We start from the raw sequence: 115,343 nt of genomic DNA on the forward strand, positions 1-115,343 counted from the left end.
TGGAAAATTATACCCTCTACCTAAATAAAGACAATTTGGTGCATCTTTAAAAACAGCAGCAATTTCTTTAGCTCTTTCATTTGTTTCCAAAGCTTCTTTCACTTTCTCAGGAATAATCTCTAATTCTTGTAGATAAGAATGAAATACAGAATTTGACAACGTCCCTTTGGCTTTAGCCAAACGTAAAGCAATCATAGTCAAAACTGTAATTTGAGTTGTAAATGCTTTTGTCGAAGCAACACCAATTTCTGGTCCTGCATGAGTATAAGCTCCTGCATGTGTTTCTCTTGAAATAGAAGAACCTACTACATTACAAACTCCAAAAACGAAAGCTCCGTTTTCTTTTGCTAATTTTATTGCAGCCATCGTATCAGCTGTTTCCCCTGATTGAGAAATAGCGATAACAACGTCTTTTCTATTTATAATTGGATTTCTATATCTAAATTCAGAAGCGTATTCAACTTCAACAGGAATTCTTGCAAATTCTTCAAATATATATTCAGCTACTAATCCAGCATGCCATGAAGTTCCACACGCAACAATAATAATACGTTCCGCATTTAAAAACTTTTCTAAGTTATCTTCAATTCCTGCCATTTGGATTAGACCTTCATTAGCATGAAGTCTTCCACGGTACGTATCTTTTATAACGCTAGGTTGCTCATAAATCTCTTTCAACATAAAGTGATCGTATCCTCCTTTTTCAATTTGCTCCAAATTCATTTGAAGTTCTTGAATTGTAGGGTTAACCAAAGTATCGTCTTGAATTTTACGAACTTTCATTTCTTTATGCAATCTAATATTTGCCATTTCACCGTCTTCTAAATATACAGCATTAGATGTATATTCTATAAATGGTGATGCATCAGAAGCAATAAAAAACTCTCCTTCACCAATACCAATTGCAAGCGGACTACCTAAACGTGCTGCTACAATTTCGTTTGGATTTTTTTTATCAAAAACTGCAATTGCATAAGCGCCTACAACTTGGTTTAAAGCTACTTGAACTGCTTTACCTAACTTTAGGTTATCTTTCTTTTGAACTTCTTCAATAAGATTTACTAAAACTTCAGTATCAGTATCTGAATGAAAAACATAACCTCTACTTTTCAATTCTGCTTTTAAAGGAGCATAATTTTCAATAATTCCATTATGGATAATTGCTAAATCACCTGAATTTGAAATATGTGGATGCGAATTCACATCGTTTGGAACACCATGTGTTGCCCAACGAGTATGTCCAATTCCTATAGTCCCATTAAGCGTAATTTCTTTTTCAGCTCTTTCTTCAAGATCTGTAACTTTACCTTTAGCTTTAGCAACTTTCATATTTTGGCCATCGTACAGCATTACTCCCGCACTATCGTAACCTCTATATTCTAGTCTTTTTAATCCTTTTATTACTATAGGATATGCTTCCCTATATCCAATGTATCCAACGATTCCGCACATAAATTTGGTTTAATTTGGTTTTGTAAAATAAATCTCTAGTTTTAATCTCTTATCCGCTGGTACGGTAGATTTTCCGCTGTATAAAATAGTTCCTAAAGGATTCATAACTGAAGCTTTTGGTGCTTGAGTTATAAAAGCATTTGGAGTTTTAACTTTGTATGAATTGATTTTCTCAATATCTTCAGTAACTACCAGACCTAATTTTACATTAGTAGAATCTTTATTATTGATAAGATTTCTAATTTGGTTTGTTATTCTAATTTTATAAGTAGCTCCTCTTTTTGTGGTAGCATCTTTCTTGATAATACCATCAAACAAAGCTTTTGAATTCTTTGGACTAGTACTGCTTGAAGTAGGATCTAATGTGTAATCCACAACTAAACGACTATTTGTATAGTCATAAAGATAAATTCTTTGCGGCTCATAACTGCTAGACATTGCAGCAGCATCAATATGGAAAACTAAATTAGCTTCGTTAACTAATAATTTTTTACCACCGGCAGGGTTTCTCAAATCATCTAGTTCATCTGAAACACCATTTGGACCTGCAGTTACAACACCATTAGCATCGTATCCTTTTACATCTGTTTTATCAAATAATTGTAAAATTGCTACAGAACCCTGACCACCTTTTAAGAATAATTTATCATCTCCATCTACACTATTTCCAGTGCTAGGCAAAGCGTTATATGTCATACCGGTAGCGCTGTAATCATTTTTCAATAAGCTTACAGAATTTCCAGCCATGTCTAATACTAATGTTTTCTTCTCTCTTGTAGTAGCACTTCCAGTTGCAGACGCAACATCCTCTTTATATATAATCGTTATTTTACCAGCTTTAAAATTAAGCATTGCTAAATTTCCTGCAGCACCAGCTGACTTTTCCATTTTGAAATAAAGTCCTCTAAAATAATTTTTGAAAACATCGTTAGACGCTAGTTTACCAGAATTTGCTGCATCAAGAATTCTAGTTTTAAAATAACCTTTATTCAAATTCAACTGCATTCCTGGCGGAGTATATTTTGTGCTTTTTACAGATGTTATCGAATCAGTTGTTACCACAACATGCTCTGATGGGCTAAAGAAAAACTCATCATTTTGTGACTTATCCGGACTATCGTTTAAAGGCGAACCAACTTTTAGACTATTAAACTCTGTATCTTGATCTGTAAAATATTTCTGTTGTTGTTTGAATGATTCAAGAGGATCAGCATCTCTCATGAAATAACCAGATTCATATACACTTAGTTTCATTTTTGCCATCTCTGGACCATAAATTGAATCTAAAACGTAAGTGTGACTGCCATCTGCATTTGTCTTAGTTTTTGTGTCATCCGTAAAATAAGGGATTGTCAAAGTAACACTTTCAACAAAAGTTCTAGCACCTACAGCGCTAACAAACGTTGGTAAACTTAACTGCGTATTAAAATTTGCAGTGGTTTCACCAAAATTAGTACTACTATAAATACCTAGCGCATTAACTTCAAGATTGTTGGACTGAATAGGTCCTGTTTTTTGGTTGTAACCAAGAACGCTATAAGATGCTTTATTGAGATCAAAGTTATTTACTCCAATTAAATTTCCACCGATCTCATTGTAATCTTTATCACAAGAAGTAAAAATTACAACAGTAGCAACTAGAAGAATTTTCTTAAAAAAAGAATTATTGTACATATTTATTAAAAAAGTTTAATTTAAAGAACTTCGTTTCTGTAGAAATTGGTATACGCTTCCGCGAATGCATCTTTCGGGGCGAAAGGTAAAAAAGGTTTTCCTGAAGATTCTATAAATTTTGTTAAACTTGAAGGGAGGTTTTCTGACGCAATAATCACAGCATCAGAATGATTGATGGTTGCTTTTATGATATTTTCATAGTTAGGCGTTTCTAAATCTGCGATAGCATCTACAGGAACTCCATCAAACTTCACTTTATTAATCATTCCCTTATTCAAAGTCCCTTCAAATGAAGGAGCATAAACAGATGTAACGATTTTTGTTTCAGAGAATAAAGCTTCATTTTTATAAAAATGCTTCATGTATATAGGTAACATAGCAGCCATCCATCCGTGAACATGAATAATATCTGGAACCCAGTTCAGTTTTTTAACGGTTTCAACGACACCTTTTGCAAAGAATATAGCGCGCTCATCGTTATCAGGAAACATCACACCTTCTTCATCAGTGAATGTAGCTTTCCTTTTAAAATATTCATCATTGTCAATGAAATAAACTTGAATTCTCTCTTTTGGGATAGAAGCAACTTTGATAATCAATGGCATATCAAGGTCATTTACAACCAAATTCATACCTGAAAGTCTAATTACTTCATGTAATTGATGTCTTCTCTCGTTAATATTTCCATACCTAGGCATAAAAATTCGAATCTGTCCGCCTTGGTCATTGATCATTTTAGGAACGTCGTAAGACATTAAAGAAACCTCGTTTTCAGCGAGATAAGGCACCACTTCAGATGATACGTATAATATCCTCTTATCTTTCATATTGTAATTTACTTAATTTATTGGCAATAAAAACCATGCAAAATTACAAAAATTTATGCAGTTATTAACAAAAATAGTAAGTTTGCAGTTAATTTTAATAATACTGCCATGCCTATTTTCTACGGAAAAGCATCTTTAATGGAACATCTTAAATCCATAAAAACAGCCCAATCAACAATTGGATTTGTTCCCACTATGGGTGCTTTGCATCAAGGTCATCTGGCTTTAATGCAAAAATCCTTGTCAGAAAATAACACTACTGTGGTAAGTATATTTGTAAATCCTACGCAATTTAATAATGCTGAAGATTTAGCTAAATATCCAAGAACGCTAGAAGCAGATGTTAAAAAACTGGACAATTTAGACCCGAAAATTGTTTTATACGCGCCTTCTGTAGATGATATTTATGAAGGAAACGTAGAATCACAAAGCTTTAACTTTGATGGCTTAGAAAACCAAATGGAAGGCAAGTTTAGACCTGGGCATTTTGATGGTGTTGGTACGATTGTTAAGCGACTTTTTGAAATTGTAGAGCCAACAAATGCTTATTTTGGAGAAAAAGATTTCCAACAATTGCAAATTGTAAAGAAAATGGTTTCTAAAAATGGATTGAAAGTAAACATCATTGGATGTCCTATTCATAGAGAATCCAATCATCTTGCTATGAGTTCGAGAAACGAAAGATTATCAGCAAATGAAAGAGATGAAGCAGCAATTATATTCCAAATATTAAGCACTGTAAAAGAGAAATTCCCAAAAGAGAGCACAGCGAAGATTTCAGAATGGGTTCAGAAAAATTTAGAAAAAAATCCTAATTTTGCTTTAGAATATTTCACTATAGCTGATGAAGCAACTTTACTGTCCTGTTCTAGAAAAGACAAGAATAAAAAATATCGTGCTTTTATTGCGGTATTAATTAACAATATTCGTCTGATTGATACTATTTCATTAAATTAATTTACTTTTGTGCCATGCAAATTCAAGTTTTAAAATCAAAAATACACCGCGTTAAAGTAACTGGAGCCGATTTAAATTATATCGGAAGTATTACTATTGACGAGTCATTATTAGACGCTTCAAACATTATTGAAGGCGAGAAAGTTTCTATCGTAAACATCAATAATGGAGAACGTTTTGAAACGTATGCTATTAAAGGCGCGAAAAATTCAGGAACAATCACGTTAAATGGTCCTGCAGCACGAAAAGTTCAAAAAGATGACATTATTATAATCATCTCCTATGCAACACTAGAATTTGAAGAAGCAAAATCTTTTAAACCATGGATTATTTTTCCAAATGAAAATGACAATTCACTAACATAAAATAAAATTTTCAATCATTGAAAGCCACTCCTCAACAGAGTGGCTTTCACTTTTTAAGAAGTTTTTACTGTTTTTAAGAAGCTGTAGAATTTAAGAAACAATGTTTTTTTACAAGCGTACTTTACTGTAAATTTGAATTCAATATTATTCCAACATCAATGTCAAAAGTAAAAACAACTTTTTTTTGCCAAAATTGTGGCGCACAATATGCCAAATGGCAAGGACAATGTAACTCTTGCAAGGAATGGAATACCATCGCCGAAGAGATTATTCAGAAGCAAGAAAAAGCAGCTTGGAAAAGTGAACCGAGTTCAAGCAGCAAAGCTCCAAAGCCTTTACGAATTGACGAAATAGATTCTGCTCAAGAAATACGAATGGACACTACTGATGCCGAATTAAATCGAGTTTTAGGTGGCGGAATTGTTCCTGGATCGTTAATACTTTTAGGTGGAGAACCTGGAATTGGAAAAAGCACATTATTACTCCAAGTTTCATTAAAGCTTCCGTACAAAACTTTATATGTTTCAGGCGAAGAAAGCCAAAAGCAAATAAAAATGCGTGCAGAACGAATTACTCCTAGCAGTGAGAACTGTTATATTCTAACGGAAACAAAAACGCAGAATATTTTTAAACAAATAGAAGCAATTCAACCTGAAATTGTAATCATCGATTCGATACAAACTTTACATACGGATTACATCGAATCTACTGCAGGAAGTATTTCACAAATTAGAGAAACTACTGCAGAACTTATAAAATTTGCGAAGGAAACTAATATTCCAGTTATTCTTATTGGACATATCACAAAAGATGGGAATATTGCCGGTCCAAAGATACTAGAACACATGGTAGATACTGTTCTTCAGTTTGAAGGCGATAGAAATCATGTTTATAGAATATTGCGTTCTTTAAAAAACCGCTTTGGTTCTACTGCCGAAATCGGAATTTACGAAATGCTCGGAAGTGGATTACGCGAGGTTTCTAATCCTTCAGAAATATTAATTTCGCACAAAGACGAAGAATTATCAGGAACTGCAATCGCATCAACTCTAGAAGGAATGAGACCGTTAATGATCGAAATCCAAGCCTTAGTGAGCACGGCAGTTTACGGAACACCGCAACGAAGTACTACAGGTTACAATGCAAAAAGATTAAACATGATATTAGCCGTTCTTGAAAAAAGGGCTGGTTTTAGGCTTGGCGCCAAAGATGTATTCCTGAACGTAACAGGAGGAATTTCAGTCGATGATCCTGCTATAGACTTAGCTGTTGTTGCGGCCATATTATCCTCAAATGAAGATATAGCAGTGAACAAAGATTTCTGTTTTGCAGGTGAAGTGGGACTTTCGGGCGAGATACGACCTGTAAACCGCGTAGACCAACGTATTCAGGAAGCAGAAAAACTAGGATTTTCTACCATTTATGTTTCTAAATACAATAAGATTGCAACAAAGAGTACCGGGATAACGGTTCGTTTAGTTGCGAAAATTGAAGATGTAGCCGCTGAATTATTTGGATAAAAAAATTGTTTATTTATCATTTATGTAAAGTCTAGCATTAGATATTGTTGCACGTTACATTTACCTTTTCACTAAACTGACCTCACTTAAATTAGATGATCTTTTATCTAACTTTTAAAGAATAAACCCGTTACAAAAACGTTTCATAATTAATGAAATCTACAAAAAATAAAATATTTTTAATCCTAAAGATACTTTTGATATTAGTAGCTGTGATTGCAGTAGCTTTTTATTTTTTTAGAGATGCACTTTTAAAACAAGCAATTGCAAAAGCAACAGTAAAAATAGAGTTAGAATACGATAGTGATTTAACGATTAAGGAAGCTGTTTTTGAAGGTTTTTCAGGTATAAGTCTAAACGAGATAACACTTACTCCGCGAAATTTAGACACTTTAATAACTATCCAGAAAATGAGAACGAGCGTTAATATTTGGCAATTAGCGCTTGGTGAAGTTCAATTAGGCACATTAGAAATTAAAAATGGAAAAGTACAACTAACACAAAAAGGTAAAATAAAAAACTTTGCAGCTTTTCTAAAAAAGGATAAAAACGAATCAAAAAGCACTGATAAAAAAGACTACGCTGCTTTTGCCTATCGAATTATTACAAAGGTGCTAAATCTGGTCCCTACAGATATGGACGTTGAAAATCTGAGTTTTAAATTAGATGATAATGGCAAAAAAGCAACTATAGACATTAAAAAATTAGTACTATTAAACAAAGTGCTCGAAACTTCAATAGATGTACAGACCAATACTTTTGCGCAGCGCTGGAAAATAAAAGGCTTTGCTGATCCAAGAAATAAGAAAGCAGATGTTCGTTTTTTTAATCTTGATACTGGCGCGATTAAAGTTCCCTATTTTGATGAGCGTTATAATCTTATCTCGAGCTTTGACTCCATCCGTCTGAACATTGATAATATTGATAAAAGTGGTGGAGAACTGCATCTTGATGGCTTTGCTTCAATTGCCAACTTAAAAATAAATCATCCTAAAATTGCAAGAAAAGATGTGGTTATAAAAAACGCGCGTTTTGATTATCGCTTCTTGTTAGGATCAAACTTTATTTCTATTGATAGTAGCTCCACGATCCAGCTCAATAAAATTAAACTCTATCCTTATTTGTCCTATGACAATGAAAAAGATACTGTTTACAGACTCAAAGTAGCGTTACCGAAAATGGCAGCACAAGATTTTATTTCTTCTTTACCAGACGGTCTTTTCACAAATTTCCAAGGAATGGAAGCGGCAGGAATTTTCGATTATAAATTAGATTTCAAATACAATGTTAATAAACCTAATGACTTAGTTTTTGATAGTAATCTCAAGAAAGAAAACTTAAAAATCACAAAATATGGAAAAGCGAATCTAAACAAACTAAATGGTGAATTTATATATCGTGCCATTATAAAAGATGTTCTACAACGTCCAGTATTAGTTGGAAATGCCAATCCAAATTTTACACCGCTCGAGCAGATTTCACCCTATTTGAGAAAGAGCGTCTTAACCACCGAAGATCCATCCTTCTTTTCTCATCGTGGTTTTATAAACGAGGCATTCAAACAATCAATTGTAAAGAATATAAAAACGAAAAAGTTTTCGCGCGGTGCCAGTACCATAAGTATGCAATTAGTAAAAAACGTATTTCTAACTAGAGAAAAAACATTGTCTCGAAAACTTGAGGAAATTCTATTAGTTTACATTCTAGAAAACAATCGAATAGCCAGCAAAGAGAGAATGTTAGAAGTATATTTTAATATTATCGAATGGGGACCTAATATTTATGGAATAGGTGAAGCGAGCCAGTTTTACTTCCAAAAAAGACCTTCAGAATTAGACCTAAAAGAATGTCTTTATCTTGCTAGAATTATACCAAGTCCAAAAAAGTTTATGTATCAATTTAATGATCAAGGGAACTTGAGAGATTTTGCATTGCAACAAGAAAATTTTCTAACTAATATTATGACTAAAAGAGGATTGTTGACTGTTGACGATACTATTTACAAGCAACATACATTACATATTTCTGGTCCAGCAAAATCGTATCTTAGATTAAAAGTCAAAGATTCAACAGAAATTGATTCCATACCTTCAATAAGTGAGTTTGAATTGTAAAAATAAAGCCTGATAAAATAAAATTTCTATCAGGCTTTTGTATAATTATAGAATAAAATTACGGAGCAGGATCTGGAATAATAGCTTGAACTTTATTTATTTCTGCTAGAATATCTTCAGAAAGTGACACTTTGATAGTATCAATATTTTCCTTTAATTGTTTCAATGTTGTGGCACCAATGATTGTACTACTCACAAAAGGTTGCTGTTCAACGAATGCCAGAGACAATTCTGTTAAGGTTAATCCGTTTTTCTTTGCAATTTCATTATACAACATTGTCGCTTGGGTACACTGCTCGCTATTATATCTTGTATACTGAGGGAAAAGTTTAATTCTAGCGTTGGGATGACTTTCTCCTGTCAAGAATTTTCCAGATAAAACACCAAAAGCTAATGGAGAATACGCTAGCAAACCTACATTTTCTCTCATGCAAATTTCTGAAGTTCCTACTTCAAACAACCTATTCAATAACGAATAGGGATTTTGAACCGTTTTAATTCTGGCAAGATTTTTATATTTACTTTCTTCTAGAAAACGCATAATTCCCCATGGATTTTCATTTGAAAGACCAATATGTTTAATTTTACCTTCTTTAACAAAACCATCTAAAGTCTCTAAAACTTGGTGAATATTGTCTTCCCATGAATCATCTTGTACTTTAAAACCACGCTGACCAAAGCAATTATTTTTACGTTCCGGCCAATGCAATTGATAAACATCTAAATAATCTGTTTGCAGTCTCTTTAGGCTATTATCCAGTGCATAATTTAAACTTTCAGCAGAGAAGTCTATAGTATCACGCATATAAGTAAAATTAGGATTTGGCCCCGCAATTTTAGACGCTAGTACTATTTCCTCTCTCTTCCCTGATTTTTTTAACCAAGTACCAATGATTTTTTCAGTATTACCGTAAGTTTCTTTACTCGCAGGAACGGAATACATCTCAGCAGTATCAAAAAAATTAACACCATTTTCAAATGCATAATCCATTTGCGAATGACCTTCTGCTTCTGAATTTTGTTGTCCAAAAGTCATTGTGCCTAAGCATATTTTACTCACTTTTATATCGGTATTCGGTAAAGTAGTGTATTTCATTTTTGAAGATTCTTAATTAAGTTACAAAAGTATATTTATTAAAACTTTTCGGTTTGCAATTAAACTATTTTTATGAAACGTTTATGTTTATAACCATAAAAAAAGGCTCAAACAAAATGCTTTGAGCCTTAAAAATAATAGTTTGAAAACTAAATTTTAGTTTAAATCATTCAGCATATCTGCAATTTCATCTAATCTAGGCGTTAGAATAATTTCGATTCTACGATTTTTTGCTTTTCCCTCAGCAGTTGCATTACTCACTAGAGGTGAATATTCACTTCTACCTGCAGCAGTTAGATTTTGTTTATTTATTTTCTTGTTTTCAGTTAAAATCGAAACAATTGCAGTGGCTCTTTTAGTTGATAAATCCCAGTTATCGGCGATTGGACCAGCAGCAGAGAAAGCATCATTGTCCGTATGTCCTTCAATAAGAACTGAAATTTCAGGGTTGTCACCCAAAACTTTACCAACTTCCGTAACCGCTTTCTTCCCTTCAGAACCTACAGCATAACTTCCAGAATTAAATAGTAATTTGTTTTCCATTGAAACATATACTTTTCCATTCTTTTGTTCTACAGTTAAGCCTTTACCTTCAAAACTATTTAAAGCTTTAGAAAGCGTTTCTTTTAATTTTTTCATGCTCGCTTCCTTCGCAGCAATTAAATTCTCGAGTTCTTGTAAACGCTGTGCATTTTTATTTAATCGCTCTTGTTCCTGAGCTAAAGCTTTTGCTTTTTCGTCAAGTTGTCCCAGCAAATCACGATTTTTCTTCATGTTACTTTGCAAAGCATCACTGCTATTTTTTTCTAAAGCATCGTATGAATCTTGTAAAACCTTAAATTTATCTTGTGCTGCAGCATAGTCTACTTTCAACTTATTCAGCTCCGCTTTTGACTTACTTAAATCAGAAGTCAATCCATCACGATATAATTCTAGTTGGTTTTTAGCCTTTAGTAAATCGGCATTTTCATCAGATATACTTCTATTTTCTTTTTTCAGATCGGCAAATTTAGTTTCGAGATCATTGTATATTTTTTTTGATACACATGAGGTCGAAAGTGCCACTGCTAGTAATCCTATCGAAAGTTTTTTTATCATTTTGTTTATATTTTTATGCGTTGTCTTTTACCAAATGTAATCATTATACCCATAAATCCTAGCCTTGATGGCATTGAAAATCCTTCCTACTCTTTTGAAAAAGCAGTAAGATTGAACCATCCCGAGGCATTAAAAGTAGGATAAAGTACCTAAAAAATTTATTCAATTTCTACTAAAATGGGGCAATGATCAGAATGTACTGCGTCAGATAAAATAACGGCTCTTTTCAATTTATGTTTTAACGAATCACTTACTAAGTTGTAATCGATGCGCCAACCCTTATTATTCCCTCTGGCTCCAGCGCGGTAACTCCACCAAGAATATTGATGTGGCTCACTGTTGAAATGACGAAAACTATCTACAAATCCAGACTTCATAAATCCGTCAAGCCACGCTCGTTCTTGAGGTAAAAATCCAGAAACATTTTTATTTCTTACAGGATCATGAATATCGATAGCTTCGTGACAAATATTATAATCACCGCAAATAACAAGATTTGGAATTTCTTGCTTAAGGTCATTGATATAATTTTGAAAGTCATCCATAAACATAAATTTGTGGTCGAGTCTATCAATATTTGTTCCTGATGGTAAGTACAAACTCATGACAGAAACATCATCGAAGTCGGCACGAAGATTCCTACCTTCAAAATCCATATGCTGAATTCCAGTTCCATGAACTACCTTGTTAGGCTTAGTCTTCGAAAGAATTGCCACGCCACTATATCCTTTTTTAGTTGCTGAGTAATAGTATTGATAAGGATAACCCGCTTCTGTGATTGCATCTACAGGAATTTGATCTTCCATAGCTTTAATTTCTTGAAGACAAATTACATCTGGGTTTGCTTGCTTCAACCAATCTATAAATCCTTTAGAAATCGCTGCTCTGATTCCGTTGACGTTGTATGAAATAATTTTCATTGAAGTTTTTTTTGAGTTTCAAAAGTAATAAAAAAGAAGAAGTTTGACTTAGAAAAATAGAGAAAATGGAGTTTTTTGCTATCTTTGTTTCTTGCTCTAAAAACAAAAAATAAATGGGTTTAGTAACCGCCAAAGAAGTTGCAAAAGCAATTAATGTAGATAAGTATGGAGTTCTTGGCACTTTTTCCGGTTGGATGCTAATGAAGTTGCTTAAAATTTCTACATTAAATAAAGTTTACGATAGAAATAGACATCTACAAGATGTAGATTTTTTGAATGGAATATTAGATGATTTACAAATAAAATTTGAAATACCAGAAGAAGACTTAAAACGTTTACCAAAAGATGGCGCTTACATAACAATATCAAATCATCCTCTAGGTGGTATTGACGGAGTTTTATTACTGAAATTGATGCTTGAAAGAGAACCAAATTTCAAAATTATTGCTAACTTTTTATTACACCGAATTGAACCTCTCAAAAAATACATAATGCCCGTAAATCCTTTTGAAAATCATAAGGATGCGAAATCTAGCGTTGTAGGAATTAAAGAAACTTTACGCCATTTAAGCGATGGAAAACCATTAGGAATGTTTCCTGCCGGTGAAGTTTCAACGTATAAAGATGGAAAATTAATGGTTGATAAACCTTGGGAAGAAGGAGCAATAAAAGTTATTAGAAAAGCACAAGTACCTGTTGTTCCTATTTATTTTCATGCAAAAAACAGTCGCTTGTTTTATCTGCTTTCAAAAATTAGCAGCACGTTTAGAACTGCAAAACTACCTTCTGAAGTTTTTAGTCAAAAGAATAGAGTAATAAAAGTACGCGTTGGGAAACCAATTTCAGTTAACGAACAAAATGAGTACAAAACGATAGAGGAATACTCTGAATTTTTAAGAAAGAAAACCTACATGTTGGCTAATCCTTTCGAAAAGGAGACTCACTTTTTACCAACACCAACTTTAAAAATTCCTAAAAGCCCAAAGAAAATTGTGGGTGGTGCCAATAGAGAAAAAATGATTGCCGAAGTTGATGCCGCCAGAAATACTGATTGTCGTCTTTTACAAAGTAAAAACTATGAGGTGTTTTTCACTGAAGCTGAAAAAATTCCTAACATTCTACATGAGATAGGCCGCTTACGAGAAATCACTTTTCGTGAAGTAGGTGAAGGGACTAACGAGTCTATAGATTTAGATAAGCATGATCAATATTATCACCACTTATTTTTATGGGATAATGAAACCAATAAAATTGCAGGCGCCTACCGAATGGGCTTAGGTTCCAAAATTTATCCAAAATACGGAATAAATGGTTTTTACCTCAACGATCTATTTCGTTTTGAGCCAGAATTATATGATATGATGCACAAATCCATTGAAATGGGTCGTGCATTTATCATCAAAGAATACCAGCAAAAACCAATGCCTCTTTTCTTACTTTGGAAAGGGATTATGCACACCACGCTTCGTTATCCTGAACATAAATTCTTGTTAGGAGGAGTTAGTATTAGCAATCAGTTTTCTGATTTCTCAAAATCATTGATGATTGAATTTATGAAGTCCAATTATTACGATCCCTATATCGCTCAATATATTCATCCAAAGAAAGAATATAAAGTAAAATTAAAGGACGCAGATAAAGATTTCATTTTTGATGAAGCTGAATCTGATTTAAATAAATTTGATAAGATTATTGATGAATTAGAACCGGGAAGTTTGCGTTTGCCTGTGCTTATTAAAAAATACATCAAGCAAAATGCAAAAGTGGTTGCTTTTAATGTTGATCCCTTATTCAACAATGCTGTCGATGGATTAATGTATATTAGAATTGCAGATATTCCAGAAAGTACAATGAAACCAGTAATGGAAGAGTTCCAAAAAGAGCTTGAAAGAAAACTACATGAAAAAGAAGATTAATCTTCGAATTATATAGAAAAGAAAATCCCGTTAATTTAAGAAGTTAACGGGATTTTTTATTTCTTAGAACCATGCTTTTTTCTCTACCTGATAGGTTTGATAAAACTCTTCATCAGATTTTGTTAGATATATAATTCCTTCAATAAGCCCGAGTAAACTGGTCACTGTTCCACAAGTACAAATACTTATTACCAGCCATATTATTCCTTCTTTGGTGTAGCCTAAAAGAAATTTATGAATACCAAATACTCCTAGAAGTATTGCTAAAATTCCAGCTGGCAACTTTTTGTTGTCTTGTTTAATTGGCTTAGGATTGTTCCATTGCTCGTGTCTTGAATTTTCCATTTTTTAAAATTATATTTTAGTTTAGTTAATAGTTATTCTTTTCTAATATTACTCTTTTGGTTCCCAGAGTTCGATTTTATTTCCTTCTAAATCAAGGATCCATCCAAATTTACCGTACTCATAAGTCTGCACATCACCTACAATTGTTACCCCTTCTTCAGACAATTTGTTTAATAAATCATCCAAATTTACTACTCTGAAGTTTTGCATGAATTGCTTCTCACTTGGTGCAAAATAATTGGTTTCCTCTACAAAAGGGGACCATTGCGTTGAACATTGATTGTCATTTTTATCTTTCCAAAGAAAAGTGGATCCAAAATCATCTGTTTTTAAACCTAAATGGGTTGCGTACCATGAAAGTAGTTCTTTTGGATTTTTAGATTTAAAAAAGAAACCTCCAATTCCAGTTACTCTTTCTTCGGTTGCTGTTGGATTAGAATTACCAAAATATTTTGCTTTGATTTTATCAACGATTACTTGCGCTAATCGCTCATGGCTTTCAAAGGTCCAACCAGCAATATGGGGACTTAATATAACATTTTTAGCTTTCAATAAATATTTAAATGCTTCAGGCGTGTATTTGTCTTTGAAGAGTGTTTCAAAAGACAATTTTTCATATTCTAAAACATCTAATCCAGCACCAAGTACCTTTCCAGATTGCATCGCAGTGACTAAATCAGCAGTTACAACATTATTCCCTCTAGAAGTATTTATAATCCAAAACGGTTTTTCAAATCCCTCGATAAATGCAGTATTAACCATTTTGTCTGTTTCTGGAGTCCATGGTAAATGTAAACTCAGCACATCAGTTTTTTGCTTTAGTTCTTCTAATGAAACTTGCTTAGCATTGGCATCAGCCACATTTTCTTTGATATCATAACACAGCACCTCAACATCAAAACCGCGAAGTTTTTTAGCAAATGCTTTTCCCATATTACCATAACCAATTATACCTACCGTTTTACCATCTAACTCATGCCCTCTATTACTTTCTCTGTTCCAATGACCAGATTGGATTTCAGTATGCGCTTGATTTAATTTATTAAAAAGAGATAAAATCATCCCGAGAGAGTGTTCTGCGACTGCGTTTCTATTTCCTTCAGGCGCAGCTATAAGTGTAATGTTTTTAGAACTAGCATATTCACAATCAATGCTTTCTAATCCTGCTCCTACTCTGGCGATGAACTGTAAATTAGTGGCTTTTTCTAAAAACGTCTTATCAATTTTGAACCTACTTCTAATTACAATCCCTTGATAATCTTGAATCTTAGCTTCAATTTCTTCTTTTGACGATGTGAAATCACTGTGGTTTATAAACCCAGCATTTTGCAATTGATCCCAAAGTATTGGGTTATTACTATCGATGTGAAGGATTTTGATGTCCATAATTTAATTTTTTTTGATCCTCCAAATAAACAAAAAAATTACGGTTTATTATTTTTACCAAGGAAATTTGACCTTAAATTCATAAATTAGCGCTCTAAATTTTTATTACAAATAGGAAAAACGTAATAAATGAAAAATGAAAAATGAAATTAAGTAAAACATTCAAGGCTTTTTTTGAAAGTGAAAAATCTGGTGGACTCTTATTGCTTTCTGTAACTATAATATCTCTCTTCTTAGCTAATTCAATCATTCAAACTGAATATATTGCATTTTGGGAAACTAATATTGGAAGTCATTCCATAACCCATTGGATTAATGATGGTTTAATGGCTATTTTCTTTCTATTAATTGGATTAGAATTAGAACGTGAAATATATCAAGGAGAATTATCGAATATAAAAAATGCTTCTCTACCTCTTTTTGGAGCGCTTGGAGGGATGGTAGTTCCAGCGGGAATCTTTTTACTATTGAATTTCGGAACAATAACGCAAAATGGCGCTGGAATCCCTATGGCGACAGATATTGCCTTTGCTATTGGTATATTATCACTTTTAGGAAGTCGCGTGCCCACGTCGCTTAAAGTGTTCCTGACGGCACTTGCAGTTATAGATGACATTGGAGCGATTTTGGTAATTGCTATTTTTTACACCGATAATATTGCCTTTATAAATTTACTTATTGCTTTTGGAATTATGGGCTTCTTGTTCATATTGAATAGAAGAAAGGTTCATAACATTATCCCATACTTAATTGGTGGTGCAGGAATGTGGTATTTTATGCTGAATTCTGGAGTACACGCAACAATTACTGGAGTGCTACTAGCTTTTGTAATACCATTTGGAGATGGTAGTAGAAAAACTTCTTCTTATAAATTACAACACTTTTTACATAAACCTGTAGCTTTCTTTATACTTCCTTTGTTTGCCATGGCAAATACTGGAATAGCGATTGGTTCAGATTGGAGTTCAGAACTAAATCACCCGAACACAATTGGAATTATATTAGGGCTTGTAGTAGGTAAACCTTTAGGAATTTGGTTGTTTTCATTTGCAGCAGTAAGCTTTGGAATATGCTCATTACCCCGCGATTTAAAGTGGAGCAATATTGTAGGCGCTGGAATGCTAGGAGGAATAGGATTTACAATGTCGATATTTATCACATTACTCGCTTTTAAAAATGATGGAGAAGAAGTGATAACCTATTCTAAGATAGCAATTCTTATCGCATCGTTCATCGCTGGTACAGTTGGTTTCTTATTCTTAAATTTCAATTTAAAAGCTGATCGGAAAAAATAAATCAATCTTATAATTCTATACAAAAATGCCTCGCTTGAATAGTATTTAAGCGAGGCGTTTTCTATTGTAGAAACAATTTAATTAGAATTTTATACTGAAAAAATTTTTTTGAAATTTAATTTTTAAATACATAAAATAATAATTTCATGATCAAACAGGCGAAAACTATATCCGCTTATAGATAACAAAAAAATTAGAAAACTGATAAATTAGAAATTTTATTAGCCTTTTATTTGTTTCAAAGAAGTTTTAATTCCTCTAATTAACGAAGAGCTAAATCCATGCATTTCCATTTCATTCAGTCCAGCAATTGTACAACCTTGAGGAGTTGTAACACGATCTATAAGTTGTTCAGGGTGAACTTTTTCTTCTAACAACATTTCAGCAGCGCCTTTAACAGTTTGTGCAGAAATAGCTAATGCCGTTTGCCAGTCGAATCCTATTTCGATACCAGCTTGCATAGAAGCTCTTATGTATCGCAATGCAAACGCAGTTCCGCTCGCCGCAAGAACCGTAGCCGCATCCATTAATTTTTCATCAATTATAGGAGCAGTTCCTAATGTTTGAAAAAGAGCAATTACGCCAGTTGCTTTATCTTTATTTTTTTCCTGAAACGCAATACAAGTCGCCGAAGCTCCAAACTGCGCGGCAATATTTGGCATAATTCTAATAGCGGTATTAGACTCACCTATTTTGTTTTGTAAGCTTTCAATAGATAATCCGCTAACTGCTGAAGCAATTATTTTATTCGAAATAAAAGGAAGAATTTCATTTAGAACAACATCAATTTGGTATGGCTTTATCGTTAGAATGATGACATCTGCCTCTTCAATTAGGTGTGTGTTGTTAGTGGAAACTGTAGCTCCAAGTTTTTCCAGATATTGAATGCTAGAAATATTCCTTCTGGTTATTGTTACTTGGTTTTCTGAGGAAAATTTAGATAATCCCAAGGCAATGGAAACTCCTAAATTCCCACCGCCAATAATATGTACTTTCATTATAGTTTTGGTTAATTTTTCTTTACAACTCGATTCTAAGATAATGTGGTTACTTCATTATTCGTTTCTAAAAATCATTAATAAGTCATAAAGTATTCGTTTTTTGGTTAATGCTTATTGCTACTTATCTATTAAATTTGAATATCTTTTTTAAAACTTAAAACCCTAAAATCATTTTTGCAATAGAGAAATAAATTAAAATTCCACATATATCATTACTCGTTGTGATAAATGGCCCAGTCGCTAATGCAGGATCAATACCAAATTTCTCTAAAAGTAACGGGATAAAAGTACCAATTAATGACGCAATAATAATCACAGAAACTAACGCAATTGTCACAATAAATCCAATAATAAACTCTACATCTAATAAAAAGTGACTTCCTAAAAACAAGATAATCGCTAAAATTAATCCGTTAAGTAAACTAAGCATAACTTCCTTTACTAATCTACTAAAGAGTGAACCGCTCAAGGAATTATTTGCTAAACCTTGCACAATAATCGCTGACGATTGTACACCCACATTACCAGCCATTGCGGCAATCAAAGGAGTAAAAAAGAATAACTTCCCGTGCTCTTCCATTGCTGGTTCAAATAAGCCCAAAACTTTAACAGTTACAAATCCTCCAAGAAGTGCTAGAACCAACCACGGCAAACGCGCCTTAGTATGTTCTAAGATACTATCATCCGCTTCAATATCCTGGGAAATACCCGCTGCCAACTGGTAATCCTTATCTGCTTCTTCTTTTATTACATCTAATATATCATCAATGGTAATTCGGCCAACTAATCGACCTAATTCATCAACCACAGGAATAGCCTCTAAATCGTATTTTTGCATTATTCGAGCCACTTCAACGTCTTCTGTATTTACTTTTACAGAATTCAGTTTCCGAATGTAGACGTCGCTTATCGCCGTTCTAGAAGAGGTCGTTAATAAATCCTTTAAAGACAAACGACCTTTTAATCGATCTTCATCATCAACAACATAAATAGAATGCACTCTAGATATATTTTCAGCTTGCATTCTCATTTCCTTCACACAAGTCAGTACATTCCAATTTTCATTTACTTTAACTAACTCTTTATGCATGATTCCACCGGCAGTGTCTTCATCGTAACGCAGTAAGTCAACAATATCCTTTGCATGCTCAACATCTAAAAGCTCTGATATAACTTCCGCTTTCAAATCTTGTGAAAGTTCCCCAATAATATCAGCCGCATCATTAGTTTCTAGCTCATCTAACTCCTCAGCAATCTCTTTTGCAGAAAGTCGGCCTAATATATTCTCCCTTAAATCATCTTCTAATTCAAGAAGTATCTCAGCTGTTTTTTCACTATCTAATACTTTAAAGACATAAGTAGCCTCGTTAAAATCAAGCTTATCAAGAATTTCAGCAATATCAGCGTGGTGCATATCATTAAGTAAAACTTCCAGTTGCCTGTCGTTTCTGCTTTTAATAAGATCCTCTAACTCATGAATTAATTCTCTACTTATTTTAAACTCCATCTGCTTCAATTTTTTGGGTAAGTTCAATGAACTGTTCTACATTAAGTTGCTCTGGTCTAAGGTCAAACACAATATCTTCTCTTAACTTATCAGATAAGTTCATTGTTTTTAAACTATTTCGCAACGTTTTTCTACGTTGTTGAAAAGCTGTTTTGACAACTGTAAAAAATAATTTTTCACCACAAGGCAAACTGTAATCTTCTTTTCTACGCAGTCGCAAAACACCTGATTTAACTTTTGGTGGTGGAATAAAAACATTCTCGTCTACTGTAAACAAATATTCAGCATCGTAGAATGCCTGCACTAAAACCGACAAAATGCCATATGCTTTAGTTCCCTTTTTTTCACAAATACGTTGCGCTACTTCTTTTTGAAACATTCCTGCAAATTCAGGAATCTGACTGCGATATTCTAATGCTCTAAAAACAATTTGAGTCGAAATATTATAAGGGAAATTACCAATTATAGCGAATTGCTTCCCTTCAAAAATTTCGTTTATATTATATTTTAAAAAATCTTTAGAAATAATTTTATCCTTTAATTTAGGATAATTTTCGTCAAGATATGTTACTGACTCTGGATCAATTTCGATCACATAGGTAGTAACTGGTTTATCTAACAAATATTTTGTCAAAACACCCATTCCAGGCCCAATCTCTAATACATCATCGTATCCTACTAAATTTAACGTATCGGCAATATCTTTAGCAATACTTTCATCTTTCAAGAAATGCTGACCGAGGTGTTTTTTGGCTTTTACTTTTTCCATTTTGTCATTGCGAGGCACGAAGCAAGCTCACTTAATTTTATTATTTTCTATTCTCAAAGGTTTTAAAAATCAACCTTGCGATTCACGTAGCATCAAAGCGCTAAACACATTTATTTCTTGGCACAAAAAAAGAAAGTTTTTTTGTTTACGAATTAAGACTGACAACTAATAATTAAAATTAGCATCTAAGTCTAAAAACTATTTAATGATCGCTTATCAATTCTAACTCCGTTCGAAAAGCTAGCATTTTATCACCAAATAATTTCAGTCCTTCTTCACGGAAAGCTGCTGCATCTTCTTGGTAATATTTCTCTAGTGTTTCCTTACTATCTGTTGTGTATTGAACTGAGTAAGTTGTTCCACCCATTTCCTCTTCAATTAAAACACGGACCATTCGAGCAGAAGAGAATTTCCCTGTAGCTAGAAGTTCCGGAATATGTTTATGTCTCATCCAAAGCATCCATTGATCATGAACGCTCTCGTGTATGTTTGTTGTAACGTTGTATATTATCATTTTTTATTTTGTGTTTTAATTTTGAGTTTAGATGCTATTTCAAACCTAAAATCATTTTAAAGATTTGTATCTCCTCGCAACTGTCGGAATTTTTTTCTTGCCTCTACAAAATGAATACTATCCTGATGATTGAAAATTATCTTTTCATACAACGGCTTTGCTTTTTCAGGTTGTTGCAATTGCTTATTATATATTTCAGCTAAAAAAAACAGCGCTTCATCACTGTAAATTCCATCGCTGTAATTATCGATAATTATTTGGTATTGGCTTAAAGCCAAATTATAATCACCTAATTTTTCATAAATTTCGCCTAATCTCAATAATGTAACTGCTTCAATTTCGTCGCCTTTAAAACTTTTCAATATGGATTGAAATTGCGTTACCGCTTCCTCATTTCTGTTTTGATATAAAAGATAATCACCTTTTGCAAATTGCTTTAAAGCAGTTTGTGTCGAATCGGCAACAGTGTTATCATTTATTAAAAGAAAATATTCTAATGCATCATTAGCAATCAATTGTGTATTAGCTGATTTTAATTCTTTAAACTGCTTCAAAGCCCAAGCAAAATCTGCCTTAAAATAACTCGTTTTTGCAGCTTTTAATGTAGCTTCATGCGCCATTACGTCATTTTTTAAATCTAATTCAATTTGAGAATAATAGATTAAAGCTTGATTGAATTTTTCTTCATAAAGCAAAATATCTGCTAATTCCATTTTGGCTCGAGCCACATCGTACTCATTCAATCGCAATTCTAGAGCTTTTTTTATAATAGCTTTACCTTCTTCAGGTTTTTTAAAATTAAAAGCCGCAAAATGCGCTTGAGTCAGTTGCAAAGATAAGGTAAAAGGCGTAATCTCAAATTCGCTGAGCAAATTCGCTAGTTCCGTACTAATTCCAGCATAGTCTTTTTCAGTTGACTTCTCGATTTTCATATTCATCAAATAAGAATTTGCTTGGATCAATAATTCTAAGTCTTTAGTATTTTCAAGAACAAAACTTAAAATTTCCTTCGCAGCATCCTGATTATCTTCATCTATGGCTAATTGAGCTAAATTAATTATTGCACTTAGCGATTCTGGGTTCCTTTTATAAATTGCTTTTTGTTGGATAAAGGCCTTTTCGAACTCTTTTTGCTGAACATAAAACCAACTCAAATAATGATTCCAAAAAAGATCTTGATTTTTTTGAGTTCGCAAAATCAATGCTTTTCTTAATTTGTCATTAAAATTGGCATCACCATCGTCAACCATAAAACGTACAAGTTGATTTTGAATCCTAACAGAATTTTGAGGGTTTACAAATGCTTCATCCAGGAAAGTAGATATCATCATATCTATATTCCCTAACTGACCATAAATCAATCCTATTTGGTAATTAAAATTATTATTAGCATCTACAGCGATAGCGCTTTGATACGATTTTAAGGCATATTCTAATAAAACCTTTCGCTCAAAAGAGCTTGAAATGCTATAAACCTCAGTTGGAGTTTTTTTAATACGTTCTAAGGCTTGATCGTAAAAGTTATTAGCCTTGGTCTGGTTTTTTTGTAGTTGGAAATTATAGCCTAACTCAACAAGTAGATAGCTTTGTTTGTACTTATCTAATCTTTGCTGAATTGCTTTTTCGGCAATATCGAATTGTTGCAGTTGCTGATAGCAGTCAATAGTGCGGAGAAAATATTGAGTGTTTTGTGGTACATTTAATAGTAATTCCTCAAAACCTATTCGTGCTTTTTCAAAATCTCCTTTTTCATAATAATACTGCGCTAATTGTTCGTTTTGCGCGAATCCAACTAGTGAGAAAAAGAAAGTGAGAAAAAGAAAAAAGTATTTCATATTAAATGTGTTCAGTATTCAATGTTCAGTTTGCGAACCAATGTACTGTCCAAAAAACAAACTGAACACTGATCACTGAGGACTGAACACTAAATTAATCTATAATATCAAATCCACAATACGGACGCAATACTTCAGGAATAACAATTCCTTCCGGAGTTTGATAATTCTCTAAAATTCCAGCTAAAACTCTTGGCAAAGCCAATGAACTTCCGTTAAGCGTGTGTGCCAATTGATTTTTTCCATCTTTATCTTTGAAACGCAATTTCAAACGGTTTGCTTGAAAAGTCTCAAAATTAGATACAGAAGAAATTTCTAACCAACGGTCTTGAGCAGTTGAAAACACTTCAAAATCATATGTCAATGAAGCAGTAAAACCCATGTCGCCGCCACAAAGACGCAAAATTCTATATGGTAATTTCAATTCTTGAAGAATAGATTTTACATGCTCTACCATTCCGTCTAATGCTTCATACGATTTCTCAGGATGTTCTACTCTTACAATTTCAACTTTATCAAATTGGTGCAAGCGGTTTAATCCTCGTACGTGCGCACCATATGAACCCGCTTCACGACGGAAACATGGCGTATATGCTGTGGTAAGAATAGGTAATTCACTTTCATTTAGAATCACATCACGAAATAAATTCGTAACAGGAACCTCAGCTGTTGGAATTAAGTATAAATCGTCGGTTTTATCATGGTACATTTGGCCTTCTTTGTCTGGCAATTGTCCTGTTCCGTAAGCCGAAGCTTCATTTACCATATGTGGCACCTGAACTTCATTATAACCTGCAGCAGTATTTTTATCTAAAAAATAATTGATTAAAGCGCGTTGTAATTTGGCGCCTTTTCCTTTATAAACTGGAAATCCTGCTCCTGTAATTTTTACACCTAGCTCAAAATCAATGATGTCATATTTTTTCACTAATTCCCAATGTGGCTGCGCACCTTCATGTAGAACTGGAATATCACCTTCGTGAAAAACATTCAAATTTTCTTCAGGAGTTTTTCCTTCTGGAACAATATCCGCAGGAAGATTAGGCAACGTATATAATTTTTCTAAAAGTTCAGCAGCAAGTGCATCAGCAGTTTCTGCTAGTTTCTTACTTTTCTCTTTATTTAAAACTGTTTTTTCTTTTAGAATCGCGGCTTTTGATTTCTCGCCGTTTTTCATCAATTCGCCTATGTCTTTGGATAATTTATTAGATTCAGATAAAATTCCGTCTAACTCTACTTGCGTAGCGCGACGTTTTTCATCTAGTTGTACCACTTCTTCAACAATACTTTTGGCATCCATATTTCTTTTTGCCAAAGCATTGATTACTTTCTCTTGATTCTCTCTAATAAATGCAATTTGTAACATAATTTATTTTTTATACCTATTATATTTCTAATAATGGAAGCAAATTTAAGGAAATGTTTGATAGAAACGAGCTAAAAATTCAGGCATTTGTGATTGGCAGCTTAAGACACGAATTTCACGAATTAGCACAAATTTATTAGACTATTAATCTCACTAATGATAAATAAAATCTCTAATCTTATACAAACAAATTATGTGTGTTATTTTTAAAATTAGTGAATTTAAATTAATATTTTATTCGTGACCATTAGTGAAATTCGTGTCTGAATTTTTAATCTCTTTTAATTTCGTGACCTACAAATTCCTCTAATGCAGCAAACATATCATCGACAGAGAGCACTTCTAAGTCAGGATGAGTTCTTAAGAAATCAGCGTTAAGTTGTACTAAATTTTCCTCAATTTCAAAAAAAGTATCGCTGTTCATTAAATCACGAACTGGATTTATTCCTTCCAGTTTTCCTTTAAAGAATTTATCTCTTTTTACACTGCTCATCAATTTCACTTTCTTACATTGTTGTTGGAATAATTCCAAATGCTTTTCGGCGCCAAGTAGCTGTAGACCTTCTTCTATTAGTTCGTTAAGCTCCGTATTCCATTTCGAATTATATACAAATTGTGCGAAATTGCCTTCTGTACATTGCGAGGTGTAATAATCTAAATAGTAACTCATCAATGCATCTTCGTGAATCAAATCATCATCAATTTTTTCTTCCCGCATTAAATTGATAACCGAAATATTCGAATTGATTACATCTTGAGCATTTTCGCTATTTGACGCTGTTTCTGAAATTATAATTCTGCCGAATTCCATTGGAGTTTAATTTAAGGAGTTTGTGCAAATTTCGAAAAAATTACTGAATGATAATTATTTTTAAACACAGATTTCGAGTAGTAGCAACGATGATAGAAATATCAAGTCATTGCGAGGAACGACGCAATCCCACTACGAAAGAAACAAATGAGCCATTTTTCAATTCGAAAAATAAAAAAAATAGCAGATTTATTTGCCTTCAGCTTCATTGCTATTCTTTTGCTGATTCACTTTAGTGACCAAGGTTTTTAATCGCAAAGCCTTTTCCTTCTTTTCTTCTTGAAGTTTTGACTTTTTACGATTCAGCAATTTAGTATGCAAAGCTTTATTTTTAGTATTCTTTTCAGGACCTTTCGCCATTTTAAAAATCTTAATTAATTAGTAATTACTAAAATGAATATTATAACGATTCGATTTTTTTATCAGCTTTTTTAAAAACCTTTCTTTTTTTATTTCCAATAGAGAAAAATGCTAATCCACCCACAAAATAGAGCATCACATCAATCCAATCACTTGTGTATCTACTATTGATTTTGGGAAGATAATATTCGAAGTAAAAAGAATAAGAACACGATAGAAAAATAATGAAACCTAACGGCAATTTGAAATAATCATCTTTTTTTAATCTTCGAATTATATATTCAATCGCTCCAAGAACTAGCGGGACATATAGCAAATCATTTGCATAATTGTTAACCACAGCAGGCAATGGAATTTTCAAACGCTGCATTACATATATTGTTAGCGCCACAATTAACACTGTAAAATACAGCACTTTTCTAAACATAGAAAACTTAGTTGGAGAAGTTAGGATCACAAGATTTAAATTTTTAACCAGCAGCTGCAGCCGTAACTGCAGCAATAATTCCTCCAATAACCACTGCAAAGAAAAGCCAAATAGAATAAATAGCCTGAAAAAAATATCTTATTAAAAGGTTTGAATGCTCTAATCCTTTATTGAAAAAAATTTCGAATTTATTGGGTGGTTTTTTTGTCTTCTCTTGCTCGTCAATTTTAAATTGAATATTTTTTTCTGTTTCCAGTCGGCGCTTGAGAACTAAATCTAATAATTCGCCACAGTTACTACAATACTCATTATTTAAATTGACGGTATAACATTTAGGGCACTTTATATACGATTTACTCATTATACTATTGCTTATTCTGTATTAATTTTAGCAAAGCTATGAAAAATGCCTGACATGCAGAATGAGATTCCTTCGTTCCTCGGAATGACAAATGTTGTTGAAATCTGAAAACCCTAGCCCCGATAGTAGTGAAAATCCTTCTTGTTTTTTCTTTAAAAACAAGAAGATTGCAACGTATAGCGGGAAATAGCTCCAAATAAAAATTCTATTGCTTATTTTTGCACGAAATTAAACTGAATTATGTTACAGAATCCAAAAAGATATACGATTACAGCGGCATTACCTTATACTAACGGACCAATTCACATTGGCCATTTAGCGGGTGTTTACGTGCCTTCAGATATTTACTCACGTTACCTACGTTTACAAGGTAGAGACGTTTTCTTTGTATGCGGAAGCGACGAACACGGCGTTGCCATTTCGATGAAAGCAAAGAAAGAAGGGATTACTCCGCAAGAAGTAATTGATAAATATGATGGAATTATACGTAAGTCGTTTTCTGATTTTGGAATTTCATTTGATAATTATTCTAGAACTTCAGCTAAGATTCACCATGATACGGCTTCGGAGTTTTTTACAACCTTATATGAAAAAGGTGATTTTATAGAACAAGTTACCGAACAATTGTATGACGCCAAAGCGGATCAGTTTTTAGCAGACCGTTTTGTTATGGGTACTTGTCCAAAATGTGGTAATGAAGAAGCGTACGGTGATCAATGCGAAAAATGTGGTTCGACATTGAATGCAACAGATTTAATAAACCCAAAATCGACCATAACTGGAGAAACGCCTATTATGAAATCGACAAAACACTGGTTTTTACCTTTGGATCGTTATGAAGATTTCTTGAGAGAGTGGATTCTTGTTGGACATAAAAATGACTGGAAACCGAATGTTTACGGCCAAGTAAAATCGTGGATTGATGGTGGATTAGAACCTCGTGCTGTTACTCGTGACCTTGATTGGGGAATTGACGTTCCAGTTCCTGGTGCCGAAGGAAAAAAATTATATGTGTGGTTTGATGCGCCTATTGGCTATATCTCCTCTACTAAAGAATGGGCAGAACGTGAAGGAAAAGATTGGGAACCATATTGGAAGGATCAAGACACAAAACTGGTTCACTTTATAGGGAAAGACAATATTGTTTTTCACTGTATCATTTTTCCTGCGATGTTAAAAGCGGAAGGAAGTTATATTTTACCAGATAATGTTCCTGCGAATGAGTTCTTGAATTTAGAAGGAAATAAATTATCGACTTCTAAAAATTGGGCTGTTTGGTTACACGAATATTTAGAAGAATTTCCAAATCAGCAAGATGTATTGCGTTATGCTTTAACATCAAATGCACCGGAAACAAAAGATAATGACTTTACTTGGAAAGATTTCCAGGCGAGAAATAACAATGAATTAGTTGCGATTTACGGAAATTTTATAAACCGTGTTGTCGTTTTAACGAATAAATATTACAACGGAATTGTACCTCAACCGAATGATTTATCGGAAGTTGACGAGGCTACTTTAACCGAATTGAAAGCGTATCCAGCTGTGATTTCGAGTTCTATAGAAAGATATAGATTTAGAGAAGCATTAGGCGAATTAATGAATGTAGCTCGACTTGGAAACAAATATTTGGCTGATGAAGAACCATGGAAAGTAATAAAAGACAATCCAGAACGCGTACAAACACAAATGTATGTTGCCTTGCAAATCGCAGCCGCTTTGAGTTCGCTATGTGAACCGTTCCTACCTTTTACAGCAACTAAACTATCTAGAATCTTAAAAATAGAATCAGCGTTGTCTTGGAATACGATTTCAGAAAATTCAGATTTAATTGTTGCAGGACACCAAATAGGTGAGGCAGAATTATTATTTTCGAAAATTGAAGATGAAGAAATTCAAAAGCAAATAGACAAATTAGAAGCGACAAAAACAGCTAACAAAGCTGAAAACAAAGTAGTAGAACCACAAAAAGAAGCGATTCAATTTGATGATTTTGCTAAAATGGATTTGCGTGTAGGAACCATTCTAGAAGCTACAAAAATGCCAAAAGCTAATAAACTTTTGATTTTAAAAGTAGATACAGGAATTGATATCCGCACCATTGTTTCAGGAATTGCTGAGAGTTTTAAACCTGAGGATATTATTGGTAAGAAAGTGACTGTTTTAGTAAACTTGGCGCCAAGAAATCTTCGCGGAGTAGAAAGTCAAGGAATGATATTAATGACTACAAATGCAGAGGAGAAATTAGTTTTTGTAAATCCAGATGCTGATGCTTCTAATGGCGAGACAATAAATTAATTGCCGTTGCAAATGTCCAAAGTTATAATGCAGGTTTCAATTTTATATTTTAATTGATTCTTGCATTTTCTTATTACTGTAATATGTTATTTACTTTTTTTAGGCAAATTAAATAACACAATAGCCTGAAATCAAACAACTTAAAAAAAATGATAAAACAAATATTTATTGGATTTTGGTTTCTAATTGGATTGACTGCTTTTTCACAGGAAATTGTGTCAACATTACCATTAAATTTAAAGAAGAATCGGGACGTTTTTCAGACCGTAAATAGCGATAAGAAAGAAGTTACTTTATTTATAAGCGATAAGACAAATGTAAAGGCGATTCAATTTGATGAAAAAACACAAGTAATAGATAGCATGTCTGCTGAAAGACCAAATACGAAAACATACACCAATATGATTGGCTATAATTTAAGTGATAAAAACACTAGGTTGTTTTGGTCATCAAATGATTATAAAAATATTCTTTCACAGTTGTATGATTTCAAAAGTCGGAAGACAGAAACAAAGGAGTTTTCTCTTAATTTAAAAGATGAAAAAGTATTGCAAAAATTCAGTGAAAATGATTTTTTTTATGTTCTTACGGTTATAAAAAACAGCAATAATTTCAAATTATATGTTTTTGATAATGACGGTAATTACATAGAAAAAGTAATTAATTTAAGATTGTTTACCTTTTATGAATCAAATAATTATATTTCAGACTTATACGGTGTTTTTCGCGAAAATTTACTTCCTTTTGAAGCACCCTTTTCTTTAGAGCTAATAAACTCTGAAAATCCTTCATCATTAACAGCTGCTGCAAAAAAAAGAAAATGTTACCAAGAAGATAAAAAAATTATAATAACATTAGATACTAATAGTGAGTTTACGCAGATAATTACTATTGACTTAAAGGATTTTACAACTACTGAAAAAAGAATAAAAACCAGCAATATTGAAGAAGAAAGAATATTCGTAAATTCTAATTCTTTTTATAGTAAAAGTAGATTATATCAGATAAAAAGTTCGCCAAAATTATTCTATTTTACCATCAAGGATTTAGAAGGTAATCTTGTAAAGGAATACGTAGCTACATCAACCCAACCCATTGACTTTAAAAACTCGGAAGTTTCTCAGCAAGGAGGAGAGTTTGGAGGAAAAAGGGTTTTAGAAAATTCATCGCAGTTTATTCGTAAATTAAATAATCTTAAAGCAGGCATCACTAGTTATACTACTGCTACTAATAATGTAGTAACCTTTGGAGGAGTTTCAGCAGCGCAGCAAACTGGCTTGCAAGCAGGTTTAGGGCAATTTGGACTCATTGGTGCTCTAGTTTCAATTGCAGTTTACAACCCAACATTAGACAGTTTTAATTCCTACGCGAATAGGAAAGTGGTAAAAACAGAAGGTTTATTTGATGCTAACGGCAATCATATAAAAGGTGATTTAGAGCCTTTGGCTTTCGATAAGATTCGGGATTTTTTAGAGAAGAATAAAGATTTCTCCTCTCAAACATTATTTAAAACAGATGCTTATTATTTAGGATATTATGATAATAAAGCTAAAGAATATATAGTTAGAAAGTTTATTGATTAAGACGTAATTCAGTTTTGAAAAATAGCTGAGTTTTTGTCCAACAATAAGTAGCTTTTAAATTTAAAAATTGGCAGCAGCTTAATTAATCATAATATGAAAGTCAATAAACCACGATTAGCTCTAGCTATTGGAATTTTATGCATCTCAGTTTTTCCAATATTGGTTAAGCTTAACCTCACTGGTGGATTAATTTCAGCTTTTTATAGAATGGCAATTGCAGGAGCACTACTCTTGCCGTATGTTCTAATTACAGGAAAGTTTAAATTACCTCGAACAAGTATTTTGATTCTCGCTATTGTTTGTGGTCTATTATTCGCTTCAGATGTGGCGGTCTGGAATATTTCTATACAGCAATCGAGTGCGACTCAAGCCACGTTATTAACTAATTTATCGCCTGTATGGGTTGGTGTAGGTTCGTTCTTATTTTTAAAAAATAAACCTGCAACTAATTTTTGGATTGGAACATTAATAGCAATATTTGGAATGATAACTCTGGTTGGATTCCAATTTTTTATAAATTTAGATTTCAACATGGCTTTTCTGCTAGCTATTTTATCTGGAGTTCTATACGCTGTATACATGCTAGTGAGTAAAGATGTGTTATCAGAAATGGACGTGCTTTCCTTTATGTTAGTAACACTGATCACTTCTACTCTATTTCTAGGAATTGTATGTTTCGTTACTGATGAACCTTTTAGCGGTTTTTCTAATGCAGGGTGGACTGTATTGTTTATTCAGGGAATAGTATGTCAATTGATTGCTTGGTTACTAATTAGTTACGCTACTCAAAATATGCGTGCTACTCGAGTATCATTATCTTTATTAGGTCAAGCCGTTTTAGCGACTATATTAGCATGGTTGTTTCTAGACGAGAAAATAACACTGCAAATGATTATTGGCGGATTAATTTTGCTACTTGGAATCCGGGTAACATTTTATGGAAAAACTCTTTCTATCAAAAATATATGTAGTAAAAGCTAAAGAAACGTCTTCTTAACAAATAATATCATAACATGAAAAACATAAAAGTAATTGCATTTGATGCAGATGACACCTTATTTATAAACGAAACTTATTTTGCTGAAACCGAAGAGAAATTCTGCAGCTTGATGAGTGATTATCTTTCAAACCAAGGAATTGCGAAAGAACTTTTTAAAATTGAAATAGACAATCTTAAAATATATGGCTACGGAATCAAAGGATACATACTCTCTATGATTGAAGCAGCAATGAAAATTTCTAATAATACAATTTCAGTAAAAGCCATTGAACGTATTATTCAATATGGAAAAGAATTAACAGAGAAACCTATTGTTTTACTTGATGGTGTGGAAGAAACTTTACAAGCACTTCATGGAAAGTACAAATTAGTTGTTGCAACTAAAGGTGATTTATTAGACCAACGCCGAAAATTACACAATTCTGGATTAGGAAAATATTTTCATCATATTGAAGTAATGTCTGATAAACAAGAAATTGATTATACTGATTTGATAAAACGATTAGAAATAGAACCCTCGGAGTTTTTTATGATTGGTAATTCTTTAAAGTCAGATGTTTTACCTGTTCTAGCCATTGGTGGACATGCGGTACATATTCCTTTTCACACTACTTGGGAACATGAGCGAATTGACCATAAAGTGGAACATGAAAATTTCAGCTCTTTCGAAAAAATTACAGAAGTTTTAGGCCACTTCGATCATTAAAAAGATGGGCTGTTTGTAACGTTTTTTATGGCCTTTAAAAGTGAACGATATAGTTTTTAAGTACTAAAATTCAGTTTAGGCTCTTTTTTCTTAAAATTAAATTCACAATTTAGTTATGATTTGGAAATTAATCTTATAAATAATAGCTAAATGTGTAATAAACACTGCATTATAATCATTTATTTATAAAATTTCCAATTTATTTTATATAATTTACTGATTGAAATTTCTTATTAGTTTTTATGTTGTATTTTTGCATCAAATATAAAAATCTACTATAATGAAAAAATTAATGTTTGCCTTAGCTTTTGTAGCAGCAGCGACGACTGTAACTGCACAAACTGAAACTGTAAAAAACACCGAGAACGATTATAACAAATGGTCTGTTGAATTAGCTGGTGGTTTAAACAAACCAATGAGGCCTATGACTGCTGGTTACAGAACTGCAGTACTAAGCTCTTACGTAGCTGACCTAGGAGTTAGATACATGTTCAACAACAAATTTGGTTTAAAAGCTGATTTCGGATACAACAGCTTTAAAGAAGGAGAAAGTTCAATAGGATTTGACACTAAATATTATAGAGCAGACTTACAAGGTGTAGCTAACCTTGGAAGAATCATGAACTTTGAAACTTGGACTAACACGCTTGGATTATTAGGTCATGCAGGTTTCGGTTTAGCTCAATTAGAAGATCAAAATTCTGCAGTTAAAGACAGAATGGGTAACTTTATTGCTGGTGTAACTGGTCAAATTAAATTATCTGATAGAATTTCATTAACTGGAGATTTTACAACAATCCTTAATGCTAAACAAAACAGTGCTTTTGATGCTGCGTCTTCAGTAAGTTCTCCTGGATTTGGTGGAGTTTTATTCAACGGAACTGTTGGTCTTACTGTATACTTAGGTAAAAATGCTAAACATGCTGACTGGGTTACTCTTACTGATAAAGAAGTAGTTGCTTTGAAAGATAGAGTTGCTGCAATCGAAGATAAAATGGTTGATGCTGACAATGATGGTGTAGCTGATTATTTAGATGTTGAAAAAGACACTGCTGCTGGAGCTTTAGTTAACACTAAAGGACAGTCTATTGACAAAAACAATAATGGAGTTGATGATGTTACTGAAGATTTCATCATGAAAAATTATGCTGCTAATGGTGGAAATGGTTCTACTGTATATAACAATGACCTAATCAAAAGTTTGATCAATGGTGGTTATGTTGCTACGTATTTTGACTTTAATAAATCTACTCCAACAAATGTTTCTACAGAAGGAACTGATTTTATCTTAACTTACTTAAGAAACAATCCATCTGCTTCAGTAGACATTATTGGTCATGCTGACGAATTAGGAAGATCTGCTTACAATGATAAATTATCTAATGCAAGAGCTACTACTATCAAAAACACTTTAGTAAAAGCTAACATTGAAGCTTCAAGATTGAACGTTGTTGCTGCTGGTGAAGATACTTCAGTAAACAAAGATTCAGATGCTGCAAGAAAATTAGTTAGAAGAGTTACTTTCATGGTAAAGTAATTATCTACTGATAATATCTAAAGCCCTAAAGGAAATTTCCTTTAGGGCTTTTTTCATTTAGATTATTTACTAAATGTTCTATTTGATATTAATCTTAGTAAAATTAGATTCATCCTAGAGCTAGAATACACTACTATTAGTCTACAATTATTTTATTGTAAATAATTTTTAGTAATTAATAATTTCTCTTTTTCGAATGTAATTTCATTTTCAAAATCTAAGAATACAATCTCAAGAATTGAGTTTTTATCACGTTTTCAATTAATTTGAAAAACGAAATTTTTAATCTAATTCTGTAAATATAATAATTGCTCACTTAGGTGGTGATTGATATGATCTAAGCTGTTTTAAGATCTTTTTAGACTCCGTTCATGGTACTATAGTGGTTTAATTTTCTAACTTTACTAAAAACCCATTATTATGTTATCAAAAAATATTGAAGCAGCTTTAAACAAGCAAATACGTATTGAAGCAGAATCGTCGCAGACTTATCTTTCTATGGCTTGCTGGGCTGAAATTAGCGGACTTGAAGGAATAGCTCAGTTTATGTTTGCACAATCTGATGAAGAGCGCCAACACATGCTTAAATTGATCAAATATGTGAACGAACGTGGTGGCCATGCGCAAATCACCGATTTAAAAGCACCAAAAACAACCTACGAAACCTTTAAAGGAATGTTTGAAGAGCTCTACAAGCACGAAATATTCGTTTCTGATTCTATAAATGAATTAGTTCATATTACGTTCTCAGAAAAAGATTATGCTACGCACAACTTCTTGCAGTGGTACGTTGCTGAGCAAATTGAAGAAGAAGCAACTGCAAAAACCATATTAGACAAAATTAATTTAATCGGCGACGATAGAGCTGGATTATATTTATTTGATAGAGACTTGCAACAGATTGCAATCACAAAACCTGTAGTTTAGAATGTTAAAGTTTATTTAGAATAGATAAAAATAATTTATATTTGCCTTAGTTTTTAATTCTCTACACATTGGAAAAGAAAAAAAAGGATAAGAAAAAGGACAAGACATTACTTATAGAAAATATTAAGATAACAGAAAACTGTAAATCTAAATGCTGCAAGAAATTTAAAAAGGGAGAAGAGAAACGATGTAGGCGTTGCCCAATGCTCGACTTGTTGAAAAATATTTCTTAATAAAACACAAATCCCCTCTAATTTAATTAAAGGGGATTCTTTATTTATTAATGTTCCTTGATGGATTATTTTCCTAAAAGCAATACTTCATTAGCGATAACTTCGGTAACGTATCTTTTTTCTCCATTCTTGTCGTCATAACTTCTATGGGTTAATTTTCCTTCGATACCTATTTCTTTTCCTTTAGTAACATACTTTTCAATAATCTCTGCAGTTTTTCCCCATGCAGTAATTCTATGCCATTCCGTTTGCTCGACTTTATCACCGTTTTCTTTGTAATAAACATCATTTGTAGCGATTGTAATGTTAGCTAATTTTTTTCCTCCTTCTAAAGTTTTTACTTCAGGATCTTGACCAACTCTTCCGATTAATTGTACTCTGTTTTTCATGGCGTGTAAATTTAAATGTTAGTGCTTATAGTTTGTTTTGTTAAATCGTTCTTTCGAATCAACACTGCAAAGATGTGATAGGAAGTGAAAAACATTCGGTTACTAACTATTTACTTTCGGTTGTAACTACTTGTAAGCGTTTGTAAATGGAAATAATTCGTTATATTTGGTAAAAACAAAGCAATATGCAAGCCCACATAAATAAAGTAGAATTAAGAAATTTAAAATACGACGATTATAAAGAATTAAAAAAATCAATGGTTGAATCCTATCCAGAAATGGTAGGTTCCTACTGGAGAGAACATCAAATTGAAAAATTACTGAGCATTTTCCCAGAAGGACAATTGGTTATTTTAGTAGATGATAAAGTAGTTGGTTCCGCATTATCACTTATTGTCGACGAAAGTGTAGTTGATAAAAACCACAATTATTCAGACATTACAGGAAACTACTCGTTTTCGACTCATAACCAAAACGGAGATGTTCTATACGGAATAGATGTTTTCATCCACCCAAACTATAGAGGACTGCGTTTAGGAAGACGTTTATATGACGCTCGAAAAGAATTATGCGAGCAACTAAATTTGAAAGCAATTGTTTTTGCTGGTCGAATTCCTAATTATGGGCAACATGCGCAAGAGTTGACTCCTAAAGATTATATCGAAAAAGTAAAAAGAAAAGAATTGCATGATCCTGTTCTTTCATTCCAATTAAGTAATGATTTTCACGTGATTCGTGTTATGAAAAATTACCTAGAAGGCGATGCCGATTCTAAGGAATTTGCTGTTTTACTAGAATGGAACAATATCTATTTTGACGAAAGTCCGAGGTTAATTAACCTAGAAAAAAGTGTAATCCGACTTGGATTAGTTCAATGGCAAATGCGTCAGCTTAATAATCTTGAAGCATTGTTCGAACAATGTGAATTTTTTGTCGACGTAGTATCTGGATACGGTAGTGATTTTGCATTATTTCCAGAACTTTTTGCGGCTCCGTTAATGGCTGATTATAATCATCTATCAGAAGCAGAAGCAATTCGCGAACTTGCTAAACATTCTGATCCCATCAGGAAAAGATTCCAGGAGTTAGCAATTTCATATAATATCAATATCATTACAGGTAGTATGCCTTATCTAGAAGATGGCACGCTTTACAATGTTGGTTTCCTTTGTAAAAGAGATGGAACCTCAGAAATGTATTCTAAAATCCACGTAACTCCAAATGAAGTGCAGCACTGGGGTATGACGGGTGGTTCAACAATTAAAACGTTTGACACAGATTGTGGGAAAATAGGAATTATGATTTGTTATGACGTTGAATTTCCAGAATTATCCAGATTAATGGCCGATGAAGGAATGAATATTTTATTTGTTCCATTCTTAACTGATACTCAAAATGCATATACGAGAGTAAAACATTGTGCACAAGCCCGCGCGATTGAAAACGAATGTTATGTTGCAATAGCAGGTTGTGTAGGTAATCTACCGAAGGTCAACAACATGGATATACAATACGCTCAATCTGCTGTGTTTACCCCTTCTGATTTTGCTTTTCCAAGTAATGGAATTAAAGCAGAAGCAACTCCAAATACAGAAATGACGCTTATTGTAGACGTAGATTTAAACTTACTTAAAGAATTGCATGAGCATGGAAGTGTTCGTATTCTTAAAGATCGTAGAACCGACTTATACGATATCAAAAAAATAAAGCCATGAACAAAGCTTGCTTAGAATGTGGAGAAAAAATTGTAGGTCGGGAAGACAAAAAGTTTTGCAGCGACGGTTGTCGCAACGCCTACAATAATAAAATAAATAAAGACAGTACTAATTTTATGCGCAACATCAACAACAAGTTGCGCAAAAATTACCGCATTCTAGGTGAACTTAATCCTGAAGGAAAATCTAAAGCAACTCGGGCAAAATTACTAAGTAAAGGATTTGACTTTGAATTCTTCACTAACGTTTTACAAACAAAAACAGGAAATACATATTATTTCCTCTACGACCAAGGATATATGGTTCTAGATAATGATTATTATATGTTAGTCAAAAAAGATATTTAGAACCTTAAATCTGCTGAAATGAAAAAAGATTATTTCTCCATTCTTGCCATTTTATTCATCTCGATAATTCTAGGGACTACTTTCTTCACAATGATGCCACAATTCACATCAGATGATGAAGGAATGCTAACTGACTTTTCAACTAAACGGGCACTGAATATAGTAGCGGAGATTTCAAAGCAACCTCATTACGTAGGTTCTGAAAATCATGAAGTAGTGGCTAACTATCTCCAAAAAGAACTGAGTTCTTTAGGGCTTGAAACTTCTTTACAAGAAGGATATACGTTAAGCGATTGGGGAAACCTGGTAAAATCAAAAAATATTTTAGCTCGTATAAAAGGTTCCAATAGTTCAAAGGCACTTGTATTACTGACACATTATGATAGCGCACCACATTCCTACTCTAAAGGCGCCAGCGATGCTGGCTCCGGTGTTGCCACAATATTAGAGAGTGTTCGCGCTTTTATTCACAATAAAACACCTCACAAAAACGATATAATTATTCTTTTTACAGATGCTGAGGAACTAGGACTTAACGGAGCCTCACTCTTCGTAACGCAGCATTCATGGGCAAAAGAAGTTGGTCTTGTACTAAACTTTGAAGCGCGTGGTTCATCTGGACCAAGTTATATGTTGATGGAAACTAATAAAGGAAATGGAGGTTTAGTAAAAGAATTTGCTGCTGCAAAAGCTACTTTTCCTGTTTCAAATTCCTTGATGTATAGCATTTATAAAATGCTGCCTAACGACACTGATTTAACAGTTTTTAGAGAACAAGGAAATATTCAAGGATATAATTTTGCTTTTATTGATGATCATTATAATTATCACACTGCCCAGGATGATATTGATCATTTAAACACAAATACATTAGCGCATCAAGCATCGTACCTGATGCCGTTATTAAAGTACTTTTCAAATGCTGATTTAAATGCCACTCAATCTACAGCCGATTATGTTTATTTTACCATTCCCTACACCTTTGTTAACTATCCATTTAGTTGGGTTTTACCAATGGCGATTATCGCATTACTATTTTTTGCAGGGCTAATTTTCGTGGGAATAGCAAAACGTCTTTTATCATTTTCCGAGATTATAAAAGGCTTTATACCACTATTAATTTCCTTAGTTGCTTCAGGATGCGTAACGTTTTTTGGATGGAAACTTCTACTTATCGCTTATCCACAATACAACGATTTACTTAACGGTTTTACCTATAATGGTCACTCCTATATTGCCGCTTTTGTTCTCTTAACTATTGCTATTTGCTTTGCGGTTTATAATCGGTTTTCAATTAAAAAACTGACCTTAAATCATTATGTAGCTCCATTATTCTTTTGGATTTTACTGAACATAGCTCTTGCTGTTAGTTTAAAAGGTGCTGGGTTTTTAATTATTCCTGTATATTTTGGATTATTGATTTTGGCTGTTTTCGTAATCACTCAAAGATCTAATAAAGTTTTAAATTTAATTTTAAGTATTCCTGCGCTACTTTTAATTGCTCCCTTTATTCAGATGTTTCCAATTGGTTTAGGCTTGAAAGTACTTTTTGGAAGCGCATTGCTTACTGTTTTAACCTTCGTTTTATTACTTCCAACTTTTGGGGCTTTCGCCAAAAAAGGAATATGGGCTTTATTGTTTTTACTACTTTCTATTGGATTTTTTGCTAAAGCGCATGTTGACTCCGGTTACGAATTAGGAAAAGCAAAATCAAACAGTTTATTATACATTTATAATGCAGATTCGAATAAAACCAACTGGGCGACATATGATACTAACTTAGATTCTTGGACGAAAAGCTATCTAGGTGAAAACCCAAATTCAGCAACAGATTTGAACACTATTCCATTATTTAGTAAATATAATTCTGGCTTTACTTACAGTGTTAACGCCACGAAAGTAGAAATTGCTAAACCAACCATTGAATTTCTAGAAGATCAAATTATAGGAAATCAAAGAAATCTAAAAATTAGAATTACACCAAATAGAAAAGTAAATCGCTACGATATTTTTGCTAACGAAAAAATGCTTATTTATAATTTTAAAGCAAATGGAGTTACATCATTAGGACAAGAATCGGCTTTATACAAGCGAAGAGGAAAGAAACTCTTGAGTTACTATGTTGTAGAAAATGCGCCATTAGAAATGGAGTTTTCAATTGATAGTAAAACAATCTTAGATATGGAAATGTTAGAAAGTTCTTTTGACTTAATTACCAATCCATTATTTAAAATAAAAAAGAGAGAAAACTGCATGATGCCAACACCGTTTGTGCTGACAGATGCAGTTGTGATAAGAGAGAAAATAAAAGTAAGCCCAGTTATTATTCTTCCAAGTGTCGAAGCAACAGTTAACAAAATACCAGTTTTAAAACGCAAAACACCAATAGCCATTGATAATCTAAAAGTAGATTAAAGTAATTTTTAAAATGATTGTGTAAATACAGATTAACACAAGCATAGAAACAGCTTAATTATTCCAAGATTGAATTAGTTTGAAATTATTATAAAAACGCACATTAGTACAATAAATAAAATGACAAAAATTAGCATTCTTGGTTGCGGTTGGTTAGGTATGCCTTTGGCGGAAGCCTTACTAGATAAAGGACTTCAAATAAATGGTTCGACGACAACCGTGGAAAAACTATCCTTGTTGCAAAGTGAAAATATTAATCCTTTTTTAATAGATATTCCTTCTATTATTGATGAAGGTAGCCTTGAAATGATAAATTTTTCATCATCCATGAATTCATTTTTACACGGAAGTGAAACTTTAATAATTGATATTCCACCAAAATTAAGAAGTGCATCAGTGCCAGCAGATGAAAAAACATTTGTAAAAAAAATAGCTGCTTTAATTCCCTTTATAATAAAGTCAACTGTTCAAAACGTACTTTTTGTAAGCTCTACGTCTGTGTATGGAGAAAATCAAGGAACAGTGGATGAATCAACAATACCAGAACCTGAAACCGAAAGTGGAAAACAATTACTAGAATGTGAGTCGCTTTTAAAAAGTAATAGCAATTTTAAAACTACAATTTTACGATTTGGTGGTTTAATTGGTTTTGACAGACAACCTGGGAAATATTTAGCAGGAAGAGAAAACCTTGAAAATCCAGAGTCTCCCGTGAATTTAATTCATCAAAAAGATTGTATTGGTATCATTTTAAAAATAATAGAAAGTGACTACTGGAACGAAACATTTAACGCCGTATCTCCTTTTCACCCATCTCGAGAAAGCTATTACAGTCAAAAAGCAGCCGACTTAAATTTACCGTTGCCAAAATTTGATCATAGTAAGCCATCAGTTGGAAAATTAATTGAAAACAACAAAATTATAAATCTTTTAAAATATACTTTTACGGAACCAAATTTGTAAAGTGAAAGCTAAAATTAAGAATGCCATTTCGACAAAAATAAATATAGTTGGACTACCCATCTTAGCTTTATGTTTTGTTAGTTTTTTTTGGGGAACTACTTGGATTGCCTCAAAGGAAGGCGTAAAACACATGCCCGCTTTACAGCTAGTTGCAATCCGACAATTTTTAGGAGGATTTCTTTATATTTCCTATTTTTTATTCAAAAAGGCACCTTGGCCGAAAGGCAAACAATGGAAAACCATCATCATATTAAGCATTCTTAATTTTGTTTTAAGCAATGGATTAAGCACTTGGGGCGTCAAATATATCAGTAGCGGACTTGGAGCCATTATTGGAGCTATTGTTCCTTTATGGATCGTTATTATCACTTTTTTTAGAGGAGAACGATTATCTCGATTATCGGTTGTAGGCTTAGTGATTAGTTTTAGTGGCGTTTGTGTTATTTTCTTCGATCATTTAAGCGATTTTTTAATTCCAAGTTTTAGATTTGGAATAATAGTTTCGATAATTTCTACTTTGACTTGGGCTTTTGGAACTTTATATACAAAGAAAAAGGCAGCAACATTTAACCCTTATTTTAGTTTAGGAATACAAATGTTTTTGTCTAGCATCATCGTTTTTGCTTATACGGGTGCTACTGGAATATCAGTACCTTTAAGTGAAATCCCAGCAATATCATGGTGGTCTATAGCTTATTTAGTGATTTTTGGATCGATACTTACTTTTATTGCTTTTATTTATGCGTTACAAAATCTACCTGCAGAAATTAGCACCATCTATTCCTACATCAATCCAATCGTTGCAGTTCTTCTAGGAGCAGTAATTTTTGGTGAAACACTTAATGCAGCGATTGCTATCGGAGGAAGTGTTACCTTGTTCGGTCTTTACATGGTCAACTATTCCCTGCGGAAGTCTCGAAAGAAAATGCTATTAACCAAATAAATATATTATTATGAATTTTAAAAGTCTTTTAGTAGTCACTGCTACTTTTTCTACACTGTTTGTAATGAATGGTCAAACGAAATCTAGCTTTGTAGTTCCAAATGAAAATTTAATCACAGAAAATATTGCTCCTATTCCTAAAGATCTTTCTAACGATGTAAAGAAATATTCAGAATTTAGGAGCGCAACTTTGGCGGATATCAATCCGGTAACAAACGAGATTATTATCAATACAAGATTTGGTTCGACCTCTCAATTGCATCGTGTTTTAAATGGTATGGGAGCTAGAACCCAAATCACTTTTTTTGATGAACCAATAAGTGCTACTTCTTACGAACCGACAAAAGGCGAGTATTTAGTTTATGCTAAAGATATTGGCGGAAATGAATTTAGCCAACTTTTCAAGTTAGATCTTAAAACGCAACAATCAACTCTCTTAACTGATGGCGGAAGATCTCAAAATGGCGGTATTAATTGGCGCAAAGATGGCAAAGGATTTTATTATTCTTCAACGAAGAGAAACGGTGGTGATCGCGACGTTTATTTTATGGATCCAAACAATCCTAAAGCAGAGAAATTAATTTTGCAAGTAAAAGGTGGAGGTTGGGGAATTCAAGATATATCTGCAGACAATAAACAGTTGGTTTTAGGAGAATATGTTTCCATAAATGAATCGTATTTATGGTTGTTAGATATTGCTACAGGAAAGTTGACTGAAATTACAGATAGAAAAGTTAAAGGAGTTTCACAATCTGATGCTACTTTCTCAAATGTTCCAAATGAAATATGGTTTGTAACGGATAAGGATAACGAATTTGAGCGATTAGCAACTATGAACTTAAAGAAAAAGAAAACAACGTACCACACCACTGCTATTCCATGGAATGTTGAAAACTACGATTTATCTGAAGATCAAAAATCAATTGTATTTACCAGTAATGAAGCGGGATTAAATAAGATGTATCTAATGAACACGGCAACTAAATCTTATACTGATGTAAAAGGACTTCCAGTAGGCCTAGTTAGTAATCCTCGTTTTACAAAGGATAATAAAAGTATCTTTTTTAATCAATCTACTGCGCAAACTGCATCAGATATCTATCAACTAGAAATTAGTTCTGGAATGGTAGCACGCTGGACTGAAAGTGAATTGGGCGAAATGCAACCTTCAGAAATGTCTGTTCCTAAATTTATCGAATGGAAAAGTTTTGATGACTTAGCCGTTTCTGGTTTTTACTATCCAGCTTCGCCAAAATTTAAGGGAAAAAGACCTGTTATCATATTGATTCACGGTGGACCGGAAGGACAATCTATGGCTTCCTTTTTAGGAGGAAATAATTTCTACACTAGCGAAATGGGAGTTTCTTTGATTTATCCTAACGTTAGAGGATCTTCTGGTTTTGGAAAAACATACTTAGCTAAAGATAATGGTTTTCTAAGAGAGGATTCTGTTAAAGATATAGGAGCTTTACTAGAATGGATTGCAAAACAACCTGAACTAGATAAAGACAAAATAATGATTATGGGCGGGAGCTATGGTGGTTATATGACATTGGCAACAGCCTTTCACTATGCTGATAAAATAAAATGTTCTGTTGATATTGTAGGTATTTCCAACTTCAATACATTCTTAAAAAACACAGAAGAATACAGACGTGATTTACGTAGAGCGGAATATGGTGATGAAAGAGATCCTAAAATGGCTGCTTTTTTTGACAAAATGGCTCCTTTGAATAACACCGATAAAATAAAGAAACCAATGTTTATCATTCAAGGTACAAATGATCCAAGAGTGCCAGTAACTGAAGCGATGCAAATGCGTGACAAACTAAAAGCCCAAGGAAATACAGTGTGGTATCTTGAAGCTAAAGATGAAGGACACGGATTTAAAAAGAAAGCTAACATCGATTATCAACGTTTAGCAGTGATTCGATTTATGCAGGAATACTTAGTAAAATAATTCTTGAAATAAAAACCTTTAGTTTTAAAAAATAGAAAACCCATTCACCTAGGCGAATGGGTTTTGTGTTATTATAGAAACTCTGAAATATTATAGTATTACCAGATTCTAACTCTTTTTTCTGGAGCAATGTACATTCCGTCATTTGCTTTAATATCAAATGCTTTATAGAACGTATCAATATTTTGCAAAGGCACGTAAGCACGGTACATTCCTGGAGAGTGCGGATCAGTTTTTACTTGGTTTTTCAAGGCTTCATCACGCATTTTTGAACGCCAAATTGTTGACCAAGAAATAAAGAAACGTTGTTCTGGTGTATATCCATCAATTAATCCTGGATTTCCGTTTTCTTTTAAATACAATTGTAAACCGTCATAAGCAGCATTAACACCACCTAAATCACCTATATTTTCACCAAGAGTAAATTTACCATCAACAAAAGTTCCAGGTAAAGGCTCTAATGCGCTGTATTGAGCTGCAAGTGCGCCAGTCAATGCTGAGAATTGTTTTAAATCTTCGGCTGTCCACCAGTCTACAAGATTTCCATCAGCGTTGTATCTTGATCCTGAATCGTCAAATCCATGAGAGATTTCGTGACCAATAACACCACCTATTCCACCATAGTTTACTGCTTCATCCGCTTGGTAATTGTAAAATGGCGGTTGCAAGATAGCTGCTGGAAATACAATTTCGTTATTTGAAGGATTGTAATATGCATTCACTGTTTGCGGAGACATTCCCCACTTGTCTTTATCAACAGGTTTCTTTAAATCAGCAATGTTTTCATTAAAACGCCATTGCGCCATGTTTTTCACATTGTCAAAATAAGTTCCACCTTCTTGTGGACTTTTAATTGTTAAAGCAGAATAGTCTTTCCACTTATCAGGATAACCAATTTTAATTCTAGATTTATGCAATTTAGCAACAGCACTTACCTTAGTTTCAGCAGACATCCACGCTAAATTATTAATTCTATTTTCGAAAGCTAAGAATATGTTTTTAATCATTTTCTCTGCTTTAGCTTTAGCTTCAGCAGGAAACTTTTTCTCGACATATAATTTTCCTAAAGCTTCACCCATAGTTCCATTAATAGTTTGAAGTGCATTTTCATCACGCGGTCTTTGTTTAACAGCTCCTGTTAAAGTTTTACCGTAAAACTCAAAATTTGCATTTTCAATATCAGTAGACAATTGACTTGAAGATCTATTTAATAAACTCCAACGCATGTAAGCTTTCCAATCTTCTACTTTATTTTCTTTAAAAATAGCTTCAAGAGCCGTCATGTATTTCGGTTGAGAAACAATAACAGTATCAACTTTAGCTAATCCAATTTTTGTAAAATAAGTATCCCAATTGATAGAAGGCGTTAATTTAGTTAATTCCGCAAGTGTCATTGGATTATAAGACTTTCGACGGTCTCTGCGCTCTACTCTATCTAATCGTGGCTTAGACATTTCAGTTTCAAGAGAAAGAATTTTTTCTGCATTCATTTTAGCAACAGCTGGTTTATCACCAAGATATTGCAGCATTTTAGCAACGTGCAAAACATACTTTTCACGTTTTTCTTTTGAATCTGCATCGTCAGATACATAATAATCTCTGTCTGGTAAACCAACTCCTCCAGGACCTAAATTAATCACGTTTCTACTACTGTTTTTAGCATCTGTTCCAACTCCAGCACCAAAGAAACCTATACCTCCAAAAGGCTCCATCTCAATAAGCAATGCTTGTAAATCTTTGCTGCTTTTAACTGCATTAATTTTAGCTAAATAAGGTTTTAGTGGAGCAATTCCTGCTTTATTTCTGCCTACAGTATCTAAAATTGTTTTGTATAAATTGACTGCTTTACCTTGATCCGTGTTTGATTTATAACTAGGATTTTTAGTAGCATCTTTTAAAATCTCTAATGCATCCGCATCTGTTCTTTGACGCAATTCATCAAAACTTCCCCAACGCGTTCTGTCATTTGGAATCTCAGTATTATCAAGCCAAGTTCCATTCACGTAGCGAAAGAAATCATTGCTTGGTTTTACATTTTTGTCCATGTAATTCACATTAATTCCTGGTTCCTTATTTGCAGGAGCATTTTGAGCTTGGCTTACAGCAAAACCCATAATTGCAGGAATGACAAAAAGCAGTTGCTTATTTTTCATTGTTTTCATTTTTTGTTAGTTATTCAGTTATTCTCACAAAGCTATTAATAAATTTTTTAATTATTTGTTAAAATTTTTTCAGCAAAAATTGGTGCTAAAAAAAATCCCAATTGCATCTTTAACGATACAATTGGGATTGAAATAAGACTTATTAAACTGATTTACCAAATTTTTACGCGTTTCTCTGGCGTGATATACATTCCATCACCGGATTTAATTGTAAATGCATCATAGAACGCATCTATATTTTGCACAGGCACATAAGCTCTATACATTCCCGGTGAGTGCGGATCCGTTTTTACTTGGTTTTTAATAGCTTCGTCCCGCATTTTAGTACGCCAAACGGTAGCCCAAGAAATGAAGAAACGTTGTTCTGGTGTATAACCATCAATCAATGCTGGAGTTCCATTAGCTTTTAAATGTATTTTTAAGCCATCGTAAGCTGCATTAACTCCACCTAAATCACCAATATTTTCTCCTAATGTAAACTTTCCATCGACATGAATTCCTGGTAAAGGCTCCAAAGCGCTATATTGATCAGCTAAAGCCGTTCCTAAGGTTGAAAATTGTTTTAAATCCTCAGCCGTCCACCAGTCTACTAAATTTCCATCAGCATTGTATCGGGCACCTGAATCATCAAATCCATGAGAGATTTCGTGTCCTATCACAGCTCCTATTCCGCCATAATTAACAGCATCGTCAGCTTGATAGTTGTAGAACGGAGGTTGTAATATTGCTGCAGGGAAAACAATTTCGTTATACGATGGATTGTAATATGCATTTACGGTTTGTGGTGACATTCCCCATTCCGTTTTATCAACAGGTTTATCTAATTTTTCTATAGATTCATTAAAAGCCCAACGAGAAAGATTTTGAGAATTTTCAAAATAACTTCCACCCTCTTCTAAGCTACTAATTTTTAAAGCGGAATAATCTTTCCATTTGTCAGGATAACCAATTTTGATTGTAATTTTATTCAATTTTTCAATAGCCTTTACTTTGGTAGCAGCTGACATCCATGTTAAATTATCAATTCTATTTTGGTAAGCTAGAACTACATTTTTAATCATGTTCTCTGCTTTAGCTTTGGCTGCAGCCGGAAACATTTTCTCTACATATAATTTGCCTAGAGCTTCACCAATTCCACCGTTTATTGTTTGTAATGCACGATCTTCTCTTGGTCTTTGCATTATAGCTCCAGTAAGTGTTTTGCCGTAAAAATCAAAATTAGCTGATTCAATATCAGTAGTTAATTCTCTTGAAGCACCTTGCAAAAGAGTCCATTTCAAATATTCCTTCCAGTCTTCAACTTTATTTTCAGCTAAAATTGTTTGCAAAGCCTTCATGTACTTAGGCTCCGATACAATTACAGTATCTAACTTAGTAAAACCCAGTATTGTGAAGTAATTTTTCCAATCAATTGCAGGAGTGATTTTTTGCAATGCTGCGATTGTCATTGGATTGTATTGGAGCCTACCATCTCTTTGTTCTACACGATCTAAACGAGGTTTAGACATTGCCGATTCTAGTAGTACAATTTTACGCGCGCTTGCTTTAGCTTTAGTTGGGTTTTCACCAATAAATTGCAGCATTTTAGCGACGTGTAATTCATATTTTTGGCGTTTCTCTTTAGAATCTTTATCATTTGCTGAATAATAATCCTTGTCTGGCAAACCTAATTCTCCTGTTCCTAAAAACACAGAATTCTTGTTGCTGTCTTTATCATCTGCACCAACATAAATTCCGAAGAAACCAATACCTCCAATTGGCTCCATTTCGATCAATAATTTTTGTAAATCTTTAGCATTTTTAATCGCATCGATTTTAGCTAAATACGGTTTTAATGGAGTAATACCATTTTTATTTCTACCGACAGTATCTAAGATAGTTTTGAAAAGATTGATTGCTTTTCCCTGATCAGTGTTAGATTTATACATAGGATTATTAGAAGCTTCCTTCAAAATATCCATAGCATCTTTATCCGTTTTCTTTAGCAATTCATTAAAACTTCCCCATGAGGTTCTGTCACTTGGAATCTCAGTTTTGTCAAGCCAAATCCCATTTACATATCTAAAGAAATCATCATTAGGTCTGACTTTTTTATCAATATTTGAGACATCAATTCCTGGTACAGTCGTTACGGGAATAGACTGTGCCTGCACTCCAGCGAAACCTATAATTGCAGGAATAGCAAATAGTAGCTGCTTATTAAGCTTTATTTTCATTGTTTTTGATGTTTTAATTACAATTACAAATCTATCAATAAAAAAATTAATATAAATAAATTGAATTATTTGTTATGACAGTATTGCTTTAATTTTAATTACTAAATGCAGGATTTACATTTAATTATCATGGAAAACACATTGAGATTAATGGATAAATAGATAATTATTTAAAACTGACTCTAGCTCTCATTCAACTTTTTACCTTATTATATAATCTCTATGTAACATTAGTTACATACTTATTAAAAAAGCGTCGCTATTTTTGATCTAAATATAAATAGACCATGAAGTATCTAATCTTGATTATAGCAACTGTAGCGCTTTTCAGTTTTCAGAAAAAAAATTCGGAATACATTGAAATTCCACAAAAAACAGCATTCGAACAAATGCAGCATGAGGAAGGTAAAATGCTGATGGAAAAACATTGTTATTTATGTCATAGTCCGAACGCAGCTGAAAACGAAGGTCGGATTGCTCCACCGATGGTAGCCATTAAAGCAAGATACATTGACAAAGGAGGATTGAATAAAGAGGGATTTATAAAACAACTAACTGAATTTGTAAAACAGCCAACTGAGGAAAAAGCATTAATGCGTGGTGCTGTAAAAAAACATGGCTTAATGCCAAAGCAAGATTTTCCAAAAGGAAGTTTAGAAAAAATAGCCGGATTTATGTTTGATTATCAAATTGAAGAACCAAAGTGGTTTAAAGCGCACTGGGAATCCCACAGAAATAAAACTTGGATACAATCAGGACAGAAATATAGTGAAGTGGCGTCTCAAAAAACATACTCTGATATAGGTTTAGAATATGCATTAGAAACTAAAAAAGTGTTGGGCAAAACATTGATGGGAACGATACAGAAAAAAGGCACGATTGCAGCACTAGATTTTTGTAATGTTCAAGCAATGCCTTTGACAGATAGCATGGCGGTAAAGTACAACGCAACTATAAAAAGAGTTTCTGATAAAAATAGAAATCCAAAAAACACAGCAAACTTAGAAGAATTGAAATACATAAGTCAATTCAAAAAGCAAATGGCTAAAAATGGCGATATAAAGCCTATTGTTTTAGAGAAAGGTAAAAAGGTTCATTTTTATTATCCTATTGAAACGAATACTATGTGTTTACAATGTCACGGAAAAGAGATAAAACCAGAAGTGAAAACACAAATTTTAAAATTATATCCCAAAGATTTAGCTATTGATTATAATGAAAGTGAAGTACGAGGAATGTGGAGCATAACTTTTAACAAGAAATAAAATGACAAAAAAAGCATACATCATCACGGGAATTGGAATCATTGTTGGATTTCTTGCAGGATATTTATATTACCTGCAAACAGGTTGTGCGAGCGGAACTTGTGCTATCACTTCAAAACCATTAAATAGCACTTTATATGGTGGTTTAATGGGCGGATTATTATTCAATTTATTTGTGACAGCGCCTAAAAATAAAGAGAATAGCAAAGCCGATAAGATTAGTAATTTTATAAATTCAATTATCGAATAGTACTTATCACCTTGCCCTATCAACACAGAATAAGATTATGTTAATTGCGCTATGAAACATAGCTCGATTTTGTATTTTTGCATCAAAATAGCATCATGTTAGAATTTATCAAAAAATACCGAATTTTTTTAGGAGTCTTTATCGTGTTTTCAGCAATTGTTTTATCATTATTTTATTCGGCGTTAAAGCCAAAAAAAATGCTTCCTATTTTCAATCCATCTGATGTAAATCCTGAATTAGTGGATACCACCGTGCAGTATAAGAGCAAATATCATACTATAGCAGATTTTTCATTTGTCAATCAAAACGGCAAAACGATTACTCAAAAAGATTATGAAGGCAAAATTTACGTTGCAGATTTTTTCTTCACAACATGTCCAACAATCTGCCCGAAGATGACGGCTAATCTTTCTGAAATTCAAACTGCTTTTGCTAATAATCCAAAAGTAAAATTACTATCCCATACCGTTTTTCCAGAAACTGATAGTGTTCCCGTTTTAAAAGCGTACGCTATCGAGCATAAAGTTGACGATTCTAAATGGAATTTAGTTACCGGTGATAAAAAAGAAATTTACACCGTGGCTAGAAAATCTTATTTAGCTGTAAAACTGGGAAAACCAAGTGAATTATATGATATGGTTCACACTGAAAACTTTGTATTAGTCGATACTAAAAAGCGAGTTCGTGGCTTTTATGATGGAACTAATAAAGAAGATATGAAACGATTAATTGAGGACATCACTTTCTTAGCTTCAGAATAAAAGAAATATCATTGCTGCTCTAAAGCAATTCTCCTACATAAACACAAGACCATTTATTGATTTATCTAGAATTGGCATTTAAATGTGATATTTATCATTTGCCTTTATATTAAAATGTGTATTTTTGCAATATTAATTCAATCTAAATAAGCTTTGCATACCACGATACATTCTCTCAAAAAAGGCGAACAAGCCATCATAAAAGACTTTGACATCGATGTCGTTCCTTTAAAATTATTGGAGATGGGATGTTTGCCTGGCAATACAGTTGAATTACTTCAGATTGCTCCTTTTGGTGATCCTTTATTTTTAAATATCAATGGTTCACATGTGGCCATCAGAATTGAAACCGCTAAAGAAATTGAAGTTGATATCATAAAACTCAACTTATGGTAAGCAAGCAAAACATCAATATTGCCCTCATTGGTAATCCAAATGTGGGTAAAACATCCGTTTTCAATCAATTAACAGGTTTAAATCAGCAGGTAGGGAATTATCCTGGAATTACTGTTGAAAAAAAGATTGGTTTTTGTAAACTGCCTACAAATATAAAAGCAAATATTCTTGATTTACCAGGAACGTACAGCTTAAATGCAAGTTCAATTGACGAGAATGTTGTTATTGAATTGTTGCTTAATAAAAATGATAAATTATATCCTGACGTAGCATTAGTGGTTACCGATGTTGAAAATTTAAAACGAAATCTGCTTCTTTTTACACAAATTAAAGATTTAGAGATTCCGACGATTTTAGTCATCAATATGGCTGATCGAATGAAATTTAAAGGAATCTCTTTAGACATTCCCTATCTTGAAGAACATCTAAAAACTAAGATTGCACTAATCAGTTCTAGAAAAGGTTTTGGTATTCAAGAGTTGAAAGAAATGATTATTACTTACAGAACGATTTCTACAGAACCTTGTTTAAATTCTTCAGTAATAGATCAAGATTATTTTGATAGTTTGCGCAAAGCATTTCCAAATCAGTTATTATATAAATTGTGGTTAGTTATTACGCAAGACGTAAATTTCCTAAATTTAGATCGAAATGAAATACGCAGTTCTTTCACTAAATCACATTCTGATTTAAAACGTTTACAGCAAAAAGAAACCATCAAACGCTACCAATTCATTAATGATGTTTTGAAAGAAGGTTTGAAAATTGACACGTCAATTGCAAAAGATTACAGAAGTAAATTAGATCGTGTATTAACGCACAAAGTTTGGGGATATGTAATCTTCTTTTTGATTTTGTTTGTTATTTTCCAATCTATTTTCGAATGGTCAACAATACCAATGGATTATATTGACGCTAGTTTTGCCTCCTTAAGTGCATACACGGCCGCTGAATTACCTGCAGGAGTTTTGACTAATTTAATTTCGCAAGGAATCATTCCGGGAATTGGAGGGATTTTAATATTCATACCGCAAATTGCGTTCTTATTTATGTTCATATCCATTCTAGAAGAAAGTGGTTATATGAGCCGAGTAGTTTTCTTGATGGACAAAATCATGAGAAAATTTGGTTTGTCAGGGAAAAGTGTTGTTCCACTTATTTCAGGAACGGCTTGTGCCATTCCCGCTATTATGGCTACTCGAAATATTGAAAACTGGAAAGAAAGATTGATTACTATTTTAGTAACTCCGTTCACAACCTGTTCAGCTAGGCTTCCTGTTTATGCGATTATCATTGGGTTGGTTATTCCAGATACACATCTTTTTGGTTTCTTGAATATGCAGGGAATCACTTTAATGCTTTTGTATCTTCTAGGTTTCGGAACTGCTATTTTCTCGGCTTACATTTTGAACAAGATTCTTAAAATAAAAGGAAAAACTTATTTTGTGGTTGAAATGCCAAATTACAAATTACCATTATTCAAGAACGTAGGAATTAATGTAATTGAGAAAACAAAGGCATTCGTTTTTGGAGCAGGTAAAATCATTCTTGCAATATCAATTGTGTTGTGGTTTTTAGCTTCTTATGGTCCAGGAAAAAGTTTCAATAACGCGGAACAAATTATAACTGAAAGCCATATTAATGATCCTTTAAATGATCAAGATTTTGAAAATGCAGTAGCTTCTCAAAAATTAGAGAACTCTTATATAGGAATTATGGGTAAAACCATCGAACCTGCTATTTCTCCTCTTGGTTACGACTGGAAAATAGGAATTGCAATTATAAGTTCATTTGCCGCAAGAGAAGTGTTTGTGGGAACATTAGCCACAATTTATAGTGTAGGCGGAAGTGATAATGAAGTGACAATAAAAAACAGAATGGCTGCCGAAGTCAATCCAGCCACGGGAGAGAAAATCTTTAATTTTGCTTCTGGAATATCTTTACTATTGTTTTATGCTTTTGCAATGCAATGTGCTGGAACGTTAGCGATCACTAAAAAAGAAACCAACTCTTGGAAATGGCCTTTAGGCCAATTGGTATTGATGTCTGGCTTTGCTTATATAGTGGCATTGATAGCCTACCAAATCTTAAAATAATATATTATGTATCAAGAAATAATAGCCTTCGTCGTACTTGGAATAGCTATTGCTTTTCTAATTAAGAAATTCTTTTTTAAAGGTAAAAAATCGGATAAAGACTGCGGAAGCGGTTGCGGAAGTTGCGGTTAATTGTATTGTGTATACCCTATTTTCAAATAATAATCCTCTGGCTTTATAACCTTTCTTACATTTGGATACGGACTAATTGTTAAACTATTAATTACTCTGTCACTTTCATTTAAATACGTAGCAATCCACTTCAAGTTTCCTTCATAAGTATTCGTAGTAAAAACTAGCTTTTTATCTTCAATAAATTCTGAATTTTTATAAACGGATATTATAATAGTAACTTCACCTGCCCAAACACAAGTTACACTTTCGGGACAACGGGAATCTGTCAGTACTTCTTTCAATAGTAACTTATAGCCGTCTCCTTTTATACAACTGTTTTGTTTTACCTTACTGAATTTTTGCTTTCCTGCCGGATTATTTTGCGAAATAGCGATGGAGCTAAATACTATAAACAGAAATGTCACTACTTTTTTCATTGTCAGCTTTTTGATTTTGAGATAAATGTACGATTTTCTTACTTTCAAAAGTAATTAAAAAAATCACCCTAAAGCGACATCTAAAACCATCATAATAATAAAACCACCAATGAAACCCATTGTAGCAATATCAGTATTTTTATCTTGTTGTGTTTCTGGAATAACTTCTTCAACTACTACAAAAATCATTGCACCTGCCGCAAAAGCTAAAGCATAAGGTAAAATAGGTGTGAAAAAAGTAACGGCAAAAGCTCCTAAAACGGCTGCGATAGGTTCAACAATTGCTGAAGATTGACCGTACATAAAACTTTTCCATCTGCTCATTCCCATTCTTCTTAAAGGCATCGCAACAGCAATTCCTTCTGGAAAATTCTGGATTCCAATTCCAATCGCTAATGTTACTGCACCAGCAATAGAAGCTTCTGGAATTCCAGCAGCTACACCACCAAATAAAACACCTACCGCTAAACCTTCGGGAATATTATGCAATGTAATTGCAGAGACTAACAATGTGGTTCGTTGCCAAGGAGACTTAATTCCTTCACTAACTTTAAAATTAATATGAAGATGCGGCAATACTTTATCGATTCCAAAAATGAACAAAGCACCTAGGAAAAACCCAATAGCAGCGGGCATCACTTTCGAGAAACCTTCGCCTCCTGTCATTTCTATGGCTGGAGCCAATAAACTCCAAAAACTGGCAGCGACCATTACTCCACCCGTAAAACCAAGCATTCCGTCAAGAACTGTTCGGTTCATAGTTTTAAACATAAACACGAAAGAAGCACCAAGCGCTGTTAAAAACCAAGTAAATAAACTCGCGTACAAAGCTGCTAAAATCGGGTCAATACTGGTAAAATAATCGATAATGGATTGAAACATATTTATTGAATGTAAATGTTACTAGCTATTTTATTTGAAATCATAATTTCTTTCGTTCCAACTTTTATTCTGTAAGAGGAATCAAAACTTTCCTTCTCTATAATTTGAACATGTGAACCCAAAGCAATTTCTTGCTTGTCCAAATATTTCAAAAATTCAGAAGAAGTGTCTTTTACTCCCACGCAAATTCCTGATTCATTTTTTTCTAATTCAGAAAGAAGTCTTTTTTCCACTTTTACAATTCTTCCATTTGCATCGGGAATAGGATCTCCGTGTGGATCTTCAGTAGGATTTCCAAGAAAATCATCTAACTTATTAATCAATTTCTCCGATTTTATATGTTCTAATTGCTCGGCGACATCATGAACCTCATCCCAAGAAAAATCTAGTTTTTCAACTAAAAAGCATTCCCAGAGACGGTGTTTTCTAACAATCATCTTTGCTGCTAACAGTCCTTGTTCAGTTAAGGAAACGCCTTGATATTTTATATAATTGATTAAATCTTTCTCTGCTAATTTTTTTAGCATATCAGTAACTGATGACGCTTTAGTTTCCATTTTTTCAGCAATTGCATTTGTACTAACTGCACCATCTGAAACTGCGTTTAAGTGATATATAGTTTTAAGATAATTCTCTTCTGAATAAGTCATGTAATTTCTGATTTTTGATTAACGATTTCTGATTTTTATATTTTTTTAGCCCAGATAGCAGTGGAAATCCTGTCATTGCGAGGAACGAAGCAATCACAGATTGTAACGGATAGCTGGAAATAGCTCCAAGAAAATATTAATTTTTGACGATTAGTAACGGAATAGAAATTTTATGTCTCAGTTTATCAACTGTAGTTCCGAAGATTAAATCTTTAAATCCTGTGTGGCCGTGTGTTCCCATAACTAAAATATCAAAATTTTCTTTGTTAATGATTGTTGGAATTGTTTTGGCTGGATCTCCAAAACCTAGTTTTGTACTAACCGTAAATCCTCTTGCTGTCAACATTTCTTTATATTCATTTAATAATTTTTCGTCAATTAATGTTTCATGATCATCTACTTTTTCACCGTACACCATTGCTCCTACCGTTTCTACGATATGTATTAAAGTATATTCTGCCGACTTTCCTCCTAATTCAAAAGCACTATTTAAAGCCACTTCGTCTGAATCAGAAAAATCTACTGTTACTGCAATATTTTTATGCGTCAATGTGCTCGATTCCTCAAATTTTAATTTTAGATTATGAGGTGAATGATTTTGGATATCAATTTTTGATTTAGAAACAAAAGGTTTGAAAATGATATACAAAAGCAATACTAAAAATGCCAAGGCCAAAGGAACAACTGTCAACCAAAGAATAATTGGACTCTCCGAATTTTCTAACCATCCATTTATTTCGTCATAAACCAATTTTATATTTAGTGAAACGATTATTAACGCAACAGACCAGCCCGCAATTTGAGTGATTTTACTAATGTGAAATCCCTTCATTTTTGTTTTATCGCTGACAAAATGAATTAGCGGAATAATTGCAAAACCCAACTGTAAGCTTAAAATCACTTGACTAAAAATCAGTAATTTTCCAGTCACTCCATCACCAAAAATACTAATCACGATAACAGCAGGAACAATCGCAATTAATCGCGTAATTATTCTACGAACCCAAGGCTGAATCCTTAAATTCAGATAGCCTTCCATTATAATTTGGCCCGCTAATGTTCCTGTAACTGTTGAACTTTGTCCTGCAGCAATCAATGCAACCGCAAATAATATAGGTGCCCATTTAGTTCCTAACAGCGGTGCTAAAAACTTATGCGCATCTTGAATTTCAGCCACTTCGTGCATTCCGCTTTTATAAAATGTGGCTGCTGCCAAAATTAAAATAGCGGCATTTACAAAAAACGCCAAATTCAAAGCAATTGTTGAATCAATAAAATTGTATTTAATAGCTTGCTTAATTCCTTTTGGAGTTCGGTCAAATTTTCTGGTTTGCACCAATGAGGAATGTAAGTATAAATTGTGCGGCATTACGGTTGCACCAATAATTCCAATAGCAATATACAACGCAGCTTCATTTGGCATCGAAGGAATTAATCCATACAAAACTTTATCTAATTCTGGCTGTGCAAAGAACATTTCAAATACAAATGAAACTCCAATAATTAATACCAAAACAATGATAAAGGCTTCCATCTTCCGGATTCCTTTATTGATTAGAAACAGTAATAAAAACGTATCCAAAACCGTAATAATAACACCTTCCATTAAAGGAATATCAAATAATAAATTGATACCAATAGCCATTCCTAAAACCTCAGCAAGATCACATGCAGCGATAGCGATTTCGGCAAGAAAGTATAAAATGTAATTTACAAATTTAGAATAAGTCGCTCTACTAGCTTGCGCTAAATCGAGTTGGGTTACAATTCCTAAACGAGCACTAAAACTTTGCAACAGCAACGCCATTATATTACTCATCAGTAAAACCCATAGTAAAGCATAACCAAACTGGCTTCCTCCGGCAATATCAGTTGCCCAATTTCCAGGATCCATATAGCCAACGCTAATCAGGTATGCAGGACCAAAAAAAGCAAGAATTTTTCTAAAAACTGATTTTTTATTTTGCGTCGAAACTGATCCGTGAACTTCCTCTAATGATTTACCCATTCATAACTATTTACTGCAAATATAAATATGTTTTTTTGTTTTATACAATATTATTTTTAGATTTGCCTAAATTATAAATATATCCATAACTAAAAATCAAACATTGAAAAATCTATTACTGCTTTTTTGCATACTATTCACCATCATGATGACTAGTCAAACTACACTAAAAGGAAGCGTTTCTGCTGACGGAATGCCATTGCCATTAGCAAATGTTATCATTAAAACCTTGAAAAAATCAACTGTCAGCGACTCCGAAGGGAAATTTAACATTAAAAACATTTCAAAAGGAACCTATGAAATCCAAGTTTCCTATACTGGTTTTAGACCAAAGTCACGTAATTTCACGGTTAGCGATAGTACTGATGTCTACTTGAATTTTGAACTTCAGGAAAATAATACTTTAGATGAAGTGGTAATCACTGGAACTTTAAAAGCTGTATCGCGTTTAGAAAGCCCTGTTCCTGTTGAAGTTTACAAACCTATTTTCTTTAAGAAAAATCCAACTGCAAACATTTTTGAAGCCTTGCAAAACGTGAATGGTGTCCGTCCGCAACTGAACTGTAATGTTTGTAACACTGGAGACATTCACATCAATGGTCTTGAAGGCCCTTATACTTTGGTTTTGATTGATGGAATGCCTATCGTGAGCGGACTTTCAACGGTGTACGGACTTTCTGGAATTCCTAATTCTTTATTAGAACGCATCGAAATTGTGAAAGGTCCCGCTTCTTCTTTGTATGGAAGTGAAGCGGTGGGCGGTTTAATAAATATCATCACTAAGAATCCTAAAAACGCTCCCGTTTTTTCAGCTGATTCATTTTTAACGGATTGGGGCGAACTCAACGTTGACTTAGGATTTAAAGCAAATGTGACTGAAGACATCTCGATGTTAACTGGAATTAATTACTTTAACTACAGTAATCCAATAGACAACAACAACGATAATTTTACTGACTTAACCCTACAAGATCGAATCTCTGTTTTCCAGAAATGGAATTTTAATCGAAAAAATAACAAGCAATTCTCATTAGCAGGTCGTTATTTTTACGAAGATCGCTGGGGTGGCGAAATGCAGTGGGAGAAAAAATACCGTGGTGGAAACGAAGTCTATGGCGAGAGCATTTATACAAAGCGTTGGGAGTTGTTAGGCGCTTATGAATTGCCTATCGCTGAAAAAATGTTATTCTCTTTTTCCTATACGGATCACGATCAAAATTCGGTTTATGGAGATATTCCGTATTTAGCGAAACAGCGCATTGGTTTTGGGCAACTGACTTGGGACAAAAAATTAAACAATCACGATTTACTTTTTGGAACAGCTTTGCGCTATCAATATTACGATGATAATACGACTGCAACCGTGAAGGAAGACATCAACTGGATTCCAAGTTTATTTGTTCAAGACGAAGTTGCTTTTAATGAAAATCATAAAGTACTTCTAGGCGCTCGTTACGATTACAACCGCAACCACGGCTCTATTTTTACTCCCAGATTAGCTTATAAATGGAAGCTGAACGACAATAATATTCTACGTTTCAATACGGGAACTGGTTTTAGAATTGTAAATCTATTTACTGAAGAACATGCTGCTTTAACCGGTTCTCGTGATGTAATTGTTCTTGAAGAATTAAAGCCAGAACGCTCGTTTAATGTTAACTTGAACTATTTGAAAAAACTATACGCTCAAAATGGAACTTTCATAGGAATCGAAACAACCGCTTGGTACACTCGATTCAGTAATTCTATTATTCCTGATTATGACACAAATCCTAACCAAATTATTTATAAAAATCTAGATGGTCACGCAGTTACTAAAGGAATAAGCTCTAATGTTGACTTCGTTTTCACAAATGGTTTGAAAATGATTTTGGGAGCTACTTTTATGGATGTTTCCAAGACAGAAAACAACATTATTACTAAGCAAATCTTAACAGAACAGTTCTCAGGAACTTGGGCGATTTCCTATCGAATCAATAAACTATTTTTAGATTTAGATTATACTGGAAATATTTATGGGCCAATGCGTTTACCAACTTTAGGTCCTTTAGATCCGAGAAAAGATTACTCACCAACTTGGAGCATCCAAAATATTCAGTTTACTTTTAATAAGTTCAAGAAAATCGAAATTTATACGGGTGTTAAAAATCTTTTAAATTGGACGCCAAATAAAGGAAATCCCTTTATTATCGCAAGGGCAAATGATCCTTTTGACAAAAATGTACAATATGATGCTAATGGAAATGCACAAGCCACGGCTGATAATCCATACGCATTAACATTTGATCCAAATTATGTTTATGGCCCAAACCAAGGAATTAGAACTTTTCTAGGATTACGATACACTTTGAAATAATGAAAAAAGCAATTTACATATTTGTATTGTTTCTTTGGGCAATTCCTTCGGGTTTTGCCCAATTGAACTTAAACACTTTTGAGCAAGCAGAACAGTTATCAAAGGTAAATCCAAAACCTATAGTTGTATTTACGCATACAAATTGGTGTAAATATTGCAAAATGATGGAAAATGCTACGTTCAAAAACTCAAAAATTGTAGCAACGCTAAACGAACATTTCTATTTCATTTCATTTGATGCAGAAACAAAACAAGACATCGTTTTCAATAATCATACTTTTCAATTCCAACCGAACGGAACAAATACTGGAGTTCATGAATTAGCGACAGCATTAGCGACAATAGACAATCAGGTGATTTATCCTAGCTTGACAATATTAGATTATGATAACTCCATTATATTACAACAAGCTTCCTTTCTTTCGGCGAAAGCCTTACTGCTTATCCTTGACAAACTGAAATAATTGCCTATTTTTGGAGATGATTATGCTCCAATTATTATGAAACATTACGATTACGTTTTTACTGGTACAGGTTTAGCTGCTTTGATGACGATTTATAAAATGATTGAATCCGGAAAATTTTCCAATCAATCCATTCTGTTAATCGATGAAAATACCAAAAAGACCAATGACAGAACCTGGTGTTTTTGGGAGCAAAAAGAATCCAAATGGGAAAATTCTATTTCTAAAAAGTGGGATTCGGCTTTGTTTGCCAATGCTGATTTTAGTCGGGATCTTGATTTAAAGCCATATCGTTACAATATGGTAAAAGGCTTAGATTTTTACAATCAAGTGTTCGACCTGATTTCGAAACAAACTAATATTACTTTTTTGAATGAAAAAGTCACCGATATCAACGAGCTAGAAAATCATATTTTTGTTGCAACACCTTCAGAAAACTTTACTTGTGGCAAAGTAATTAATAGTATTTATCGAAAATCTGAAGTGGAAAATCAAACTAATTATCCACTTTTGCAGCAACATTTTATTGGTTGGTTTATAAAATCAAAAGATCCTGTTTTCACTCCAGATCAAGCCACTTTTATGGATTTCTCTGTGGAGCAAAGAGGAAACACTCGCTTTATGTATGTTTTACCAACTTCGTCTACCGAAGCTTTGCTAGAATACACGCTGTTTTCTGCTCAATTATTACCAAAAGAAGAATACGAAAATGAGATCATCAAGTACATTGAAAAACTTGGAATAACAGACTACGAGATAGTCGAAAAAGAACAAGGAAGTATACCAATGAGTTGTTATCCTTTTTGGAAAAAGAATACTGAAAAAGTACTGAATATAGGAACAGCCGGCGGATGGACTAAAGCCAGTACAGGTTACACTTTTAAAAGCTCTGATAAAAAATCAACTCAATTAGTCGCTTTTTTACAAAAAGAAACAGATTTCACTAAATTCCACAAAACGACTAAGTTCTGGTTTTATGACTTGCTGCTTTTGGATATTTTAGATCGCAAAAACGAATTAGGAGCGTCTTTATTCTCCTCTCTTTTTAGAAAAGGAAGTCCCGCTTTAATTTTTAAATTTCTAGATGAAGAAACCACTTTTGCTGAAGATCTTCAAGTGATTTGGAAATGTCCTAAAATGCCTTTTATTAATGCTTTAGTTCGTTCGTGCAGACACTTATTTCAGTAATAAAGTCATGTCTATCAAACAATAACAAAACTTTATAATACAAATAATGGAGTTCTTTTTAAACTTCGTAACTTTGCTTGATAAAATTAATATTTAAAATACAACGATATGTATCCAGAAGAAATGGTAATGCCAATGCAAGCGGAATTAACGTCGGCAGGTTTTCAAGATTTACATAGTGCTGAGGCAGTAGATACTGCAATAAAAGCAGAAGGAACAACTCTAGTAGTAGTGAATTCAGTTTGTGGATGTGCAGCAAGAAACGCTCGTCCAGGAGCTAAAATGAGTTTAGATGGTGCTAAAAAACCAGACCATTTAATTACTGTTTTTGCAGGAGTTGATAAAGATGCAGTTGATGCAGCGAGACAACATATGTTTCCTTTTCCTCCATCTTCACCCGCTATGGCATTGTTCAAAAACGGTGAATTAGTTCACATGTTAGAGCGTCACCACATTGAAGGTCGTCCAGCTGAAATGATTGCAGAAAACTTGAAAGATGCTTTCAACGAGTATTGCTAAGATTTTTGCTTAGGCACAATAAATAATTATTTACCGCAGATTAGCTGATTACTTTTTAAATCTGCTAATCTGCGGTTTTGTTTTATAAACACTTTATATTTTGACCCAAAAACCAATACAATTTACCGTAATAGATAATGACTATTCTGAGCTAATCGAAACACAACAAGGAAGTTATCCTAACTTGATGTTTTTGTTGCGAGATAAATTGGGTTTAGAAGGTTTTGGTGAATGTGGTGGCGTAGGCAGATGTGCCACTTGTATTATTACTGCGGAAGGAATAACTGGAAACTCTATTATAAAGGATCGTAACGAACCCGCTACTTTATCAAAAATGGGTTACGAAGACGAATCCACTCGGTTAAGTTGCCAATTGTATATTACTTCAGATTTAGATGGCGCAACTATTACTATTTTAGATTTGTAGTAGTACTGACATTTTATATTAGACACGAATTGCACAAATGCCGCGAATTTGGATGATTTAGAATTACACCAATCTTACTATCAATATATTGGTCTTTTTTCTATCAAATTAATTCGTATTATTGTCAATAGAACACTCAGATACTTCCATTTTTTTTACTCAAAATTGTCATTCTGACGAAGGAAGAATCATAGTTAGTTAAGCAATTTACAAAGATTCTTCGTTCCTCAGAATGACAAAATAAGCGGAAACTATTCTTTAACTACAACTACCCTAGCCCAGATTGAAGCGGCATCCTCTTGTTGTAGCGCTAGCGAAAACAAGAGATATAGCGGAAAGCTGGAAAAAGCTCCAAGAAATTGAAACCATTAGTGAACTTTGAGTTTAATTTATCTACTTTTGCAAAAATAATTTTTCACACTTAAACTGTTTATAGCATGCAACTGTACAACACCTTAAGCGCAGAAGAAAGAGCCATCATGATCGATGATGCCGGAAAACAAAGACTTACTTTGTCTTTCTATGCTTATGCGCAAATTCAAAATCCAACACAATTTCGTAATGATTTATTTCTAGCGTGGAATCCCTTAGCAGTTCTGGGCAGGATTTATGTAGCTCATGAAGGGATAAATGCCCAACTTTCGCTTCCTGCTGATAATTTCTATACGTTTAAAGACACCATAGAAGTTTATGATTTCATGAAAGGAATCCGTTTGAATATTGCCGTAGAACATGATGATCACTCCTTTTTGAAACTAACCGTAAAAGTCCGTGACAAGATTGTTGCCGATGGTTTAGTGGATGAAACTTTTGATGTAACCAACATTGGAATACATTTAAAAGCGAAGGAATTCAATGATTTATTAGAAGATCCCAATACTATTGTGGTCGATATGCGTAATCATTACGAGAGCGAAATCGGTCATTTTACAAAAGCCATAAAACCAGATGTGGACACTTTTCGTGAAAGTTTGCCTATTATCGAAGAGCAATTAGCGGAGCACAAACAAGATAAAAAACTGTTGATGTATTGTACCGGAGGAATTCGTTGCGAGAAAGCCAGTGCCTACTTCAAACACAAAGGTTTTGAAAATGTTTACCAACTCGAAGGTGGAATTATTGAATACACCCGTCAAGTAAAAGAGCAAGGTTTAGAGAGTAAATTCATTGGAAAAAACTTTGTATTCGATCACCGATTGGGCGAAAGAATCACAGACGATATCGTATCACAATGCCATCAATGCGGAAAGCCTTGTGATGTACATACGAATTGTGCTAACGAAGGTTGTCATTTGCTTTTCATTCAATGTGAAGAATGTGCGAGTGCTATGGAAGGCTGTTGTTCATCAGCATGTGTAGAGGTAATTCACTTGCCAGAAGAAGAGCAAAAAGCAGTAAGAAGAGGAATTAAAAACGGCAATATGATTTTCAAAAAAGGAAAATCAGATGTGCTGACATTTAAGAACAATCAAGATCCATTAGCTGCAGTTCCAAATCTTACGGAATTGGCCGAAACAAAAACAGCTCGAAGAGTCGCTACTGTTTTAAAGAAAGAAATAAAAATTAAAAAACAATACATTGGAAAAGGAACTCACTTTTTTCCAAAACCAAGCGTTGCACAATTTCTAATTGAAGAAGGAGAAATTAAAATTGGTGATACTCTTTTAATAAAAGGAGCTACAACTGGAGAACAGCAAATCATTATTGAAGAAATGTTCGTGAATGATATTGATGCTACAATTGCTACTTCGGGAGACACTTGCACTTTCAAATTGCCTTTTAGAATTCGTTTATCTGATAAATTATATAAAGTTTTAGACTAGTTTTTAAACAAACTTACTCATTACCTCTGTCAAAGTTCAAAACTTTGACAGAGGTTTTTTTTGCACAAATATTAAAACTCATGCTAAAATCGAACTTGTTCCTGTCATTAGGAACTTCGCCTAGTGGCAAAATACAATTATGCATGTTGAATATGTTTTAACATGTAAGTTTTAAATTATTCTTTTAAAATGAATTCACTTTTAATTGTATAAAATCATGGAAAATCGGTTTTGAAAAATTCATTAGATCCAAAAACTTCTTACTTCTCAAAATCAGTGAATTAGATGATTTTAGAAAGCTGTAAATTAGTCGTCAAAGCTTGTCAAATACAAATTGTATCAATAAAAACAGCGTGAGATTTTGAAACAATTAACAAATTTCACCAATGTTATGTTAAATTTTATGTTAGTTTTACTTTAAATTAAGAAAATTTAACAATATGAAAAAAAAGAGCTTACTTCTTTTACTATTCTTTTTTGGGTTTTTTATAACGTATGCCCAAGAAGGTATTATTAAAGGTAAAGTTTCAGACAATCTTGGTATTGGATTACCCGGAGCAAACATCGCAATTAAAGGAACTAAATCTGTTGTGTCTACAGATCTAGATGGAAATTTTCAAATTAAAGCTTCAAAAGGAAACGTTTTAGTGGTTTCATACATTGGCTTCGCCAATCAAGAAGCAACTGTCACAGGAAACACATTAAATATTAGCCTTAAGGAAAGCTCAGAAAACAAACTAGACGAGGTTGTAATTACCGCTTTTAGTGTTCAAAGTAAAACTAAATCTTTAGGATTTGCGAATCAAACAATCAAAGCCGCAGATATTGAAAGACCAGGCCAAGTGAATGCTTTAGAAAGTTTACAAGGAAGTATTTCTGGACTTACGGTAAATAAAACTTCTGGTGCTGCAGGTGCTGGAGTTGATATTTTAATTAGAGGAGTTTCTTCTTTAAGTGCAGGAAGCAACAATCAGCCGTTAATCATTATTGATGGTAATCCTGTAAACAATTCAACTTTCACAGGAAATATTAATCCTTCAATTGGTTCTAATTCTGCTGGAAGTAGTGAGCAATTTGCTTTTTCAAATCGTTCAGTAGATATCAATCCAAATGACATCGAGTCTTATTCGATTCTAAAAGGTGCAGGAGCCACGGCTTTATATGGTATATTGGCTGGTAACGGTGTAATTATTATCACTACAAAAAAAGGAAAAGAAGGAAAAACAAAAGTTAACGTTTCTTCGAGTGTTTCGTTTAGTGAAGTAAACAAATATCCAGAACTACAATCAACGTGGAGAGAAGGTACAACTGCAGGAAATGGAGCTTCTCCCTTCCCACGTACTTTAGTACCTAGAGTTTTAAGCAATAATGACGACAGTGTTCCTGGAGGAGTTTCGTACTACCCTGGATTTACATCAGGATTTCAATCGAATGGACCAAAATATTCTTCTGCTGATGATTCAAGCATTCGCTTTAGAGATTTTTATAAAGATTTTTTCAAAACTGGAGTTAATCACACTTTAAACGTAAGTGTAAGCGGTGGAAACGAAAAAATCAATTATTATCTTTCTGCATCTACAAGTAAAGATGAAGGAACGGTTCCAAACACAAGCTACGACAGAAAAACTTTAAAATTTAATGGAGGTTATAAATTATTAGAAAATTTAAAACTGGGAACTTCTGTAACGTATGCTAATTCTGGCGGAACTAGAGCTAATACTGGTGATAAATCGATCATGAGTTCTATGGCTTACTGGTCTCCATCTATTGACATCAACAACTATTTGACTGTTGATGGAAAACAAAGAAACTGGACCAAAGGAACTATCGATAATCCAAGATATTTTGCTGAAATCAGCAATTTAAATGACAATGTAGATCGTTGGATTGCTGGTGCCGACTTAAACTGGCAAGCGAATTCTTGGTTTAATGTTGTTTATAGAGCAAGTATTGATAATTATTCGGAGTTGAGAAATAGATATGTTCCAGACGATTTAGATGTTGGGACTGGTGTAAAAGGATTCATAACAAATGAAACTATTAATTTCAAAGGTCTGAACTCAAACTTAGTATTTACAGCGACTAAAAAATTTGGTGACATTAGCACTAATCTTTTGATCGGACAACAAATTTCTGACACTAGAAACACCTATGGCAATCAAAGAGGTGAAGGTTTATTAATCTCAGGATTCGACAACATTTCAAATACTACAAACAAATTTGTAACGAATACAGGAGAACAAGTTCAAAGAAACATTGGGTACTTTGGTGAAGCAAAAGCTGATTTCAAAGAAATTATCTATTTAGGAGCTACTGCAAGAAGAGATGAAGTTTCAACTTTACCTAAAGCAAATCGATCTTTTGATTATTACTCTACAAATGCTGCCTTTGTATTTAATGACTTAATTGATAAAGATAGAAATGTTTTATCATTAGGAAAAATAAGAGCTTCATGGGCACAAGTTGGAAAAATTCCTCCTTACGGAATTGGAAGGTACAGTAGACCAGAAACTCCGTTCAATGGTGTTGGTGGAATTTCTGTTGGTTCAATTGCTTCAGACCCTAATATTAGACCAGAGATCGTTACCACTCTTGAAGTAGGTACTGATTTAAAGTTTTACAATAACCGTATACGATTAGAGTACACTTATTTTGATAGAAAAAGTGATGACCAAATTATTGCAGTTCCAGTTTCACAAATTTCAGGATTAACAAGTATTTGGAGTAATGCAGGTTCCTTAAAAACAAAAGGTCATGAGTTAACACTTGCAGGAGACATATTAAAAACTAACGATTTAAAATGGACTGCTACTGCTAACTTTACAGCTTATGACACTGAAGTAACTTCTTTACCATTTGAAAATGTTGTTTTTATGGACAGTTTTCAAGGTGTAATTTCTCAAGTTAAAGTAGGTGATGCAGCAGGATCTTTATATGGATATACTTGGACGGAAGTTGATGGCCAAAGACTAATTGGCTCAAACGGATTACCTGTTTTGAAAAAAACAGCTAAAGGTGATTTCGAATATTCAAAAGTGGCTAATGCATTTCCTGACTGGGTTGCTACATTAAATAATACGTTCACTTATAAAAACTTTAATTTGTCTTTCTTATTCGAATATAAAGAAGGTGGAAGCGCTTTTGATTCAGGACAAAGAAACGGGTTACGTAATGGTGTTCTTAAGATCACTGAGGAGAGAAACATCACAAAAGTGCTTGACGGTGTTAAATCTAATGGTTCTGGAGGTTATGTTACAAACGACATTCCTGCAATAATAGATGCTAACAGTTACTACCGTAATGAAAACTACAACAGAGCTTCTGAAATTTTAGTCCAAGATGCTTCTTGGTTGAAATTAAGAAATGTGTCTTTATCGTATAATTTACCTTCAGAATTGCTTCGTAAATTAAACATTGCTACTGCTTCATTTACAGTAAGCGGAAGTAACTTCTTGCTATGGACACCATTTAGAGGTTTTGATCCTGAAGGAAGTCAGTTTAGCTCAGGAAGTAATGTATATGGATTCACAGGTTTAAACGTTCCATTAACACAATCGTACTCTTTTGGTGTTAATTTTGGATTTTAATTTATTAAAAATAACAGTATGAAAAATATTTTAAAAATAGTAGCACTTTTTGTTACGACCAGCTTGGTGACAAGTTGCAGCGATAGTTATTTTGATGTAAATACACCTCCTGATGCGATAGACACTAATTCAACAGCATTAAAAGATGTATTAAGTCCTGCCATTCAAAACACCATTGACGCTCAATATTCTGCTTCAGTAAGTGTTGCTCAAGTAAGCCAACATATTTCATCAGCACTTTCAAATCAAGATATTGACAAGCATTATTTCAGTGGCTTAGATTCATATTGGTTCACCACTTATGTAAAAGCTTTATCTAATATAAAAGTGGTAGAAGACAAAGCAATCGCAACAAATTCTTCTCATTACTTAGGAATTGCACAAATTTTGAAAGCAATTAATATAGGTTTAGCAACTGATTTATACGGTGATATTCCTTATACTGAAGCTTCTCAAGGGGGTACAATTACGTATCCAAAATATGATTCTCAAGAATCTGTGTATGCGGCTATTGATGGATTATTTACAGATGCAATCGCAAAATTATCGGCTCCTAACACTTCAATAATTAATAAACCTGGTAAAGAAGATTTAATTTATGGCGGAGACGTTAACAAATGGATTAAGGCTGCGTATACTTTTAAAGCGAGATATCAGTTACACTTATCTAAAATAAACGCTGGAACAGCTGCTACTAAAGCATTGGAAAGTTTATCAAAAGGGTTCACGTCTAATGCTGACGATTTTCAATTAGTTTACAATACTGTAAATACAAATCCTTGGTACGCAAATCAGTTAGGATTAAACACTGGTAACATTTCATTTTTAATTTCGAATCAATTGATAAATGCTATGAATGGAAAATCATTTCCTTTTAGCACAGTAACGATGGATCCAAGATTATTAGCAATTGTTGACATTAGAAAATATCCGAATCCAGCTTCACAAACTACAAATCCAGATCCAATGGTAGTTACTAATTACAATGGAATTGAAAATGGAACTGGTGCAAACGTTCCTGGACAACCAGGAGCTAATGCTAAAATAGGAATTGATTTCTTTTACTCAAAAGCGAATTCACCATTAGTGATTATGTCATTTGCTGAAGCGAAATTTATTGAAGCAGAAGCTAATTTCATTATAGCAGGAGGAACTGCAACTAGCACTGGTGCAAATGCAGCAGCAAATACTGCTTATCTTGCTGGAATTAATGCTAACATGGATAAGTTAGGAGTTGCACCTGCTTTGAAAACAGCTTACGTTGCTGACGCATCAATTGCTAAAGGCGCAGCTGCTCTAGCATTAAAAGACATCATGAGACAGAAATTTATCGCATTATATCTAAATCCTGAAACGTTCACAGATTACAGAAGATATAATTTTTCACCAAATGTTTTTGTTGGTTTAAAACTACCAAAAAATACAGATCCTAACAATGGTGGTAATTGGATTAGAAGATTTGTATATCCAAATTCTGAAAAAAGTACTAATTCAGCTGTTTATAGTACAAATTTTAAATCTATGATTACACCAGTTTGGTGGGACAAATAGTAAAGGAATTCTACTGCTTCACAGTAAAAATTTAGAAGTTATTTATTAAAAAAAATGGCGTTTTAAAAATGCTAATTCAGTAAAATAGATTAAAAACTAACCCATTATGATAGTAATCGTAATGGGTTTTTTTTAGTAAAATTTTATCAGTTTCCTGCAATTTCAATCGTTGTAACATAAAATTAAAAAATACTATCTTTACGACTTAATCGTTTTAAGAACTTAAGTTGTGCCAGTCACAACACTATATATAAAATTATGGCATGTACAAGTTGTTCAACTTCTGATGGTGGCGCACCTAAGGGTTGTAAAAATAATGGGACTTGCGGCACCGATAGCTGCAATAAACTGACTGTTTTCGATTGGCTTTCAAATATGAGTTTACCTAATGGAGACGCTCCTTTCGACTGTGTCGAAGTTCGTTTTAAAAATGGTAGAAAAGAATTTTATCGCAATACTGAAAAGTTAACATTAAGCATTGGAGATATAGTTGCAACGGTTGCTTCTCCCGGTCACGATATAGGAATTGTCACGTTGACAGGAGAATTAGTTAAAATCCAAATGAAGAAAAAAGGGGTAAATCATTTAAGTAATGAAGTACCTAAAATCTATAGAAAAGCATCTCAAAAAGATATTGATATTTGGTCAGTTGCTCGTGATAGAGAAGAACCAATGAAAGTGAGAGCACGTGAATTAGCGATTGCTCAAAAATTAGAAATGAAAATTTCAGACATCGAATTTCAAGGAGATGGTTCGAAAGCGACTTTCTACTACACTGCAAATGACAGAATTGACTTTCGTGCTTTAATTAAAGACTTCGCAAAAGAATTCAGTACTCGAATTGAAATGAAACAAGTTGGCTTTCGCCAAGAAGCAGCTCGCTTAGGCGGGATTGGTTCATGTGGAAGAGAGTTATGTTGTTCTACATGGTTAACTGATTTTAGAAGCGTAAACACTTCTGCAGCGCGTTACCAACAACTATCTTTAAATCCGCAAAAATTAGCGGGACAATGTGGTAAATTAAAATGTTGTCTAAACTACGAGCTAGACACTTATATGGATGCGTTGAAAGATTTTCCAGATTTTGAAACTAAATTAGTTACTGAAAAAGGAGATGCAATTTGCCAAAAACAAGATATTTTTAAAGGATTAATGTGGTTTGCTTACACTAATAACTTCGCTAACTGGCATGTTTTAAAAATTGATCAGGTAAAAGAAATTGTAGCAGAAAATAAATTAAAAAATAAGGTTTCTTCACTTGAAGATTTTGCAATTGAAATTGTAGTTGAGGTAGAGAAAAACTTTAATAATGCAATGGGACAAGAGAGTCTAACTCGTTTTGACCAACCTAAAGCAAAGAAAAAACCAAATAAGAAACGTAAAACTGTTGGAGAAAATGCGATTGTTGCCAACGGCAGCAAACCGGCAAAAGATAATAAAATCATTAAAAACAGTAAACCGGCAGATACTAATCGTCAAGCGCCTGTAGATAAAAAACCTGCGGAGCCTAGAAAACCTATAATTATTACCAAAAATGTGGATAAAAAATAGCGCTTTAGTTCTATTGGTTGTGATTCTCTTTTCTTCTTGTGATAAAAAAAGAGTTTTTGATGAGTATAAAACTGTTGGAAATGCGTGGCATAAAGACAGTATTATAACTTTCAATTTACCAGAGCTAGATTCGACAAAACGATATAATTTATTTGTAAATTTAAGAGCAAATAATGATTACAAATTCAATAACTTGTTTTTAATTGTAGCATTAGAAATGCCTAATGGATTCACAAAAGTAGATACTTTAGAATATCAGATGGCTGATCCTGATGGCACAATGTTAGGCGATGGCTTTACTGATATTAAAGAAAGTAAATTGTTTTATAAAGAAAATGTACGATTTCGCAAGAAATACAAAGTGCATATCAAACAAGCTGTTAGAGAGAATGGCAAAGTGCCTGGTGTACAAGACTTAGACGGAATTACTGAAGTTGGTTTTAGAATAGAAAAAAAAGAATAATATAGTATTATGGCTATCAAAAAAAACAATAAACAGACGAAAGGCACTGGCAAAGACATTACTTCTTATCAGAGGAAGTTTTGGAAAATATTCTTCATTGGTTTAGGAAGTGTAGGTTTGTTTTTCTTATTCGCATCCTGGGGAATCTTTGGATCAATGCCTTCATTTGAAGACTTAGAGAATCCTGATTCTAACCTAGCAACTGAAATTATTTCAGCAGATGGAGTAGTTATTGGTAAGTATTTCCAAAAGAATAGATCGCAATTAAAATATTCTGACTTACCTAAAAACTTAGTTCAAGCTTTAATTGCTACTGAAGATGCTCGTTTTTATGATCACTCAGGGATTGATGCGAGAGGAACTTTAAGAGCTATTTCGAGTTTAGGAACAAGCGGTGGCGCAAGTACTTTAACGCAACAATTAGCGAAACAATTATTTCATGGTGAAGGGTCTAAATTTTTACCTTTTAGAATCGTTCAAAAAATGAAAGAATGGATTATTGCAATTCGTTTAGAAAGACAATATACTAAAAATGAAATCATTGCGATGTACTGCAACGTATATGATTTTGGAAATAACTCTGTTGGAGTAAGCTCTGCAGCAAAAACTTATTTTTCAAAAGAGCCAAGAGATTTGACAATAGACGAATCTGCTATTTTAGTGGGAATGTTTAAAAACTCTGGATTATACAATCCAATTCGTAATCCTCAAGGAGTTAAAAATCGTAGAAATGTAGTGTTGTCACAAATGGAAAAAGGTGATATTATTACTGAAGATCAAAAAGTGCAATTACAGAGTTTACCAATCAAATTGAATTTCAAATTAGAAACTCACAAAGACGGTACTGCTACTTACTTTAGAGAATATCTTCGCGATTACATGAAAAAATGGGTAGAAGAAAACAAAAAGTCGGACGGGTCTAACTACGATATTTACAAAGACGGTTTAAAGATTTATACAACGATCGATTCAAGAATGCAGTCACATGCTGAAAAAGCAGTTACGGCGCATATGGCAAATCTTCAGCAAGAATTTTTTAATCAGTCAAAAGGCAATAAAAATGCTCCTTTTGTTAATATTTCAGCTGTTGAAACTCAAAAAATATTGAACCAAGCTATGAAATCATCGAACCGTTGGTCTGTAATGAAATCAATGGATAAAAGTGAGGAAGAAATTATAAAATCGTTTAGTGAAAAGACTAAAATGACTGTTTTTTCTTGGAAAGGAGAAAGAGATACAATCATGACTCCTATGGATTCAATCCGTTATTACAAACACTTTCTTCAATCTGGTTTAATGGCTATGGAGCCACAAACTGGAAATATTAAAGCGTGGGTTGGAGGAATTAATTACAAGTATTTTCAGTACGATCACGTAGGGCAAGGAGCGAGACAGGTAGGTTCGACTTTTAAACCATTTGTATATGCGACTGCTATTGAACAATTGAATATGTCTCCTTGTGATTCTATTATTGATGGACCTTTTATGATTAGAAAAGGTCGCCATAATGTAACAGCGGATTGGGAGCCAAAAAATTCAGATAATAAATACCGCGGAATGGTTACCTTAAAAAGAGGTTTAGCTAGTTCAATAAATACAGTATCTGCCAAGTTAATGGATAAAGTAGGTCCAAAAGCTGTTGTAGATTTAACTCATAAATTAGGCGTGAAATCTGAAATTCCTTTGCAACCATCAATTGCCTTAGGTGCCGTTGAAATTACTGTTGAGGACATGGTAGCTGCCTACAGCACATTTGCAAATCAAGGTGTTTATATGAAACCACAATTTATATCACGAATTGAAGATAAAAGTGGTGTAATTATTTATGAGCCAATACCAGAATCCCACGATGTATTAAATAAAGATATCGCTTACGCAGTAATCAAATTGTTAGAAGGAGTTACCGAAGGTGGTTCTGGAGATCGTTTGCGAACTACGGGCGGTGGAAATGGTTCTAATCGCTGGACAGGTTATCCGTATAACTTCAAGAATCCGATTGCAGGAAAAACTGGAACTACACAAAATCAATCTGATGGTTGGTTTATGGGGATGGTTCCAAATCTTGTAACGGGTGTTTGGGTTGGTTGCGAAGATCGTTCTGCACGTTTTAAAAGTATTACTTACGGACAAGGAGCTACTGCAGCATTACCTATTTGGGGTTACTTTATGAAACTTTGCTATGATGATCCAGATTTAAAAGTTTCGAAATCTCCATTTGAGCGACCTGCTAATCTTTCTATTAAAGTAGATTGTTATGTTGCTAAAAAAGTAGTCGATTCAACTGACACTGAAAATGACACAGGAGAATTCGAATTGTAAAATTTTAAATTGTTTAAATAATTAAATCCTATTTTTTATTAAAATTAGGCTTATTAGTAATTCATTCTTATGATCAATAAAAAAGTAAATAATGTTCACGAAGCCCTTCAAGGAATTGAAAATGGGATGACTGTCATGTTAGGTGGTTTCGGATTATGTGGAATTCCTGAAAACAGTATCGCTGAATTAGTAAAAAAAGAAACGACGGATTTAACTTGTATTTCAAATAATGCAGGAGTAGATGATTTTGGCCTTGGTTTACTTTTGCACAAGCGCCAAATCAAAAAGATGATTTCATCTTACGTTGGTGAAAATGCTGAATTTGAACGTCAAATGCTTTCTGGAGAATTGGACGTAGAGTTAACACCTCAAGGAACTCTAGCAGAAAAATGTCGTGCAGCTCAGGCTGGAATTCCAGCATTTTTTACGCCAGCCGGCTTCGGAACTGAAGTTGCTGAAGGTAAAGAAACTCGAGAATTTAATGGAAAAATGCACGTAATGGAATTGGCTTTCAAAGCTGATTTTTCTATTGTAAAAGCGTGGAAAGGTGATGAAGCCGGAAATCTTATTTTTAAAGGAACTGCCAGAAACTTTAATTCTTGTATGGCTGGCGCTGCAAAAATCACAATTGCTGAAGTAGAAGAATTGTTACCTGTGGGTTCGCTTGATCCAAATGAAATACATATTCCAGGGATATTAGTCCAACGTATTTTTCAAGGCGAAAAATTTGAGAAAAGAATTGAGCAAAGAACGGTTAGAAAAAAGTAATCAGTGTTCAGTCATCAATTTGAACTTTAAATAGACTTTAAATAAAACATTTAATGAACCTTACTATCTTAATGATTTAAAAAAGTGAGCAGTGATCATTTTAAGTCTAAAAACAGTAATAGTAAAAATACTTACTGAACCTTAATATTCTTAATGGTTTAAAAAAAATAAATTATGTTAACAAAAGAAGACATAGCAAAAAGAATTGCAAAAGAAGTTAAAGATCGGTATTACGTAAACTTAGGTATAGGAATTCCAACACTGGTGGCAAATTATGTTCCTGATGGAATTAATGTCGAGTTTCAAAGTGAAAATGGTGTGCTAGGAATGGGACCGTTTCCATTTGAAGGCGAAGAAGATGCCGATATCATTAATGCTGGAAAACAAACCATTACGACTTTACCAGGAGCCAGTTTTTTTGATTCTGCTTTTAGTTTTGGAATGATTCGTAGCCAAAAAGTAGACTTAACTATTCTTGGTGCAATGGAAGTAGCCGAAAACGGTGATATTGCCAATTGGAAAATACCAGGTAAAATGGTAAAAGGAATGGGTGGCGCTATGGATTTAGTTGCTTCGGCAGAGAATATTATAGTTGCCATGATGCACGTGAATAAAGCAGGGGAATCAAAAATACTTAAAAAATGTACTTTGCCATTAACAGGTGTAGGCTGCGTTAAAAAAGTGGTTACTGAACTTGCAGTTCTAGAAGTGACTCCAAAGGGTTTTAAGCTCTTAGAACGCGCGCCAGGAGTTACAGTTGAACATATCATTGCTTCAACAGAAGCTGAACTAATAATTGAAGGTGAAATACCAGAGATGGTTATTTAACAAAACTTCTATAAATGTAAAAGTGTCGGAATTTCAATATTGAAATTCCGACTCTTTTTTTATATTAATAATTTACAGTAATCTTAGAAAAACCATGTCGCTACAAAGATGGCTGTAATTACACAAATCACATCAACTAGCAACATCGTTCCTAGCGCGTAACGTGTGTTTTTAATATTTACAGAACCGAAGTAAACTGCAATTACATAAAATGTGCTTTCGGCACTACATTGAAAAATACTGCTTAACCTTCCTGTTAAGGAATCTGCGCCAAAAGTACTCATCGAATCTAATAAAAACCCTCTTGATCCTGCAGAACTGAAAGGTCTAAGCAAGGCGACTGGCATAGCATCAATAATTTGTTTATTTACTCCTAAGTTCGAAAAGATAAAAGCAATTCCATCACTTATAATATCAAATAAACCGCTGTTTCTAAATAAAGAAATAGCAGCTAGCATTCCCAAAACATAAGGAAAAATAGTAACTCCAGTTTTTACACCATTATTTGCACCAACTACAAAAGAGTCAAATACAGTCGTTTTAGCCTCAGCAAATTTCTTCTCTTGACGAAATGCGTAAAATAAGGTAAAACCAATAATAGCTAATAAAATCAATCCCGAAAGATTAGAAGTAAAATAATTCTTTCCGATTAAATCTAAATGATTAACATACATCAACAACCCGACAATAGCGCCAATTAATGTCATTAATCCAATTACCAAGGAAGCACTTTTAAAATTGATTTTTTGTTTTACACCCACGATTAAAAAAGCAGCAATAGTACCAATAAACGATGTAATAATACAGGGCAACATTACATCAGCAGGATTACTAGAACCTGCAGCTGCACGGTATCCGATAATAGAGGTGGCAATTAAAGTTAAACCCGATGCGTGCAAACACATAAACATAATTTGCGCATCACTTGCAGTGTCTTTATCCGGATTGAGCTCTTGCAAACTCTCCATTGCTTTTAACCCAAAAGGCGTTGCGGCCGAATCTAGCCCTAAAAAATTAGCTGCAAAATTCAATGTCATATAAGAAATAGAGGGATGATTTTTAGGAATACTTGGAAATACTTTTACAAATACAGGACTCAATACTTTAGCTAATTTACCAGAAACTCCAGAAATAATTAAAAGCTCCATCAGTCCACAAAAGAAGGCTAAATAAGCAATCAAGGGAATAATAATGTCAACTAAACTGCTTCTACACGTTGCTAATAATCCATCGGATTTTTGAACTCCACTGTAAATCTGAACGGTTTGATTTTTGTAAACATAAGTCGTATCGTTATTTGACAAATCACGATTAACAATCATGGTTTTATCTGCTTTCAATTGAATACTATCTCTAATAAAAGCAGGAACTTGATCTATATATTTTTCAGATACTAAAATACGATCACCCTTTTCACCATTCAAAACGTAATCGATGGTATAAGTACTTCCCGAAAACAAACTGATCACCACAAATAAAATCGACGAGATAAAAATAACTAACCAAAACCTACTTAATACCATAATCTATATTTTTTATAAATGTGACAAATCAAGGAAAACCGTAAAATCAAATTTCAATTGCTAAAACTAATATATATTTTTGATACTGTAACAGAAATCATTTATTTAAACATGAATAATCTCGTCTTCTATTAACAAATCTTCTCTCCTTAATCTCAGAAAAATTTGCGCTACGGCAATAGTATCTTTTTCACAATAAGTTACGATTCGATCTATATCTTTTTCGACATAGAAAACATGACCAACTTGACTGCCATCGATATCACCTTTTGGGGAAGGAATTCCCAATATTTTTGTTAGTAATTTGAGTGAAGTGTAGTGCTTATAATCCCCGAACTTCCATAATTCTAATGTATCCAAATGTGGTATTTCCCATGGTTTTTTTCCAAATAGATTTAGCTTGTTGGGAATCGCTATTTGATTTATAATCATTCGGCGCGCAATAAATGGAATGTCAAATTCTTTTGCATTGTGTCCGCATAGAACATGCTGTGGTTGGTTAAAGTGCGTATTAAGCAAATTATTAAAATCTTCTAATATTTTTTTTTCTTCACCAAAAAAAGAAGTAACTCTAAAATTCCGAATGTCATTTTTGATTGTAAAATATCCAACAGAAATGCAAACAATTTTACCAAATTCTGCCCAAATACCCGCACGGTCGTAGAAATCCTCTGCTGTGAATTCGTCCTTTCTTTGATACTGTGTTTTATGTTCCCATAAATCTCTCATCTCAACATCTAAAGCATTAAAATTTTCGGCTTCAGGTACAGTTTCGATATCTAGAAATAGAATATTATTAAGGTTTATTTTTTCGATCATATTTTCATATTTGATCCCAAATTACATAAATTTTCACAAACTAAAATACGATTTAGTGATAGAAAGTAAAAATTAAACTACAGTTCATCGAAAAGACTTTGCTGATTCGTAGGATTTTCATGTTCTAAAAGCCACTTTTTTCTCCATAAGCCACCAGCATAACCAGTCAACGAACCATCAGAACCGATAACTCTGTGGCACGGAACTACAATCCACAAAGGATTTTTACCATTGGCGGAAGCCACAGCGCGAATTGCTTTTACATCACCTAAGATTTTTGATTGTTCGAGATATGTTCTCGTTTTGCCAAATGGAATTGATAAAAGCCCTTTCCACACTTTGTTCTGAAACTCCGTTCCTTTAGGATTTAACTTAAAATCAAACGCAGTTCTCGTTCCTTCAAAATACTCATTTAACTGAGTTACTGCATTCTGTAAGTTTGCAGGAATTTCGGTTGAAAGCGTTCCTTCGTCGTGCACTGAAATCGAGCAAATACCTTTTTCATCGCCTACAATTTCAGCAATACCTAGAGGTGTTTTTATAAAAGCAGTTTCCATACTATCGAATTTATTTAATTATCTCATTAAAATTGGTTCAATTATTTGAAAGTAAGGGGTTAATCGTCACTGTCTAATTCAAAGATCTCATGCACTGATTTACCGAATAGTTTAGCGATTTTTAAAGCTAAAACTGTCGACGGTACATATTTCTTTAACTCAATTGCATTTATTGTTTGCCTACTCACTCCTATTTTCTCCGCTAATTGTGCTTGTGTAATGTTTGCAATAGCACGCTGTACTTTTACATTATTAGTCATAATTATCCAATTTACTGTTTTTGTATAACGTCCAATGAAATCGGATAATAAAGAACAATAGTAGCGTAAACATGTTATATTCCATAACTTGAAGGAAAGACAATCCGTAAATAAAAATCACGCAAATTAATAAAATAGCATAATTGACGTAGGTTGCCCAAACTAAACTTTCAAGACGAATTTTAGAAACCATTTCGTCTTCTATCTTTTCTTTAGAAAAAGCGAAAACAATACCACAAATAATAAATACAGTCATCAACACCTCATCGATAATATTATTTTCAGTTAATCCAAAGTAAGCAGTATGAATGCCGGCTTTATCATAAATAAAAGCAAATGTTTTAACAGGTAGTTGAATTACATCGTGATCTCTATTGACAGCAGAAATAATCAACAGTGTTAGGAGAGAAATAACTAATAAGATACCGCTAAACTTTTTAAAGGAATACGGAAATAAATAATTTGTTTTCATGTTGATACAATTAAAATTCACATCAAATGTAAAGTAAAATAATCAAAAAGTAAAGCAAACTTGACATAAATAAAAATAAAAAAATCTATAGGAGATTTTGCTTTCCTATAGATTTTTAAAATTTCACTTTTAATAAAGATGAAACTATTTGATACTTGAATATACATAAGCTTCTAGTGCGCCTAATTCTTCATCAGACATCGCTTTAGTAATCGCAAAATTAGCTTTCATCACTTCGTATTGGCTTGGATCAACAATTGGTTCACCTTCACCTTTTAGAAATTTAACCATGTCTGCATTTTTATCTTTGTACATCTGCGCAATAACTTTAAGACTTGGTCCTACGACTTTCTGGTCCATTTGGTGACAAGCAACGCAATTTCCTTTTCCTTTAAAAATCTCTGCACCTAGTTCTTCAGGAGTCTGAGCGATCTCTTCAGTTGAAGTAGGATACAATGGTTCTTTTTTAGTTTCTTCTTTTTTACAAGAAGCCATGGCTAAAACTGCAAATAATAATAAAATCTTTTTCATGTTATTTTCTTTAATTGTGATTATTTAAATTCCAGTCAAAAAGTAAGATTAGCTGTATTTAACTCTGTATCAAATATACTAAAAAAATTACTCTTCAGCTCAATTTTCAAATTTTAAGCTTATTATTTTATTAACTTTTTTGTAAAAGTATCGCAGCTTCTTTAGCAAAATAGGTCGAAATTAAACTTGCTCCTGCTCTTTTTATACACATTAATTGCTCCATCATAATTTTGTCATGATCTAACCAACCTCTCTCGGCTGCTGCTTTGATCATTGCATATTCTCCCGAAACATGAAAAACAGTTACAGGAACATTCACAGCATTTTTAACTTCACGTACAATATCTAAATAAGCGATTCCTGGTTTTACCATAACCATATCTGCACCTTCTTCAACATCCCACAATGCTTCTTTTATAGCTTCTAAACGGTTTGCATAGTCCATTTGGTACGTTTTTTTATCTTGCGGAACAACTACGTCAGCTTCTCTTGGAGCGCTGTCTAAGGCGTCTCTAAATGGGCCGTAAAATGCCGAAGCATATTTAGCCGAATAACTCATGATACCTACATTTTGAAATCCCGCAGCATCAAGTCCTTGACGCAAGCGTAAAACACGCCCGTCCATCATGTCGGATGGAGCTACAAAATCAGCTCCTGCTTGTGCATGAGAAACGGCCATTTTTACTAATGCATCATTTGTTGAGTCATTCTCAATATCACCATTAGCGATTATTCCATCATGACCATAAATGGAATAAGGATCTAATGCCACGTCTGGCATTACAATCATTTCTGGACAAGCTACTTTTATCTCCTTAATCGCACGTTGCATTAATCCTTCTGGATTCCAAGCTTCTTTTCCAGTATTGTCTTTTAAACTTTCATCAACTTTTACATAAATGTTTACCGCACGAATTCCTAATTCGAATAATTCCTTAACTTCTGAAACAGTTAAATCTACTGAACGTCGATAAATTCCTGGCATGGAGGAAATTTCTACTTTGTAATTTTCACCTTCTGCGATGAACATTGGGAACATAAAATCGCTTGGACTTAATGTGGTTTCGCGAACTAAAGAACGAATGGATTCGTTTACGCGTAATCTTCTACCTCTTTGTAATGGGAACATAATGATTTATGATTTTAGATTAACGATTGTAGATTTTAGATCTTTGCTCTATGTTAAGAAAAGTCTGAAATCCTAGATCTCTAATCTTATTATATTTTCTATTTATCAAATATTATTGAACTACGGGATTACATCTGCAATCAAAAATCATCATTCAACAATCTTAATCCAATTAACTGGATTTTCTAATACTTGAATTAATTTTTCTTCTTCGCTTCCTGGTTCTGGATGATGATCGTAAACCCATTGAACATGTGGTGGTAAACTCATCAAGATACTTTCAATTCGACCATTGGTTTTTAAACCAAATAAAGTGCCTTTATCGTGAACTAAATTGAACTCTACATAACGGCCACGACGAATTTCTTGCCAAGTTTTTTGAGCTTCTGTAAATGGTAAGTTTTTTCTTTTTTCAACAATGGGAACATACGCTTCTAGGAAACTATTACCCACTTCTGAAACAAAGTTAAACCAGTTTTCCATACTCATTTCTTCGGTTGCTTTGCAATAATCGAAAAACAATCCGCCAATTCCACGAGCTTCAAAACGATGTGTATTCCAGAAATAAGCGTCACATTGCTTTTTATACTTTGGATAAAACTCTGGATTATGTTTATCACAAGCTGTTTTACAAGTCTGATGAAAATGAGTTGCATCTTCTTCGAACAAATAATAAGGCGTAAGATCTTGTCCGCCACCAAACCAACTGTTGATTACATTTCCAGCATCGTCATACATTTCGAAATAGCGCCAGTTAGCATGAACCGTTGGTACCATTGGACTCTTTGGATGAATAACTAAACTTAATCCGCAGGCGAAAAAATCAGCTTCTCCTACGTTGAACAGTTTTTGCATGCTGTCTGGCAGTTTTCCGTGAACTGCTGAAATATTAACACCGCCTTTTTCAAAAACATTTCCATTTTCGATTACACGAGTTCTTCCTCCGCCACCTTCTGGGCGTTCCCAAATGTCTTCTCGGAATTTAGCTTTTCCGTCAACTGCTTCTAGTCCTGCAACGATTTGATCTTGTAAGTTTTGGATGTATGCGTAAAATTTATTTTTCATTATTCAATTCATATAATTCCATGTCTAATGGAGTTTCATTTATTGGAGTGAATTCATTTTTTAATATTTTATTCCAAATAAAACCATTATTCAAAGCCACTTTTACACTTCCAATATTCGTTTTATGAGCACTAATTTGAAGCTTTTTTAATTTCAATTCATTAAAAGCATAATTAGATAGCGCTTTAACAGCTTTGGTACTTAAACCTTTTTCTTCATAAAAACCTCTAATACAGTAGGCTAATTCACCTAAACCAGCTGTCCAATCTATCTTTTTAATTATAACCAAACCTACGATTGTTTGGGAATCATTAGCTCTAATTGCAAATGTGAAGTTTGTTCTCTTTTCCATTTCGCTATTTTTTACTTCAATATATTCTTTGGATTTTTCGAGCGTTTCATTATTTGAGAGCGTTACTGGAAAGAAAACTTTAAATCTTTCTTTGTTCTCCATCATAAATTGATGCAATTTTTGTGCATCATCTTGCTTCAATTTATCTAGAATAAAATTTTCAGTAACAACCATGACTTTAATTGGCTTTCGCCAAAGCTATTTTAGTCGAGATTCCGAAAGAAAAAGTCTTAGTTTCTTTTTGAATATTCTCGTAAATCGCAATTGCTTTTTCAACTAAACAAAATGGATTTTCTTTTGATATAGCAATTAAAAAATCAGCAAATTGTTCTTGCTGACTCCAATCAAATTTTAACCGTTGTAATAAATCAAGTAATTCATTTTGACTACTTGTAATTATGACTTCTGTTGTCAATCCGAGATTAGTTAAATGATTGTCGATAACACTTGTGTCTTCAATATTCCAAAACTTTGGTACAAAAACAAAAGAAAGCAAAGTCTTTAGCACATTGTCTATTCGTTCGCTTTCTTTATCTTTTAATCCTTTGTTTAACATTTAAACTAGATGTTGTATTCTTTTACTGCATCGATAAATGCTTTTGCGTGATCTACAGGAATGTTTGGTAAAATCCCATGACCTAAGTTCACGATGTATTTATCTTTCCCGAATTCGTCAATCATTTCGTGCACCATTTTCTTGATCACAGGAATAGGTGATAATAATCTTGATGGATCAAAATTTCCTTGTAAAGTAATTTTTCCTCCTGATAAATATCTTGCATTCCTTGGTGAACAAGTCCAGTCTACTCCTAATGCTGAAGCTCTACTTTTACCCATTTCGCCTAGAGCAAACCAACATCCTTTTCCGAAAACAATAACTGGTGCGTCATCAGCTAAAGCTTCAACGATTTGGTTGATGTATTTCCAAGAAAATTCTTGATAGTCAGCTGGAGAAAGCATTCCACCCCAAGAGTCAAAAACTTGAACGGCATTTACTCCTGCTTTTACTTTTTCTTTAAGATATAGAATAGTCGTATCTGTAATTTTTTGCAATAAGACGTGAGCAGCTTCTGGATATTGGAAACAAAATCCTTTAGCTTTATCAAAACTTTTAGATCCTTGACCTTCTACGGCATAGCACATAATTGTCCACGGCGAACCAGCAAAACCAATTAACGGAACCTCATCATTCAACATTTCTTTAGTCAATTTGATGGCATCCATCACATATCCTAAAGTTTCATGAATATCTGGAACAATAACGCGTTCTACATCTTGAATTGTACGAATTGGATTTGGTACAAACGGACCAAAATTTTCTTTCATTATAACTTCAAGTCCCATTGCTTGTGGCACCACCAAAATATCAGAGAATAAAATCGCAGCATCTGGAGCAATTCTACGGATAGGTTGTACAGTAATTTCAGCAGCAATTTCAGGGGTTCTACAACGCGTGAAGAAATCATATTTATCACGTAATGCAATAAATTCAGGTAAATATCTTCCAGCTTGACGCATCATCCATACTGGCGGACGATCAACTGTTTCTCCTTTTAGTGCTTTTAAAAATAGGTCGTTCTTAATCATAATTTATTGTCTTAAAGCGTTTTCATTATTATTAATTGTTTAGATCATCTCTAAACAGTCATTATCTATATTCAGCAATTACTTCTTCAATCACATCTTCAATTGTAGGTTGTGTAGCAACTATTACATTTTTAGTTATTCCCTCTAAAGCGCTTGAGGTTGTTGTTCCAATACAAAAACAAGTCTCGTTTTTAATCTTATTCTCTTTCAAATAACTTTCGATTCCAGAAGGACTAAAGAATAAAATTGCTTCAACAGGCGTTTTAATTTTCTGAGGTGTCAGCGTTGTTTCGTAAACTTGAATTTCGTTGAACTTTATTTTAGCTTCTTTCAAAGCTTTTGGCAAAGTCTCTCTTCTTAAGTTACCACTAAAAAAAGTGTAGCTTTCACTAGCATAAATTAAAGTAATTATTTCTGCTAAATCCTCTGCGTAACCCGTGTAAGCGACAACATTGTAGCCACTTTCTGAAAGCATAATTTTGGTTTTTAAACCTACGCAAAAAACATTTTTGGATTTTAATGCTTCAGCTTTTGGATCCAATAAAAAACTTTGCACTGCATTTTGACTAGTAAAAATCAAATTCTCATTAATTTCATTTAATTTAAACGGATTGCTTTGCGTTTTTATAAAATCGACTTCAACAACATTGAAATTAGCATTTACCAAAGCTTCTTTTTGATCTTTTAAAAGTGTCCTTGTAGATAGTATCTGAATCATTTTTTAACTTCTTTTTTGGTATTCTTCTTGACCCAAACAGTAGGTTTCTATATCTTTATTGTATCCGTAAACCACTAAAATATCATCTTCTAGAATAACAGTTAATGGAGCGGGACGACCTATTGATTCTTTTATAATAGATTTTTTGCCTATTAAATTTTTCTTTTCTCTCTTTCGAATAATAGTAATCAAAGTTAATCGATATTTATCGATGGTATCTAATTCAGCTAATGTTTTACCAAAGAATTCTGGTTTTGCCTTAACTTCCGATATGGTGTAATTATCATCTAACTGATAATTTTCTAAAGTAGATTTAAAATTGATTTGCTTGGTCAATCGATCTGCTGATTCCTGCTCTGGATGAACAATACTATGGATTCCCATAGCCTCAAGAACCGTATCGTGGATAGGTGACAACGCTCTACTGATAATTTTCACATCGCTCAATTTTTTAATAATGGCAGTCGTGATAATGGCGGCACCTTCATTTTCTCCAATAGCGACCACTACTTTATCAGTGTCCTTTAAAGGTAATGCTTCGTATGACAGCTCGTTAGTAGAATCCATGGCAATAGCATGCGAAATTTTATCTTTTACAAGATTTACTTTCTCAATATTTTTATCTACACCAATAACTTCATTTCCTGTTTCGGTTAGGCTTATAGCCAATGACATTCCGAAATTTCCTAAACCAAAAACGATTATTTTCATCTAAACAAGTTTAGTTAATTAATATATTTTCCCGCGGATATTCGTAAAACTGATGATTCAATCTTCGTAATAATCCTACCATTAAATTCAGCATTCCTATACGGCCAATAAACATAGTGAGAATGATCACAAACTTACTCGGCTCACTAAGCGTTGGAGTAAAATTAATACTCGATCCTACAGTGCTGTAAGCTGAAAAACATTCGAAAGCTACTGTTAATATTGATGTTCCTTCTGGTTCAAAAATTAATACCCCCATTATAGAAAGACCAATCGTAATCAACGAGATCGATAAAATAGCAAATGCACGAGAAGTAGAATCTGCTGATATTCTACGACCAAATAATTGAATTCTACCTTTCCCTCTTGCTACTGCAACAATATTTAATGTCGCTAATGCAAAAGTACTCGTTTTTATTCCACCGGCAGTTGAGGCTGGCGAACCACCTATCCACATAAGAAAAATAATAAAAAGTAAGGATGGAACACCCATTTCTGCATAATCAGTTGCGCTAAAACCAGCTGTTCTAGGTGATACTGCATTAAATGCTGCTGCTGTTATTTTTCCGAAAACAGTATCGTGTTGTAGCAAAGTGTGATTGTACTCTGAAATATATAGAAATATAGAACCTCCTACTAATAATATAAAAGTAGTATAAAGTACTATTCTAGTATTTAAAGTAATGATCCTAACCTTTTTATGAATTATCTTTTTATCAAAAAGTTCAAAAACATAAGTCTTCCAATATTGAAAGAAGTTAAAAACAATATTGTGACCTAAACCACCCAAAATAATCATTAGCATCAAAATCCACTGTAGGTAATAATTGAACTTAACTGTTGTGTTTAAAATTCCTCCCGGTAAAGTTGAAAATCCTGCATTACAAAAAGCTGATATAGAGTGAAATATCGAAAAGTATAATTTATGCTCAATAATAGGGTTTTCGATAATGGATGAATAAATAAACAATGCTCCAACTAATTCAACAGCTAGTGTAAATATAACAACGTTAAGAGCTGCTCTAAAAACATCTCTTAGGCCTTCATTAGCAATAAAATCTCGTGTATTTAAGCCTTCTTTAAACGAAGAACTTCCTCTAAAGAAGAATGCAAAGAATGACGTAAAAGTTAAAATTCCAATTCCTCCTAATTGAATTAAAACTATAATAATCGATTGGCCTATAATTGTGAAATCTTCTGCGGTATCAACGACAGTTAAACCAGTTACGCAAACAGCGCTTGTAGCAGTAAAAAGTGCATTAGTAAAAGTAATTGAGCCTGTCGTGGCACTGGGAAGCATTAATAAGAAGGCACCAATTAAAACTAAAATCATAAAACTCCCTACAAAAACGATGGCGGGATTAAAGTAAATGTCATAGATATGACGAACAAATACCATTAATCGAAGCAAGAAGTAAAAGATAAGACCTCCTTCAATAACTGGTTTGATTTTCTGTAAGACGTAATAAGAGGGTAATGTGCTATTTACAAACCAAGTTATAGCAGAAAGCACTAGAAGAAATGATAGAATAATCATGTTGATTAAAACCACCTTCTTATTGCTTTTGAATGTGTAATTGTAATATTTGAAGGAGTTAAAACCTAACAATCCTACTGAAAGTACGATTAATGCAATTACATGAGGTGAGTTATAATTATCCTGAAAATCATATCCAAAATCAAAAACTATAAATAGCAGAACTATAATATCAAAAAAGCGATACAAATAATTGAGTAGGGATTCTTTTTTCATAATGAGATAAAATTACTTTTTTAAATCATTGCGAATACTTTCCATCAAACTAATTCCGCCGTTATCTAAAATTTCCTTAGCGCAATTATATCCTAATTTTTTCCAATCCTCCAATGGAACGGTTTTATTAATCTCTAATTTTTCTTTTCCGTCTAAAGAAAATAATACACCTTTAAATATGATATCATCATCTTGCATTATTGCTAAAGCTCCTATTGGAGCTGTACAACCACCTTCAAGAGTCTTCAAAAATTGTCTTTCAATATGAGTACAAACTTCTGTTTCTATATCGTTTAATTCGGCAGCGGCATCTCGACAAAATTCATCATTTGCCATTGCAACAATTACCATTGCTCCTTGAGCCGGTGCTGGAATCATCCAGTCTAAATTGATATAATTAGATGGTTTGATGTTAATTCTTTCTAATCCAGCAGCGGCAAAAACAGCTCCGTTCCAGTCACTTTCCTCTAATTTTTTCATCCTTGTATTCACGTTTCCACGCAAATCAACAACTTTGTGTGTAGGATATTTATTGAGCCATTGTGCTTGACGGCGTAAACTACCCGTTGCAATTGTTCCCTCTGATTTTAGAAAATCAAGATTGCCTTTATGAACTAAAATATCAAGCGTATTCGCTCTTTCTAGCACAGCAGCTTGAACAATTCCTGTTGGCAATGCTGTAGGAACGTCTTTCATGGAATGCACCGCGATATCTACTTGACCATTAATCATGGCGATATCTAATGTTTTCGTAAAAATTCCAGTAATTCCTAATTCGTAGAGTGGTTTATCGAGAAGAATGTCTCCTTGTGATTTTACTGCAGTAATTTCAGTTTTATAACCTAAATCGTTTAATTTTTTTTCAACTGTATGGGCTTGCCAAAGTGCTAATTCACTATCTCTGGTTCCTATGCGTATTGTTTTTTCGACCACGTTTTATTTAATTTTACAACAGTTTTAATAACTTATTAAAGTTTTTTCAATCTGTTATATTACGAAAAATATTTTTCTTGCTCTAACTGAAATACTTTTTCAATCCATTCAATTCCTTCATCCATTGATTCTCCATCTTTTAGATGATTCACAAAATGTTTAGTGATTTTTTGAATGATGCGATTGCTTATTAGTTCAGCTTGTTCTTCATGAAAATTTGATATTTTCTTCCTTTGAAAATTCAACTCGCCATCTTTAATAGAATTTAATTTTTCTTTTAAAGCTTGGATAGTTGGTGCAAATTTTCTGTTTTTATTCCAAGAATCAAATTCCTCTTTAATTTCCTCAATAATTGCTTCTGCTCGTGGAATGTGTTGCTTTCTATTTTCCAATGTTTCATCTGTAATTTGCGACAGTTGATCCATGTGAATTAGAGTAACTCCTTCTATATCTTTTACGTTCTCGTTTACATTTTTAGGTATTGATAAATCTAAAATTAACAACGGTTTTTTTAAATTTAAAAGAGTTTTATCGATCGTAGGATTTTGCGCTCCAGTTGCAACAACTACAACATCAGCTTTTTGTAGCTCTAATTGTAAGTCGGCGTAATCTTTTACAACAACATTCAATTTTTTAGCTAATTTTTCTGCCTTATCTTTTGTACGATTAATTAAAGTAATCTGACTGTGCTTAGTATGTTTTACTAAATTCTCACAAGTATTTCTTCCAATTTTCCCTGTTCCAAAAAGTAAAATATTTTTATTAGCAATTTCTTCAACATTTTTAAAAATGTATTGAACAGATGCAAATGAAACAGATGTTGCACCAGAAGATATATCAGTTTGGGTTTTAATTCTTTTACTCGCTTGAATAACTGAGTTTACTAAACGATCCATAAACGTATTGATCAAACCGTTAGATTTACTTAAATTAAAAGCATTTCTAATCTGGCTAATAATCTCAAAATCACCTAGAATTTGACTGTCTAATCCTGTACCTACGCGAAACATGTGATTAATAGCTTCATGATTTTTATATATGTAAGCAACTTCTTGAAACTCTTCTACAGAACCTTTACTATTTTCACAAAGTAATTTGATTAATTCATAAGGATGCTTCGCAAAGCCATATATTTCAGTTCTATTACAAGTAGAAGTAACAATAAGTGATTCGATACCTTCTGCCTCCGCTTGCATTAATAATACAGATTGCGCATGCGCATCTAAGCTAAATTTTCCTCGGATTGTTGCATCTGCTTTTTTGTAACTTAAACCTAAAGCATAGAAAGTGCTATTTCTGGACATGTTGAATTTTTCCATATTATACTTTTCTTAAAAAAGTTCTACAAAATTATTGTTAACTATTTTATTAAAACAACGCTGGAAGTGCTTTTTGTATCGCTGAGAGATATTTTGATCAAAAATACTAATTACAAAAGAAGTTATATCTGAAAATAGAGTGAAATAAGGGTAAATACATTCGATTATGTAGAATAATTCTAAATAAGAGATTCGATTTTTTTATTAAATTTTTAATAAAAACATCGCTTAGAGTGCTTTATAATAATGTTAATAATTATTTTCAACATTGTCATTTTTAAAAATAGTAATCGAAATTGTATCTCTAAATAGATGAATTATTTGTGCCTAAAACATTTTAAAAAATTAATTTATTTAAAATTATAACTCATTAAAATTAAATTGATTTTAGTTATAATAAACTAATTAGAAAACTATTTTTAAATAAAAACACTACCTAATTGAATAGCGTTTTTAATGTCAAAAACTAATTATTTTTAAACTGTTGGTTTTCTGATAGATTCTAACACAACAACAATGTCATTGTATAATTCAATATTAGCTTTAATAGTATTTCGCAGATATAATTGGAAAAAGACAGTTTTACCACATCTACTAATTTTAGTAATAATTAAACATTCTATAAATTTAGAAGGAAGTAAAGGTTTAACCACATAAAAGATTTAATTTTGAAGGTCGGAATGGAATCTTAGATTAGAAGAGATTCTTTCGAACAGAATAAAAAAAATTTAAAAGATGGAAGAAGAAATAAAAATTGATGATGATTTTATTTTAATTCGCTTTCAAAACAACACAGATGAAGTCGCTGTATTTCAACGCCCAATACAATTAGGATTGATACAATTTCATTTTGGACTCAAGGGAAGTGCAAATTATAATTTTAATCAAGGGAATTACAGTTTGAAATTGAAGGAGGAAAAGGCTCTTTTGTTTTATAACACTGAGAAAGAACTTCCTTTAAATGTCGAAATCGATCCAAAAACATGGTTGATTTCTATTTTTATTTCGATTAAAAAGTTTCATGGTCTATTCACTGATGATGCTGAACATATCCCTTTTCTAAGTAAAGAAAATCAAGAAAAAAAATATTACAACGAAACTGAAATCAGTCCCTCGATGGCAATTGTACTGAATCAAATGTTTCATTACAATCTAAACCCATCGATCAAAAACCTTTACTACAAAGGGAAAGGATACGAATTATTAAGTTTATATTTCAATAGAACCGAAGATCCAAATGCAGAACAATGTCCGTTTTTAATTGATGAAGACAATGTTCTAAAAATTAGGAAAGCCAAAGAAATTATTATTGCTAATATGGCTGAACCGCCAGGATTACAAGAATTAGCAGATGAGATTGGTTTAAATTTGAAAAAATTAAAAATGGGTTTCAAGCAAATTTACGGCGACACCGTTTATGGATTTCTATTTGATTATAAAATGGATTTTGCTCGAAAATTACTTGACAGTGGTTCTTACAATGTCAACGAAGTAGGATTAAAAATAGGATATAGTACTGGAAGTCATTTTATAGCTGCTTTTAAAAAGAAATTTGCTACGACTCCTAAAAAATATTTAATGTCAATGAATCAAAATACGTAAAGTCATAAATTTCGTATATCAAACAATCAATAAAAAATAGTTAATCCCAATTTATAAAAAAGTAAGTTTAATTACTTTTGTACCAACAAAAAAAGACAACATGAAAGGTGTATTATTAGTTAATTTAGGTTCTCCAGAAAGTCCAACAGCAAAAGATGTAAAACCATACTTAGATGAGTTTTTAATGGATAAATATGTTATTGACGTTCCTTTTTTGTTGCGCGCTCTATTAGTACGTGGAATTATTCTTCAAACAAGACCTAAAAAATCTGCTGCGGCATATGCTAAAATTTGGTGGGACGAGGGTTCTCCTCTTGTTGTAATTTCGAAAAGAATGCACGAAAAAGTGAAACAGTTAGTTGATGTTCCAGTTTCATTAGCGATGCGTTACGGAAATCCATCTTTGTTGTCTGGTTTACAAGAACTACATGATAAAGGAGTTACGGAAGTTCTTTTATTTCCTTTATATCCTCAGCACGCAATGGCTTCAACTACTACAATTTTAGAGTTAGCTGAAGAGCACCGCCAAAAGTATTTTCCGAAGATGAAATTTACTATTGTTCCTGCTTTCTATAATAAACCTGATTATTTAAAAAACCTAGCTGATTCAATCAAAGGCCATTTAGAAGGTTATGATTACGATCATTTATTGTTCTCCTATCACGGAATTCCAGAGCGTCACATTCGTAAAACAGATATTACAAAATCGCATTGTAAAATTGATGGTTCTTGTTGCAATACACCTTCACCAGCTCATGAATTTTGTTACCGTCATCAATGTTATGAAACTACAAAACAAGTCGTTAAATTACTAGGAATTCCAGAGGGAAAATATAGCCAAACTTTCCAATCTCGTTTAGCTGGAGATAAGTGGTTAACGCCTTACACTGATGTTGAAGTAAATAAAATGCCTGAAAAAGGAATTAAAAAACTAGCTGTTGTTACTCCTGCTTTTGTATCTGATTGTTTAGAAACATTAGAAGAAATCGCTATGGAAGCTAATGAAGAATTTAAAGTTCATGGTGGAGAGGAATTTTTAGCGATTCCTTGTTTAAATGATAGTGATGATTGGTGTCAAACAGTAGGTAACTGGATTACAACTTGGTCTAATACATCTTCTACTGTTCAATCAAATACTGAAAAAATAAACGCATAAATGGCTGTTACCGCCGATGACTTAGGCACGCAAGACATCAAAAAATTATTGATAAAACAAGCAGTTCCATCTTCTATTGGAGTCTTGTTCATGTCTGTCAATATTTTGATTGACACAATTTTTGTTGGGCAATGGATTGGTTCTTTGGCTATTGCGGCGGTAACGGTAGTTTTGCCATTTACCTTTTTCATTTCTTCATTAGGAATGGCAATAGGTATTGGTGGCGGTTCTGTACTTTCTAGAGCTTTAGGAGCGAATGATAAAGAGAAAGCAAAAAACACTTTTGCCAATCAAATCATGATGACTTTACTGCTATCTTGCTTTTTCGTTGCAATAGGACTTCTATTCAGCGATGAAATGTTAGCGCTTTTTGGAGCAAAAGGCGCAATAGTACAACCCGCAGAGGAATTCTTTTTCCCTATTATACTTTCAGTTCCTTTTCTTGCATTATGCATGATGGGGAACAATATCATTCGAGCAGAAGGCAAAGCAAAATTTGCTATGGTTGCAATGATAGTCCCCGCATTTGTAAACATCGGATTAGATATTCTTTTTATCAAATACATGAATTTAGGGATGTTTGGCGCTGCTTTGGCGACAGCCATATCCTATTTTAGTTGCTTTCTATTTGTTTTATGGTTTTTCCTTTTTAAAAGTGAATTAAAGCTGCAATTAAAACACTTTAAATTTAAGATTCCTATCGTTAAAGAAATATCAGCGCTAAGTTTCGTGACTTTTTCAAGACAAGGTGTTATAAGTGTTTTATCGATTATTTTAAATCATACTTTATACACTTATGGTGGCGAACATTCAGTAGCGATATACGGAATTATAAGTAGAATGTTAATGTTCGCTTTGTTCCCAATCCTAGGAATTACACAAGGTTTCCTTCCTATCGCTGGTTTTAATTATGGTGCGGGAAATTACGATAGAGTTAAAGAAAGTGTGAAATTATCTATAAAATATGCAGCTATTTTAGCTACACTGATTTTTGTGGTTATTCTAATATTTGCAAAACCCATTACTGCAGTTTTCACTGATGATGCACTTGTAATCGCTCAAACACCAGAAGCTTTACGTTGGGTTTTTGCTGCTTCACCCATTATTGCAATTCAACTAATAGGCGCCGCTTATTTTCAAGCCGCAGGAAAAGCTAGAAAGGCGTTACTTTTAACTTTAAGTAAGCAAGGATTTTTCCTAATTCCTCTAGTGCTTATACTACCAAATTTTTTAGGTATTTTTGGAGTGTGGATTGCGTTTCCTATTGCCGATGTTCTTTCCACGATTCTCACCGGTTACTTTCTTAAAAAAGAAATGAACACAAAATTGATTCAAACTAACGATGGAATACTATAATTACTTAAAATCATTACACCTCATCTTTGTTATCACTTGGTTTGCAGGTTTATTTTATATTGTTCGCTTATTTGTTTACCAAATAGAAGCGTCTCAAAAACCATCTCCTGAAAAAGAAATTCTGCAAAAACAATACAAGATCATGACCTATCGCTTGTGGTATATTATCACATGGCCGTCAGCGGTTTTAGCGAGTATTTTTGCGTTCTGGATGCTATTTTTCACTGAATTGGGACAATCTTGGTTACAAATGCCTTGGATGCACGTAAAACTTGGCTTTGTATTTGCGCTATACTTATACCATTTGAAATGCCATTTAATATTCAAAGATTTACAGATTGATAAAGTGAAATATTCCAATACATTTATGAGATTATGGAATGAAGGTGCGACAATCATTCTATTTGCAGTAGTATTTTTAGTGATTTTAAAAAATGCGGTTAACTGGATTTACGGAGTAGTTGGTATTTTCTTGTTTTCGATTCTGATAATGCTTGGATTCAAATTTTATAAAAGAATTAGAGAAAAAAAGTCTAACCACTAAGTTCGCAAAGATTACGCAAAGATCAATTTAAGATTTTTGTGTCCATTGTGCCTTCTTAGTGTCCTAGTGGTAAAATTATGATCAAAAACTTCAAAATAGCAACGCTTTCATTACGAATCAGAATATTCCTTTCGATGATTGTATTGATATTAATGGCTTCGGTAATCTTAGCGTCTATCTCAATTATTCAGTTTAAAAATGAAGCTAAAGTTTATCACCAGCAGCGACTAGAGCGTAATGAAAATGCTGTGAAGCAACACATCAATTTCGTATTATCCACAACAACATATCCCCTTACTTCTGGTAATCTAGATTTAATTTTCAAAGACAAAATTCATGAATTAGCGCACATTCATAATGTCGAAATCAATATTTATGGCTTAGACGGAAAATTACTTAAATCTTCAAAAGAGTCTTTTTCAGTCGATAAAGTAGCGCCACCTATTCCAAAATACATTTTAAAACTCGTGCGTTCTTCCATTGAAAAGCGCTACGTTGAAATTAAGTCTATTGATGGTAAAAAGAATCGTTCGGCTTTTAGCCAAATCAAAGACGATAAATTTAAACCTTTAGGAATTTTGAATCTGCCCTATGTAGAAGATGATGGCTATTATGAAAATGAGTTAAAAAGCTTTCTAATTCGCTTAGGACAAGTGTACTCCTTTATGCTAATTATGGCTTTTGCATTAGCCTATTTCCTTTCGTCGTATATCACTAAATCATTAAAAACGATTTCTGATAAATTGAGCGAAACCAGTTTGAGTCAGAAAAACGAAAAAATTGTTTTAGAAGCCAGTAGCAAGGAGATTAATCTATTAATAAATTCGTATAACGCGATGGTGGATGAGCTCGAGAAAAGTGCCTTAAAATTAGCGCAGAGTGAAAGAGAGGAAGCTTGGCGCGAAATGGCTAAACAAGTAGCCCATGAAATAAAGAATCCGCTTACTCCAATGCGATTGACTGTTCAGAGTTTTCAACGTAAATTTGATCCAAGCGACCCCAACGTAAAGCAAAAAATGAATGATTATTCTGAAACTTTAATCCAGCAAATTGATACGATGACAGCAGTTGCCTCGGCATTTTCAAACTTTGCTTCGATGCCGGCACAGCAAAATGAAACGTTAAATGTGGTTGAAGTTGTCGAACTTGCAATGGATATTTTTAATGAAGATTACATCCAAGTTATAAGCGATTTACCAAAAATTATTTCAGTAATAGACAGAACGCAGCTCATCCGTATTATCACTAATTTAGCTAAGAACGCTATACAATCTATCCCAGAACAGCAAGAAGAAAAATCGGTGATTGTTAGAATTAGAAAAGAAGACAACAATGTATTAATCACATTTGCAGATAATGGCATTGGGATTCAACCTAAGGATAGAGCTAGAATATTCGAGCCAAAATTCACCACTAAAAGTAGTGGGATGGGTCTTGGTCTTGGAATAATAAAAAACATTATCGAAAATTATAAAGGAACAATTACCTTTGATACAGAATTTGGGAAAGGAACAACTTTCACCGTAACTCTTCCTATAATTAACACTTAAAACTACCATTATGACTTACGAAAATATTTTAGTAACAACTGAAAACAATATCGCAACTCTTACTATTAACCGTCCATCAAAGTTAAATGCGTTGAATGTGGCAACGATTAATGAGCTGCACAAAGCTTTTAAAAAGTTAGAAAAAGACAATGAAGTTCAAGTGATTTTGCTAACCGGAAGTGGAGAGAAAGCGTTTGTAGCTGGAGCTGATATTTCTGAATTTGCTAATTTTTCTGTTGAACAAGGAATGAAATTAGCGGCAGAAGGTCAAGAAAAATTATTTGATTTTGTTGAGAATTTAAAAACACCTGTAATTGCAGCCGTCAATGGATTCGCATTAGGTGGCGGACTAGAATTAGCTATGGCATGTCATTTCAGAATAGCTTCAGATAATGCAAAAATGGGACTACCAGAAGTTTCCTTAGGAGTAATTCCAGGTTACGGAGGAACGCAAAGACTGCCACAACTTATTGGGAAAGGTCGCGCTATGGAAATGATTATGACTGCTGGAATGATCAATGCTGAAGAAGCTCATAGAAATGGACTTGTAAATCATGTAGTATCACAAACGGAATTGTTGGAGTTTTGTACTACCATTGCTCAAAAAATAATTAAAAATTCACCTAATGCGATTAGCAAAGCGATAAAAGCAGTCAACGCTAACTTTAAAGAAGGTAAAAATGGCTACGAAACGGAAATCAAAGCTTTCGGAAAATGTTTCGGAACCGAAGATTTTAAAGAAGGTACAACAGCATTCTTAGAAAAAAGAAAAGCATTGTTCACAGGAAAATAAGACTAAAAAGAGAGCCAAATGGCTCTCTTTTTACTTAAAAATAACAATATTGAAAATAATTTTTCAGAAAATAGATTTGGTTTGCTCTACAAAACCTAATTTTGTACTCCCTTTTGGGCACTTACAATCATAAAAAATAATTCTATGTCCTACCAACCTATATTTGCTGAATTTTGGGAAAAAGTAAAAGAAAGTATTACTGATAAAACTTACGCTAAATTGACACTTGCCAAAACAATTGGTGATACCGATTTGAAGAATATTTACGTTCGACCTGTTTTATTAGACAACGATGTTTTTGCTCTTTCGCTTACAGCAAAATATAAAACGGAGGAAATTGAGTCTACTCATACTTTAGACGAAGCTTTTATGGTATTAGCTCCCTACATGAATAATCCATTTTTGACTGCGCTTCTGTTCACTACCGAAAAGGATATTACTTTTAAGTTGAATAAGAAAAGAGTAGCAAGCATTGTTGAAAAATCACCTACTTTTAAAAACGCTTCTGATGTAATTATTGCAATGAAGGAAAAAGGAATTTCGATTTAGGATTTTGTGTTCGTCATGTATAATCTTTATTAATATTATTACTCAAGATTATGTTTGTATGTTCTAATCAAAATGAGAATTAAGAAATTGTAGTTCTGGATTAAAGCTTTTGATTAAATCTAATTTTAATTCTCTTCTAAAGTCTTTGATTTCTTTTTCTCTAGTAAGCGCAAGTTGAATCCAGCCGAAATGTTCATAATAAATTAAAAATTCGACATTATAACGAGCACTAAAACTATGAGGATTAATTTTTTCTTTATGCTCGTTCAGTCTTCTCCTTAAATTATTAGTGACACCAGTATATAAAACAGTTTTGTTTTTATTAGTCAAAATGTAAACATAAAAGTTATAAATTCCTTCAGTGTATTCAATCATTTTTTTATAAAAATAATAATTGATTCTTTATAAGACAAACATTATAAGCTATTTGAGTGATTATTATGTGATAACATATAACTCTGATTGATTTTTATAATGAGCGTAGAAACACTTGCAGCGTGCCAAATGTGGTAGAGAGTCTGTTTAAAAAAATACTTTGGTTTAATTATCGCACAGACACTCATTACTAATTTGTCATTCCGGAGGAATCTCAACAATTAATCAATTTCAAAAATCGATAGCAACGAGACGCTTCCAGCGAGACAAATGTGGTAGAGCGAATTTGTTTAAAAAGTACCGTGGTTTAATTATCGCACAGACACTCATTATTAATTTGTCATTCCGGAGGAATCTCAACAATTACATATAGACAAAAATCAATAGCAATAAGACGCTTCCAGCGTGACAAACGTTATAGATAGAGTTAATTTTAAAAGTATTTTACTTAGTTACCCAAGGTAATAAACTGGACTAATTTGTCATTACGGAAGAATCTCAACAATTATTCAATTACAAAAATCAATAGCAGTGAGACGCTTACAGCGTGACAAACGTTGTAGAGAAACTCTCTTTAAAAAAGCGCTTTGATTTAATTAGCTGAGTTACAAACTATACTATTTTGTCATTACGGAGGAATCTCAACAATTACATATAGACAAAAATCAATAGCAATGAGACGCTTCCAGCGTGACAAATGTGGTAGAGCGAGTTTGTTTAAAAAGTACAGTGGTTTAATTATCGCACAGACACTCATTACTAATTTGTCATTCTGGAGGAATCTCAACAATCACTTTAGTACAAAAATACAATGTTAATGAGACGCTTCCAGCGTGACAAACGTGGTAGAGAGAGTTTGTTTAAAAAAGCGTTTTTAGTTAGTTAGCCAGGGTAATGAACTGGACTAATTTGTCACTCCGTAGGAATCTCAACAATTAATTAGATACAAAAATTAATAGTAAAGAGACGCTTCCAGCGTGACAAACGTGGTGGAAAGAGTTTGTTTATAAAAGTGTTTTAGTTTAATTACCGCAACGACAAATTATCCTCTTTTGTCATTCCGGAGGAATCTCAACAATCACTTATTTACAAAAATTATACTAAGACAATTAAAAAGCTATTATTGCAATGAAAGAAAAATGAATTTCGATCTAGAACCTTACTTCTCCCCTTCCCATTCTGCGTAAAATTGAGATAAAAATCCTTGCATATAAAGATGTCTTTCAGTCGCTATTTGCTTTCCAGTCTCAGTATTCATTTTATCTTTAAGTAGAAATAACTTCTCATAAAAATGATTAATGGTAGGTGAAGCACTTTTTTTGTACTCGTCCTTAGTCATTTTAGTATTCGGTGCGATTTTAGGATCATAGATTGCTCTATTTTTGAAACCTCCATAATTAAACATTCTAGCTATTCCAATAGCGCCTAAAGCATCTAATCGATCTGCATCTTGAACAATATCTAATTCTTTAGAGTGGAACTCCTTTTCAAAATTTCCTCCCTTAAAAGAGATGTTTTCAATGATTTTAATAACATGATCAATTGTAGCCTCATCAGTTTCTTCAGCTTCTAAAAATTCACGTGCTATTTTTGGACCAATAGTCTCATCACCATCATGAAATTTACTATCGGCAATATCATGAAGCAACGCTCCTAATTGTACTACAGCAGTGTCACAAACTTCATTTTTAGAAATCAGTATTGCATTTCTATATACTCTTTCAATGTGAAACCAGTCATGACCACCTTCGGCATTTTCTAGTTTTGCTTTAACGAAAGATATTGTTTTACTTATTAAATCAGACTTTATCATTATTTATGTACTCTTAAAAAAAATGTTGAATTCTAAAGCTATTACTTTAAAATTCAACACTTATATATTTATTTAGAACTCTAAAATTTATCTTATTACAGCCGGCTCTACCCATTTAAAAATATGAGATTCTTGCGGAATCACTAATCGTTCTGAAACTCTTGCCATTCTTGCTGGTAATTTCATTAAATAATCACGCGCTTTCTCTGCTTCATCTGTTAATCCGCTCATTTTATCGATTTCCCATTTGTCAATCAATTTTTGCATAATATCGACATAATCTGCAGCGGTGTAAACACCAATTCTTTGAGCCGAATCAGAAAACTGTTCAAATGCTGAACTTATTTTCTCACCTGATTCTCTTAAGAAATGAGCAGGCATAACGATTTTAGCTTTCATCATATATTGAAAAGCAAGCATCATTTCACTTGGATCTACTTGAAAAATACGAGTTACAAATTCGCTATATGCATGATGATGGCGCATTTCGTCACCAGCAATCATTTTACACATTTTAGACAATTTGTTGTCACCATATTTCTTAGCCATTTGTGCTACTCTATTATGAGAAACGTAAGTCGCTAATTCTTGAAAACTAGTGTACACGAAGTTTTTGTATGGATCTCTACCGGTTCCAATATCAAAACCATCATTGATAAGATGTTGCGTAGTCATTTCGACTTCACGCATATTAACACGACCAGACAAGTACAAGTACTTGTTTAATAAATCACCGTGACGATTTTCCTCACCAGTCCACTGTCTGATCCATTTTGACCAGCCATTTCTTTCCACATTATCAATTCCCTCAACATCCATTAACCACGATTCGTATGTTGGCAATGCTTCTTCAGTAATAGTATCTCCTACTAAAGTTACCCAGAAATCATATGGTAATTCTTTTGCAATTTCACGTAATTCTTTTACCTCATCAAAAAAAGTATCACTCTGAGAATCAGGCAAAAAATCTGTAGGCTGCCATATTTTTTCTACTGGGATTAGATACTGATCGACAAAGCTATCTACGTTTTTTTCTAAAAACTGCATTACTTCTAATCGAATATTTTTTATTGACATTATATGTATGTATTAAATTTTTATTCCTTGAACAACTGCTTTTTCCGTGATTTCCATCAATTCAGAAAATTCATAATCTTTAACCGCAATTGGTTGATGTACTACAAAGGTAAGGCGATTTCCTAAACCTAAAGGGAAAAACCCATATTTTACGACTTTCCAGGAATTATTAATACTAACTGGAACAACATAAGCAGATGGAGCATATTTACATAAAATTTTCAAACCACTTTGTGCAAATTCTTTCGGTTTCCCGGTTTTACTTCTAGTTCCTTCTGGAAAAATAACTGCCGAACGATTATTAACTTCTATATATTCACCAAGACCTTTTATCGCTGGAATCGCTTGCTTAGGATCTTTTCGATCAATAAGAACTGATCCACCGTGGCGTAAATTAAATGACACACTAGGTATACCGCTTCCTAATTCTTTTTTACTTACAAATTTACAATGAAAACGACGAAAAAACCAAATCATGGCAATTATATCGTACATACTTTGATGATTTGAAACAAAAATTAACGGTACGTTTTTAGGAATACTTTCTATATTCTCAAATTTATAGGTAGTGCCTAAAATATTAGTGCATCTCAGCAAGAAAAAATTAAGATAATCGACACTTACTTTGTGTGCGTGATAACCAAAAACATTAAAACAAACCCACTGAATTGGATGAAAAACAAGCAATGTCAGACCGAAAAATAAATAATAAATTACGGAAATAGGATACGAAATTATTTTTTGCATGCATTAAAAATTAACTGCAAAAGTAAGAAATATATTTTTAGCGCTATTTAAATCCAAAACAATATATCGACTCAGCGTTTAATTGTAACTTTGCTTTTCAAAAATTACGCCTTTTTTCTATCAAAATGAATTTCAAGTACCCAAAAAACGAAAAGCTAAAAAGTAAAATCACTATCGGTTTATTATTTACTGAAGGGAAATCAGTTTCAAAATATCCTTTGCGTTTAGTTTATAAGGCAGGTACTTTTGGCGAAGGCGAGAAAATTAAAATGGGAGTTTCAGTTTCAAAGCGAAACTTTAAAAAAGCAGTCGATCGCAATTATTTTAAGAGAATTCTCCGCGAAACTTATCGACTTAACAAACATTTATTGATTGACAATTTAGATCAACCTTATTCTTTTATGTTTTTTTATCAAACGAAAGACAGATTGTCTTATGATGAAATAAATACTAAAACGATTCAACTCTTTGAGAAATTTATAGCTCAAAATTGTTCAAAAAACATTCCACAGAGCGAGCCAATTCCAGAAATCTAGTCCTATACTTATTACAATATGTAAGCATCTTAATTTGCTCGTTTCTTGGGCAAAATTATTCGTGATTTATTTCTAATTTAGTGTTTTCTAATTTAGTCCATAAAATCATGAATTTCTCCTTTCCAAAAAAAGTCATAATACCTATCGTAGCCTCTGCATTTCTATTTATAGGCACTAGTTTCAAAGATGATTTTTTTGAAATAGCGAAGCAAATCGAAATATTCACTACGCTATTTAAGGAATTAAATAAGAATTATGTAGATGAGACTAACCCCGGAGATTTAATGGACAAGGCAATCAAAGGAATGTTAGCAAGTCTAGATCCGTACACGGTTTATTTCAACGAGCAAGATGTAATGCGATTTAAAATAAATAATACAGGAGAATACACAGGGATTGGTGCTGTTTTATCTCGAAAAAAAGAGCAACTAATCATCAAAGAAGTTTACAAGAACTTTCCGGCAGACAAAGCAAGATTAAAAGCAGGAGATGAGATTATTCAAGTAGGCGGTATACTTTTATCAGAATATAAAGATGAGGCTTCAAATCTATTCAAAGGGACGAAAAACACTAAAATAGATATTAAATACATTAGACAAGGAAAAGTAAATACAACTCAAATTATTCTTGATGAAGTAGAAATAAAATCAGTTCCTTTCTTTGCAAAAATCGACGATAAAACGGGTTACATCGTTTTAGCTCGTTTTAATAAAAAAGCATCGCAGGAAACTAAAGATGCTTTGGAGCAATTAAAAAACGAAGGTGCTGAACGAATTATTTTAGATGTAAGAGATAATCCTGGTGGATTGTTAAACGAAGCTGTGAATATTTGTAATTTATTTGTTGCAAAAAATGAAACCATTGTGACAACAAAATCGAAAATTGAAAAACATACTAGCACTTATAAAACGACAAAGGATCCTGTTGACACTCAAATTCCGTTAATTATACTTGTCAATGATCGCAGTGCTTCAGCATCAGAGATTGTGGCTGGTGCTTTACAGGATTTAGATCGTGCTGTTGTGTTGGGAAGTCGCAGTTTTGGTAAGGGATTGGTACAAAGACCAGTTGATTTAACCTTTGGTACCCAACTCAAAGTAACTATTTCGAGATATTATACGCCATCGGGAAGATGTATTCAAGCATTGGATTATTCGAAAAAAGACAAAAATGGTATGGCTATTAAAACTGACGAGAAGAATTTTAATGCTTTTAAAACAAGAAAAGGACGAACTGTTTATGATGGCGGTGGAATCCAACCTGACGTGGAGCTCGAAGAAACTAAATCAAGTCCGATAACCAATGCATTACTACGAAATGACGGAATTTTTAATTATGTGACCAGTTATTATTATAAAAATCCAAATCTAGGCACTAAAATTCCCGTAATAACTGACGCTGACTATTCTGATTTTAAGCAATTCCTAAAAGCTCAAAAATTCTCTTTTGATACTGAAACGGAAATAGCATTGAAGAACACTTTGGCTGTAGCCAAAAAAGAAAAACTAGACGAATCCATTCAAGCCGAATACCAACAGCTATTATCAGCGCTTCAAAAAACTGAAAATAGTTTACTAGATAAAAATCAAAAGGAAATCAAAAATTTGATGGTTGATGAAATCATAAAAAGATATCAATATCAAGAAGGTTTGTACCAATATTACATTCAAAACAATGCTGAGATTAAAAGAGCGACTGCACTTTTAGGAAATACTAACGCTTACAATACGATTCTCAAAATATAAAAATTATTCCTTGATCATCTCGATATGTGGAATATCATCTTCTAAATACATTTCGCTGGTTTGCACAAAGCCGTGGCTTTCATAAAATTTTTTAAGGTACAATTGTGCGCCTATAGTAATTGCGCTTTCACCAAAGTGATTTTGAATTCCTGCTATAGATTCTCGCATTAAATCGTGACCCCATTTTCTATCTCTGTAATTGGCAGCAACGGTAACACGACCTATTGACGCATTATCAAAACTAATACCTGGTTTGAATAGTCTGGCATGGGCAACAATTTTACCTTCAAATTCACCAATAAGATGTAAAGCTAATTTGTCTTTACCATCAAGATCTAAATAAACACAATTTTGCTCAACCACAAAAATTTCGCTTCTTAGTTGTAATAAATCATATAGTTCGTGAACAGAAAGTGCGTCAAAGGATTTAATGTTCCACTGTATAGCCATAGGTAGGTTGCTTTATAAAATGCAAATTAAAGAAATTAATAATTACCTTTTATTAATAGTAACTGATTTTATAATAGCTTCTAATTCATGCATTAAATCTCTCTTATCCTTTGAAGGGGCATAGCAAAAACCTTCTAACACTAAGATTCGATTATATTCAGGATCAATTATAGCATAATTAATAAAAGGACCAGACATGAAATCATTGTTTAATTGCCAAGTTCCTTTTGTTTCATAAGCTTCTTTTCCATCTTGATTGCTTTTAAAAAGGTACGGTGCATACGCTTCTTCAGTAAGCATATTTGTATTCGGTTCTTTGCCACTTATATATAAATTCCCAATAGAATCGCGCATTTTAACGATGCAGCTAATTAAATCTCCTTTACGATTAATAGTGTTTAGCGGAACTTGATAAATTAAAATGCTGTTATTTCCACCTATTATTTCCTTCTTCAACCACATGAAATTACTTTTTTGAAGAACATACACGTAACCAGTTGGGATTTGTACTGAAATATGAAACTTATTACCAATCACTTTAGGATCTATCAACGTTTGGCTGTTGATTTTTTGGGTTTCCAAAATTTCACCTTCCTTAATAATCTGAATCATTTTTGGAGCGTTCTTTTCGATACAACTTATAATATCTGCTCCCGTTTTTCCTGAGATGTGAAACACATTTTGAGGTGATGCGTATTGATCTTTACGGATTTCAAACTTGTTCTCTTCGGCTTTCTTCACAACGATTATTGCTCGCGTGTCAGTCATGAATCCTTCGAGTAGTTTTGTTGGATACTGATTGATGTTGAATAATGGTTCTTCTTGAGGCAAACCAATTACTGGTGAAGCAAATTTATTTCGAATGCTATCACCAATATCTCCATTCCATAATTGATCATCAATGATGACAGAAATGGTGTTTATTTTTCCAACTGTTTTGCGAGGTAGCGCTTCATTTTCTTTTTTACAAGAAAATAATAACAGCGAAACAAAGAAAAATATAATATGGGTTTTATTCATAACTAATTTGCTAATAGATAAAACCCAAATTTATAGAAGTTTATTCTATTATCCGTTAATTTTCAACTTCATTCCAGGTTTAATGTCTTCACTGCGAATATCATTCCATTTTTTTAAGTCGGAAATAGTAATTCCAGGATATTTTTTAGCAATACTAAATAAAGAATCTCCTTTTTTAACGTAATAATCTGTCGTTGCTTTATTTGAAGCTGCTGTATTATTTCCTTTAGTTTTGAATGAATTTACAGTTGCTTTGTCAGTTACAATTACAACCTCATCCTTAGCAACAATTAAATTTTTACCGACAGAAATAGTGTTATCTCGAAGTTTATTCCATTGTCTCAACTCCGCTAGAGAAGTTCCAAATTTAGTAGCGATACCTCCTAAGTTATCACCTTTTTGAACAGTATACTCAATATCTTTTCGCTCTTGAACTAGTGCGATATCTTCTTTAGGACTCAACTCCTTTTTTGCTACCTGCAACGAAATTCCAAACTGCACATTTTCATTTGCGAGATTATTCCATTCTTGAATTTCAGCTACAGTAACATTATATTTTTGAGCAATACTACCTAAATTATCTCCTTTTTGAACTACATAAACAGAAGCTAAATCTGCTGCTGTAGCAATAGTTTTTTCTTCTTTGTTAGATTTTGATGCTACAGATTGATTTTTCGAATTAAGCTCTGACGACGCATTATCAATTTTTATATCTTTATTGATAACTTTACTGGTCGTTTCTGTTCTAATGATTTTCAAATTTCTACCGTAAGCAATTGAGTTACTTTTAAGATTATTCCATTTTTTTAATTGAGAAATAGATACATCATATTTGTTTGCTACCGCACCCAAGTTATCACCTCGTTTAACTTTATAAAAAGTAGTTTTTATAACCCTATTATTTTGATATGAAACGCTTGTATTATTTCTTGAAGCAACTGCTTTGCCTGCTTGAAATGGTCTTTCGCGACCTTCTAATTGATATTGCGTATAAGCATAGATCTGATCTTCATTAGAAGCAAAAATTGCAATTTTATCTTGCGGCAATCTTAAATAGTGGTTCTGCTCTTTATACGATGGTACAACATTCAATTTATAAGACGGATTTAAAAGTTGCAATTGTGCAATGGGAACATCTAGTAAATCTCCTATTTGTTTAAAAGACATTTGTTGCTTGATCATAATAGTATCAGTGGCAAAATGCTTTATCGCTGCTCTTTGAGGTACAATTCCGTGTTCCTTATGGTATTCGTAAAGATACATCGTGGCTAAAAAAGCAGGAACATACCCTTGAGTTTCCTTGGGAAGGTTTTTTCTAATGTTCCAATAATTTTTTTGTCCTCCAGAACGTCTTATCGCTTTAGATACATTTCCTGGACCTGAATTATAAGAAGCCAAAACTAAATCCCAATCGCCAAACATTTTATACATATTAGTCATGTACTGAGTTGCGGCTGCACTAGATTTTAAAGGATCACTACGCTCATCGACATACGAATCAATTTTAAGACCGTATTGCTTTCCTGTATGATACATAAATTGCCATAAGCCCGTAGCGCCCATTTTAGAAACTGCTTTTGGGTTTAAAGCGGACTCAACAACAGCAAGATATTTTATCTCTAAAGGAACATTTTGTTTTGCTAATGCTTCTTCAAATATTGGGAAGTAATATTCTGAGACACCCATAAGTCGCTCAAAAGATTTTTTTCTATTCTTCAAAAATGATTTGATGATATTTTCTAATCCTTGATTGTATTCTATATTAAAAGGTGATTTAGCATCCATTGCCGCTAATCTTTCTTTTAAAAGATCTGTTGGTAATTCATAGTCAACCGAAGCGTCAATATTTACATTTTGAATATCCTCAGTAATGGAATTAAATAAATCTAAACTTACTAATTCGTTCATCCACAAACTATCTACTCGAGAAGCTAATGCATTGTTAACAAAGGAGTTCTTAATAGAATCTAAATAGGATAATTTTGTTTCAAATTTCTCAGATACTTTATTTTCATAGCTTTCTTGCGAAAATAACTGTACTGATAACAATAGAAAAAACGATAGGGTGGTATTTTTTATACTCATAGTTTTACGATCAAAGATCTATATTTCAAATGATTACAAAGCTCAATTTTTACAAACTTAGTAGCTTAAAACTAAAAATTTCTTTATTTATTGTTAAAAATGTAATATTTCGTCTATTTGTGCAGAAATTTCGACTGATTCTCTATGAAAATGTCATTAAACGAATAATTCAATATGTTTTTGAACGAAAAAACCTTAACAACAGAGTTATTGTTAAGGTTTTAAGAAACGTTTATGTAATTAATACTTTAAGAGCGCTATTTTTAAGTTTCTAAAAAGTAATTTGTGATTTCTATTATAATTAATCTAAAATAGCTGCAATTCCAGGAAGTACTTTTCCTTCTAGCATTTCTAACATTGCGCCACCACCTGTTGAAACATAGCTTACTTTATCTTCTAAACCAAACTGTTTTACTGCTGCCACAGAGTCACCACCACCCACAAGTGAGAAAGCGCCGTTAGCAGTTGAATCTGCTATAAAGTTTCCTAAAGTAATAGTTCCATTGGCAAAATTTTCCATTTCGAATACTCCCAAAGGACCGTTCCAAAGAATCGTTTTTGAATCCATTATCACTTTTTTAAAGTTCTCTAATGATTTTGGACCCGCATCTAAACCTTGCCATCCGTCAGGAATTTTATCTACAGCTACAATTTGAGTTTCTGCATCGTTAGAAAAAGCATTGGCTGCAACAACATCAACAGGAATATGAATTTCTACTCCTTTTTCCTTGGCTAATCGCAAAATCTCTAGCGCTAATTCTTGTTTGTCATCTTCACAAATAGAATTACCAATTTTTCCTCCTAATGCTTTCACAAACGTAAAAGTCATTCCACCACCTATTATCATGTGGTCCACTTTATCTAGAATATTTTCTATTACAGTAATTTTAGAAGAGACTTTTGATCCTCCTAGAACTGCTGTAACGGGTTTTTGACTGTTTTTTAAAACCTTATTTAAACTTTCAATTTCTTTTGACAATAACAATCCAAAACATTTTTCTTTTGAAAAAAATTGTGCAATAATAGTTGTTGAAGCATGTGCTCTGTGCGCAGTTCCAAAAGCGTCATTTACGTAAATATCACCTAGCGACGCTAACTCTTTAGCAAAAGCAACATCTCCAGCTTCTTCTTCGGCATGAAAGCGTAAGTTTTCTAACAATAAAACCTCTCCAGATTTTAAATTTGAAGCAGCACTTGAAGCTTCTTCACCAATACAATTTGAAACAAACTGAACTGGTACTCCTAATATTTCTGAAGTTGTGGATAGAATATGTTTCAATGAATACTTTTCCTCTACTCCTTTTGGTCTGCCTAAATGCGACATCAAAATTACACTTCCACCCTGCGCAAGAATTGCGTCGATGGTTGGTTTTGCTGCTTCAATTCGTGTTGTATCTGTTACTTTGAAGTTTTCATCCAAAGGAACATTGAAATCAACTCTTATTATAGCTTTTTTATTTTTGAAATCGAAATCACTTAAAGTTTTCATTGGTTTGTTTTTTAGTTTATTTTCTTAGAAAGAGCAACAAATATAGAACTTTTAAGGACTCCCCATATTTGAAAAAATTAAATAAATGCATCACAAAGCAACGAAAACGTTGTAATACCGTTAGAATTTCGCTTTACTGCTCCTCTTTATACGACTTAGTTTAAGAATCTATTAGCTTGACAAACTAAATAGTAAAACTAATTGTGAAAAAATTGACACATGATTATATTTAGTGTGTCATTCCAGAATTTAATACTAACAAAACGTATTACTTAAAAATAATTATTAAGTAATACGTTTTATTCATGAACTGGACTTTGCGTGCAAGGGCAATTACTAATTCCTTGTAAAAAATCAAGTCCTATTGTAATCACATGAGTTCCTGAATTATAAGCAGCAATTTTATTTACAGTAACTTGATAGGAATATCCAAAATAGAAACCAGACTTTTTGAATCCCGCCATCGGCCCTACATTTAATGGCTTTGCTACTTGATCATTTAGAAAACGATAGGATAACCCAGCCCAATAATAATCATCATATCTGTTGAATTTACGATATTTAATATTTAAATCGGTGCTAGAACGTCCATCGCTTTCAAAATATTGGATGTAAGTAGATGGCTCTAATTCCGCCCTACCATCACTAGGTAATTTCATCACATAGCCAGAATATAATTGGTAATTTCTAAGCAAATTTGGTTCCAAAACAGAAAAACGATTGGTTAATTTATTTAAAATATTGTTAGCGTTTACGCTTACATAATAATTTTTGTTTCTGTATAAAAAACCAACATCAAAATTATGATTTGAAATAGAACGATTGTCAGTAATGTAAGGGTCAGGAAATGGTCGGTCATAAGTATTAGTGAACTGATCAATATCTATTTTAAAATTATTGAGGTTATAAGAAATACCAAAAGACAAATATTGTTTTGAATAATAATCTAAAATTAAGTGGTGTGCAAAAGACACTTTTGCTCCCGTTTGCTTTGTATATCCGTTGCTATCATTATATAGCGAAATACCTATACCGGATTGGTCTGCAATTCTAAAATCTGCATAGATGGATTGATTATCTGGTGCATCTTTTATACCCACCCATTGCGTCAGTCCATTAGCTCTAATTCTTAAGTTGTCACCAATTCCTGCAAATGTAGGAGAAACTACAAAATTATTATCGGCTAGATATTGGGTGAAAACCGGTAAATTTAACTCTTGACTGTAAACCGTTGTTACAGCCAAAAGCAATAATGATACTATTATTTTTTTCATTTGACTACTTATCATTTACGAGGATTACCTCATCAATTTAATACTTTTACCTGTACAGCGTAAAGTGTCCAACAAATTCTCGGGCATCTTTTGCATCATTTAATTTTAACACATACCAGTAATCTCCTGAAGGAAGTTCTGTTCCTTTGTATCTACCATCCCAGTATTGTCCTACGCGATATGTTCCTACAATGCGACCGTATCTATCAAAAACAGAATACACTAAGTCTTTGTAGTTTTCTGTACATCCTGGTTCCCAAGTGTCGTTTATGCCATCACCGTTTGGTGTAAAATTATTTGGAATACATACATCAATGTAGGTAAAGAATTGTGTAAAGGACACCGTACAACCATAAGAATCAGTTACTGAAATGGTATAATCGCCCGATTTATAAATTATAAAATTAGAGCTGTTACCATAATTTTCTCCATTTAGCATATAGGTGTAAATACCACTTCCGCCTGTAGTTGTAGCAACTATCTCATTCAATCCACCATCGCTTAAAGCTAATATCAAAGGATCAACTTGTTTCACTTCAAAACTAGTAGTCTGCTGTTCGCAACCATTAGTATGTCTTGATGTAACTATGTGGAAACCTGGCGTTACATTAGTAAACATGTTAGAAGCTTGAAAAACTATGCTTCCATCTAAAGCGTAATCTAAATCAGCAGGCAAAACACCACGATCAACAGTAACAGTTATTGTATTTCCGGCGAAATTTCCTGAACAAATGTAATTAACTACTACTTTAGGATTAATATTTACTGACGGTTCCAGTGAAGCTTTAACATCAGTCGTGCAGCCATTTGCATCTTTGATATAAACGTAGTGGTCTCCTCCAGTTAATCCTGTAAAATCAAAAGTAGTCTTTCCAATCGATCCAGTACTATAAGTTCCATTTATATCATCTAAACTCACACTGTAAGGTCCTGTACCACCAAAAATATCAATCATAAAGGCACCGTCATTATCTCCTGCACAAATTTCTTCAATTATAGATCCAGCACTAACTGTACTGGTTAAGGCAGAAGGTTGGGCTATTGTAAAATCATAAATTTCATAACAACCATTTGCATCCTGAATTAAAGCTTGATAAGTTCCAGAAACAAGATTTTCGAAAACACCAGTATTAAAGAATTGATCTAAACGTGGAGAAATTGAATATTTAATAACTCCCGTTCCGCCTGTTGCCTTAAGATCTAATTTACCATTTTTCTCACCATAGCACGTTATATCAGTTACAACCGAAACATAGGTCAATGGTGCATTTGGTTCTGTAACTTCAACGATGCGAGTAGCTGTGTTACAATCTCCACTAATTACCTTAACCTGATAAAAACCAGCAGTTAATCCTACGAAACGACCCGGAGCTGTTTGGAAGGGAGCTGGCGTAATAGCGTTATTAGCTCCATCGAACAACGTATAAACATAACTTCCTAAGCCACCTGTTGCTATAGCCAAAATAACTCCTGTTGCGTCTCCTTTACAGTTAACATTTGGATTATCTAAGCCTAGCTGAATAGATAAAGGTTCTAAAGGGTTAATTTTTATACTGTTTGAAATTATACTTACACAGTTTTTAACATCTCTTACATAAAATTTGAAAATTCCTACAGTTCCTTTTGGAAAAGCAATATCTGTAGATGGATCGAATGAAGATGCTGTATAATTAATTCCGTCAGCGCTATATTGATATGGACCAGTCCCTCCAGAAGCCGTCAGCTTCAAGATAAAACCTGTTTCGCAGGTTTGCGTCGTTTTTACAACCAAAGTTGCGGTTACTTTTGAAGGCTGAGTAATTGAAATAGGAGTAGCAGAAACGGTTGAACAATTCCAAGTATCAGAAACTTTGACTTCGTAAGTTGCTGCACCTAAATTTGTGAAGCTATTGGCCAATTGAGGCCCATTACTAATTATCGTTCCATCAGCGAAAGTATTAATTAACGTATACAAATACGTTCCTGATCCACCCGTCGGTGTAGCTATTGTAATGGTTGCGCTAGTGTCTCCGAAACAACTCAATGTTGGTTTATCTACTGTAGCTAGAAAATTAATAGGTGTTGGATTTGATAATACAACCAATTTTGTATCTACGCAGCCTTTGCTGTCTTTTACGTTAATGGTATAATTTCCTGCAATTAAGTTTGAAAATATATTTTGCGAACCATATGATACACTTATCTCGGGGGTTGGCCCAACCAATTCAAATTCATAATCACCTGGCCATCCACCACTTGCCGTTACAGCAATTGAACCATTATCATTTCCAGAGATGCATGTGATTTCAGTATGCGATTCAGCTATGGTTAATTTTGCATTAGCTTTATTTATTGTAAAGTTCTTTGTAGTAGTACAAAATGGGCTACTCACTAAAGTAGCATCAATAGTATAAATACCTGCCGCTAGAGCATTAAGGTTAACACTTACTCCTGTAGATCTTGTTATAGGAACAATTACTGTTCCTGTTTGATCTTTAACGGTATAATCAAATATACCTGCATGATCTGGATTAGTAGCAGTAATTACTCTATCTACGAACGTAACTTTAGCACTTCCGTCAGAATATTCGAAACAAGTTGTATTTACAGTAGAATCAATCGTGAGATCGAACGTATTTGGATCACTGACATAATGCGTAGTTTGAATAGTACATCCTGTAACTAAATTTTTGACCGTGATTAAATAATTTCCAATTGGCAATGCGTTAACTCCATCAAAAATCCCATTACTGTTAGTTTGGCTGTACATATAGCCTGCTGTACCTCCACTTAAATACTTCACTTCATATAATAAAGTCGCGGGTGAGTTTATACGGACATTAACTCGAATTTCCTCGTCAGTATTACAAGTAATCTGTTTAGTCACAACAATCTCTTCTACTGCATCAAAATCAATCTTAGAAAAGGGATCAATTGTAGCGTTAGCCGTTCCCATGCAACCTTTGTTGTCGTAAACGTTTACAGTGTAAGTTCCTCCTGTTAAATTAGCTTCGGTATAAGCATTATTAGTACCAAACTGAACAAGAACACCATTGTTGAGGAATTCATAGTTTAGATATGTACTAGAACCACCTGTTACCGTAGCTGGATCAATTGTAATGGTTGCGAAACTATTAGCGTTTGAGCCAGCCGCACAAGCAAATTGAACAACCGTGGGAGTCGGAACAATAATAGGATCTGGTTCTTCTACCTTTACAGTTTTACTATCTGGACATCCTCTTCCTGAAACTACATCAACAGTATAATTACCAGCCGATAATCCAGTAAATACTTTAGAAGTTTGAGGCCCAACAGATACAGGAGTACCACCTATAGTTGTTCCTGTCAAAGTATACATGTAAACTGGATTATCATTTACTCCAACTGCAGGAGTATCCATCGTAACAGTAATTGTTCCATCAGTACCTCCATTACAAGTAACCGGAGTTGAGGAAGCATCAAATCCAGTAAGTGGTGTAGCAGCAGCTAACCTAACTTTAACTGAAGTTTCGCAACCCGTATTAATATCTCTAGCATAGAAAGTATAATCTCCAGGTGCTAAATTTGGAAAAGTATTTACTGAATGATAAATCTCACCTGCAACATCTTTTTTGTACTCATAAACAGGTGTAGGATTCGTTCCTCCAGATGCAGTTAATGTAACAACACCATTATTGGCAGTACCACAAGCTGGTAAAGCATCTACTACATAATCCAATTGTATTGGTTCGTAAATAATTACTGAGAAAGCTGTAGTGCTCACACAACCGTTAGCATCTTTAACAAATACATTATAAGTACCAGGATTGTTAACTACAAAAGTAGGCGAAGGCTGATATCCTGCACCAATACTGTATTGGAAACCTCCAACACCAGATACACTTACCGTAAATGTATATTCACCATTTACATCTGCACAATGACTATAAGGAGCCACAACAGTAATTTCTGGTAATGGATCTAAAATGACAGTTATTGTTTTCATTAACAAACATCCTTTTGCATCTTTCACATAAACATCCCAAGCTAAATCCGTTAAGTTCGTATCAATTAAAAGTACGTTACTAGAACTATAGCTTCCTGAGGCTGGAGCAGAAGGAATTGCTGTATGAACGACAGCTGCATAGCTATAAGCTCCTGTACCTCCAGTTACACCTGTTACGGTGATTTGTGATTTGTCTTGAATACAATATACGTTTGTTGCAGTTGCAGTAAAATCAATTGCAATTGGTTCTACTAATGTTACTGAATCAAACTGCTCACAACCGGTTGTTAGATCTTTAACCGTTACTGTATAAATTCCTGCTGAAAGATCAGATAAAGTAATAACATCATTCACTGGAGCTGATTGAGTATAAGTCAAGGCTGGTGGCAAAGTCGTTACAGTAATATCGTAATTTCCCGTTGTGCTAAATCCTGTAACCGTAAATGTTGCTGAACCATTAGTATTTATACCATTAGCACTATTGCAAGAAATTTCATTTTGTTTAGCTCCAGTGATTTGGATTTTCTCGACATCCACTATTGGAATGGATTTTCGATCTTTACAACCATTCTCATCTGTTACTTCGAATGTATAATATCCAGCCACTAAACCAGAAAACTGGTTTCCAGCCTGAGTTACTCCAGCAGGTCTAGTTGGTAGCATCGTATAAGTTAAAGTACCAAAACCTGTTAAAGCTGTTGTAGTTAATGTTACCGTACTAGTTGTATCACTTAAACCAACTTGTTCACAATAAATAGGAGTTGCAACTGCACTGGCAATAACTGGAGGATTAATATCATCTATCTGAACTGCACTACTACTTATACATCCATTGGCATCTTTTACATACAATGTAAATGTTCCAACTGTCGCAGTCTCATATTCAAATTGGCTAGAAAAATCGGTTCCATTAGTTCCGTACTCATACGGACCAGCGCCTCCAGAACCAGCGATACTAATTTTTGCTTTGACAGCCGCATTATCAGTTCCACAAGTTAACCTTTTATCTAAGGTTAAGTTAGCCACTAACGGTGTTGCATCATCTACAAACACATTGACGCGTGTAAGCTCACAACCTCTTCCAGATTTTACTTTAACCGAATAAAAACCTGTTAACAAGCCTGTAAAAACATTTGAAGGCTGAGAAGCTGCCAATTGTGGACCTGCCGTAATTTCATAAGTATAATTTGGATTATCATTACTCGCTCCCAAAATTACAGTAATAGTTCCGCTCGCTTCACCCACACATAATGCAGGTGTTGTATCGGTAGTAAAACTTACAGCCGTAGGTGCGCCTAAAGTAACATCTGCGGTTGCGGTACAATTAGTTGGTGTAGCCGTATCTATCATTGTAACAGTATAAGTAACTGCAGCAGCTAATCCAGATATAACACCTGTAGTATTCTCAATAGAAATTCCAGCAGAAGGGCTAATAGTATAGGTATATGTTCCTGTACCACCAGTCCCTGACATAGTAATTACACCATCATTATTAGCACAAGTTGGTAAAGTTGTGATGGCTGGCGTTGCTACTAAAGGTATATCTATAGTAATATCTTTTGAGTCAATACAACCATTGACATCTTTAATTTTAATAGTATGAAGTCCAGAATTTAGTGCCGTTACTGTATACGGTAATCCAGTAATATTTGTAAAAGTACTATTATCAACACTAATAGAATAAGCTCCAATTCCAGCTGTAGTTTCATCTACTACAACTTTAAAAGTACCTTCAGCGACACATTTATTAAATACAGATAAAGCGATTTCTGGTGTTGGATCTTTTGTAATTGTATGAGTTAAATCAACAGTACATCCATTACTATCTTTTACAGTAATATTCCATATTTCTCCAGTGGTAGAACCTAATTTTAGAACATTGCTAGAAGCAAAACTACTTGGTCTTGCTGGAGCAAGAGCTGAAGCATAAGTGTATGGCCCAGTTCCTCCAGTTGTTGTTAAAGTTACCTGTTCTGGATTATTACAATTAGCATTAACAGAAGCGGTAATCGCTGAAGTAAGTGCTTGAGCTGGTTGAGTAATAGTAAAAGTAAAAGTTGTAGAACACAAGGTTCCGGTATCCTCAGTAACCCTTAAAACATAATTCCCAGCTTTTAGGGTAGTAATTGTCTCTGATACCGGACCTCCAGCTGGGCCAGTTAATGAACCATTAATAGCTGTTGGAAGCGGTAAAAGTGTAAGTGCATTTAAAACTTCATAATTTATCTGAGTTACAGATGCATCATAATCTTGAACTGTAAATGCTAATATCCCACTAGCACTAGCATTACAAGTAGCATCTGTACTTGAAGTCGCTGTAATTTTAATATTTGAAGGTGCTAACGGTGTTTTTTCCTCTTTAATTGAAATACAACCGAAAGCATCTTTAACTTGCAAAAAGTAAGTAGTATTATGAAATAAGCCTACAAACTGATAACTGTTACTCGCCAATGGTGCAGTTTCTGTAGGTTGACCAAAAATAGAGTATCTAAAAGGACCCGTTCCTCCAGTTGTTGTAACAGTTATATCGACCCCTGTTGCGCAATTGTTAGAATCTACAACAGTTGTAATTCCTAAATAAGGAGGTGTTTCAATTCTAAGTTTAGCACTTTTATATTCACATCCTTTAGCATCAACAATGGTAATATAATAATCACCAAAATTAAGACCTGTAAAACTATAAACAGGAGTAGGAGTTGGAATCGCATTATTGGTATTAGTAGAATTTTCAGTATAAGTATCAATTTGAGTAAAAGCATTATCATATAATCTATATACAAAAGGTGCGACACCTCCTGAAACAACGTTTACATCAAAACTTCCAGGAGTATTAGTATTACATTGTATCGCATTTCTTACAATATTTGGAACTATTGGTGCTGGATCTAACAAAATAATTGTCGCAGGAACAGTTTGACATCCTTTAAAATCTTTAACAATATAATCATAACTTCCAGCTGCTAAACCTCCAAATACATTTGAAGTAACAAAATTAGCCCCATTATCAATACTATACGTAAATGGCGCTTCGCCTGCTAAAGCAGTAAGCGTAATAGAACCATCTGTAAAACCATTACAAGTTGGGGCTATGTGAGTTTCTGATGCAGTAACAGTAATTGGATCAGATACAGGAATAACTTCTGTTAATTTAGTACAACCATTACCATCTGTAATTGTAAATTGATAATTGCCTTTAGTAGTTGGATAATAAGAGAATGTATTTCCAGTAACTGTTTCTGTGCTTCCAATAACCCCTCCATCTTTAGTTACCGTGTAAGTAAAATCAGCCAAGCCTCCATTAATTTTAACATCAATTCGAGCCTTTTCATTGCCTGATTCACAAGTAAGATCCTTAATTAAAGTAGCTTTTGGATTTAAAACTTTACTCACAATAATATCTTCTGTATCAGTACATCCATTGGCATCTGTAACTGTAACTGTATAAGAACCATCAGGTACGTTAAAAACATTACTTA

Annotated in this window: 97 protein-coding genes and 1 pseudogene (2 of these 98 cut by a window edge); 47 read left to right on the forward strand and 51 right to left on the reverse strand. The window is 33.3% G+C overall.

Annotated features, from left to right (window positions below; genetic code table 11):
- The 3 genes in view from glmS to BC961_RS04165 are tightly spaced (at most 20 nt apart) and all read right to left on the reverse strand, a layout consistent with a single transcriptional unit that may run on beyond the window.
- Window positions 1–1,452 carry the 5' portion of a glutamine--fructose-6-phosphate transaminase (isomerizing) gene (glmS, locus tag BC961_RS04155; RefSeq protein ID WP_121924603.1) on the reverse strand. It extends 396 nt beyond the left edge of the window, so the window shows 1,452 of its 1,848 coding nt (coding positions 1–1,452); its start codon is at window positions 1,450–1,452; its stop codon lies off the left edge, out of view.
- Between the two features lie 9 nt (window positions 1,453–1,461).
- Window positions 1,462–3,126, reverse strand: a complete 1,665-nt coding sequence (locus BC961_RS04160; RefSeq protein WP_121924604.1) for a DUF4270 domain-containing protein — start codon at window positions 3,124–3,126, stop codon at window positions 1,462–1,464.
- Window positions 3,127–3,146: 20 nt separating this feature from the next.
- A complete protein-coding gene (locus BC961_RS04165) occupies window positions 3,147–3,953 on the reverse strand; it encodes a glycogen/starch synthase (RefSeq protein WP_121924605.1) in 807 nt (268 codons plus the stop codon).
- A gap of 108 nt (window positions 3,954–4,061) precedes the next feature.
- Here BC961_RS04165 and panC point away from each other — a divergent pair, with 108 nt between their 5' ends.
- The 4 genes from panC to BC961_RS04185 all read left to right on the forward strand — a co-directional run bounded on the left by panC (window position 4,062) and on the right by BC961_RS04185 (window position 8,909).
- Entirely contained in the window at window positions 4,062–4,910 is an 849-nt protein-coding gene (panC, locus tag BC961_RS04170) for a pantoate--beta-alanine ligase (protein ID WP_121924606.1), read from the forward strand.
- Window positions 4,911–4,924: 14 nt separating this feature from the next.
- Window positions 4,925–5,275: an aspartate 1-decarboxylase gene (gene panD / locus BC961_RS04175; RefSeq protein ID WP_121924607.1), complete on the forward strand. Its 351-nt coding sequence runs from the start codon at window positions 4,925–4,927 to the stop codon at window positions 5,273–5,275.
- 158 nt (window positions 5,276–5,433) lie between these two features.
- Window positions 5,434–6,795, forward strand: a complete 1,362-nt coding sequence (gene radA, locus BC961_RS04180; RefSeq protein ID WP_121924608.1) for a DNA repair protein RadA — start codon at window positions 5,434–5,436, stop codon at window positions 6,793–6,795.
- Window positions 6,796–6,947: 152 nt separating this feature from the next.
- Complete coding sequence (locus tag BC961_RS04185; protein ID WP_121924609.1) at window positions 6,948–8,909, forward strand: transglycosylase domain-containing protein; 1,962 nt, start codon at window positions 6,948–6,950, stop codon at window positions 8,907–8,909.
- Between the two features lie 58 nt (window positions 8,910–8,967).
- Here the strand turns inward: BC961_RS04185 and BC961_RS04190 are convergent, their stop codons facing one another.
- A complete protein-coding gene (locus tag BC961_RS04190; RefSeq protein ID WP_121924610.1) occupies window positions 8,968–10,005 on the reverse strand; it encodes an aldo/keto reductase in 1,038 nt (345 codons plus the stop codon).
- Between the two features lie 156 nt (window positions 10,006–10,161).
- Window positions 10,162–11,103: an OmpA family protein gene (locus BC961_RS04195; RefSeq protein WP_121924611.1), complete on the reverse strand. Its 942-nt coding sequence runs from the start codon at window positions 11,101–11,103 to the stop codon at window positions 10,162–10,164.
- Window positions 11,104–11,118: 15 nt separating this feature from the next.
- Here BC961_RS04195 and BC961_RS14900 point away from each other — a divergent pair, with 15 nt between their 5' ends.
- On the forward strand, window positions 11,119–11,247 hold the full coding sequence (locus tag BC961_RS14900) for a hypothetical protein (RefSeq protein ID WP_262706554.1): 129 nt from the start codon (window positions 11,119–11,121) through the stop codon (window positions 11,245–11,247).
- 14 nt (window positions 11,248–11,261) lie between these two features.
- On the opposite strand, the gene BC961_RS04200 is transcribed toward BC961_RS14900, so the two are convergent.
- A complete protein-coding gene (locus BC961_RS04200; protein ID WP_121924612.1) occupies window positions 11,262–12,023 on the reverse strand; it encodes an exodeoxyribonuclease III in 762 nt (253 codons plus the stop codon).
- 113 nt (window positions 12,024–12,136) lie between these two features.
- On the opposite strand from BC961_RS04200, the gene BC961_RS04205 reads away from it, so the two are divergent.
- Window positions 12,137–13,939, forward strand: a complete 1,803-nt coding sequence (locus BC961_RS04205; protein ID WP_121924613.1) for a GNAT family N-acyltransferase — start codon at window positions 12,137–12,139, stop codon at window positions 13,937–13,939.
- 63 nt (window positions 13,940–14,002) lie between these two features.
- On the opposite strand, the gene BC961_RS04210 is transcribed toward BC961_RS04205, so the two are convergent.
- Both BC961_RS04210 and BC961_RS04215 read right to left on the reverse strand, forming a co-directional pair.
- Window positions 14,003–14,284, reverse strand: a complete 282-nt coding sequence (locus BC961_RS04210) for a TM2 domain-containing protein (RefSeq protein WP_121924614.1) — start codon at window positions 14,282–14,284, stop codon at window positions 14,003–14,005.
- Window positions 14,285–14,725: 441 nt separating this feature from the next.
- Window positions 14,726–15,670, reverse strand: a pseudogene (locus BC961_RS04215) (2-hydroxyacid dehydrogenase); the annotation flags it as partial.
- 143 nt (window positions 15,671–15,813) lie between these two features.
- On the opposite strand from BC961_RS04215, the gene nhaA reads away from it, so the two are divergent.
- The gene (gene nhaA, locus BC961_RS04220) at window positions 15,814–16,965 is read left to right on the forward strand and encodes a Na+/H+ antiporter NhaA (RefSeq protein ID WP_121924615.1); all 1,152 of its coding nucleotides are present in this window, start codon (window positions 15,814–15,816) and stop codon (window positions 16,963–16,965) included.
- A 221-nt stretch (window positions 16,966–17,186) separates the two neighbouring features.
- Here nhaA and proC read toward each other — a convergent pair whose 3' ends face one another.
- From proC to BC961_RS04265, 10 genes are all read right to left on the reverse strand, one after another.
- Window positions 17,187–17,963 (reverse strand): pyrroline-5-carboxylate reductase, encoded by a 777-nt coding sequence (gene proC, locus BC961_RS04225; protein ID WP_121924616.1) that lies wholly within the window; start codon window positions 17,961–17,963, stop codon window positions 17,187–17,189.
- A gap of 157 nt (window positions 17,964–18,120) precedes the next feature.
- A complete protein-coding gene (gene mgtE / locus BC961_RS04230) occupies window positions 18,121–19,473 on the reverse strand; it encodes a magnesium transporter (protein WP_121924617.1) in 1,353 nt (450 codons plus the stop codon).
- The gene (rsmA, locus tag BC961_RS04235) at window positions 19,463–20,242 is read right to left on the reverse strand and encodes a 16S rRNA (adenine(1518)-N(6)/adenine(1519)-N(6))-dimethyltransferase RsmA (RefSeq protein ID WP_121924618.1); all 780 of its coding nucleotides are present in this window, start codon (window positions 20,240–20,242) and stop codon (window positions 19,463–19,465) included. The genes mgtE and rsmA overlap by 11 nt, the downstream gene beginning before the upstream one ends.
- 202 nt (window positions 20,243–20,444) lie before the next feature.
- Window positions 20,445–20,756: a DUF4286 family protein gene (locus BC961_RS04240; protein ID WP_121924619.1), complete on the reverse strand. Its 312-nt coding sequence runs from the start codon at window positions 20,754–20,756 to the stop codon at window positions 20,445–20,447.
- 56 nt (window positions 20,757–20,812) lie between these two features.
- On the reverse strand, window positions 20,813–22,591 hold the full coding sequence (locus BC961_RS04245; protein WP_121924620.1) for a tetratricopeptide repeat protein: 1,779 nt from the start codon (window positions 22,589–22,591) through the stop codon (window positions 20,813–20,815).
- A 94-nt stretch (window positions 22,592–22,685) separates the two neighbouring features.
- The gene (gene serS / locus BC961_RS04250; protein WP_121924621.1) at window positions 22,686–23,957 is read right to left on the reverse strand and encodes a serine--tRNA ligase; all 1,272 of its coding nucleotides are present in this window, start codon (window positions 23,955–23,957) and stop codon (window positions 22,686–22,688) included.
- Window positions 23,958–24,228: 271 nt separating this feature from the next.
- Window positions 24,229–24,768, reverse strand: a complete 540-nt coding sequence (locus BC961_RS04255; RefSeq protein WP_121924622.1) for a DMP19 family protein — start codon at window positions 24,766–24,768, stop codon at window positions 24,229–24,231.
- Window positions 24,769–24,957: 189 nt separating this feature from the next.
- Window positions 24,958–25,128 carry a hypothetical protein gene (locus tag BC961_RS14690; RefSeq protein WP_170151285.1) on the reverse strand — a complete coding sequence of 57 codons (171 nt, stop codon included), beginning with the start codon at window positions 25,126–25,128 and terminating at the stop codon, window positions 24,958–24,960.
- Between the two features lie 40 nt (window positions 25,129–25,168).
- On the reverse strand, window positions 25,169–25,585 hold the full coding sequence (locus BC961_RS04260) for a hypothetical protein (RefSeq protein WP_211331305.1): 417 nt from the start codon (window positions 25,583–25,585) through the stop codon (window positions 25,169–25,171).
- 13 nt (window positions 25,586–25,598) lie between these two features.
- Window positions 25,599–25,916, reverse strand: a complete 318-nt coding sequence (locus BC961_RS04265) for a hypothetical protein (protein WP_121924623.1) — start codon at window positions 25,914–25,916, stop codon at window positions 25,599–25,601.
- Window positions 25,917–26,156: 240 nt separating this feature from the next.
- Between BC961_RS04265 and metG the strand changes: the two genes are divergently transcribed.
- The 6 genes from metG (at window position 26,157) to BC961_RS04295 (ending at window position 33,967) form a co-directional block, all read left to right on the forward strand.
- Window positions 26,157–28,214: a methionine--tRNA ligase gene (gene metG, locus BC961_RS04270; RefSeq protein ID WP_121924624.1), complete on the forward strand. Its 2,058-nt coding sequence runs from the start codon at window positions 26,157–26,159 to the stop codon at window positions 28,212–28,214.
- Window positions 28,215–28,363: 149 nt separating this feature from the next.
- On the forward strand, window positions 28,364–29,797 hold the full coding sequence (locus BC961_RS04275) for a hypothetical protein (protein WP_121924625.1): 1,434 nt from the start codon (window positions 28,364–28,366) through the stop codon (window positions 29,795–29,797).
- A 93-nt stretch (window positions 29,798–29,890) separates the two neighbouring features.
- Window positions 29,891–30,778 carry a DMT family transporter gene (locus tag BC961_RS04280; protein WP_121924626.1) on the forward strand — a complete coding sequence of 296 codons (888 nt, stop codon included), beginning with the start codon at window positions 29,891–29,893 and terminating at the stop codon, window positions 30,776–30,778.
- 32 nt (window positions 30,779–30,810) lie between these two features.
- The gene (locus tag BC961_RS04285) at window positions 30,811–31,503 is read left to right on the forward strand and encodes an HAD family hydrolase (RefSeq protein ID WP_121924627.1); all 693 of its coding nucleotides are present in this window, start codon (window positions 30,811–30,813) and stop codon (window positions 31,501–31,503) included.
- Window positions 31,504–31,783: 280 nt separating this feature from the next.
- Window positions 31,784–33,040, forward strand: a complete 1,257-nt coding sequence (locus BC961_RS04290) for an OmpA family protein (protein WP_121924628.1) — start codon at window positions 31,784–31,786, stop codon at window positions 33,038–33,040.
- Between the two features lie 420 nt (window positions 33,041–33,460).
- Window positions 33,461–33,967, forward strand: coding sequence for a ferritin (locus tag BC961_RS04295; RefSeq protein ID WP_121924629.1), 507 nt, complete (start codon window positions 33,461–33,463; stop codon window positions 33,965–33,967).
- Window positions 33,968–34,265: 298 nt separating this feature from the next.
- Here the strand turns inward: BC961_RS04295 and BC961_RS04300 are convergent, their stop codons facing one another.
- On the reverse strand, window positions 34,266–34,589 hold the full coding sequence (locus BC961_RS04300) for a single-stranded DNA-binding protein (protein WP_121924630.1): 324 nt from the start codon (window positions 34,587–34,589) through the stop codon (window positions 34,266–34,268).
- 185 nt (window positions 34,590–34,774) lie between these two features.
- Here BC961_RS04300 and BC961_RS04305 point away from each other — a divergent pair, with 185 nt between their 5' ends.
- The 6 genes from BC961_RS04305 (at window position 34,775) to BC961_RS04330 (ending at window position 42,932) form a co-directional block, all read left to right on the forward strand.
- Entirely contained in the window at window positions 34,775–36,304 is a 1,530-nt protein-coding gene (locus BC961_RS04305; RefSeq protein ID WP_121924631.1) for a bifunctional GNAT family N-acetyltransferase/carbon-nitrogen hydrolase family protein, read from the forward strand.
- Window positions 36,301–36,651, forward strand: coding sequence for a hypothetical protein (locus BC961_RS04310; protein WP_121924632.1), 351 nt, complete (start codon window positions 36,301–36,303; stop codon window positions 36,649–36,651). The genes BC961_RS04305 and BC961_RS04310 overlap by 4 nt, the downstream gene beginning before the upstream one ends.
- Window positions 36,652–36,669: 18 nt before the next feature.
- The gene (locus tag BC961_RS04315; protein ID WP_317126957.1) at window positions 36,670–39,066 is read left to right on the forward strand and encodes a M28 family peptidase; all 2,397 of its coding nucleotides are present in this window, start codon (window positions 36,670–36,672) and stop codon (window positions 39,064–39,066) included.
- 120 nt (window positions 39,067–39,186) lie between these two features.
- Window positions 39,187–40,029: a Rossmann-fold NAD(P)-binding domain-containing protein gene (locus BC961_RS04320; protein ID WP_121924634.1), complete on the forward strand. Its 843-nt coding sequence runs from the start codon at window positions 39,187–39,189 to the stop codon at window positions 40,027–40,029.
- A gap of 1 nt (window position 40,030) precedes the next feature.
- Window positions 40,031–40,972 (forward strand): DMT family transporter, encoded by a 942-nt coding sequence (locus BC961_RS04325; protein WP_121924635.1) that lies wholly within the window; start codon window positions 40,031–40,033, stop codon window positions 40,970–40,972.
- Window positions 40,973–40,982: 10 nt separating this feature from the next.
- The gene (locus BC961_RS04330) at window positions 40,983–42,932 is read left to right on the forward strand and encodes a S9 family peptidase (protein ID WP_121924636.1); all 1,950 of its coding nucleotides are present in this window, start codon (window positions 40,983–40,985) and stop codon (window positions 42,930–42,932) included.
- A 98-nt stretch (window positions 42,933–43,030) separates the two neighbouring features.
- Here BC961_RS04330 and BC961_RS04335 read toward each other — a convergent pair whose 3' ends face one another.
- Both BC961_RS04335 and BC961_RS04340 read right to left on the reverse strand, forming a co-directional pair.
- Window positions 43,031–45,094: a M13 family metallopeptidase gene (locus BC961_RS04335; RefSeq protein WP_121924637.1), complete on the reverse strand. Its 2,064-nt coding sequence runs from the start codon at window positions 45,092–45,094 to the stop codon at window positions 43,031–43,033.
- 152 nt (window positions 45,095–45,246) lie between these two features.
- A complete protein-coding gene (locus BC961_RS04340) occupies window positions 45,247–47,310 on the reverse strand; it encodes a M13 family metallopeptidase (RefSeq protein ID WP_121924638.1) in 2,064 nt (687 codons plus the stop codon).
- Between the two features lie 287 nt (window positions 47,311–47,597).
- On the opposite strand from BC961_RS04340, the gene BC961_RS04345 reads away from it, so the two are divergent.
- The 6 genes from BC961_RS04345 (at window position 47,598) to BC961_RS04370 (ending at window position 52,210) form a co-directional block, all read left to right on the forward strand.
- On the forward strand, window positions 47,598–48,575 hold the full coding sequence (locus BC961_RS04345) for a c-type heme family protein (protein WP_121924639.1): 978 nt from the start codon (window positions 47,598–47,600) through the stop codon (window positions 48,573–48,575).
- Window position 48,576: 1 nt separating this feature from the next.
- A complete protein-coding gene (locus tag BC961_RS04350) occupies window positions 48,577–48,825 on the forward strand; it encodes a DUF6132 family protein (protein WP_121924640.1) in 249 nt (82 codons plus the stop codon).
- A 95-nt stretch (window positions 48,826–48,920) separates the two neighbouring features.
- Complete coding sequence (locus BC961_RS04355) at window positions 48,921–49,586, forward strand: SCO family protein (protein WP_121924641.1); 666 nt, start codon at window positions 48,921–48,923, stop codon at window positions 49,584–49,586.
- A 153-nt stretch (window positions 49,587–49,739) separates the two neighbouring features.
- Complete coding sequence (locus tag BC961_RS04360) at window positions 49,740–49,982, forward strand: FeoA family protein (protein ID WP_121924642.1); 243 nt, start codon at window positions 49,740–49,742, stop codon at window positions 49,980–49,982.
- The gene (feoB, locus tag BC961_RS04365; protein ID WP_121924643.1) at window positions 49,976–52,078 is read left to right on the forward strand and encodes a ferrous iron transport protein B; all 2,103 of its coding nucleotides are present in this window, start codon (window positions 49,976–49,978) and stop codon (window positions 52,076–52,078) included. The genes BC961_RS04360 and feoB overlap by 7 nt, the downstream gene beginning before the upstream one ends.
- Window positions 52,079–52,084: 6 nt before the next feature.
- Window positions 52,085–52,210 (forward strand): FeoB-associated Cys-rich membrane protein, encoded by a 126-nt coding sequence (locus BC961_RS04370; RefSeq protein ID WP_121924644.1) that lies wholly within the window; start codon window positions 52,085–52,087, stop codon window positions 52,208–52,210.
- Here BC961_RS04370 and BC961_RS04375 read toward each other — a convergent pair.
- From BC961_RS04375 to BC961_RS04390, 4 genes are all read right to left on the reverse strand, one after another.
- Window positions 52,207–52,629 (reverse strand): hypothetical protein, encoded by a 423-nt coding sequence (locus BC961_RS04375; protein ID WP_121924645.1) that lies wholly within the window; start codon window positions 52,627–52,629, stop codon window positions 52,207–52,209. The genes BC961_RS04370 and BC961_RS04375 overlap by 4 nt on opposite strands.
- A gap of 63 nt (window positions 52,630–52,692) precedes the next feature.
- Window positions 52,693–53,511, reverse strand: a complete 819-nt coding sequence (locus BC961_RS04380) for a ZIP family metal transporter (protein WP_121924646.1) — start codon at window positions 53,509–53,511, stop codon at window positions 52,693–52,695.
- A gap of 2 nt (window positions 53,512–53,513) precedes the next feature.
- The gene (locus BC961_RS04385; protein WP_121924647.1) at window positions 53,514–54,161 is read right to left on the reverse strand and encodes a metal-dependent transcriptional regulator; all 648 of its coding nucleotides are present in this window, start codon (window positions 54,159–54,161) and stop codon (window positions 53,514–53,516) included.
- A gap of 136 nt (window positions 54,162–54,297) precedes the next feature.
- Entirely contained in the window at window positions 54,298–56,169 is a 1,872-nt protein-coding gene (locus BC961_RS04390; RefSeq protein ID WP_121924648.1) for an Nramp family divalent metal transporter, read from the reverse strand.
- 103 nt (window positions 56,170–56,272) lie between these two features.
- On the opposite strand from BC961_RS04390, the gene BC961_RS04395 reads away from it, so the two are divergent.
- The 13 genes from BC961_RS04395 to BC961_RS04455 all read left to right on the forward strand — a co-directional run bounded on the left by BC961_RS04395 (window position 56,273) and on the right by BC961_RS04455 (window position 74,013).
- Window positions 56,273–58,525, forward strand: a complete 2,253-nt coding sequence (locus tag BC961_RS04395) for a TonB-dependent receptor (RefSeq protein ID WP_394345435.1) — start codon at window positions 56,273–56,275, stop codon at window positions 58,523–58,525.
- Complete coding sequence (locus BC961_RS04400) at window positions 58,525–58,989, forward strand: thioredoxin family protein (RefSeq protein WP_121924650.1); 465 nt, start codon at window positions 58,525–58,527, stop codon at window positions 58,987–58,989. The genes BC961_RS04395 and BC961_RS04400 overlap by 1 nt, the downstream gene beginning before the upstream one ends.
- A 36-nt stretch (window positions 58,990–59,025) precedes the next feature.
- Window positions 59,026–60,177 (forward strand): lycopene cyclase family protein, encoded by a 1,152-nt coding sequence (locus BC961_RS04405; RefSeq protein ID WP_121925091.1) that lies wholly within the window; start codon window positions 59,026–59,028, stop codon window positions 60,175–60,177.
- A 108-nt stretch (window positions 60,178–60,285) separates the two neighbouring features.
- Window positions 60,286–60,696 carry a BrxA/BrxB family bacilliredoxin gene (locus BC961_RS04410; RefSeq protein WP_121924651.1) on the forward strand — a complete coding sequence of 137 codons (411 nt, stop codon included), beginning with the start codon at window positions 60,286–60,288 and terminating at the stop codon, window positions 60,694–60,696.
- Between the two features lie 100 nt (window positions 60,697–60,796).
- The gene (locus BC961_RS04415) at window positions 60,797–61,123 is read left to right on the forward strand and encodes a 2Fe-2S iron-sulfur cluster-binding family protein (RefSeq protein WP_121924652.1); all 327 of its coding nucleotides are present in this window, start codon (window positions 60,797–60,799) and stop codon (window positions 61,121–61,123) included.
- 437 nt (window positions 61,124–61,560) lie between these two features.
- A complete protein-coding gene (gene trhO, locus BC961_RS04420; RefSeq protein ID WP_121924653.1) occupies window positions 61,561–62,946 on the forward strand; it encodes an oxygen-dependent tRNA uridine(34) hydroxylase TrhO in 1,386 nt (461 codons plus the stop codon).
- 440 nt (window positions 62,947–63,386) lie between these two features.
- Window positions 63,387–66,533 carry a SusC/RagA family TonB-linked outer membrane protein gene (locus BC961_RS04425; protein ID WP_121924654.1) on the forward strand — a complete coding sequence of 1,049 codons (3,147 nt, stop codon included), beginning with the start codon at window positions 63,387–63,389 and terminating at the stop codon, window positions 66,531–66,533.
- Between the two features lie 18 nt (window positions 66,534–66,551).
- Window positions 66,552–68,084, forward strand: coding sequence for a SusD/RagB family nutrient-binding outer membrane lipoprotein (locus BC961_RS04430; protein ID WP_121924655.1), 1,533 nt, complete (start codon window positions 66,552–66,554; stop codon window positions 68,082–68,084).
- A gap of 258 nt (window positions 68,085–68,342) precedes the next feature.
- On the forward strand, window positions 68,343–69,635 hold the full coding sequence (locus BC961_RS04435; protein WP_121924656.1) for a PSP1 domain-containing protein: 1,293 nt from the start codon (window positions 68,343–68,345) through the stop codon (window positions 69,633–69,635).
- On the forward strand, window positions 69,619–70,098 hold the full coding sequence (locus BC961_RS04440) for a gliding motility lipoprotein GldH (protein WP_121924657.1): 480 nt from the start codon (window positions 69,619–69,621) through the stop codon (window positions 70,096–70,098). The genes BC961_RS04435 and BC961_RS04440 overlap by 17 nt, the downstream gene beginning before the upstream one ends.
- Window positions 70,099–70,107: 9 nt before the next feature.
- Entirely contained in the window at window positions 70,108–72,417 is a 2,310-nt protein-coding gene (locus BC961_RS04445; protein WP_121924658.1) for a penicillin-binding protein 1A, read from the forward strand.
- A 69-nt stretch (window positions 72,418–72,486) separates the two neighbouring features.
- Complete coding sequence (locus tag BC961_RS04450) at window positions 72,487–73,185, forward strand: CoA transferase subunit A (RefSeq protein ID WP_121924659.1); 699 nt, start codon at window positions 72,487–72,489, stop codon at window positions 73,183–73,185.
- A gap of 174 nt (window positions 73,186–73,359) precedes the next feature.
- Window positions 73,360–74,013: a CoA transferase subunit B gene (locus BC961_RS04455; RefSeq protein WP_121924660.1), complete on the forward strand. Its 654-nt coding sequence runs from the start codon at window positions 73,360–73,362 to the stop codon at window positions 74,011–74,013.
- An 83-nt stretch (window positions 74,014–74,096) separates the two neighbouring features.
- Here BC961_RS04455 and BC961_RS04460 read toward each other — a convergent pair whose 3' ends face one another.
- The 16 genes from BC961_RS04460 to hemA form a co-directional block, all read right to left on the reverse strand.
- Window positions 74,097–75,536, reverse strand: a complete 1,440-nt coding sequence (locus BC961_RS04460) for a nucleoside recognition domain-containing protein (RefSeq protein ID WP_121924661.1) — start codon at window positions 75,534–75,536, stop codon at window positions 74,097–74,099.
- Window positions 75,537–75,641: 105 nt separating this feature from the next.
- Complete coding sequence (locus BC961_RS04465) at window positions 75,642–76,355, reverse strand: 3'-5' exonuclease (RefSeq protein WP_121924662.1); 714 nt, start codon at window positions 76,353–76,355, stop codon at window positions 75,642–75,644.
- Between the two features lie 77 nt (window positions 76,356–76,432).
- Complete coding sequence (locus BC961_RS04470; protein ID WP_121924663.1) at window positions 76,433–76,912, reverse strand: methylated-DNA--[protein]-cysteine S-methyltransferase; 480 nt, start codon at window positions 76,910–76,912, stop codon at window positions 76,433–76,435.
- 59 nt (window positions 76,913–76,971) lie between these two features.
- Window positions 76,972–77,172, reverse strand: coding sequence for a helix-turn-helix transcriptional regulator (locus BC961_RS04475; protein WP_121924664.1), 201 nt, complete (start codon window positions 77,170–77,172; stop codon window positions 76,972–76,974).
- Complete coding sequence (locus tag BC961_RS04480; protein ID WP_121924665.1) at window positions 77,165–77,644, reverse strand: hypothetical protein; 480 nt, start codon at window positions 77,642–77,644, stop codon at window positions 77,165–77,167. The genes BC961_RS04475 and BC961_RS04480 overlap by 8 nt, the downstream gene beginning before the upstream one ends.
- 144 nt (window positions 77,645–77,788) lie before the next feature.
- Window positions 77,789–78,175 (reverse strand): c-type cytochrome, encoded by a 387-nt coding sequence (locus BC961_RS04485; RefSeq protein ID WP_121924666.1) that lies wholly within the window; start codon window positions 78,173–78,175, stop codon window positions 77,789–77,791.
- Window positions 78,176–78,305: 130 nt separating this feature from the next.
- Entirely contained in the window at window positions 78,306–79,304 is a 999-nt protein-coding gene (hemB, locus tag BC961_RS04490) for a porphobilinogen synthase (RefSeq protein ID WP_121924667.1), read from the reverse strand.
- A 150-nt stretch (window positions 79,305–79,454) separates the two neighbouring features.
- Window positions 79,455–80,369 carry an oxygen-dependent coproporphyrinogen oxidase gene (gene hemF / locus BC961_RS04495; protein ID WP_121924668.1) on the reverse strand — a complete coding sequence of 305 codons (915 nt, stop codon included), beginning with the start codon at window positions 80,367–80,369 and terminating at the stop codon, window positions 79,455–79,457.
- On the reverse strand, window positions 80,359–80,895 hold the full coding sequence (locus tag BC961_RS04500; RefSeq protein ID WP_121924669.1) for a GNAT family N-acetyltransferase: 537 nt from the start codon (window positions 80,893–80,895) through the stop codon (window positions 80,359–80,361). The genes hemF and BC961_RS04500 overlap by 11 nt, the downstream gene beginning before the upstream one ends.
- 4 nt (window positions 80,896–80,899) lie before the next feature.
- On the reverse strand, window positions 80,900–81,277 hold the full coding sequence (locus tag BC961_RS04505; RefSeq protein ID WP_121924670.1) for a hypothetical protein: 378 nt from the start codon (window positions 81,275–81,277) through the stop codon (window positions 80,900–80,902).
- 5 nt (window positions 81,278–81,282) lie between these two features.
- Window positions 81,283–82,308 (reverse strand): uroporphyrinogen decarboxylase, encoded by a 1,026-nt coding sequence (gene hemE / locus BC961_RS04510; RefSeq protein WP_121924671.1) that lies wholly within the window; start codon window positions 82,306–82,308, stop codon window positions 81,283–81,285.
- Window positions 82,309–82,369: 61 nt separating this feature from the next.
- Window positions 82,370–83,026, reverse strand: a complete 657-nt coding sequence (locus tag BC961_RS04515) for a uroporphyrinogen-III synthase (protein ID WP_121924672.1) — start codon at window positions 83,024–83,026, stop codon at window positions 82,370–82,372.
- A gap of 3 nt (window positions 83,027–83,029) precedes the next feature.
- Window positions 83,030–83,737, reverse strand: a complete 708-nt coding sequence (locus BC961_RS04520) for a potassium channel family protein (RefSeq protein ID WP_121924673.1) — start codon at window positions 83,735–83,737, stop codon at window positions 83,030–83,032.
- 10 nt (window positions 83,738–83,747) lie between these two features.
- Complete coding sequence (locus tag BC961_RS04525; RefSeq protein ID WP_121924674.1) at window positions 83,748–85,490, reverse strand: TrkH family potassium uptake protein; 1,743 nt, start codon at window positions 85,488–85,490, stop codon at window positions 83,748–83,750.
- Window positions 85,491–85,502: 12 nt separating this feature from the next.
- On the reverse strand, window positions 85,503–86,423 hold the full coding sequence (gene hemC / locus BC961_RS04530; RefSeq protein ID WP_121924675.1) for a hydroxymethylbilane synthase: 921 nt from the start codon (window positions 86,421–86,423) through the stop codon (window positions 85,503–85,505).
- 59 nt (window positions 86,424–86,482) lie between these two features.
- Window positions 86,483–87,742 carry a glutamyl-tRNA reductase gene (gene hemA / locus BC961_RS04535; RefSeq protein ID WP_121924676.1) on the reverse strand — a complete coding sequence of 420 codons (1,260 nt, stop codon included), beginning with the start codon at window positions 87,740–87,742 and terminating at the stop codon, window positions 86,483–86,485.
- A gap of 735 nt (window positions 87,743–88,477) precedes the next feature.
- On the opposite strand from hemA, the gene BC961_RS04540 reads away from it, so the two are divergent.
- From BC961_RS04540 to BC961_RS04570, 7 genes are all read left to right on the forward strand, one after another.
- Window positions 88,478–89,344: a helix-turn-helix domain-containing protein gene (locus tag BC961_RS04540; RefSeq protein ID WP_121924677.1), complete on the forward strand. Its 867-nt coding sequence runs from the start codon at window positions 88,478–88,480 to the stop codon at window positions 89,342–89,344.
- A gap of 100 nt (window positions 89,345–89,444) precedes the next feature.
- The gene (hemH, locus tag BC961_RS04545; protein WP_121924678.1) at window positions 89,445–90,500 is read left to right on the forward strand and encodes a ferrochelatase; all 1,056 of its coding nucleotides are present in this window, start codon (window positions 89,445–89,447) and stop codon (window positions 90,498–90,500) included.
- Window positions 90,501–91,856, forward strand: a complete 1,356-nt coding sequence (locus BC961_RS04550) for an MATE family efflux transporter (protein ID WP_121924679.1) — start codon at window positions 90,501–90,503, stop codon at window positions 91,854–91,856.
- Entirely contained in the window at window positions 91,843–92,400 is a 558-nt protein-coding gene (locus tag BC961_RS04555) for a CopD family protein (protein WP_121924680.1), read from the forward strand. The genes BC961_RS04550 and BC961_RS04555 overlap by 14 nt, the downstream gene beginning before the upstream one ends.
- Before the next feature lie 77 nt (window positions 92,401–92,477).
- Window positions 92,478–93,950, forward strand: coding sequence for a sensor histidine kinase (locus tag BC961_RS04560; RefSeq protein ID WP_245980804.1), 1,473 nt, complete (start codon window positions 92,478–92,480; stop codon window positions 93,948–93,950).
- Window positions 93,951–93,960: 10 nt separating this feature from the next.
- Window positions 93,961–94,743 carry an enoyl-CoA hydratase/isomerase family protein gene (locus BC961_RS04565; RefSeq protein WP_121924682.1) on the forward strand — a complete coding sequence of 261 codons (783 nt, stop codon included), beginning with the start codon at window positions 93,961–93,963 and terminating at the stop codon, window positions 94,741–94,743.
- Window positions 94,744–94,887: 144 nt separating this feature from the next.
- Window positions 94,888–95,292 (forward strand): hypothetical protein, encoded by a 405-nt coding sequence (locus BC961_RS04570; RefSeq protein ID WP_121924683.1) that lies wholly within the window; start codon window positions 94,888–94,890, stop codon window positions 95,290–95,292.
- 63 nt (window positions 95,293–95,355) lie between these two features.
- Here the strand turns inward: BC961_RS04570 and BC961_RS04575 are convergent, their stop codons facing one another.
- The 4 genes from BC961_RS04575 to BC961_RS04590 all read right to left on the reverse strand — a co-directional run bounded on the left by BC961_RS04575 (window position 95,356) and on the right by BC961_RS04590 (window position 99,304).
- Window positions 95,356–95,667 (reverse strand): GIY-YIG nuclease family protein, encoded by a 312-nt coding sequence (locus BC961_RS04575; protein ID WP_121924684.1) that lies wholly within the window; start codon window positions 95,665–95,667, stop codon window positions 95,356–95,358.
- Between the two features lie 1,159 nt (window positions 95,668–96,826).
- On the reverse strand, window positions 96,827–97,480 hold the full coding sequence (locus BC961_RS04580) for an HD domain-containing protein (RefSeq protein ID WP_121924685.1): 654 nt from the start codon (window positions 97,478–97,480) through the stop codon (window positions 96,827–96,829).
- An 87-nt stretch (window positions 97,481–97,567) separates the two neighbouring features.
- Entirely contained in the window at window positions 97,568–98,557 is a 990-nt protein-coding gene (locus tag BC961_RS04585; protein ID WP_121924686.1) for an acyl-ACP desaturase, read from the reverse strand.
- Window positions 98,558–98,569: 12 nt separating this feature from the next.
- Entirely contained in the window at window positions 98,570–99,304 is a 735-nt protein-coding gene (locus tag BC961_RS04590) for a lysophospholipid acyltransferase family protein (protein ID WP_121924687.1), read from the reverse strand.
- 125 nt (window positions 99,305–99,429) lie between these two features.
- Here BC961_RS04590 and BC961_RS04595 point away from each other — a divergent pair, with 125 nt between their 5' ends.
- Window positions 99,430–99,840, forward strand: coding sequence for a ribonuclease P protein component (locus BC961_RS04595; protein ID WP_121924688.1), 411 nt, complete (start codon window positions 99,430–99,432; stop codon window positions 99,838–99,840).
- Between the two features lie 107 nt (window positions 99,841–99,947).
- Window positions 99,948–101,585 (forward strand): S41 family peptidase, encoded by a 1,638-nt coding sequence (locus BC961_RS04600; RefSeq protein ID WP_121924689.1) that lies wholly within the window; start codon window positions 99,948–99,950, stop codon window positions 101,583–101,585.
- A 3-nt stretch (window positions 101,586–101,588) separates the two neighbouring features.
- Here BC961_RS04600 and BC961_RS04605 read toward each other — a convergent pair whose 3' ends face one another.
- The 6 genes from BC961_RS04605 to BC961_RS04630 all read right to left on the reverse strand — a co-directional run.
- Window positions 101,589–102,035 carry a GNAT family N-acetyltransferase gene (locus BC961_RS04605; protein ID WP_121924690.1) on the reverse strand — a complete coding sequence of 149 codons (447 nt, stop codon included), beginning with the start codon at window positions 102,033–102,035 and terminating at the stop codon, window positions 101,589–101,591.
- Between the two features lie 42 nt (window positions 102,036–102,077).
- On the reverse strand, window positions 102,078–103,055 hold the full coding sequence (locus tag BC961_RS04610; RefSeq protein ID WP_121924691.1) for a DUF4837 family protein: 978 nt from the start codon (window positions 103,053–103,055) through the stop codon (window positions 102,078–102,080).
- Between the two features lie 48 nt (window positions 103,056–103,103).
- Window positions 103,104–105,140 carry a LysM peptidoglycan-binding domain-containing protein gene (locus BC961_RS04615; protein ID WP_121924692.1) on the reverse strand — a complete coding sequence of 679 codons (2,037 nt, stop codon included), beginning with the start codon at window positions 105,138–105,140 and terminating at the stop codon, window positions 103,104–103,106.
- Window positions 105,141–105,441: 301 nt separating this feature from the next.
- On the reverse strand, window positions 105,442–106,629 hold the full coding sequence (locus tag BC961_RS04620; protein WP_121924693.1) for a phosphoglycerate kinase: 1,188 nt from the start codon (window positions 106,627–106,629) through the stop codon (window positions 105,442–105,444).
- A 299-nt stretch (window positions 106,630–106,928) separates the two neighbouring features.
- The gene (locus BC961_RS04625) at window positions 106,929–107,903 is read right to left on the reverse strand and encodes a PorP/SprF family type IX secretion system membrane protein (RefSeq protein WP_121924694.1); all 975 of its coding nucleotides are present in this window, start codon (window positions 107,901–107,903) and stop codon (window positions 106,929–106,931) included.
- A 46-nt stretch (window positions 107,904–107,949) separates the two neighbouring features.
- Window positions 107,950–115,343, reverse strand: the 3' portion of a protein-coding gene (locus BC961_RS04630; protein ID WP_170151286.1) for a T9SS type B sorting domain-containing protein. Its footprint extends 6,898 nt past the window's final position; only the last 7,394 of its 14,292 coding nucleotides appear in the window; its start codon lies off the right edge, out of view; it ends in the stop codon at window positions 107,950–107,952.

The sequence above is a fragment of the Flavobacterium weaverense genome (assembly GCF_003688495.1).
Taxonomy (GTDB): Bacteria; Bacteroidota; Bacteroidia; order Flavobacteriales; family Flavobacteriaceae; genus Flavobacterium; species Flavobacterium weaverense.

Coding starts and splice junctions, on each gene's coding strand:
- BC961_RS04160 (WP_121924604.1), bottom strand. CDS start 3,126: ATGTACAATAATTCTTTTTTTAAGAAAATTCTTCTAGTTGCTACTGTT.
- BC961_RS04165 (WP_121924605.1), bottom strand. CDS start 3,953: ATGAAAGATAAGAGGATATTATACGTATCATCTGAAGTGGTGCCTTAT.
- panC (WP_121924606.1), top strand. CDS start 4,062: ATGCCTATTTTCTACGGAAAAGCATCTTTAATGGAACATCTTAAATCC.
- panD (WP_121924607.1), top strand. CDS start 4,925: ATGCAAATTCAAGTTTTAAAATCAAAAATACACCGCGTTAAAGTAACT.
- radA (WP_121924608.1), top strand. CDS start 5,434: ATGTCAAAAGTAAAAACAACTTTTTTTTGCCAAAATTGTGGCGCACAA.
- BC961_RS04185 (WP_121924609.1), top strand. CDS start 6,948: ATGAAATCTACAAAAAATAAAATATTTTTAATCCTAAAGATACTTTTG.
- BC961_RS04190 (WP_121924610.1), bottom strand. CDS start 10,005: ATGAAATACACTACTTTACCGAATACCGATATAAAAGTGAGTAAAATA.
- BC961_RS04195 (WP_121924611.1), bottom strand. CDS start 11,103: ATGATAAAAAAACTTTCGATAGGATTACTAGCAGTGGCACTTTCGACC.
- BC961_RS14900 (WP_262706554.1), top strand. CDS start 11,119: ATGCGTTGTCTTTTACCAAATGTAATCATTATACCCATAAATCCTAGC.
- BC961_RS04200 (WP_121924612.1), bottom strand. CDS start 12,023: ATGAAAATTATTTCATACAACGTCAACGGAATCAGAGCAGCGATTTCT.
- BC961_RS04205 (WP_121924613.1), top strand. CDS start 12,137: ATGGGTTTAGTAACCGCCAAAGAAGTTGCAAAAGCAATTAATGTAGAT.
- BC961_RS04210 (WP_121924614.1), bottom strand. CDS start 14,284: ATGGAAAATTCAAGACACGAGCAATGGAACAATCCTAAGCCAATTAAA.
- nhaA (WP_121924615.1), top strand. CDS start 15,814: ATGAAATTAAGTAAAACATTCAAGGCTTTTTTTGAAAGTGAAAAATCT.
- proC (WP_121924616.1), bottom strand. CDS start 17,963: ATGAAAGTACATATTATTGGCGGTGGGAATTTAGGAGTTTCCATTGCC.
- mgtE (WP_121924617.1), bottom strand. CDS start 19,473: ATGGAGTTTAAAATAAGTAGAGAATTAATTCATGAGTTAGAGGATCTT.
- rsmA (WP_121924618.1), bottom strand. CDS start 20,242: ATGGAAAAAGTAAAAGCCAAAAAACACCTCGGTCAGCATTTCTTGAAA.
- BC961_RS04240 (WP_121924619.1), bottom strand. CDS start 20,756: ATGATAATATACAACGTTACAACAAACATACACGAGAGCGTTCATGAT.
- BC961_RS04245 (WP_121924620.1), bottom strand. CDS start 22,591: ATGAAATACTTTTTTCTTTTTCTCACTTTCTTTTTCTCACTAGTTGGA.
- serS (WP_121924621.1), bottom strand. CDS start 23,957: ATGTTACAAATTGCATTTATTAGAGAGAATCAAGAGAAAGTAATCAAT.
- BC961_RS04255 (WP_121924622.1), bottom strand. CDS start 24,768: ATGGAATTCGGCAGAATTATAATTTCAGAAACAGCGTCAAATAGCGAA.
- BC961_RS14690 (WP_170151285.1), bottom strand. CDS start 25,128: ATGGCGAAAGGTCCTGAAAAGAATACTAAAAATAAAGCTTTGCATACT.
- BC961_RS04265 (WP_121924623.1), bottom strand. CDS start 25,916: ATGAGTAAATCGTATATAAAGTGCCCTAAATGTTATACCGTCAATTTA.
- metG (WP_121924624.1), top strand. CDS start 26,157: ATGTTACAGAATCCAAAAAGATATACGATTACAGCGGCATTACCTTAT.
- BC961_RS04275 (WP_121924625.1), top strand. CDS start 28,364: ATGATAAAACAAATATTTATTGGATTTTGGTTTCTAATTGGATTGACT.
- BC961_RS04280 (WP_121924626.1), top strand. CDS start 29,891: ATGAAAGTCAATAAACCACGATTAGCTCTAGCTATTGGAATTTTATGC.
- BC961_RS04285 (WP_121924627.1), top strand. CDS start 30,811: ATGAAAAACATAAAAGTAATTGCATTTGATGCAGATGACACCTTATTT.
- BC961_RS04290 (WP_121924628.1), top strand. CDS start 31,784: ATGAAAAAATTAATGTTTGCCTTAGCTTTTGTAGCAGCAGCGACGACT.
- BC961_RS04295 (WP_121924629.1), top strand. CDS start 33,461: ATGTTATCAAAAAATATTGAAGCAGCTTTAAACAAGCAAATACGTATT.
- BC961_RS04300 (WP_121924630.1), bottom strand. CDS start 34,589: ATGAAAAACAGAGTACAATTAATCGGAAGAGTTGGTCAAGATCCTGAA.
- BC961_RS04305 (WP_121924631.1), top strand. CDS start 34,775: ATGCAAGCCCACATAAATAAAGTAGAATTAAGAAATTTAAAATACGAC.
- BC961_RS04310 (WP_121924632.1), top strand. CDS start 36,301: ATGAACAAAGCTTGCTTAGAATGTGGAGAAAAAATTGTAGGTCGGGAA.
- BC961_RS04315 (WP_317126957.1), top strand. CDS start 36,670: ATGAAAAAAGATTATTTCTCCATTCTTGCCATTTTATTCATCTCGATA.
- BC961_RS04320 (WP_121924634.1), top strand. CDS start 39,187: ATGACAAAAATTAGCATTCTTGGTTGCGGTTGGTTAGGTATGCCTTTG.
- BC961_RS04330 (WP_121924636.1), top strand. CDS start 40,983: ATGAATTTTAAAAGTCTTTTAGTAGTCACTGCTACTTTTTCTACACTG.
- BC961_RS04335 (WP_121924637.1), bottom strand. CDS start 45,094: ATGAAAACAATGAAAAATAAGCAACTGCTTTTTGTCATTCCTGCAATT.
- BC961_RS04340 (WP_121924638.1), bottom strand. CDS start 47,310: ATGAAAATAAAGCTTAATAAGCAGCTACTATTTGCTATTCCTGCAATT.
- BC961_RS04345 (WP_121924639.1), top strand. CDS start 47,598: ATGAAGTATCTAATCTTGATTATAGCAACTGTAGCGCTTTTCAGTTTT.
- BC961_RS04350 (WP_121924640.1), top strand. CDS start 48,577: ATGACAAAAAAAGCATACATCATCACGGGAATTGGAATCATTGTTGGA.
- BC961_RS04355 (WP_121924641.1), top strand. CDS start 48,921: ATGTTAGAATTTATCAAAAAATACCGAATTTTTTTAGGAGTCTTTATC.
- feoB (WP_121924643.1), top strand. CDS start 49,976: ATGGTAAGCAAGCAAAACATCAATATTGCCCTCATTGGTAATCCAAAT.
- BC961_RS04370 (WP_121924644.1), top strand. CDS start 52,085: ATGTATCAAGAAATAATAGCCTTCGTCGTACTTGGAATAGCTATTGCT.
- BC961_RS04375 (WP_121924645.1), bottom strand. CDS start 52,629: ATGAAAAAAGTAGTGACATTTCTGTTTATAGTATTTAGCTCCATCGCT.
- BC961_RS04380 (WP_121924646.1), bottom strand. CDS start 53,511: ATGTTTCAATCCATTATCGATTATTTTACCAGTATTGACCCGATTTTA.
- BC961_RS04385 (WP_121924647.1), bottom strand. CDS start 54,161: ATGACTTATTCAGAAGAGAATTATCTTAAAACTATATATCACTTAAAC.
- BC961_RS04390 (WP_121924648.1), bottom strand. CDS start 56,169: ATGGGTAAATCATTAGAGGAAGTTCACGGATCAGTTTCGACGCAAAAT.
- BC961_RS04400 (WP_121924650.1), top strand. CDS start 58,525: ATGAAAAAAGCAATTTACATATTTGTATTGTTTCTTTGGGCAATTCCT.
- BC961_RS04405 (WP_121925091.1), top strand. CDS start 59,026: ATGAAACATTACGATTACGTTTTTACTGGTACAGGTTTAGCTGCTTTG.
- BC961_RS04410 (WP_121924651.1), top strand. CDS start 60,286: ATGTATCCAGAAGAAATGGTAATGCCAATGCAAGCGGAATTAACGTCG.
- trhO (WP_121924653.1), top strand. CDS start 61,561: ATGCAACTGTACAACACCTTAAGCGCAGAAGAAAGAGCCATCATGATC.
- BC961_RS04425 (WP_121924654.1), top strand. CDS start 63,387: ATGAAAAAAAAGAGCTTACTTCTTTTACTATTCTTTTTTGGGTTTTTT.
- BC961_RS04430 (WP_121924655.1), top strand. CDS start 66,552: ATGAAAAATATTTTAAAAATAGTAGCACTTTTTGTTACGACCAGCTTG.
- BC961_RS04435 (WP_121924656.1), top strand. CDS start 68,343: ATGGCATGTACAAGTTGTTCAACTTCTGATGGTGGCGCACCTAAGGGT.
- BC961_RS04440 (WP_121924657.1), top strand. CDS start 69,619: ATGTGGATAAAAAATAGCGCTTTAGTTCTATTGGTTGTGATTCTCTTT.
- BC961_RS04445 (WP_121924658.1), top strand. CDS start 70,108: ATGGCTATCAAAAAAAACAATAAACAGACGAAAGGCACTGGCAAAGAC.
- BC961_RS04450 (WP_121924659.1), top strand. CDS start 72,487: ATGATCAATAAAAAAGTAAATAATGTTCACGAAGCCCTTCAAGGAATT.
- BC961_RS04455 (WP_121924660.1), top strand. CDS start 73,360: ATGTTAACAAAAGAAGACATAGCAAAAAGAATTGCAAAAGAAGTTAAA.
- BC961_RS04460 (WP_121924661.1), bottom strand. CDS start 75,536: ATGGTATTAAGTAGGTTTTGGTTAGTTATTTTTATCTCGTCGATTTTA.
- BC961_RS04465 (WP_121924662.1), bottom strand. CDS start 76,355: ATGATCGAAAAAATAAACCTTAATAATATTCTATTTCTAGATATCGAA.
- BC961_RS04470 (WP_121924663.1), bottom strand. CDS start 76,912: ATGGAAACTGCTTTTATAAAAACACCTCTAGGTATTGCTGAAATTGTA.
- BC961_RS04475 (WP_121924664.1), bottom strand. CDS start 77,172: ATGACTAATAATGTAAAAGTACAGCGTGCTATTGCAAACATTACACAA.
- BC961_RS04480 (WP_121924665.1), bottom strand. CDS start 77,644: ATGAAAACAAATTATTTATTTCCGTATTCCTTTAAAAAGTTTAGCGGT.
- BC961_RS04485 (WP_121924666.1), bottom strand. CDS start 78,175: ATGAAAAAGATTTTATTATTATTTGCAGTTTTAGCCATGGCTTCTTGT.
- hemB (WP_121924667.1), bottom strand. CDS start 79,304: ATGTTCCCATTACAAAGAGGTAGAAGATTACGCGTAAACGAATCCATT.
- hemF (WP_121924668.1), bottom strand. CDS start 80,369: ATGAAAAATAAATTTTACGCATACATCCAAAACTTACAAGATCAAATC.
- BC961_RS04500 (WP_121924669.1), bottom strand. CDS start 80,895: ATGGTTGTTACTGAAAATTTTATTCTAGATAAATTGAAGCAAGATGAT.
- BC961_RS04505 (WP_121924670.1), bottom strand. CDS start 81,277: ATGTTAAACAAAGGATTAAAAGATAAAGAAAGCGAACGAATAGACAAT.
- hemE (WP_121924671.1), bottom strand. CDS start 82,308: ATGATTAAGAACGACCTATTTTTAAAAGCACTAAAAGGAGAAACAGTT.
- BC961_RS04515 (WP_121924672.1), bottom strand. CDS start 83,026: ATGATTCAGATACTATCTACAAGGACACTTTTAAAAGATCAAAAAGAA.
- BC961_RS04520 (WP_121924673.1), bottom strand. CDS start 83,737: ATGAAAATAATCGTTTTTGGTTTAGGAAATTTCGGAATGTCATTGGCT.
- BC961_RS04525 (WP_121924674.1), bottom strand. CDS start 85,490: ATGAAAAAAGAATCCCTACTCAATTATTTGTATCGCTTTTTTGATATT.
- hemA (WP_121924676.1), bottom strand. CDS start 87,742: ATGGAAAAATTCAACATGTCCAGAAATAGCACTTTCTATGCTTTAGGT.
- BC961_RS04540 (WP_121924677.1), top strand. CDS start 88,478: ATGGAAGAAGAAATAAAAATTGATGATGATTTTATTTTAATTCGCTTT.
- hemH (WP_121924678.1), top strand. CDS start 89,445: ATGAAAGGTGTATTATTAGTTAATTTAGGTTCTCCAGAAAGTCCAACA.
- BC961_RS04550 (WP_121924679.1), top strand. CDS start 90,501: ATGGCTGTTACCGCCGATGACTTAGGCACGCAAGACATCAAAAAATTA.
- BC961_RS04555 (WP_121924680.1), top strand. CDS start 91,843: ATGGAATACTATAATTACTTAAAATCATTACACCTCATCTTTGTTATC.
- BC961_RS04560 (WP_245980804.1), top strand. CDS start 92,478: ATGATCAAAAACTTCAAAATAGCAACGCTTTCATTACGAATCAGAATA.
- BC961_RS04565 (WP_121924682.1), top strand. CDS start 93,961: ATGACTTACGAAAATATTTTAGTAACAACTGAAAACAATATCGCAACT.
- BC961_RS04570 (WP_121924683.1), top strand. CDS start 94,888: ATGTCCTACCAACCTATATTTGCTGAATTTTGGGAAAAAGTAAAAGAA.
- BC961_RS04575 (WP_121924684.1), bottom strand. CDS start 95,667: ATGATTGAATACACTGAAGGAATTTATAACTTTTATGTTTACATTTTG.
- BC961_RS04580 (WP_121924685.1), bottom strand. CDS start 97,480: ATGATAAAGTCTGATTTAATAAGTAAAACAATATCTTTCGTTAAAGCA.
- BC961_RS04585 (WP_121924686.1), bottom strand. CDS start 98,557: ATGTCAATAAAAAATATTCGATTAGAAGTAATGCAGTTTTTAGAAAAA.
- BC961_RS04590 (WP_121924687.1), bottom strand. CDS start 99,304: ATGCAAAAAATAATTTCGTATCCTATTTCCGTAATTTATTATTTATTT.
- BC961_RS04595 (WP_121924688.1), top strand. CDS start 99,430: ATGAATTTCAAGTACCCAAAAAACGAAAAGCTAAAAAGTAAAATCACT.
- BC961_RS04600 (WP_121924689.1), top strand. CDS start 99,948: ATGAATTTCTCCTTTCCAAAAAAAGTCATAATACCTATCGTAGCCTCT.
- BC961_RS04605 (WP_121924690.1), bottom strand. CDS start 102,035: ATGGCTATACAGTGGAACATTAAATCCTTTGACGCACTTTCTGTTCAC.
- BC961_RS04610 (WP_121924691.1), bottom strand. CDS start 103,055: ATGAATAAAACCCATATTATATTTTTCTTTGTTTCGCTGTTATTATTT.
- BC961_RS04615 (WP_121924692.1), bottom strand. CDS start 105,140: ATGAGTATAAAAAATACCACCCTATCGTTTTTTCTATTGTTATCAGTA.
- BC961_RS04620 (WP_121924693.1), bottom strand. CDS start 106,629: ATGAAAACTTTAAGTGATTTCGATTTCAAAAATAAAAAAGCTATAATA.
- BC961_RS04625 (WP_121924694.1), bottom strand. CDS start 107,903: ATGAAAAAAATAATAGTATCATTATTGCTTTTGGCTGTAACAACGGTT.